We start from the raw sequence: 109746 nt of genomic DNA, 5'->3' as shown, positions 1-109746 counted from the left end.
CCAAGGCCTTCGACCCGGAGGATTTCGCAGCCTTCCTCGCCCTCCTGCCGGAGAGCCACGAGGGGGTGAGGCTGCGCCATGCGGTGGAGGTGCGGCACCCCTCGTTCGCGGTGCCGGAGTTCGTGGCGCTGGCGCGCAAGCACAAGGTGGCGGTGGTCTATGCCGACCACGACGACTACCCAGCCATCGCCGATGTGACGGCGGACTTCACCTATGCCCGGCTCCAGCGCACGCGGGCGGAGGTGGAGACCGGCTATGATTCCGCCGAGCTGGACCGCTGGGCCAGCGCCGCCCATGCCTGGGAGAAGGGGGCGGTGCCGGAGGGCCTGCCCACGCTCGCCCCGGCGGCGAAGGCTGGAAAGGCCAAGCGCGACGTGTTCGTCTACCTGATCAGCGGCGCCAAGGTGCGCAATCCGGCCGGGGCCATGGCGCTGCAGGCGCGGATCGATGGCCATTGACCTTGATCAACGCCGTATTGCTGCACCGCCGTAAGTTGTAACCTGAAGTCCGCCCCGAAGCCCCGCGGGAGTGGCCTGCCGTCGCATCCCCTTGCCGGCACCTTTTCGCAGGACCTTCCGCGGGCGCGTCTGCACGCCGAAAAGGTGTCCTTTCATGAAGCGCACGCTTGTCATCCTCCTGGCCGTCCTTGCCGTCGTCGGCGCGGGGGGCGCGGGCGCCTGGTACATGGCGAGCCGCAGCCGCGCCCTGCCGCCGGGCTTCGCCTATGGCAACGGCCGCATCGAGGCGACGCAGGTGGACGTGGCCACCAAGGCTGCCGGCCGCGTGCTCGACGTCCTCGCGGAGGAAGGCGACTTCGTCCATCAGGGCCAGGTGGTGGCCCATATGGATGTGGCGGAGACCGCCGCCGCCCTGCGCACCGCCGAGGCGCAGGCGAGCCAGGCCCGCCAATCCCGCGACACCGCCACTCACGTTGTCGAGCAGCGCAAGGGCGAGCTGGACCTCGCCGCCAAGGAGCTGGAACGCCAGCAGACCCTCGTCGCCAAGGGCTTCGCCACCGAGCAGAAGGTGGATCAATACACCACCACCAAGCTCACCGCGCAGGCCGCCCTGGCGGCCGCGCAAAGCAGCCTCGCGGCCAGCGAATCCGCCATCCGCGCCGCCGAGGCGGAGGTGGAGCGCCTGACCCGCATGGTGGACGACGGCACGCTCACGGCGCCGAAGTCCGGCCGCGTCATCTACCGTCTCGCCGAGCCCGGCGAGGTGCTGGGCGCGGGCGGCAAGGTGCTCACCTTCATCGACCTCTCCGATGTCTACATGACCATCTTCCTGCCCGCCTCCGATGCCGGCGCCATCACCCTCGGCGCCGAAGCGCGGCTGCTGCTGGAGCCCCTGCCCGACCGCGCCGTGCCGGCTGCCGTCTCGTTCGTGTCGGCGCGGGCGCAGTTCACCCCCAAGCAGGTGGAAACCCAGCGCGAGCGCGACCGCATGATGTTCCGCGTGAAGCTGCGCGTGGCCCGCCCGCTGGTGGAGAAATACCTGGAGCAGGTGAAGACCGGCGTGACCGGCGTCGGCTACGTGCGGATGGACCCCAAGGCGCAGTGGCCCTCCTGGCTCCAGTCCGACCTCGTGGGCGAGGCCGCACGGTGAGCGAGGAGCCAGTGAGGGAGGAGCCGGTGCGCGAGGTGATGGCGGGCGCCGGGGCGGACATCCCCCGCGCCGACGCCATTCCTGCGGAGGCGCCCGGCGCCGCCGTCCATCTGGCCGGCATCCGCCACCTCTATGGCCACACCGTTGCGGTGGAGGGGCTGGACCTCGCCATCGCGGAAGGCGCCTCCGTGGCGCTGGTGGGGCCGGACGGGGTGGGCAAGTCCACGCTGCTCGGCCTCATCTCGGGGGCGAAGCGCATCCAGCACGGCAAGGTGGAGGTACTGGGCGCGGATTTTTCCGACCATCGCGCCCGCGAGGCGACGCAGCCGCGCATCGCCTTCATGCCGCAGGGGCTGGGGCGCAACCTTTATCCCAACCTCACGGTGGCGGAGAACATCGCCTTCTTCGCCCGCCTGTTCGGCGAGGAAGCCGGCACCAGGGGCGGACGCGTCGCCCCGCTGCTCGCCGCCACCGGCCTTGATCCTTTCGCCGACCGGCTCATGCGCAAATTGTCCGGCGGCATGAAACAGAAGCTGGGCCTGTGCTGCGCGCTGGTCCACGACCCCGACCTGCTGCTGCTGGACGAGCCCACCACCGGCGTCGATCCCCTGTCGCGCCGCCAGTTCTGGGATTTCATCGAGACCATCCGCGCCGCCCGCCCGGGCCTGACCCTGCTGGTCGCCACCGCCGACATGGAGGAGGCGGCGCGCTTCGAGCGGGTGGTAATGGTGGATGCCGGCCGCATCCTCGCCGACGGCAGCCCAGCGGAGCTGCTGGCGCGCACCGGCCAGCCGAACCTGGAGCGCGCCTTCATCTCGCTCTTGCCGGAAGGCCAGCGCGGCGACGGCGACGGCACGGAGCACATGGAGGCCATCGCGCCCGACGCGCCCATCGCCATCGAATCGCGCGGCCTCACCCGGCAGTTCGGGGATTTCGTGGCAGTGGACCATGTGAGCTTCAAGATCCGCAAGGGCGAGATCTTCGGCTTCCTCGGCTCCAACGGCTGCGGCAAGTCCACCACCATGAAGATGCTCACCGGCCTGTTGCCGGCCTCCTCCGGCGAGGCGCTGCTGTTCGGCGTGCAGGTGGACCCCACCGACATCGAGACCCGCCGGCGCGTGGGCTACATGAGCCAGGCCTTCTCGCTCTATGGCGAACTCACGGTCCGCCAGAACCTCGACCTGCACGCGCATCTGTTCTCCCTCCCGGAGGAGGAGGCGCACCGGCGCATCGCCGAGCTGGTGCGCGCCTTTGATCTTGCCAGCCACCTCGACGCCCTCGCCGACGGCCTGCCCCTGGGTGTACGCCAGCGCCTGTCGCTGGCGGTGGCGGTGCTGCACGAGCCGGAAGTGCTGATCCTCGACGAGCCCACCTCGGGCGTGGACCCGGTGGCCCGCGACAATTTCTGGGACCATCTCCAGCGCCTGTCGCGGGAGGACGGCGTCACCATCTTCGTCTCCACCCATTTCATGGGCGAGGCGGAGCGCTGCGACCGCATCTCCTTCATGCATGCGGGCAAGGTGATCGCCACCGGCACGCCGGATGCCCTGAAGGCGGAGAAGCAGACGGCGACGCTGGAGGAGGCCTTCGTAGCCTACATGGAGATGGGCGGCCGCGCGGCGCAGACCGACGCCCAACTGCCGCCCCCTGCCCCAAGGGCGGCCGGACGACCCGCCGCCTTCTCCCCGCGTCGCCTCGGCGCCTATGCCTGGCGCGAGGCGCTGGAGCTGAAGCGCGATCCGGTCCGGCTCGGCTTCGCCCTGCTGGGCACGGCGTTCCTCATGATCATCTTCGGCTACGGCATCACCCTCGACGTGGACAAGCTGCGCTTCGCCGTGCTCGACCGCGACCAGACGCCGGAAAGCCGGGCCTATGTGGACGGCTTCGCCCACTCCCCCTATTTCGTCGTGCAGCCACCGCTCGCCGACCCGGACGACCTCGACCGGCGGCTGAAATCCAATGCCATCGCCTTCGCCATCGAGCTGCCGCCGAATTTCGGGGCAGACCTGCGCTCCGGGCGGCCCACCGAGGTGCTGGTGACCATTGACGGCGCCATGCCGTTCCGCGCCGAGACCATCCAGGGCTACGTGGCGGCGGTCCACGCCCTGTTCCTGTCGGACGCCGCGCAACAGGCGGGGCGAACCCTGTCGACGGCGGCGACGCTGGAGATGCGCTATCGCTACAACCAGTCGTTCCGCAGCCTCGACGCCATGGTGCCGGCCACCATCGCGCTCATGCTCATCTTCATCCCGGCCATCCTCACCGCCCTGGGGGTGGTGACGGAGAAGGAGCTGGGTTCCATCACCAATCTCTACGTCACGCCGGTCACCAAGCTGGAATTCCTGCTGGGCAAGCAACTGCCCTATGCGGGTGTGGCCTTCTTCAACTTCGGCGTCATGGTGCTGATGGCCCTGTTTTTGTTCGGGGTGCCGCTGAAGGGCTCGTTCCTCGGGCTGGCGCTGGGGGCGCTCGCCTATGTGCTCGCCACCACTGCCATCGGCCTTGTCTCTTCCACCCTCACCAACACCCAGGTGGCGGCCCTGTTCGGCACCGCCATCGGCACCATGATGCCGGCCACCCAGTTCTCCGGCATGATGCAGCCTGTGGCGACGCTGGAGGGCGGGGCGTGGGTGCTGGGCACCTTCTTCCCCACCACCTATTTCATGCGCATCAGCGTGGGCGCCTTCACCAAGGGGCTGGGCTTCTTCGAGCTTCTGCCCTTCGTCCTCGCCACCGCCGCCTTCTGGCCGGCGCTGCTGGGGCTCGCCTTCCTCATCCTGCGCAAGCAGGAGGCCTGAGATGGCGGCGCCTTCCCCTCCCCTTGCCAAAGCTCCTCCCCGCTGGCGCGCCTTCCTCGGCAATGTGCGCGAGCTGGTGGTGAAGGAACTCATCAGCCTGTGGCGCGACCGGGCGCTGCTGGTGCTGGTGGTCTATTCCCTCACCCTCGCCATCGTGCTGCAGGCCAACGGCATGAAGCACGACCTCAACCGCGCCACGGTGGGCGTGGTGGACGAGGACAGTTCCGCCCTCTCCAACGCCATCCTCGACGCCCTGCTGCCACCACGCTTCCAGCGGCCGGTGCCGCTTGCCCCGCAGCAGGTGGACCCGGGCATGGATGCGGCGCGCTACACCTTCGTCATCAACTTCCCGACCGACTTCCAGGCGGACGTGCTGGCCGGCCGCGCCCCCTCGGTGCAGCTTCTCATCGACGCCACCTCCCTGATGCAGGCGGGCCTCGGGGCCAACGACATCTCCGCCATCTTCCAGGAGGAAGTGAACCGCTTCGTGCTGCGCCATTCGGAGGGGGTGGCGAGCCCGGTGGAGCTTCAGGTCCGCGTCGCCTTCAACCAGGGGCTGGAATCCTCCTGGTTCACCGGCACCATGGGGCTCATCACCAACATCACCATGCTCTCGGTCCTGCTGGCCGGCGCCGCCCTGATCCGCGAGCGCGAGCACGGTACGCTGGAGCACCTTCTGGTGCTGCCGGTGCGCCCGTCCGAGATCATGCTGGCCAAGATCCTCGCCAATGGCGCGGTCATCCTCGCCGGCTCCGCCTTCAGCATCGTGGTGGTGCTGAAATGGGGGCTCGGCATGGGGATCGCCGGCTCCATCCCGCTGTTCCTGGCGGGCGCGGCGCTCTACCTGTTCTTCACCGCGTCGCTCGGCATCTTCCTCGGCACCCTGGCCGGGTCCATGCCGCAGTTCGGGCTGTTGTTCTTCCTCACCGTCCTGCCCATGAACATGCTGTCCGGCGGCTTCACGCCGCTGGAGAGCATGCCGCAATGGCTGCAGGTGGTGATGCAGGCCTCGCCCTCGACCCAGTTCGTGGCCTTCGCCCAGGCCATCCTCTATCGCGGGGCGGGTCTCGAGACGGTGTGGCCGCGCTTTGCGGCCACCTTCGGCATGGGCGTGCTGTTCTTCGCCGTGGCGCTGGCGCGCTTCCGCGTCTTCCTCGCCGCCCAGCAATAGGGGAGACGGGCCGCAGCCCCGCTCAGATATAGTCCACGAAGGAGGACAGGGCTTCCCGCGAGAGATCGCGCATCTGGGCGAGGGTGTAGGTGTCGAGCACGGTGCCGATGGCGTCGCGCACCTGCACCATGAGCATGCGCACCTCGCAGGTGGCCACGTCGCAGTCCTCGCACACTTCGTAGGCGTTGCGGCTGGCGCAGGGGAAGGGTGCGAGCGGCCCGTCGAGGGCACGGATCATCTCGCCCACCACGATATCCTCCGGCGCCTTGGCGAGGCGGTAGCCGCCGAGCTTGCCCTTCTTGGAGGACAGGAAGCCGGCATTGCGCAATTCGCCAAGGATGACGTCGAGGAATTTCTTCGGGATGTTGTTGGCCTCGGCGATGTCGGCCACCTGCGTGGACCCGCCCGGAGGCAGTCGGGCCAGGTGGACCGCGGCCTTGAGACCGTACTTTCCTTTTTTCGTCAGCATGCTGGGCCCTCTTTTGGGCTTATGCGGATGTGCGAAGCCTCAGTCAACCGGCAGGCGTGTGCAAAATGGAGGTGCGAGAGGCCGGAGCGGCGCATCAGCCCTCCTGCGGGCCGTCCTTCAGCTCGTGGCGAGCCATGAGCGGGGCCTGGGCCATGGCGAAGGCGAAGGTGAGCGGGAGGTAGCCGAAGGTCTTGAACGCCACCCAGGTATCGGTGGAGACCGAGCGCCACACGATTTCGTTCAGCACTGCCATGACCAGGAAGAACACCCCCCAGCGGATGGTCAGGACCCGCCAGCCCTCCTCGGTGAGCTTCACCATGCCGTCGAACACATAAGGCAGCAGCGGCTTCCTGAAATAGAGCCCGCCCAGCAGCAACACGCCGAACAGGGCATTCACCATGGTGGGCTTCATCTTGATGAAATGGTCGTCCTGCAGCCACAGGGTCAGGCCGCCGAACACCATCACCACCAGCGCCGACACCAGCGGCATCACCGCGATGCGCCGCGCCAGCGCCCACATGGCAGCCAGCGCCGCCAGCGTCGCCACCATGAACACGCCGGTGGCCACATAGATGCCGCCATAGCCGTTGGCGGCGAAGAACAGCACCAGCGGGCCGATCTCGAGGCCGATCTTGAGCCAGGGGCTCATCCTGGGGCGGGCGGGGGCGGTGGATTGCGTCATGACCGGGCCGGTGGGAGGAACGCATGCGCCGGATAACCGGCGCCTCGCGTCCCCCATGTGGCGCCTGCAAGCGCCACAATCAAGAAGGTTGGCGCCTGCAGGCGCCACAATCGAGCCGTTCGGGGCTTGTGACTGCACGTTCAGGGCACTTTCGGCAGCCCTATCGCAGCGGCCCGAGGCAGGCCGTCAGCTCAGGCCCCTCCCGGGGCACCCGGGCCTGGAGCCGGGCGGCGAGGCGTTCCACCCCGGCGGACGGATTGCCCGCATCCCGCCGCCGGGGGTTGGGCAGCATCACCGCCAGCAGGGCCGCCTGCCGCGCATCCAACCGCGCCGCCGGGATGCCGAAGGCCCGGCGCGCCCCCGCCTCCACCCCGAACTCCCCGTTCGGCCCCCATTCGGCGATGTTGAGATAGATTTCGATCAGCCGTCGCTTGCTCACCACCAGGTCCAGCCACAGGGCGAGCGGGATCTCGAACGCCTTGCGGATCAGCGCCCGACCCGGCCACAGAAACAGGTTCTTGGCGATCTGCATGGGGATGGTGGAGGCGCCGCGGGCGTCGTCCAGCTCGTCCGCCTTGTCGATGGCGGCGCGCATCTCGTCGAGGTCGACGCCCCAATGGCTGCAGAAGCTCGCATCCTCCGAGGCGATGACGGTGCGCACCAGCGCCGGCGACATCTGCTCGATGGGCGTCCAGACCCGCTCCACCCGCTTGCCTTCCACCCACCGCACCAGCATGAGGGTGGAGACCGGATTGACCACGTTGTAGGCGATGGACAGCACCACCGGGATCGCGGCGAGGGCCAGCAGCACGCGCAGCACCAGAGCGACCATCAAAATCCTCCCTCGCCCGCCGGGCGCGGCCAATCGGCTTGACCCGGCCTTCTGGTTGGGGCACCCGGTGGCCCCCGTCAACGGCGCGCCCGGCTTGGGCGTTCCCTCCCGCCCCGTTTGTGGCTCGCTGGCCCCAAGGTGACCCGATCGTGACGCTTCCCCTCAAGGACCAGCTCGCCCTCAAGGACCGGCTCGACGCCTCCGCCGCGGCCACCGAGGCCCGCCTGGCCCTCGCCCTCGCCGACGCCGCCCTGCCCGGTGAGCGGCTGCGGCCCGAGCGGCTGATGGCCGCCATGCGCCACGGCGCGCTCGGCGGCGGCAAAAGGCTGCGGCCCTTTCTGGTGATTGAAAGCGCGGCCCTGTTCGGCATTCCGGCAGCGCAGGCGGTGACCGCCGCCACCGCCATCGAGTGCATCCACTGCTATTCCCTGGTCCATGACGATTTGCCGGCCATGGACGACGACGATCTGCGTCGGGGCCGACCCACCGTCCACCGGGCCTATGACGAGGCCACCGCCATCCTCGCCGGCGACGGCCTGCTCACCCTCGCCTTCGACCTGCTAGCGGGGGAGGATGCCCATCCCGATGCGGCCGTGCGCATCGCCCTGGTGCGGGTGCTGGCGCGCGCGGCGGGCATCGGCGGCATGGTGGGCGGGCAGATGCTGGACCTCGCTGCCGAGGGCCGCTTCTCCGACGGCGCCCTTACCCTTGCGGAAGACGCCATCCGCGACCTCCAGGCTATGAAGACCGGCGCGCTGCTGGCGGTATCCGTGGAGGCCGGCGCGCTGCTCGGCGGCGCCACCGTGGCCGAGCGCGAGGCGCTCCTGGCCTATGGCCTGGCGCTGGGCGCCGCCTTCCAGATCGCCGACGACATCCTCGACGTGGAGGGCACCGCCGAGGAGGTGGGCAAGAAAGTGGGCAAGGACGCCGCCGCCGGCAAGGCGACCCTGGTCTCCCGCCTCGGCCTGCCCGCCGCCCGCACCCTGCTCGACCGTCTGGTGGCCGATGCGAGCGCCGCCCTCGCCCCCTTCGGCGCGCGCGGCGCGGTACTGGCCGAAGCCGCTTTGTTCGTGGCGAACCGGCGCAACTGAGGCTCAGACCATCGGCCTCGATCTTCGCCCAAGGCCAAGTGGGTCCGCTCACGCGCCGCGCGGGCTTGACCCATAGCCCATGAGCCAAGCTCACGGGCCATGTGGATTGTCCCCGTTCCCGCGCCCCCCTCCCGCGCGCGATCATGTGACGGGCGCGCCCATCAGGCCGGTTCAATCCGGGCCGATCCGGCCCTATGGTCGCGTCCGAGACGGATAAGGCCGGACCATCGTGATGAACCGCCGCAAATTGCTCGCCCGAGGGGCCGCGCTGGCCGCGGTGCCCCTTGCCGGTCCCTATGCCGCCCTGGGGCAGGCGTCGGAGAGCGACGTCATCATCATCGGCGCCGGCGCGGCGGGTATCGCCGCGGCCCGCCGCATCGCCGAGGCCGGGCGCAGCTATGCGCTGATCGAGGCCTCCGGCCGGGTGGGCGGACGCGCCTTCACCGACACGACGATCTTCGGCGTCCCGTTCGATGTGGGCGCCCACTGGATTCACACCGCAAGCCTTCATCCCCTGTCCGCCTTCGGGCGCGCGGCGGGCCTCGACATCTATCCCGCGCCCGACAACGGCCGGTTCTTCATGGATGGCGTCGAGGCGAGCGATACCGATCATGACTCCTTCTTCGCCGCGGTGAAGCGGGGCGAGCGCGCCATCGTCGCCACCGGCGAGGCCGGGCGGGATGTCGCCGCCGCCCGCGCGCTGCCCAACCTCGGCGAGTGGGGGGAAAGCGTCCGGTTCGCGCTGGGACCGTTCTCCTGCGCCAAGGAGCTGGACCAGGTCTCAACCGTGGATTTTTCAAGGTCCGAAGAGAAGGACGAGGACGAATTCTGCCGGCAGGGCTTCGGCACACTGGTGGCGAAACTCGCCGCGCCGCTCAGCGTCCGCCTTGGCACTGCCGCCCGGACGGTGGACCTCGGCGGGCGCCTGGTATCCGTCGCCACCGATCGCGGAACGCTCAAGGGCCGCGTGGTCATCATCGCCGTGCCGCCCAGCGTGATCGCCGCCGGCAAGCTGCGCATCCTGCCGCGCCTGCCGGAGCGCTACCACACCGCCGTGGAGACCATCACCCTCGGCACCTACGACCACATCGCCTTCGACCTGCCGGGCAACCCCGCCGGGCTGAAGGTGGACGAACTCATCTATTTCAAGGTGGAGGGGCCACGGGCCTACGGCCTGCTGGCGCGCATCAACGGCGGCAGCCTCAACAGCCTGGAGGTGGCCGGCGCCATCGCCGAGGATCTTGCCAACGGCCCGCCGGAGGCGGCACGCGCCTTCCTCATGGAGGCGCTGACCCATGAGTTCGGCGCCCGCACGGCGGCGCGGGTCGGCAAGGTGCACGCCACCCGCTGGAGCCGCGAGCCATGGGCGCTGGGCGCCTTCACCTGCGCCCTGCCCGGCTACGCCCACATGCGCCAGGCCTTCATGGAGATCGTCTCCGACCGCCTGGTCTTCGCGGGGGAACACGCCCATGAAACCCTGTGGGGCTCCGTCGGCGGCGCCTGGCTCTCCGGCGAGCGGGCGGCCCGGCAGGCGCTGGGCGTGCTGGAGTAGCAGGCGGCGCCCCGGCCGATCACCGGGACGAGCCGGTGGCGCGGCGCCCCCTCTTCTCTCCTCGCCCCCTCCCCCGCGCGCGCGGGCCATGCTAGCGTCCGGCCCGTGACCGATCCGCGCCTTTTCCCCCTCACCCGCCGTGCCTTCCTTGCCGGAGGCGCCGCCCTCGGCGCCCTGCCATTGGGCGTCACCCGCGCGCTTGGCCAGCAGGGCGAGGCGGATGTCATCATCATCGGCGCCGGTGCCGCCGGCATCTCCGCCGCCCGCCGCATCGCCGAGGCGGGGCGCTCCTATGTGCTGATCGAGGCGACGAACCGGGTGGGCGGGCGCACCGTCACCGACACCGCTGTGTTCGGCGTGCCCCTCGACCTCGGCGCGGCGCGGCTGAACATGCCGGCGGCCCGCCCCATGGCGGCCTATGGCCGGGCGGAAGGGCTGGACATCACCCGCGCCCCCGAGGGCGGACGGCTCTATGTGAACGGGCGCGAGGCCCGCGACACGGATTATGAGGCCTTCGTCGCCACGGTGCGCCGCGCCGAACGCGCCATCGGCGCCGCCGGCGATGCCGGCCGCGACATGCCCGCCGCCCGCGCCCTGCCCGACCTCGGCCCGTGGGGGCCGACCGCCCGCTTCGTGGTCGGGCCCATCGATTGCGCCAAGGACCTCGACCAGGTCTCCACCGTGGATTTCGCCCGCGCCGAAGAGCGCGAGGGCGAGGAAATCTGCCGCCAGGGCATCGGCACGCTGGTGGCCCAGCTGGCGCGTCCGCTGACGGTGCGGCTGGAGACGGTGGCCCGCAGCGTGGAGCTGAGCGGCCGCTTCGTCACCGTGCAGACCAACAAGGGTACCCTTCAGGGGCGCTCGGTCATCGTCGCTGTGCCGCCGAGCGTGATCGCCAACGGCCGGCTGCGCATCCTGCCCAACCTCCAGCCGCGCTATCGCATGGCGGTGGAGAAGATCACCCTGGGCGCCTACGACCACATCGCATTCCGCCTGCCACGTAACCCGGCCGGCTTCGCGGCGGACGAGACCGTCTATTTCAAGGCGGACGGCCCGCGCGCCTACATGATGCGCGCCCGCATCGGCGGCACCGACCTCTATACGCTGGACGTAGCCGGCGACACCGCGGCGGGCCTTGCCAACGCCGCGCCCGAGGCGGCGGCAGCCTTCGCGAAGGAGGCACTGACGCGGGAATTCGGCGCCGACACGGCGGTGCGGATGGGCAAGGTGCACGCCACGCGCTGGAGCAAGGAGCCCTATGCGCTCGGCGCCTTCTCCTGCGCCCTGCCCGGCTACGGCAATATGCGCCGCGCCTTCATCGAGACTGTGGGCGGCCGCATGGTGTTCGCCGGCGAGCATGCCCACGAGACCCTGTGGGGCACGGTGGGCGGCGCCTGGCTGTCGGGCGAGCGGGCGGCCCGGCAGGTGCTGGGGCTGATCGGGGTGCGCTCGGGTTAGCCTTTCGGGCTCCCAAGGCCGCTTCGTCCCCCAAGCTCCCCCAAGCCTCAATGGGAGCGGGCGAACATCTCGTTGAAGGAATAGCCCGCCCCGCGCACGGTGCGGATGGGATCGGACTGGCGGCCGCGGTTGATGGCCTTGCGCAGGCGACCCACATGCACGTCCACCGTGCGCTCGTCGATATAGACGTCCTGGCCCCACACCCCGTCGAGCAGTTGCTCCCGAGAGAACACGCGGCCGGGGCTCTGCATCAGGAATTCCAGCAGGCGGAACTCGGTGGGGCCCAGATGCACCTCGCGGCCGGCGCGGTGGACCCGGTGGGTCTCCCGGTCCAGCTCGATGTCGCCGGCGCGCAGCAGGGTGGCCACGTGCTCGGGCTTGGCCCGGCGCAGCAGGGCGCGCACGCGGGCAAGCAGCTCGGGCACCGAGAACGGCTTCACCACATAATCGTCGGCGCCGGTGGCAAGGCCGCGCACGCGCTCGGTCTCCTCACCGCGGGCGGTGAGCATGATGACGGGCAGGCGCTCGGTCTCCGGACGGGTGCGCAGGCGCCGGCACAGCTCGATGCCGGACAGGCCCGGCAGCATCCAGTCGAGGATGACGAGATCAGGCACGCTCTCGCGCAGCCGCGTCTCGGCCTCGTCGCCACGGCCGACGCTCTCCACGCCGTAGCCCTCCGACTCCAAATTGTAGCGGAGCAGGAGGGTCAGGGGCTCCTCGTCCTCGACGATCAGAATATGCGCCGGCACTGTCTATCACCCGTCTTGACTACTGCGGCCGCCCGGCCCGGATGGACCGGGATCAGCCATCACGTCCGCTCAGGACCAGTCCTCAGGCCTGGGCGGAACGTCCCGGAAAAGCCAGGGTGGTCTCGCTGGAGGCATCCGCCTTGGGGCGGCTCTCCGGCAGGTTCTGGCCGGTGACCATATAATAGACGATCTCCGCGACATTGGTCGCGTGGTCGCCGATGCGCTCGATGTTCTTCGCGCAGAACAACAGGTGCGTGCACACGGAGATGTTGCGCGGATCCTCCATCATATAGGTGAGGAGCTCGCGGAACAGGGATGTGTACATGGTGTCGATGGCGCCGTCGCGGCCCCACACTTCCACCGCCTTGGCCTCGTTACGGGCGGCGTAGGCGTCGAGCACTTCCTTCAGCTGCTCCAGCACCAGGTCGGAGATGTGCTCCACGCCCCGCACGAGCTTGGCCGGATGATACTCACCCTCGATGGCGATGACGCGCTTGCCCACGTTCTTGGCCAGATCGCCGATGCGCTCGAGGTCGTTGGCGATGCGGATCGCCGACACGATCTCCCGCAGGTCGTTGGCCACCGGCTGGCGCTTGGCGATGACGAGGATGGCGCGATCCTCGATCTCGCGCTGCATCTGGTCCACGGTGCTGTCGAGCAGCACCACCTTCTGGGCCAGGGCGCCGTCACGCTTGATGAGCGAGGAAACGCCGTCGGCCACCAGCCGCTCGGCGAGGCCGCCCATCTCCACCACCTTGCGGCCGATTTCCTTCAACTCCTGGTCGAAGGACGAAACGGTATGCTCCGGCATCGGAATGATCCTTTTCAAGCATTTTCCAGCGAAGTGGACACCGGTTCGCGTGACGAAAATGCGCTAAAGCAAAAATAGGAAGCGACCTTGTGACGGAAAGACCCGCAAGGCCGCTTGAGCCTTCAGCCGAAGCGGCCGGTGATGTAGTCGCGCGTCTTGATTTCCTTCGGATTGGTGAAGATCACGTCCGAAGGCGCCACCTCGATCAGCTCGCCGAGATAGAAGAAGGCGGTGATGTCGGCGCAACGCGCGGCCTGCTGCATATTGTGCGTGACGATGACGATCGTGAAGTCCTGCTTCAGCTCGTCTATCAGATCCTCGATCTTCGAGGTGGAGATGGGGTCGAGCGCCGAGGTGGGCTCGTCCAGCAGGATCACCTCGGGGCGCACCGCGATGGTGCGGGCGATGCACAGGCGCTGCTGCTGGCCGCCGGACATGCCGAGCGCCGAGGTGTGCAGGCGGTCCTTGGTCTCGTCCCAGATGGCGGCCTTGCGCAGGCACCATTCCACGCGCTCGTCCATCTGCGCCTTGGTGAGCTTCTCGTGCAGCTTCACGCCGAAGGCGATGTTGTCATAGATGGACATGGGGAACGGGGTCGGCTTCTGGAACACCATGCCGATGCGGGTGCGCACGATGGTGGAATCCAGCTCCTTGCCGACGATGTTCACGCCGTCATACAGCACCGCGCCCTCGGCCCGCTGGCCGGGATAGAGGTCGTACATGCGGTTGAACACGCGCAGCAGGGTGGACTTGCCGCAGCCCGAGGGGCCGATCATGGCGGTCACCCGCTTTTCCGGCACATGGAAGTTGATGTTCCGCAGCGCGTGGTTGCTGCCGTAGTAGAATTGCAGGTTCTCCACCTTGATCTTGGCGGGCGCGGCCAGCGCGTCCGGACGGGCGGCGACCGAGGAGGAGATGTTGAAGGTGGGATCGACGGCTGAAGTCATTTTGGCCTCGCTTCGGAGGATGAATTCGGAAGGGTTCGGGTGCGCGGGAGCCTAATGGGCGGGCCTAATGGCTCCGCGCGAGGAACAGGCGGGACGCCACGTTGAGCACGAGCACGCCCACGGTGATGAGCAGCGCCCCGGCCCAGGCGAGGGAGACCCAGTCGTCGAACGGGCTGCCGGCAAACTGGTAGATGGCGATGGGCAGGCTCGCCATGGGCTTCGACAGGTCGGTCGACAAAGCGTTGTTGCCGAGCGAGGTGAACAGCAGCGGCGCCGTCTCGCCGGCCGCGCGGGCGATGGCGAGCAGGATGCCGGTGACGATGCCCGCCCGCGCCGCGCGCCAGGTGATGAACATGACCACCTTCCACTGCGGCGCGCCCAGCGCAAAGGCGGCCTCGCGCAGGCCCACGGGAACGAGGTTCAGCATGTCCTCGGTGGTGCGCACGATCACCGGGATCACCAGGATGGCCAGCGCCAGCGAGCCGGCCCAGCCGGAGAAGCCGCCGAACGGCACCACCAGCAGGGTATAGATGAACAGGCCCACCAGGATGGAAGGGGCCGACAGCAGGATGTCGTTCACGAAGCGGGCGGCGGCGCCGATCTTCGTGCCCTTGCCGTTCTCGGCGAGGAAGGTGCCGCAGAAGATGCCGATGGGCCCGCCGATGACGAGGGCGATGCCGATCTGGATCAGCGAGCCGACGATGGCGTTCAAAAGGCCGCCGCTCTGGCCCGGCGGCTTGGTGACCTGCGTGAACACGTTGAGGCCGAGGGCGGGCAGCCCGCGGGAGAGCAGGGTCCACAGGATCCAGCCCAGCAGGAAGATGGCGAGGACGGCAAAGCCCGTCGAGATCGCCTTGATGGTGGTGTCCTTGGCGCGGCGCGCGGCGAGGGAGGCCATGATTGCCTGCTCCTTGGATCAGTCGAGCCGCGAGCGCACGAGCGCCCGGGACAGAGCCAGCACAATGAATGAGATGACGAACAGGATGAAGCCGAGCTGCAGCAGCGAGGTCAGCTTCAGGGACCCGATCGCCGCTTCCGGGAACTCGTTGGCGATGGTGGAGGCGATGGTGGCTCCGGGCGCGAACAGGGAGGCCGACATGCGCGTCGCGTTGCCGATGACGAAGGTGACCGCCATGGTCTCGCCCAGGGCGCGGCCGAGGCCCAGCATGATGGCGCCCACCATGGCCGTCTTGCCGTAGGGAACCGAGACGTTCTTGTAGACCTCGTAGGTGGTGGCGCCGATGCCGTAGGCGGATTCCTTCAGCATGGGCGGAACCGATTCCAGCGTCTCCACGAACATGGCGGTGATGAAGGGCAGGATCATCACCGCGAGGATGAGGCCGGCGGTGAACATGCCCGAGCCCAGCGGCGGGCCGGCGAACAGGGCGCCGATGACCGGCAGGTTGCCGATGGTGTCGATGATCGGCGGCTGCACATAGGCGGCCATCAGCGGGACGATGACGAAGAAGCCCCACATGCCGTAGATGATGGAGGGCACGGCGGCGAGCAACTGCACCGCGACGCCGATGGGCCGCTTCAGCGGCTGGGGCGCGATCTCGGTGAGGAAGAAGGCGATGCCGAAGGACAAAGGCAGGGCCACCACCACGGCGATGATGGCGCTGAACAGCGTGCCGTAGATCATCACCAGGGCGCCGAAATTCTCGGTCACCGGGTTCCACGCGGGCGACCAGATGAAGTCGAGCCCGAAATGCTTCAGCGCCGGCAGTCCGCCCTGGAACAGCTCGGCGATGATCAGGCCGAGCAGGACGAGGACGAAAATGCCGCTCGCCCACAAGAGGCCGACGAAGATCGGGTCGGAGATCCGGCCGGTCGCCTTCGCCTTGGTGATGGGCTGGACCGATCCAGACCCCATGCTATCCACCGTCGCGTCCATTGGATGCCTGTCCCCCGCGCGCCGCTGCCGGCGGCCTGATCCGAAGCCAGGGCTGCACGCGCTCTCGCGCCGCCCGTCATCTGAGTGCCGCCGCCCGCCCCACGGCGGAAGGAAACGCGCACCCCTGCCATGAAAGAAGCGCCGCCCCGGTGGGGGCGGCGCAGATGATTGCCGGGATCAGAGGACGGGCTTGCCGTCCGGACCCTTGATCTCGCTCTTGAAGGCTTCTTCAACCTGCTTCACCACCGCCTCGGGAAGCGGGATGTAGTGCAGCTGCTCGGCGATCTCGGCGCCTTCCTTGGTGTAGGCCCACTTGAAGAACTCCATGGTCACGCGCGAGGCGTCCACGTTCTTCGGGTCCTTCGGCAGAAGGATGTAGGTGGGGCTGACGATCGGCCACGCCTCGGGGGCGGGGGCGTCGATCATGGAAGCGGCGAAGTCCTTGGCGCCCTTCCAGTCGGCGGAGGCGGCGGCGGCCTGGAAGCCGGCGACCTCGGGGCTGACGAACTTGCCGGCCTTGTTCTGCAGCTGGGTCACCACGAGCTTGTTGGCGGCGGCGTAGATGAACTCCACGTAGCCGATGCCGCCCTTGGTGTTCTTGACCGTGCCGGTCACGCCTTCATTGCCCTTGGCGCCCGCGCCGATGGGCCACTGCACCGAGGTGGCGGAGCCGACCTTGGACTTCCAGTCGGGGCTCACCGCCGACAGGTAGGAGGTGAAGATGGAGGTCGTGCCCGAGGAGTCCGAGCGGTACACCGGCACAACGGCGGAGGACGGCAGGGTCACGCCGGGGTTGAGGTCAGCGATGGCCTTGTCGTTCCACTTGGTGATCTTGCCGAGGTAGATGTCGGCGAGCACCGGGCCGGTGAGCTTGAGCTGGTTGGTGACGATGCCGTCGAGATTGACGGTGGCCACCACCGAGCCGATCACGGTCGGGAACTGGAGCAGGTTGTTGGAGGCGAGCTTCTCGCCGGGCACGGTGGCGTCGGAGGCGCCGAAATCGACGGTGCGGTTGATGATCTGGTTCTGACCACCGCCGGAGCCGATGGACTGGTAGTTCAGCGTGTTGCCGGTCTTCTCTTTGAACTTCGCGCCCCAGGCCTGGTAGACGGGGGCCGGGAAGGACGCGCCAGCGCCGGTGAAGTCGACGGCCTGAGCGCTGCCAGAAAACAGCGTGCCGGCTACGGCGATCGCGCCGAGAGCGGTGGTGAGCTTCACGGTAATTCTCCTTGCCAAATCCGTTGCCGGTCCAGGCCTGACGCCGGGGCAACATTGGGCTCGGGACTCTTAGCCCCGGTCAGCCAAGGTTCTATGACGACCGCATGACATGGAGATGACAGGCTAAACGGCTGTCGGCCCGCCATTTTTTTCCGGACCCGGCAAAGCGTCAAGGCGAACGCTGAAGGTTGCGCCTTCTCCCAGCACGCTATCGATGCCCAGCCGACCGCGATGGCGCGCCACGATGTGCTTGACGATGGCGAGCCCCAGCCCCGTACCGCCCTGGTCGCGGCTCGCCGCCACGTCCACCCGGTAGAAGCGCTCGGTCAGGCGCGGCAGGTGCTCGGGCGGGATGCCGGGGCCGAAATCGCGGATGCTCACCACCGCCGTACCGTTCTCGCGGAACAGGCGCACCTCGATCCTTTTGCCGGGGGCGCCGTATTTCAGCGCGTTCTCCACCAGGTTCTCGAACAGGCGGATCAGCTCGTCCCGGTCGCCCAGCACCTCCAGCGGCGCGGCATCCTTCACCTGCTCCAGCGCCACGCCGCGATCCTTGGCGAGGGGGGAGAGGGTGTCGCACACATGGGCGAGGATGCCGGCGAGGTCCACCTTGGTCTGCGGCCGCACGTGGGCGTTCAGCTCGATGCGCGACAGGGAGAGCAGGTCATCGATGAGGCGCGACATGCGCCGCGCCTGCGCCGCCATGATGGCGAGGAAGCGCTCGCGCGCCGGGGCGTCATTGCGCGCCGGGCCTTGCAGGGTCTCGATGAAGCCGGACAGGGAGGCGAGCGGGGTGCGCAGCTCGTGGCTGGCATTGGCCACGAAGTCGGCCCGCATCTGCTCCACCCGCCGCTGCTGGGTGAGATCGCGGAAGGTGAGCAGCACCGCGTCGGGCGCATCCGTCGGCCGGCGGCCGCCGGAGCGGTTGCCAGACTGGGCCTCCAGCCGCAGCGGCACCACATGAGCCTCCAGCCAGCGATCGAGCGGGATGCGCTCGGCGAACTCCACCCGCCGCGGCAGGCCGTCCTCGGCGGCGGCGCGCACGGCGTCCAGCACCTCGGGCACCCGCACCACGAAGGACAGGGGATCGCCCACGCGGGTCGCCCCGATGGCGAGGGCGAAGCGCTCGTTGGCGGTGATGATTTCGCCCGTGGCCGACAGCAGCAGGGCCGGCTCCGGCAGGGCGGCCACCACCGCCGCCGCCTGCGCATCGCCGCGCACCGGGGGCGCGGGCGGCGGGGGCATGGGCGGCGCCTCCGGAAGGGATGGGACGGCGGGGGCCGCGGGCAGGCTGAACAAGAGGGCCACGAGCAGCGCCACCATGAGCGCGGCGAGCAGCGGATCAAGCGCATCGAGCGCCACGCCGGCGACGGCGGCAAGCGCCAGCGCCGCCATGAGGAAGAGCGCCCGCCGGCGCGGGCCTTGCTGTGTTGGGCCACCGGCCAGAGGCGAACCGGAAGCGGGGGAACCCGGCGTCCCAACGCTCGCCTCGGCACCCTTCGTCTCGGGACCCTTCGTCTCCACCGCGCCGGCCTCCACCGCGCGCGCCTGAGCTTCAGCCGCCACCGGCCCCCGCTGGCCGCTGGCGCCATCGGCCTCGTCGCGCGGCGCAGCGGCATGCTGGAGGTCCGTATCCCGCTCGGGTCCAGCCATCGCCATTCTCTTTGCGCCTCCCCGGGCGTCTATGTTGGGCGCCGTTCCGGCACCGGCCGAGCGAATCGCCCGTTGGCGTCCGCTTGCTCGGATGCTGGCGCCGCTCAACGAAGCCATTACGACAGCTTCCGCGCGATCGTAAGGCGATCCACAGCCGGCAAACGCTCGCCCGCAGCGAAAGGCCGGCGCCATGGGATGGCTCCATTTGAGCACTATCCTCTTTTCAAGGCACGGGCACGAGGCGGCTCGCCGGCTCTCACTAGGGAGGGCTCCGCGATTCACCCTCTGGATTGAAACCGTTCCATTTGCGTCTAAACGGATCGCGCCCCGGCGCCCATCTGCTATGAGGAGGTTCAAGCGGAGGACCCGACCATGCGACAGCCCCAATCGTGCCGGGCAACGCGGCACGGCCCCCTTGTGTCCATCGTGTCCCTCAGCGCCGTTCTGGCCGGGACGCTGCTCGGCCTGGGCGCGGCGGGCGCGGACCCGGTGCCGCTGCCGACGGTGGATTTCGCCCTGAGCGCGGACCTGCGCCGGGGCGGCAGCATGGATCTCGCCCACAGCCAGGGCAAGATGCGGGTGGAGATGACCAAGCCCAACGTGCCCGGCAGCATCGTGGGCATCATCGACCTCAGGGCGCGCCGCATGGTGGTGCGCACCCCCAACCTGCCCAATATGGCGGTAGAGATGGAGCTGCCGCCCGAATATGCCCTCGGCGCCCTCAGCGGCTCCGGCCTGCGGGTGGGGGAGAGCCAGGTGGTGGGCGAGGCCTGCGACCTGTGGAAGCTCGACGCCCCTGCCAGCGCGGTCGGTGGCGTGGCGCTGGGTCCCACTACCGCTTGCATCACGCCGGACGGCATCGCCCTGCGCACCGAGGTGGAGGTGCAGGGCAAGAAGCAGACGGTGTTCGAAGCGCTCAAGCTCACCCGCGCGCCGCAGGATCCCAAGCTGTTCCAGCTGCCGTCGGGGGTGCAGGTGATCAAGGTGCCGAAGGGCAAAATCGGCTCCGCCCTGGGCCTGCCCAACCTTGGCGCGCCGCTGCTCGACCTCGCGCCGAAACCCTGACGCATGATGCCGGGGACGGCCGCGCCAGCTGCGCGGCACCGCCCCGTCAGCCGAAGGTGAGGGCCACCGGCACGTGGTCGGAGGGCTTTTCCCAGCCGCGCGCGTCCTTCAGCACCGTCATGGCCTGCGCGGACGGCGCCAGGCTCTGGCTGGCCCAGACATGGTCGAGCCTGCGGCCGCGGTCGTTGGCGGTGTAGTCCGGCGAGCGGTAGCTCCACCAGGTGAACAGCTTGTCCTTGGGCGGCACGATGGTGCGCATCACGTCCACCCAGGGGCCGGAGGCCTGGAAGCGATTCAGCTTCTCCACCTCGACGGGGGTGTGGCTGACCACGTTGAGAAGCTGCTTGTGGCCCCACACGTCGGTCTCGAGGGGGGCGATGTTGAGGTCGCCCACCACCACCGCGTGGCGCCCGGCATCCGCCGCTGCTGCGGTGAGCGGCGGCCAGGCCGTCACCTCGTCGAGGAAGGCGAGCTTGTGGGCGAACTTGGGGTTCAGCTCCGGGTCCGGGATGTCGCCGCCAGCCGGGACGTAGAAATTGTGCACCGTCAGCGGCTTGCCCAGTGCGTGCTCGGGGGCGAGGGTCACCGCCACGTGCCGGGCATCACCCTTACCGCAGAAATCGCCCTTCTCCACCGAGAGGAACGGCCGGCGCGAGAAGGTCGCGACCCCGTGCCAGCCCTTCTGCCCGTTGAGGGCGATGTGGGGAAAACCCATGTCGCGGATGGCGGCGAGGGGAAACTTGTCGTCCTGGCACTTGGTTTCCTGGAGGCACAGGACGTCGGGCCGAAGCGTCTCCACCGCCGCACGGACGATGTCGAGACGAATGCGGACGGAATTGATGTTCCAGGTGCAGATTGTGAGGGGCAAGGCAATGGCGGACTGAAAAGGAAGGATGCCGCGAGCCTTACACCCCTGTGCCGTCGGCAGGCAAGCCGCGCGTGGCGCACCACGGCTGCGGCCAAGTCGCACGAAAAGGGCGGGCGAACGAAGTCACCTGAACCAAGTCGGGGCGCGCATGTGCCTAGAACCCGCCACCACGGCTCGCGACCAGACTTCGCACACGTCCCGCGCCCAAGGCCAGGGCTGACCTCAGGTTGAATCGCGCGGGAAACCACGCTGCGCCATGCGTCCGGGGAATGCGAACGGGGAAGAGCCGGCCAGCCCGTGGAAGTGCCGATGCGCGCGCCTCGGCCGGGGCCACGCGCCACCGAGCCGAAAGCCGGTTCAGGACGCGACGACAACCGGGCCGGGCGAGGACGCGCTCAGCGGCGGTCGCCCTCTTCCTGGATGAGAGCCTCGGTGGCGGCAATGGCGCCTTCCAGCTCGGAAATCTTGCGCAGCATGCCGTCGGAAGGAAGGGCGGTGCTCTTAGCTGCGGTCAGTACCAGGTCTCGTTGAGCCGCCTTGAGTCGATCGAGCAGGCTCGAAAGGTCGGCCTCTGCCTGTTGCGCCATTTTGGTCTTGAACTCCAGAAATGCCAAAAACAGGCGAAGCGGGAAGCCTCGCCCGTTCGGTTGATCCAATCCCGCCGCCCCGAAGGACGGCGGGAGGATGAATGATCAGTCGGCGAGCTCGATGCCGCGGGCTTCAGGACCCTTGGGGCCCTGACCCACCTGCACCACCACGCGCTGGCCTTCGGCCAGGTCGGTGAGGCCGGAACGCGAGATGACGGTGACGTGCACGAACACGTCCTTGCCGCCGCCTTCCACCGCGATGAAGCCGAAACCCTTGTCGGGGTTGTACCACTTCACGGTGCCGACGCGCTCTTCGGTGGGGCCGGTGGCCGCACGGGGACCGGCGCCGCCGGCGCGGGGGGCGCCGCCGAAGCCGCCGCCGCCAGCACCGGGACCGGCGCCGAAGCTGCGACGCGCAGGCGCGGCCTCGGCCGTAGAGGTATCAACCTCCAGGACCTCGGTCACCTGGCGGCCCTTCTGGCCCTGGCCGACGCGGACCGAGAGCTTGGAACCGGGAGGCACGCTTTCCTGCCCGGCCGCCTCGAGGGCGCGCGCGTGGAGGAACACGTCACCCGAGCCATCGGCGAGCTCGACAAAGCCGAAGCCCTTCTCGGGGTTGAACCACTTGACGGTGGCGTCGATCGGCGGGCCGGACGGGGCGGGTGCGCTGAAGCTGCTGCTGGGCGAAGAAAACGGACGGTCCCCTCCGAAGCCGCGATCACGCGGCGGCGCAAAGTCGTCATCAAAGCCACGGCGGCGCGGCTCTCGGAAGTCTCGGTTACGGCTCATGTGTATTTCCGTTGAGGTCAGTCGCCAATTTTGGCTTAGGGCCATCCACCACTGCCGGATGAAATGCGTTTCTCATGCTTTAACTTGCACGTTCCCGGCGTCTTGAAATCCGCCTTCGCACAACGCTCAATCCAGCCACCCGCGTCTCGCCTCGCAGCCTAATGGACAGGCCGGAAACAGGACCCATGACAATGGGCGCACTCCTCCGGCCAACAAACAGACTAACACATCTGCCTCGCTTTGGTACATGAATGTTGGGCCACAAGGCGCCATCTGTGGAGCGGGGCGGCGTGGACCCTGAACCCGCGGCGGGCCGGCGAGCCCGTTTGCCTGGAAAAGCAGCGTGACCGCACGTGGTTCCGCTCCGTTGGGGGTGTGGAACAACTCCATTTCTATTGTCGCGCCCCTGTGTTTTTCTCCGCTCACCGGGCGCAGCGGGCACGTTTCTGGCGCAACAGCCGGATCCGCCTCTAAACTCCTTACAAGAGAATGCGTTATCCAATCAGATGCCGGTGCAATCCGATCGGCGCGGGCTCTGGCCCCCGGACGATCGCCCCGACAGGACAGCCCATGACCCAATCGGTTCCCCGCCACCATCACCAGACCGCAGCCACCGCCACGGCGCCGCTGGCGCCCATCGCGGTCGAGCCCGTGCCGCAGACGCTGGCGCTGCTGGAGACGCGCCGCTCCCTGCCCCTGCGCGCGCTGGTGGAACCCGGCCCCGACACCGCCGAGCTCGACCGCATGCTCGCCATCGCCGCCCGGGTGCCGGACCATGGCCGGCTGGTGCCGTGGCGCTTCATCGTGCTCGAAGGGGAGGCGCGCGCCGCCGCCGGCGACCGGCTGGATGCGCTCTATGCCGCGCAGAACCCCGGCCTTGCGCCGGAGAAGGCCCATATGTGGCGCGACTATCTGCTGCGCGCCCCGGTGACGGTGGTGGTGGTGAGCCGCACCGATCCGGCGGCCAAGATTCCGGAATTCAATCAGGTGCTGTCCGCGGGCGCTGCCGCAATGAATTTGGTGGTGGCGGCCACCGCAATGGGCTTTTCCGCCTTGTGGCTGCTGAAATGGCCCGGCCGCGATCCGGATGCCGCAGCCCTGCTCGGCGTCGCGGCGACGGAACAGGTGGCCGGCTTCCTCCATATCGGCCGGCCGGCAGCCCGGGCTGAGGACCGGCCCCGCCCCCCGCTCGACCAGATCGTCACGCGGTGGCGGCCGGCGCCCTGAGGCGTCTTGGAGCGTTTTCGAGCGAAGTGGAGACCGGTTCGCGTGAAGAAAACGCCTCAATACGAGACTCTGGAGCGTTTTCGGTGAGCCCGTGCGAACGGAAAACGCTCTAGATGGTGAGGGAAGCCTCCACGCGCACGGCGCGGCGGAAATAGACGACGCTCACATAGGCGGCGGCCAGGCCGAACAGGCCCATCAGGGCATATTCGCCCACATCGCCCAAATTGAGCAGGCCCGCCAGCGCCCAGCCGGCGGCAACGGCCGTGGCGAGGGCCTCGGTGGCGATGAGCGCGGTCGCGCTCAAGACCGTGAAGAGATTGCCGCCGTGCCGCGCCACCTTGGAACCCGCCATGTTGGAGCCGGCCTCCTGCGAACCTGCCATTTTCGTCTCCCGCGGCTTCGGCCTCGGCCTGCCGCTGCTTATACCTCTGGCTCAAAATGCCTCAGGTCCATGCTACCTAGGCTGTTGAACCTGACTCGCCCGCCACGGCGCCTCGCGAACCCCGCGCCGCGCCGGCCGGAAGACCGGGACCTTGGGTCCTGAACGGGTCGGGAAACTGCGACGCGCGCGCCGCCGGGTCAAGTCCGCCCGGTGGTCGCGTGAAGTTGGTCACGCTGAAAAGGAGAGCTTGCATGCTGCCGGCCGAAGCCCACGAGAGCCTCCACGCCATGGGAGGCATGGTCGCCGCCCCGCACCAGCTGGCGGCGGAGGCGGGACGCGAGGTGCTGGCCGAGGGCGGCAACGCCATCGAGGCCATGGTGGCGGCAGCCGCCGCCATCGCCGTGGTCTATCCGCACATGAACCATGTGGGCGGCGACGGCTTCTGGCTCATCCGCGAGCCCTCGGGCCGGGTGCGCTATATCGAGGCCTGCGGCTTCGCCGGCGCCCGCGCCACCATCCCCTTCTATCATGACCTCGGCCTTGGGGCGGTGCCCACCAGGGGACCGCTGGCCGCCGTCACCGTTCCCGGCGCGGTGGACGGCTGGCGCCTCGCCCTTGAGGCCGCCGCCGTCCATGGCGGACGCATGACGCTCAAGAGGCTGCTGGAACCCGCCGTCCGACATGCCCGCGAGGGCGTGGCCGTGTCGCGCTCCCAGGCCGCCCTCACCGCGCAGAAGAAAGCCGAGCTGGAAGACGCGCCGGGCTTTGCCGCCGCCTTCCTGACGCCAGACCGGGCGGTGCCGAAGGCGGGAACGCTCCAGCGACAGCAGCGCCTCGCCGACACCCTCGACCATCTGGCCCGCGCCGGCCTCGCCGATTTCTACCGCGGCGACGTGGGCCGCGAGATTGGGACGGACCTGGAGCGCATCGGCAGCCCTGTCACCCGCGAGGACCTCAAGCGCTATGCGGCGGTGGAGCGCCCGCCGCTGGCGGTGGACATCGGCGCCGGACGGCTGTTCAACGCCCCGCCGCCCACCCAGGGGCTGGCCTCGCTGCTCATCCTCGCTCTGTTCGACCGGCTGAAGGTGAAGCGGGGCGACAGCTTCGAGCACGTGCACGGCCTCATCGAGGCCACCAAGCGCGCCTTCCTGGTGCGCGACAAGGTGGTGTGCGACTACGACCACCTCACCCATGACCTTGCCGCTTTGCTCACCCCCGAGGCCATCGCCAAGCGGGCCGACGGTATCGAGATGGGCCGCGCCCTCCCCTGGCCGCAGGGCAAGGCTGGCGGCGACACGGTGTGGCTCGGCGCGGCGGACAAGTCGGGGCTGATGGTGTCCTATATCCAGTCCATCTTCTTCGAGTTCGGCTCGGGCTGCGTGCTGCCTTCCACCGGCGTGCTGATGCAGAATCGCGGCGCCAGCTTCTCGCTGGAGCCAGGCGCTCTCAATCCGCTGACGCCCGGCCGGCGGCCGTTCCATACCCTGAACCCGGCGCTGGCGGTGCTCGCCGACGGGCGGGTGATGGCCTATGGCACCATGGGCGGAGAAGGCCAGCCGCAGACCCAGTCCGCCGTCTTCAGCCGCCACGTGCTGTTCGGTGTGCCGCTGGGGGAGGCCATCGCCCGGCCGCGCTGGCTGCTGGGCCGCACCTGGGGCGATGTGGAAACCCGGCTGCGGCTGGAGCCGCGCTTCGACGACGAGGTAGTGGAGCGCCTCAAGCTGGTGGGGCACGACCTGGCCCTGGTCCCGGACGCCTACAGCGATACCATGGGCCATGCAGGGGCCGTGGTGCTGCATCCCGGCGGGCGCATCGAGGGCGCGCATGATCCGCGCTCCGATGGCGGCGCGGCGGGGGTCTGAAGCGCCGCAAGGCGGGCGCGGCCATCCGGAAGGCCCGAAATAAAACCGGCTGCCCCCCGGGGAGAGGGCAGCCGGCGGCTTCGGCTCTTGTCTTCGGGCATGTTGCCGAGCTGAGAGACGGGTTCAGGGATCAGGCTGATAGCGCCTGGTCCGAGCCGGCTCTAGCGCTGGTCGCGCCGCTCGTCCCGTTGATTCTCGTTCCGTTGGCCTCCCTGCTGCTGGCCACCCTTCTGGCCAGGCACCTGAGCCTGCTGCTGCTGGCCCTTGTCCTTGCCCTGACCTTCGCGGCCTTTTTCGTTCTGGTTCTGGTTCTGGGGATTGCGCTGATCCTGGTCACGAGTGGACATGATCGCTTCTCCAAGCCAGCCCCATGCGGACAAACGCGCAAAACGCCGCCGGGTTCCACCGGAGCTGCGGAATGTTCGGTGTCCCCGCCGGACAGGCGCAGACGCGGCCTCAGCCCCGGTCCGCACCCCGGCATCAAGCATCGGCCGTGGGAAACGCCCGCCGGGACCAGCACACATGACGGCGACACATGGCTGTCCCGCGCCGTACGCACGCATGGCAGGGTTGTGACAGCCTCCAGAGGACCGCCCAAAAAAGAAAGACCCGGCCGGAGCCGGGTCTTTGACTTGGAAACAGGATCTCGGAAACAGGATCTTGAAGCAAGATCACGCAGCCGGATCAGGCAGCAAAGATCAGGCCGCTTCGTCGGCCTCGATCTCGGCGTCCATGTCGGCCTCTTCCACCACCTTGGCGGTGCCGCGACGCGGACCCTTGAGGAGGTTCTGCTCGATGAGCTTCACCGCCTCGGTCTCGGTGATGTTGTTCACCGCCGAAAGCTCGCGGGCCATCCGATCCAGAGCGGCTTCATAAAGCTGGCGCTCGGAATAGGACTGCTCGGGCTGGGCGTCGGAACGATAAAGGTCCCGCACCACTTCGGAGATGGCGACGAGGTCGCCGGAATTGATCTTGGCTTCGTACTCCTGCGCGCGGCGGCTCCACATGGTGCGCTTCACGCGGGCGCGACCCTGAAGAGTTTCCAGCGACTTATCGACGATATTGGTCTCGGAGAGCTTGCGCATGCCGACGGTGGCGATCTTGGGCACGGGCACCCGCAGCGTCATCTTGTCCTTTTCAAACGAGATCACGAAGAGTTCGAGCTTGAAACCGGCGACTTCCTGTTCCTCGATGGCCATGATGCGGCCCACGCCGTGGGACGGGTAAACAATGTGCTCGCCCGTCTTGAAGCCGAGACGGGTCTGCGTGCTCTTCTTTGCCGACATGCTCTTGACACTCCTGATCCGCCCCAGGGACATGACTCCCGGGCCGAACCTGTTGGCGCGGAGGCCGGCCGGTCCGGTACCGGGACGGCGCGCACCTGGCGCTGCGGACTTGGGTCGCGGCCGGAACGCCCGCCAACCCGCTCAGCCAGTCGATGGCGATGGACAGCCCCCGCGCCTCGCCGTAAGTGTCGGCAGGCACGTAAATTCTCGCCCCTGTATTCCCGAGAATACGCCCATGGTCATGCGCGAACACTGTGCGGGCGCGAAGCGGCTGGTTGGTGGAAGCAATCGACTGTAAAGTCACGTATATCACAATTTTTGTCGGAATCAAAGCGCGCCTGTCGCCAACCTTACTTTGGCGGGTGCGAGCGGCAACTTGGCCGCCATCTTGGCAGACGAGCCGTCGTGCGGCTTTGCCGGCACCGGCCTCTGCCATATAAGCATTTCTTTATATCCTTATTGCCGCGATGAAGGCGCCGTGCTACAGGCCCGCATCCCGACCTGCGCCCTGCGGCGCGGCGCATTCCAGCGGAGCAATCCATGAGCAACGATTACGTGGTGAAGGACATCAACCTTGCGGACTGGGGTCGCAAGGAGCTGGACATCGCCGAAATCGAAATGCCCGGCCTCATGGCCACCCGCGCCGAATACGGCCCGTCCCAGCCGCTGAAGGGCGCCCGCATCGCCGGCTCCCTGCACATGACCATCCAGACCGGCGTGCTCATCGAGACGCTGAAGGCGCTGGGCGCCGACGTGCGCTGGGCCTCCTGCAACATCTACTCCACCCAGGACCATGCCGCCGCCGCCATCGCCGCCGCCGGCGTGCCCGTCTTCGCCGTGAAGGGCGAGACGCTGGAGGAATACTGGGAATACACCCACCGCATCTTCGAGTGGGCCGACGGCGGCGCGCCGAACATGATCCTGGACGACGGCGGCGACGCCACCCTTCTCGTCCATCTCGGCCTGCGCGCGGAGAACGGCGACACCGCCTTCCTCGACGGCGCCACCAACGAGGAGGAGGAAGTCCTCTTCGCCGCCATCAAGCGCCGCCTGAAGCACAAGCCGGGCTGGTACACCCTGCTCGCCAAGTCCATCCGCGGCGTGACGGAAGAGACCACCACGGGCGTGCACCGTCTCTACGAGATGCAGAAGAAGGGCACGCTGCTGTGGCCCGCCATCAACGTCAACGACAGCGTCACCAAGTCCAAGTTCGACAACCTCTACGGCTGCCGTGAGTCGCTGGTGGACGGCATCCGCCGCGGCACCGACGTGATGATGGCCGGCAAGGTGGCCATGGTCGCGGGCTTCGGCGACGTGGGCAAGGGCTCCGCCGCCTCCCTGCGCAACGCCGGCTGCCGGGTCATGGTGTCGGAAGTCGACCCCATCTGCGCCCTCCAGGCCGCCATGGAAGGCTATGAGGTCACCACCATGGAGGATGCCGCCAAGCGCGCCGACATCTTCGTGACCGCCACCGGCAACCTGGACGTGATCACCGTGGATCACATGCGGGCCATGAAGGACCGCGCCATCGTCTGCAACATCGGCCACTTCGACAGCGAGATTCAGGTGGCCGGCCTCAAGAACCTGAAGTGGCACAACGTGAAGCCGCAGGTGGACGAGGTGGAGTTCGCCGACGGCAAGCGCATCATCCTGCTGTCGGAAGGCCGCCTCGTGAACCTCGGCAACGCCACCGGCCACCCGAGCTTCGTCATGTCCGCGTCCTTCACCAACCAGACGCTGGCGCAGATCGAGCTGTTCACCAAGCCCGGCCAGTACGCCAAGGAAGTCTACACCCTGCCCAAGCACCTCGACGAGAAGGTGGCCTCGCTCCACCTCGACAAGATCGGGGTGAAGCTGACGAAGCTCACCGACCAGCAGTCGGCCTATATCGGCGTGCCCCAGCAGGGTCCGTTCAAGAGCGAGCACTACCGCTACTGAGCGGCGGCCGGCCGCGCCTCGCGCGCCAGCCATGATCCAGCGGAACGCCGGCCCTCGGGCCGGCGTTCTTCGTTTCGAGGGTGATTTGGACCTGTTTCTGGCGGTTTGGACCTGCGCCCGTGGCCCGGCTGCCGGGTCTCAGGTCCTGGCCCGCGCGGCGCATGAGCGTCGCCCTCTCGGCCCCGGTCAACGACCGAGGCCGTTGGTATTGGAGGGTTTGCGGCGGCGCATTGTCTTCCCCCGCGAACGGAGCTAGGTGTTGGGTGCACCCGCCCCATGCGGGCAGAGCCGGACGGTTCCGGAGCGGCGTCTTTTCGGTCCCTGGCCTCGGCTTGGGGCCGGGCGTGGCACGGTCCGGATCTCTGCCCATGTGCCACGGACGGGAAACGCGCGGGGGCTTGCCTTGAACGGTTTCGTGCGACGGTCGCGAGGCGTGACACTGCGCGACAGGACACTGTGCGGCAGGTCACTTGGCGGCAGGTCACCCTGCGGCATGAACCTGCGCAGCTTGGGGTTCCAGATGCCGGGGCAGCGCGGCGCTTTTACAAACCAGAGCCCCGACGGCCGGCACCGCACCTTCCCCCTGCCCGACGCGCGGCACTGAGCAGCGATCGCCCTCGATGGCCCTCAGCTTTTCCCGCGACCGCACACGCCCCCTGCCGTTCGCCGCCGAGATCGGCGCCCTCGGCGTGGTGTTCGGCGACATCGGCACCAGCCCGCTCTACGCCCTCAAGCAGGGCGTCCTGGCGGTGGGCGGAACCAATTTCCTCGGCGCCGACGTGCTGGGGCTGCTCTCCCTCATCACCTGGAGCATCATCCTTTCCGTCACCGTGAAATACGTGATGCTGGTGCTGCGGGCGGACAATGACGGCGAAGGCGGCATCCTGGCCCTCGTCACCCTGCTCGACCTCCACCGCAGTGCGCTCGGCATGCGCTGGTACCTGCTGGCGGCTGGCCTGCTGGGCGCCGCCATGCTCATCGGCGACGGCGTTCTGACCCCGGCCATGTCGGTGCTCTCGGCCATCGAGGGACTCCAGGTCATATCGCCGGAGCTGGAACACTGGGTGGTGACGCTCACCGTGGTGGTGCTGCTCGCCGTCTTCCTGTCGCAGCGGCTGGGAACCGAGCGCATCGCCTCCTTCTTCGGGCCGATCATGCTGGTGTGGTTCGGCTCGCTGGGGACACTGGGCGTCTACGGCATCCTGCAGGCGCCCCAGGTGCTGGCCGGGCTCGACCCGCGCTACGGCATCATGCTGATGGTGAACCATCCCGGGCTTGCCGGCGTCATCCTCGGCGCCTGCTTCCTGGCGGTGACGGGCGGCGAGGCGCTCTATGCGGACCTTGGCCATTTCGGCCGCCCGGTCATCGCCCGCGCCTGGCTGTTCGTGGCCATGCCGGCGCTGCTGCTCAATTATTTCGGCCAGGGCGCGATCCTGCTGGTGGACCCGAACGCGGTGCGCAACCCGTTCTACGACCTGTGCCCGGACCCGTTCGACATCCCGCTGCTGTTCCTTGCCACGGCGGCGACGGTGATCGCCTCCCAGTCCATCATCACCGGCGTGTTCTCGCTGGCGAAGCAGGCCATCGAGCTGGGCTACCTGCCGCCCATGCGGATCCGCTACACCTCCGAGCACAACGAGCAGCACATCTATGTGGGCCGGCTGAACTGGCTGCTGATGATCGCCTGCATCGCCGTGGTGCTGGGCTTCGAGGCCTCCGACCGGCTGGCCTCGGCCTACGGCATCGCGGTGGCCTTCGCCATGGTCACCACCTCCATCCTGTTCGTCGCCCAGGTGCACCGGTCGTGGGGCTGGCCGGCGCCGGCGGTATGGGCCATGGCGACCGGCCTGCTCATCATCGATTTCGCCTTCGCCTCGGCCAACATGACCAAGATCCACGACGGCGGCTGGCTGCCCCTGAGCATCGCCGCCGCCATCATCTTCGTGATGGTGAGCTGGCGGCGCGGCCTGGAGGGCGTGGTGGCCCAGCAGGTCCGCTTCACCGAGCCCCTCGACAGCTTCGTCGCCCGCAAGGACCGGGTGAACGACGTGGAAGCCCCCCGCACCGCCATCTTTCTGTCTCGTGCGGGTGCCATGACTCCCGTCGCCCTCTCGCGCATGGCGGATCTCTTGAAGGTCCGGTTCGAGAAGGCGGTGATCGTGTCGGTGTGGATCGCCGCTCGGCCCCGGGTCTCGGTGGAGGACCGGGTGAAGGTGACGACCCTCAACGAGGGCTTCGTGCGGGTGGATCTGCGCTTCGGCTACATGCAGCAGATCGACGTTCCCTCCGTGCTCGGCCCGGCGCTCAGCGCTCGCGGCATCGATCCGGACGCGGCCATCTATGTGATCGGCCACGAGCGGATCATCCCGCCCGACGAGGTGACGAAGATCAAGGACGTGGTGGCGCATGTGTTCGCCTTCCTCGCCCGGAACGCGGAGCGCTCGGTGGACCGGTTCGGCCTGCCGCGGGCCCGCACGGTGGAGATCGGCTATCCGGTGAAGCTTTAAGGGCATTCACCGCGCCGTCACGGCGGGCAGGGATCAGTCTGGAATCGGCAGGCAGCCATGGACCGGCGGCCATCGCGGCGCCGCCCCTGAAGTGCGGCCAACGAACAATACAATCTGAGCGAGCCGGCGGCGTCACGATGCGAAAAGAGTGAAAATGGCCCTTCAAACTCGCGCGAAAGCGTGCAGATGTGGGCGGGCCGGTGACGTTGCGGGCGGGGGATATCGGTGACGCAATGGGTGTTCGGGCGGTAGCTTCGAAAATCTGGGTTTTCCTGCGGGATCGGGTAGGTCTGCACGGGCTGGGCTTCATCCTGAGCCTGGTGGTGATCGCTTTTGCGGCCACCGTGCTCTACCGCATGCTTCACAACCTGAAGTTCGCGGACGTGATGGCGGCCCTCGCCGAGAAGGACCCGCGCAACGTCATCATCGGCTTCCTGCTGGTGGCGGGGGCCTATCTCACCCTCACCTTCTATGACTGGTTCGCCCTGCGCACCATCGGCAAGGACCACGTGCCCTACCGCATCGCGGCGCTGGCGGGGTTCTGTTCCTATTCCATCGGCCACAATGTGGGCTTCACCGTCTTCACCGGCGGCTCGGTGCGCTACCGCATCTATTCCGCCTGGGGGCTCGGGGCCATCGACGTGGCCAAGATCTGCTTCGTGGCTGGGCTCACCTTCTGGCTCGGCAACATCGCGGTGCTGGGCCTCGGCATCACCATCCATCCGGAAGCCGCCACGGCGGTAGACCGGCTGCCCCCCGCCATCAACCGGATGATCGGCATCGGCGCGCTGGCGGTGCTGGCGGGCTACATCACCTGGGTGTCGCTGGCGCCGCGCACCATCGGCCGCTCGTCCTGGTTCGTGACCCTGCCGCGCGGGCGCACCACTTTGGTCCAGGTGGGCATCGGCATCCTCGACCTCACCCTGTGCGCCGCCGCCATGTACATGCTGATGCCGTCGACGCCCTATATCGACCCGGTGTCGCTGGCGGTCATCTTCGTCACCGCCACGCTGCTGGGCTTCGCCAGCCATGCGCCGGGCGGCCTCGGCGTGTTCGACGCGGCGCTGCTGGTCGCCCTGCCGCAGTTCGACAAGAGCGAACTTCTGGCCGCGCTGCTGATTTTCCGCCTGTTCTACTACATCGTGCCCTTCGCCCTTTCGCTCACCCTGCTCGGGGCGCGGGAACTGAGCCTGCGCCTTGCCGGCTCCCCCGTGGTACCGGCAGTGCCGGACGGCAGCGGCGCTGTCGCCCACACGGCCGGCACCGCGAAGGCGGCTGCGAAATCTGCAGCGAAGTCCGCCGCCGAATGACGGCTGCCCCTGCCGGCACGTACCGGCAGGGTTGAAACACGGCGCGCGGCCGACGCCACAAAGCCGCGCAACGATGGGACCGCGCGCCCCATGGAATGCGACGGGCCGGCGGAAGCCGCTGGCGCACGATCTGCCCGCGAAACCCCGCACCGGCCAGACCCACCCTTCTGGCCGTTCGTCACGAGACGACTTGCGGTTTCAGCGGCGTGAATATAAAAAGCGAGCGCTCGCTCTTTTTCGTGCCTCCCAGCCATCGAGGTCACCATGGACTTCACCATCTCCCCCGCCCTCGAAGACCTGCGGCGCCGCATCGGCGCGTTCGTGGATCGCGAGATCATTCCGCTGGAAGCCGACCCCGCCGCCTATGATGCCCACGAGAACATCGCGCCCGCCCCGCTGGCGCGGCTGCGGGAGAAGGCGCGGGCCGAGGGCCTGTGGAACCTCCAGCTGAAGCCGGAGAGCGGCGGCCTCGGCGTCGGCCGGGTGGGCATGGCGGTCTGCTACACCGAGATGAACCGCTCCATCTTCGGCCCCGTGGTGTTCAATTCCGCCGCCCCCGACGACGGCAACATGATGGTGCTGGAACAGGTGGGCACGCCCGAGCAGAAGGCGAAATGGCTCGCCCCCATCGCGTCCGGCGCGGTGCGCTCCGCCTTCGTGATGACCGAGCCCCATCCCGGCGGCGGCTCCGACCCCTCCATGATGCTCACTCGCGCCGAGAAGCAGCCGAACGGCAGCTATCGCATCTACGGCCGCAAATGGTTCATCACCGGCGCGGAGGAGGCCGCCCACCTCATCCTCGTCGCCCGTACCTCGGACGATCCGCGCACCGGCCTCACCGCCTTCGCCTTCCATCGCGACGCGCCGGGCTGGCGCATCGTGCGCCGCATCCCCATCATGGGGCCGGAGGAGCATGGCGGGCATTGCGAGCTGGAGTTCGACGGCCTCGAAATCCCCCCCGAGGATGTGCTGCTGGGCGAGGGCAAGGGCCTGCGTGTGACCCAGATCCGCCTCGGGCCTGCGCGCCTCACCCATTGCATGCGCTGGCTGGGCCTCGCCATGCGCTGTGTGGAGATCGCACGGGCGTATGCGGACGTGCGCTACGGCTTCGGCGTGCGCCTCGCCGACCGCGAGAGCGTGCAGACCCTGCTGGGCCGCATCGCCATGGACATCGAGATCGGCCGCCTGCTCACCATGAAGGCGGCGTGGGAGCTGGATCGCGGCGGACTTGCCCGCAAGGAGGTGTCCATGGCCAAGATCAAGGCCGCCAACACCCTGCACCTCGCCGCCGACAGCGCCATCCAGATCAATGGCGCGCGCGGCTATTCCAAGGATACGGTGCTGGAGTGGATCTACCGCTACGCCCGCCAGGCCCGCCTGGTGGACGGCGCGGACGCGGTGCACGAGATGGTGCTGAACCGCTTCCTGGAGAAGGAAGAAGGTGCCTTCTGGAACTGGCCGGTGGGAGAAGGCGCATGAGCGGGTCCGAAAGCACCGCCTACGGCTTCGACGTCGCTGCCCTCGACGCCCATCTCAAGGCGCACATCAGCGACCTTGAAGGCGCGCCCAGGCTCCAGCCCATTTCGGGGGGCCAATCCAACCCCACCTTCTTCGTCACCTACGCCAACCGCGCGCTGGTGCTGCGCAAGCAGCCGCCGGGAGAGCTTCTACCCTCCGCCCATGCGGTGGATCGCGAATTCCGCATCATGCGGGCGCTGGCCGACACGCCGGTTCCGGTGCCGCCCACGCTGCTGCTGTGCGAGGACCGCTCGGTCATCGGCACCTTGTTCTATGTGATGGACAAGGTGGAGGGGCGCGTGTTCCACGACTGCACCCTGCCCGGCGTCTCCCCTGGGGAGCGCGGCGCCATGTATGCCGCCATGGCGCAGACGCTGGCGGCGCTCCACAACGTGGACTTCGCCGCCGCCGGCCTCGCCGATTTCGGCCGCCCCGGCAATTATTTCGGCCGCCAGATCGCCCGCTGGACCCGCCAGTGGGAGCTGTCGAAGACCCGCGAGGACGTCAGCATCGACCGCCTGGTCGCCTGGCTGCCGGCTCATGTGCCGGCGGACGACACCACGCGCATCGCCCATGGCGACTATCGCATAGGCAATCTCATGTTCCACCCCACCCGCCCCGAGGTGGTGGCGGTGCTGGACTGGGAATTGTCCACCCTCGGCCATCCGCTGGCCGACCTTGCCCATTGCGCCATGGCCTGGGTGTCGCGGCCTGAGGAGTATGGCGGCATCGCGGGGCTGGACCTCGACGCGTTGGGCATCCCCGCCCGCGCGGATTTCGTGGCGCAGTATGAGGCCGCGGCGACCCATGGCCTCACGCTCACCGACTTCCACATGGCGTTCGCTTTGTTCCGCTGGGCGGTGATCTTCGAGGGCATCGCCGCCCGGGCGAAAGCCGGCAACGCCGCGGCGGAAGGCGCGGCGGAAACCGGCGCTCTCTCCGCCGCCTTCGCCCGGCGGGCGGCGGAGTTCACGTAGATACCATCAGCCTCGGTCTTCGACCGACGCCAAGTGGGTTTCGCTCAAACGCCGCGCGGGCTCATACCAGCACCATCGGGGCGATGTCTCAAACGCCCCTCAGCCCGTAAGCCCGCCGAACCACGCGCCGAAATAGCCGGCATACAATTCCGGCGCCTCCAAATTCAGCGAATGGCCGATGCCCGGCACCGCCACAAAGCGGCAGTCGGGCATGAGCGCCGCCATCTCCTTGAGATCCTTCTCGGGGATCACACCGTCATTCATGCCCCAGACCACAAGGTGGGGATGGGTGATGGTGCCCATGCGCGCCTTCAGCTCACCACTCGCCGCCTCCTTGGTGAGGGTGACCGGCGTGCCGGACCAGATGCCGTCGGACACCCCCATGGTCTGGTCCACGATGCGCTCGAACAGGCTGGCGCGCGGACCCGCGTCCGGCTTGAAGCGGGCCGGTCCCTCGGCGAGGCTTTCCGGCTCGAACAGGCTCATGGCGGTGGACGCCAGCACCTGCCGCGTCAGCTCGCGGTCGACCTTCATCTTGTCGAAGAAGGCCGCCTGCTCGGGGCGGAAGGCGAGGCCCTGCGGCCCCACCGGCGAGAGCGAGAACACCCGGCCGAAGCGATCCGGCTGATTCAGGATCATCCGGGTAGAGATGATGCCGCCCGTGGAATGGGTGGCAAGGTGGCAGAAGGCAATGCCCAGTGCATCCAGCGCCGCCAGCATGTCGTCGGCATGCTGGGCGATGGAGTAATTGGAGAAGTCCTGGAGGTGCTCCGGCTTGTCGCTGTCCCCGCAGCCGCGCCAGTCGATGGCGATGGTGCGCACCCCGCGCGGGAAATGAGGCGCGGCCAGTTCGATCCACTCCTTGCTCGCCAGATTGCCATGGAGGAAGAGGACGACCGTGTCGCCCTCCCCCCATTGGCGCCAGGCGAGGTTTACCTCGCCCGCTTGAACCCTGAGGTTGATGTCGCCGGCTTTCAGCGTGGCCATGGCGGCACCTATTTGTTGAGGCCGGTGGGCGCGGCGGCGGTGGCGGCCTGCTGTGGCGCGTCCGAGGGGGCGCCGTGGATCAGCCGGTCCACGCTCGCGGCCGAGGCCGTGGGCACGCGGCCGGTCTCCACGAAGTCCACCACATCCTCGGCGAAGGCCACCGGCTCGTCGGTGTGGATGAAGTGGGCGGTGCCGGGATAGACCTTCACCCGCACATCCCCGCCCGCCGCATCCATGCGCCGCATGAACGGCAGGATGAGCTGGCGCGAAAGGTCGTTCAGCCCGTTGAAGGCATAGCCGGGAATGAACGGCTCCTTGTCGCCGAAGGCAAGGAAGATGGGGATCTTGATGTCCGTGAGCCTTTTATACAGGCTCGCCGGGTCCTTCTCCTGCAGTTCCGCCACCATGGCGTAGATGTCGAAGATGAAGACATCCACCCATTGCTGCAATTCCCGCGGATCGCCCTTGATCATGCCGATGCGCTGGGCGGTATGCAGGCGGGCATATGGGCTGTCGCGCAGGAAATAGCCCGAGCGCTGCGGCGTCACCGCGCCGGTCACCGGATCGCGGCTGCGGAAGTGGAAGAAATCATCGATCTGCTGGGCGGTGAGGTTCTTCTCCCGCTCGCGCAGGCCGGTCTGGTCCCAGGTGGCCTTCCACTTGTCGAAGTCGTGGGCATAAGCGGGATCGAACAGGTCCAGCTTCTTGCCCGGCGCCACTGTCACCTCGCGGGGATATTCCTCAAGCCCGGCGGGGGCTTCGAGAATCAGCTTCGTCACCGCGTCAGGCCAGGTGAGGGCATAGCCGAGCACGATCTGCCCGCCCATGGAATGGCCGAGATAGGCGGCCTTTGGCACCTTGAGCTGGTTCACCACCACCTCGTGCACCACCTCCCGCATCTCTTGCATGGTGCGGGCGGGGCTGTTGTCGAGGTTGCCGGGGCCGGACATGCCGTAGTGCGGCAGATCCACGGCGATCACCCGCAGGCCGCGCTCCAGCGCGATGCGCATGATGTTGCCATAGTGGCCGCCGAACGCGCCCTTGCCGTGGATGATCACCAGCACGTCCGGATTGGGCGCCGTGCCGGCATATTCATCCATGTAGCCGATGTCCCACGCGATCCCGCGGGAGTCCTTGGCCGTGGTCTTCTTCACCGGGAAAGGATAGGTGACGAACGTGTTCCAGAACGACTTGTCCGGCGTGATGTTGGAGGCCACCGAGGGGGTGCGGTAGGTCTTCGCCACCAGGTCGCGGTCGCGGGTGAGGCGCGACACGTCGGACAGGAATCCGGCGACGGTGGGGTCGAACTCCCGGTTCTTCAGGATGGAGAACACGCCGTAGTGGGCGACCGGGCTCCTCTCATGGACGAAGTCGGCGCCGGGCACGAGGTCCACCGTGCGCTTGGCCCGGTCGAAGGTGAGCCACTGGTCGTTGTCGATATGCATCACCAGCGTGCGCGCGGTGATGCGCTTGAGCTGGTCATTGATGTTGTAGGTCTCGCCGGCGCGGTTGCGCCACAACAGGTCCACCGCATCGAACAGCAGGGCGCGCTTGTTCACGCTGGCGCCGGCCTGGGGCGTGGGCGGGTTCCAGTAGAACACGTCCGGCTGCACCTTGGCCCAGTCCTGCTGGGAGCGGAACTGGAAGTCGAAGCCGGTGAGCAGCAGCACCGACCAGCCGAAGGCGACGCCCTGGTTGGGGTGCTTGTCCTTGGGCAGGTTGTAGTAATTGCCGCCGGTGGCCCGCCATTGCGGATCGCTCTCGATGGCGGCGGACATGAGCTGGAAGGTCCAGTTGCCCACCGGGTCGCCGCCATCCGACTGGCTGGTGCCGCCGATGGGCATCAGGCCGTTCATGAAATCGGGGTGCATGACGCCCCAGACATAGGTCTGCGTCGCCCCCATGGAGGCGCCGGTGACCAGCGCCGCGCGGGCGACCTTCAGGTGGTCGCGCAGCATCCGGTAGTTGGCCTGCACCATGTCCTGATAGCTGTACTGGGGAAACTTCTGCCCCAGCCCCTCGGACGGCTTGGAGGTGCCCCACAGGCCCAGCGCGTCGAGGATGACCACATAATACTGGTTGGTGTCGATGGCCCGGCCCGGCCCGATCACCGATCCGCCCGAGAGCGCCGTGCCCTCCACCCACTGGGCGTACATGTCGGTGGCATCGCCCGAATAGAAGGTGTTGATGATCACCGCGTTGGTGATCTCCCCCGCCGAATTGCGGATGGGGGTGCCCAGCGCGATGTAGGCGGTGCGCAGCGGACCCGCGCCGAGCTGCTCGAGGGTGGTGCCGCCCTCCCCGCCATTGGCCCATTTTTCGGGGGCGGCGAGATCGTAGGTGCCGCCGATCTTGAAGTTGCCGATGTCGTAGAAGGTCTTGAGATGGCAGAGCCGCTCCTGCGAGCAGGTGGGCGTGATCTTGAGCGGCTCGAACTTCGGGGCTGATGAGGGCTGGGATTGTGCTGGAGTCTGGGCTTCTGCGGCGACCAGCTGGGCGAGAAGCGCGAGGCCGATGGCGAAGGCGTGTCTCATGATTCCTCCCGGCGCCGCTCATTCATTGGCGTCGCCGGGGGGAAGAACATCACGGTCCGCGGCCGTTGGAAAGCGCGGACTTTACCGGTCCGGCCGAAGCCACCTCACATGACGGCGCCGATCTGCCAGGGCACGAACTCGTTGCGGCCGTAGCCCAGAAGCTCGGACTTGGACTTGGTGCCGGAGGCCACCTCCAGCACGGTGCGGAAGATCTCCCGCCCCTTCTCCTCGATGCTCACGCCGTCGAGCACGTCGCCGCAATTGATGTCCATGTCGTCCTCCATCCGGCGATAGAGGTCGGTGTTGGTGGCGAGCTTTATGGAAGGCGTGGGCTTGCAGCCATAGGCCGAGCCGCGCCCGGTGGTGAAGCACAGCACATTGGCCCCGCCCGCCACCTGGCCCGTGGCCGCCACCGGATCGTAGCCGGGCGTGTCCATATAGACGAAGCCCTTGCGGTCGATCCGCTCGGCATAGCGATACACCCCGCGCAGGGTGGAGGTGCCGCCCTTGGCCACCGCGCCCAGCGACTTTTCGAGGATGGTGGTGAGCCCGCCCGCCTTGTTGCCGGGAGAGGGATTGTTGTTCAGCTCGCCGCCGGCCCGCGCCGCATAGGCCCGCCACCACTCGATGAGATCCACGATCTTGCGGCCCACGTCCTCGCTCTCCGCCCGGCGGGTGAGGAGGTGTTCGGCGCCATAGATTTCAGGGGTTTCCGAGAGAATGGCGGTGCCACCCTGGCGCACCAGCATGTCCACCGCCGCGCCCAGCGCCGGATTGGCGGTGAGGCCGGAATAGCCATCCGACCCGCCGCACTGGAGCGCGAGGGACAATTCGGACGCCGCCACCGTCTCGCGCTTGGCCGCATTGGCGAAGGCCAGCATGTCCTTGATCTTGTCCACGCCCCGCGCCACCGACTTGCGGGTGCCGCCGGACTCCTGGATCACGATGCTCTGGAAATGGTCGCCCTCGGTGATGCCGTAGGCTTCCTTCAGGCGCGGGATCTGGAACACCTCGCAGCCGAGGCCGATGACCAGCACGGCGGCGAAATTGGGATGGCTGGCATAGCCCCACTGGGTGCGGGCGAGAATGTCGAATTCCTCGCCCTTCGAACCCATGCCGCAACCGGTGCCGTGGGTGAAGGGCACCACCCCGTCGATGTTGGGATAGTCCGCAAGGATACCGGAGCGCGCCACCTCGTCGGCGACGAAATCCGCCACCGTGGCCGAGCAGTTCACCGAGCTGAGGATGCCGATATAATTGCGCGTGCCGGCCCGCCCGTCCGCTCGGCGGAAGCCCTCGAAGGTAGCCGGCGTCTCGCCCGGCAAAAGGGTTTCCAGCGGCCGCGCCTCGGAGGCGAAGGCATAGTCCCGCTCGAAATCCTTGAGCATCACATTGTGCTCGTGCACCCAGTCGCCGGGCGCAATGTCCACCCCGGCGAAGGCGATGACCTGGCCGAACTTGCGCACCGGCGCCCCTGCGGGGATCGGCGCCGACGCGATCTTGTGGCCGCGCGGCACGGTGCGCGTGGCGGTGAGGCCTCCGGGGAGCGCCGCACCCTGCGGGACGGTGTCGATGGCGATGAGGACATTGTCCGCCGCGTTGAGACGCAGGGTGCGCGGGTCAGCCATGATACCTCAGACCTCCAGAATCGCCTTGATGACGCCGGCCTCGGGCTTCAGCCACTCCTGGAACAGGCCGGGGGCATCGCTGAGCGCGCCGCGATGGGTGTTGAGCGCGCGCGTCGGCACCCGGCCGGCCTCCATCTGGCGCACCACTTCCGCGAAATCGTCGGGCTGGGCGTTGCGGCTGGCGTAGAGCGTGGTCTCGCGCTTGTGGAACTCGGGATCGGAGAAGGTGATGTCCTGCCGCACCACGCTCACCAGCACATAGCGCCCGCCATGGGCGATGAAGCCGAAGCCGCGCTGCATGGCCCCGGCATTGCCGGTGGCGTCGATGACCACATCGTAGAAATCGCCCTGGGTGATGCGCTTGGCCACCTCTTCGGCGCCGGCATCCGCCATCACCAGATGGTCGGCGCCGAGCATGTCCCTGGTGAAGGCGAGGCGATCCTCGCGCATATCCATCACCGACACCTCAGCGCCCCGCGCCTTGGCGAAGATGATGGCGGACATGCCGATGGGGCCGGAGCCCACCACCAGCACCTTGTCCTCGCCCGTGATCTGGCCGCGCTTGACGCCATGGGCGCCGATGGCGAGGAACTCGATCATGGCCGCATCGTCGAGGGAGGCCGTGCCGGTGGGCACCACGTTGCCCTCGGGCACGCAGAGGAATTCCGCCATGCCGCCGTCCTTGTGGACACCCAGGACGGCAATGTTCTGGCAGGCGTTGGTCACGCCCTTGCGGCAGGCCACGCACTTTCCGCAGGACAGATATGGCACGATGTAGACGTTCTCGCCGGTCTTCAGGCGGCTGCCCTCGGGCGCCGCCTCGACGGTACCCGACAATTCGTGGCCCATAACGCGGGGATATTCGAGGAAGGGGTGCTTGCCCTGGAAGATGTGGAAGTCGGTGCCGCACACGCCCACGCGGCGGATGCGCACGAGTACCTCGCCGGCGGCGGGCACCGGCACGGGACGGCTGATGACCGACAGGCGACCCGGTTCTTCGCAGAGTAATGCCTTCATCGTCCAATTCTTTCCTGAAATATGCGGCCGGGCCTCAAGACCAGCCGCAGGAAGCGGCCCGGATCAACCGGGCCGCCGGAAATCTCACTTCAGCATCTCTTCGGGGAGCGAGGTGCCGTTGTAGCGGGTGTAGATCTCGTTCAGCTTGCCGTTCTTGAGGTTGGCGGCGATCACCTTGTTGACCGCCTCGCGCAGGGCGTCGTCGCCCTTGCGCAGGCCCACCGCATAGGGGTTGGTCTTCAGCACCAGCTTCACTTCCAGCGGATCGTTGGGGCGGCGGGCGTTCACCGCCTGCATCACCTGCGGCGAGGACGCCATGAGGTTCACCTGACCCGACACCAGCGCGGTGATGAGGGTGGCGTCGTCGTCAAAGCGCACCATCTCGGCGCCCTGCGCCTGGGTGGTGGCTTCCTTGTCGTTGGAGGAGCCGCGGGTAGTGCCGAGGCGCTTGCCCACCAGGTCCTTGATGTCCTTGACGGCAAGGCTCTTCGGCCCGGCCACCACGATCTGGATCACGCCGTAGGGATCGGAGAAGTCGATCACCTTCTTGCGCTCGTCGGTGACGCTGAAGGAGGCCATCACCATGTCCGCCTTGCCGGTGAGCAGGAAGGGGATGCGGTTGGGGCTGGTGACCTGCACGATCTCCAGCGGAACGCCCAGCTCGGCGGCGAAGAGCTTCGCGCTCTCCACGTCCGAGCCGATGGGCTGCATGCTGCCGTCGGTCATGCCGAAGGGCGGCGAGCCGAGATCCACGGCGACCAGGATCTTGTTGCGCTTCTTGATCTCTTCCAGCGTGTCGGCGAAGGCCGGCAGGGCAAGGCTGCCCGCGACCGCGAGCCCGGTGGCGCCGACGAGGAAGGCGCGGCGGCTGATGTTCATGCGCTCCATGTTTCCAACCCTTCTTTGTGTTGCAGTGTTCTGGCGGAGAAAGCGGGGATCAGAGCCCGCTGCCGACGAAGGCGCGCAGCTCCGGCGTCTTCGGATCGTCGAGCATGGCGCCGGGGCCGGTTTCCCAGACGGTGCCCTGGTGCATGTAGATGACCTTGGAGGCCACCTTGCGGGCGAAGGCCATCTCGTGGGTCACGAGGATCATGGTCATGCCGCCGCGGGCGAGATCCTCCATCACCTTCAGCACCTCGCCGGTGAGCTGGGGATCGAGGGCGGAGGTGACCTCGTCGAACAGCATCAGCTTGGGCTGCATGGCCAGCGAGCGGGCGATGGCTACGCGCTGCTGCTGGCCGCCGGACAATTGCTCGGGGAAATGGTCCGCCTTGGCCTCGAGGCCGACGCGGGCCAGCACCTCGCGGGCAAGGTCGCGCGCCGCGGCCTTGCCGATGCCCTTCACGCAGGTGGGGGCGAGCATGATGTTCTGCTCGGCCGTCAGGTGCGGGAAGAGATTGTAGCTCTGGAACACGATGCCCACGTCGCGGCGCAGGGTCTTCTTGTCGAGCTTAGGGTCGTGCACGGCATGGCCGCAGACCATGATCTGGCCGCCCTCGATGGTTTCGAGCGCATTGATACAGCGCAGCGCCGTGGACTTGCCGGAACCGGACTGGCCGATGACCGCCGCCACCTCGCCCCGCGCCACCTCGAAGGAGACGCCGTTCAGCACCTTCACCGCGCCGAAGCTCTTTTCCACGTTGGTCAGACTAACGACGGCCGACATTGAGCTTCCTTTCGAGACTGCGGCTCCAGGTCGAGAGCGGGTAGCAGAGGACGAAGTAGATGGCGGCCACCACCATGAAGATGGTGAACGGCTCGAAGATGGAATTGTTGACGAGCTTGCCCGCCTGGGACAGCTCCACGAAGCCCACCACGGAGGCAAGCGAGGTATTCTTCACGATCTGCACCAGGAAGCCGACCGTGGGCGCGGTGGCGATGCGCATGGCCTGGGGCAGGATCACTTTCGTCAGGCGCTGCCAACGGCTCAGCGAAAGGCATTCCGCCGCCTCCCACTGGGTCTTGGGCACGCTCTCGATGCAGCCGCGCCAGATTTCGGCGAGAAAGCCCGATGAATAGATGGTGAGGCCAAGGCCCGCTGCGAAGATGGCCGGTACTTCCTTGAAGCCTACGATGGCGATGCCGAAGTAGAACAGGAACAGCAAGATCAGCAGCGGCGTGCCCTGTACCACCTGGATATAGGCGGTGGCGAGGATACGCACCCAGCGCGTGGAGGAGATGCGGGCGAGCGCGACACCGAAGCCGACGAGCCCGCCGCCCACGAAGGCGATGGCCGACAGGCCCACGGTCCACAGCGCCGCCCAGCACAGGAACTGGAAGTGGATGAGGGTGAAGGTTGGCATTTTCGTTCCCCCTCAGAGCGCCGTGCCGAGCTTGCGCCGGCGGACGAAGACCACGAGGCCGAACAGCCAGAAGGCGATGCGCACCACGAACGACAAGGCGAGGTAGAGCACGCCCACCACGATGTAGGTCTCGAAGCTGCGGAAGGTGTCGGACTGGATGCGGTTCGCCACCGCCGTCAGTTCCTCCGCCGAGATCTGCGAGGTGATGGAGGAGGCCAGCATCAGCAGCACATATTGGCTGGTGAGGGCGGGATAGACCCGCTCGATGGCGGGGCGCACGATCACGTGCCAGTAGGTCTGCGGCCGGCTGAGGCCGAGGCATTCAGCCGCCTCCAGCTGCGACTTGTGGATGGATTCAAGGCCCGCGCGCACGATCTCGCTGGTATAGGCGCCCACGTTCACCACCAGCGCCAGCACCGCCGCCACATTGGCATCCACGTGGAGGCCCAGGGTGGCGATGCCGAAATAGATGATGAAGATCTGCACCAGCAGCGGGGTGTTGCGGATCACCTCCACGTAGCAAGCCACCAGCGCCTTCACCCAGGGTGCGCCATCGGAGCGGCCGATGGCGCACAGGGTGCCGAGCACGAAGCCCAGCACCGTGGCGACGAAGGACAATTGCAGCGTCAGCCACACCCCCATGGCGAACTCGCGCCAGTACGGCAGGAGCGCGGCGAAATCGAACTGGTAGGTCATGCCTCGCTCCGCTCGCTCTGAGGCTGGGACTGCCGCCGCGCGATCACCACGTCGAGGGTCGGCGTCGCGCCCACCGGGCCCGCCTCCGCCCACCACGACAGGAAGGCAGTGATGCGGCGCTCCACCTTGGTTGAGTGGTTCTGGGCGATGTCGGCGATGCGATGGTCGAGGAACGGGTTGAGGAAGCGCTCCAGCGTGGTCGCCACATAGCGCTGCGCCTCCTCACCCATGCCATGGGCGGCAAATCCCGGCAGCACCTCGTGGCGGTACACGTCGTCGAGGCGGCCGCGCACGTGCGCATCGGCCAGGATCTCCCGCACCGTCTCGCCCGGATCGCGCCGCTCCGCGCGCCAGATGTCGGCGAGCACGGTGTGGCCCAGATTGAGGATGTGCAGCTTCAGCCGCTCGAATGGCTCGAGGTCGTCCGCCAGCACCACGCTCGGATGGACGAACGGCACCTCAAGGCCGGGCCGACGCTCGATCACCCAGAGCGCATAAGGCTCGGCCACGGCGCCGATGGGTTCGAGCGCCTGCGAGACGATGCGGTCCACCAGCGTGTCGGCGAAGATCACCTCGCCCTCAAGCCACGCGAGGAAGGCGTCCGGCGCACCCGCCTCGCGGGCGAGGGCGGCGACCGCCGCGGCGAGCACCCGACCGTTGCAGTTGATGAGTTCGCAGGGCAGCACGGTGAGCCCGCGCCCGGTCTGGCGCCAGCGGCGATGGAGCAGTGCCGTGAGCTTGCCGGGAAACGACGCAGGCACGCCGCCGGCCAAAAGCGCCGGGCCGCGATCGGCGGCGGCGATCTCGTAGCCGGCATCGGCGGTGTTGGAGACGATGATGTCCGCCTCGTTCGCGAACAGGTCGGACAGGGCCTGCCAGTCCTGCGCGGCGGAAAGGCCCCGGTCGACGCTGGTGACATCGATGCGGCGCTCGATGCGCTCGCCCTTCTCGATGCCACGGATAATCACCGGATAGCCGCCGGGCCGGCCGAAGGCTTTGACGCGCCCGGCGCGATCCGCCGCGCCGGAAGCCTGCACGATGCAGATGGGGCCGACCGCCTGGCCGGCCTGTCGCGCCTCATGGACGAACAGGTCCACATGGGCCTGGAGAAACCGGCTGGTGCCGAACTGGATGATGCGTCCGCTCACGCGTAAATCCTTTTAGATCCAGCGCGAGGAAGCTCCGGCAGAGCATGCGGCCACGGCAGCCGACCATGGCTCATCTGCCTTCCTCCCTCGTTTTTCTCTTGTCTAGTTACGTATGAAAATCCATTCTGCGCCCGTGAAGTCAAACAGTTTTTTATGTAATAAAATACATATAGCCCCAGCGTGACGACGCTGGGGCGGGGTGGGAGACGGCGAACCATGCGAGGCAACAGCCTCTTCAAGCGCACCTACAACCGCAGCCTCGGCCTCGTCGGCGGGATGCCCCTGGGCGCGCCCATGACCTCGGAGACCCAGCTGGCGCAGACCCTGGGGGTGAGCCGCACCACGGTGCGCGCGGTGCTCGCCCTCATGAGCGAGGCGGGCATCGTCACCGCGTCCGAAGGGCGCCGGCGGCTCGCGCGCCATCCGGTGGCGGGCGACCGTTTCCCCGAGCCGCAGACCGAATCCGCCCGTACCAGCGTGGAGCGCCAGTTCATGCAGTGGGTGCTTCACGGCGACCTGCGGCCCGGCCAGCTCATCCATTGCGCGGAGCTGGCGCGCAAATTCAATACATCGACCACCGCCATCCGCGAATACTTGACCCACTTCAATCATTTCGGGCTGATCGAGCGGCGCCCCAACAGCGCATGGGTCTTCAACGGCATCACCGCAGCATTCGCCACCGAGATCTACGAGATCCGGGAAATCTTCGAGCTGCGCTCGGCCCACCGCTTCGCCAGCCTGCCAGATGATGCACCGGCATGGCAGGAACTGGCCGCCATCGAGCGGGAACACCACACGCTCATGGCCGAGATCGATACCCGCTACCGCGACTTCTCACGCCTCGACGAGCGGCTGCACCGGCTCATCCACGAAGCATCGCTCAACCGCTTCATGCGCGACTTCTACGACGTGATTTCCATGATCTTCCACTATCACTACCAGTGGAACAAGGTGGACGAGAAGGAACGCAACACCGCCGCGATCCACGAGCACCTCGCCTATATCGCCGCCCTGCGCAGCCGCGACGTACGCATCATCGACCTGCGCTGCCGGGCCCATCTGCGCACCGCGCGCGCCACCCTGCTGCGCTCCATCGACGCCCGCCCGCCCGGCGCCGATGCCGACGCCAACGACGGCCTGCGCGCCGGCTGAACGAGACTCAGCAGGAGGCTCAGCACTTGGCTCAGCCTTTGCCGGCCCGCAGCAGCGCGAGGAGGCCGGTCAGCAGCGCCAGCGGCGTCGGCGGGCAGCCGGGAATCCTGAGGTCCACCGGCACGATGGCCTCCACGCCTCCGGCGCAGGCGTAACTGCCGGCGAAGATGCCGCCGTTGATGGCGCAGTCGCCAGCCGCCACCACCCATTTCGGCGCCGGCGTCGCGTCATAGGTGCGCTTCAGCGCCTCGGCCATGTTCTTCGCCACCGGCCCGGTCACCAGCAGCACGTCCGCATGGCGGGGCGAGGCGACCACATGCAGGCCGAAGCGCTCCAGGTCGTAGAAGGCGTTGCCCAGCGCATGGATTTCCAGCTCGCAGCCGTTGCACGAGCCCGCATCCACCTCGCGGATGGAGAGGCTGCGCCCGAGCCGCGCGCGCGCCGCCCCATTCAGCTCGGCGGCGAGCTTTTCCACCGCCGCGTCCTCGGGAGCGGCCTCCGTGAGGGGGGCTTTCAAAAGCCCGTGGAGGAGAAGCTTGCGCATGGCCGACCCTAAAGATCCACGCCCGAATAAGAGCAGTTGAAGGATTTGTTGCAGAGGGGAAAGTCGGCGACGATGTTGCCCTCGATGGCGGTTTCCAGCAGCGGCCACTGGAACCAGGACGGGTCGCGCAGATGCGCGCGCCGCACACGTCCGTCCGCCTCCAGCGCCACGAAGGCCAGCACGTCGCCGCGGAAGCCCTCCACCACCGCCAGGCCCTCTCCGGGACCCGCCGGAATTTCGGTTGCGACCGGCCCATCCGGCAGGGTGTCGAGCAGGCGCACCACGAGGCCGAGGCTCTCTTCCACCTCGCGGATGCGCACCCAGATCCGCGCGTTCACATCGCCCTCGTTCCGCACCACCACCTCGAACGGCAGGCGGTCGTAAGGGGGATAGGCCAGCGCCCGCCGCGCGTCGAAGGGGCGGCCGGAGGCGCGGCCCACGAAGCCGCCGGCGCCGAACTGGCGGACATAGTCCGGCCGGGTGAAGCCGGTGCCCACGGTGCGGTCCTGCAGCGAGGCGGTGTTGTCGTAAAGCTCCACCAGCGCCGGAAAAGCCGTGCGCACCTCGGACACCAGCACGCGGATGGCCGAAACGCCCTCCCGCGCCAGATCGCCCGCCACCCCGCCGGGGATGACGCCATCCATCATCAGGCGATGGCCGAAGGCGCGGGCGCAGACGCGCAGCACCTTCTCGCGCAGCGCGCCGCAATGGGCCAGCATCAGCGCGAAGGCGGCATCGTTGCAGATGGCGCCGATGTCGCCGAGATGGTTGGCAAGGCGCTCCAGCTCCGCCATCACCCCGCGCAGGGCATGAGCCCGCGCCGGCACGGCGACGCCGCGCGCCGCCTCCACCGCGCGGCAGAAGGCCAGCGCATAGGCCACCGTGCTGTCGCCGGACTGCCGCCCCGCAAGCCGCGCCGCCTGCGCCACGTCGGCGCCGGCCATGAGGCCCTCTATGCCCTTGTGCACATAGCCGAGGCGGGCTTCCAGCCGCACCACCGTCTCGCCGTAGCACGAGAAGCGGAAATGGCCGGGCTCGATGATACCAGCATGCACCGGGCCCACCGGGATCTGGTGTAGCCCCTCCCCTTCCGCCGCGAGGAAGGGATAGGCATCGCCCTCGGGCTCCGCCGGCAGGTTCGCCCCCAGCGGATGGCGCGTGCCCCAGCGGCCGTGATCGAGCCAGGGGCGAGGATCGGGCGCGCCCTCGGGCACGAGACCGAAGAGGTCGCGCACGGTGCGTTCCAGCCGCGCCGCCGGCGGGTGATGGTGCGCCACTGAGGGGAAGGCGCCGCCAACGCAGACATAGGTGGCCACGGCCAACCGGCCGGACGCTTCGTCCAGCAGCGCCAAGTGGACGGCACCCGAATCGTGCACCGCGCCCGCATCGCCCCACAGGCCCATGAGCACCAGCTCGCCCGCCGCCAGATGCCCGGCAAGGGCAGTCCACTGTTCCGCGCTCACCTCGGCGCGCGGAAAGGGCCGGCAAGGGCCGGCGCGGCCGTTTTCCAGAAGCTGTGCGAAGGCTTGCATGGTGCGCCCCTAGCCCAACAGCCCGGCCACGTGCCGGAACCACGCCACCAGCGGCGGCGGCAGATAGAGCCCGGCCACCAGCACCAAGGCGAGATGCACCGTCATGGGCAGGTAGCTCGCCTTCACCTTGTCGGTGCCGGGGCTGGGCGCGCCGAAGGCAATGCCGGAGAGCTTCAGCATCAGTGCGCCGAAGGCAAGCAGCAGCCCCGCCACCAGCGGCAGGGCCAGCCACGGCCGGTGCGCGAAGGCGGAGGTCACCAGCAGGAATTCGCTCATGAACACGCCGGCGGGCGGCAGGCCGGCAATGGCCGCCACTGCCACCACGAGCCCCCAGCCCAGAGCCGGGTGGGAGGTGGTGAGCCCGCGGATGTCGGAAAGCTTCTGCGAGCCCTTCACCTGGCACACGTGGCCCACCGCAAAGAAGATGGCCGACTTGGTCAGGCTATGCATGGTCATGTGCAGCAGCCCGGCGAAATTGGCGACCGGCCCGCCGAGCCCGAAGGCGAAGGCGATGAGGCCCATGTGCTCGATGGAGGAATAGGCGAACAGCCGCTTGATGTCCCGCCGCCGGTACAGCATGAAGCCGGCGAGCAGCAGCGAGGCGAGGCCCATGGCCATCATCAGCGGCCCTGGCGCCAGCGTGCCGGGATGGGCCGCGAGCAGCAGCTTGAAGCGCAGCACCGCATAGAGCGCCACGTTGAGCAGCAGCCCGGACAGCACCGCCGAGATGGGGGTTGGGCCTTCCGAATGGGCATCGGGCAGCCAGGCATGGAGCGGCGCAAGGCCCACCTTGGTGCCGTAGCCCAGCAGCAGGAATACGAAGGCGACGTTGAGCAGGGCCGGGTCGAAATCCCGCGCGCGCTTCATCAGCACGCTCCAGATCATGCCGTCCGGCCCCTCGCCCACCACCGGCTGGGCCACCATGTAGACGAGGATGGTGCCGAACAAGGCCAGCGCGATGCCCACCGAGCCCAGCATGAAATACTTCCACGCCGCCTCGATGGCCGCCTCGGTGCGATAAAGGCCCACCATCAGCACGGTGGTGAGGGTCGCCACCTCGATGGCCACCCACATAACGCCGAGATTGTTGGACAGCAGCGCCAGGTTCATGGCCGCCAGCAGCACCTGGTACATGGCGTGGTAGAAGCGCAGGTGCAGCGGAGTGAGGCGCCCCGTCTCCAGCTCGTGGGCGATGTAGCTCGCGGAGAACACGCTGGTGGTGAAGGCCACGAAGGTGTTCAGCACCACGAACACGATGTTGAGGTCGTCCACGATGAGGAACGGCCCGGCGATGCGCGGCGCCACCAGCAGCGCCAGGGCGGTGAGGAACGTCAGGGCGCAGGCGCCCACATTGAGCGTGGCCGAGACGCGATAGGACGGGATCAGCGCCAGCAACACCGCCGCCACCGCCGGGATGGCGAGGATGACCGGCGCGGGATTGAACGCCAGCGCGGCGAGAGAGGCGATCATGCGCGCCCTCCCCGGAAGCGGTCGAGGGCGTCCACGTCCACGGTGTCGAAGCGCTCGCGGATGCGGAACAGGAAGATGCCGATGACGATGAAGGCGATAAGCACGGAGAAGGCCACCGAGATTTCTACCACCAGCGGCATGCCCTTGGCCCCCGTGGCGGCGAGGATGAGGCCGTTCTCCAGCGACATGAAGCCCACCACCTGGCTCACCGCATTGCGCCGCGTCACCATCATCAGCAGGCCCAGCAGCACCACCGAGAGCGCGAAGGCAAGGTCTTCCCGCGCCAGCGCGTCGGCGGCGGGGGTGGCCTTCAGCATCACCACCATGGACAGGGCAACGAGGGCGATGCCGGCCAGCATGGTGGGGCCGATGGAGACCACCGTCTCCACCTGCCGGTGAATGCCGAGCCGCGCCACCATGCGGTGCAGCGCCACCGGGATCACAAGCGCCTTGAACACGAGGGCGATGCCCGCGGTGACGTAGAGATGCGGCGCATCCTGGGCGTAAGCCTGCCACGCTACCGCCAGCGCCAGCGCCACCGCCTGCAGGGCGAAGACGTTCAGCAGCGCATAAAGCCGGTCCTGGTAGAGCATCAGGAAAGAGATGAGCACCAGCGCACCGGCGAACATGTGGGCGACATCGAAGACGAGGTTCGGGGTGATGGCGTGCTCGATCATCACAGGATCCCCGACACGAACAGCAGCAGCGTTCCCAAGAGCCCGAGCATGAGCGCGGCACCGAGGAAGTCGGGCACGCGGAACACCCGCATCTTGGCGATGGAGGTCTCGAACACGGCGAGCACCAGCGCCCCGACCGCGAGCTTGCCCGCATAGCTCACGAGGCCCAGCGCCATCCCGGGGACACCCGCCCCCACCGGTGCGAGGCCCCACGGCACGAACACGCAGGCCACAAGCGAGAGGAACAGCAGCAGCTTCAGCTGCGCGGCCAGCTCGATCAGCGCCAGGTGGCGGCCGGAATATTCCAGCACCATGGCCTCGTGCACCATGGTCAGCTCCAGGTGGGTAGAGGGATTGTCCACCGGGATGCGGCCGTTCTCCGCCACCGCCACCATCAGCAGCGCCACCAGCGCCAGCGCCAGCGACACCCGCAGGCCCACGCCCGCCAGCATCACCGAGGCGATGGTGGACAGCTGGGTGGAATGGGCGACCAAGGCCAGGGAGAATACGATCATGATCATGGCCGGCTCGGCCAGCGAAGAGATCATCACCTCCCGGCTCGATCCGAGGCCGCCGAAGCTGGTGCCCACATCCATGCCGGCCAGCGCCAGGAAGAAGCGCGCCGAGCCGATGAGTGCGGTGATGGCGATGAGGTCCGCCGACCAGGAGAAGATCAGCCCGGTGGCGAAGGTGGGCACCAGCGCCGCCGCCACCCAGGTGGCCGCGAACACCAGATAGGGCACCACGCGGAACAGCCAGGAGGCGTTCTCGGCGAGCACCGCCTCCTTGCGCAGCAGCCGGGCGAGGTCGCGATAGGGCTGGAACACGCTGGCGCCGCGCCGGCGCTGAAGGCGCGCCTTCGCCTTGCGCACCAGCCCGGTGAGGAGCGGGGCGAGGGCGAGCACGAGCAGCATCTGCGTGCCCTGCACCAGGATGTGCGCCATCAGGTCCATAGGGCGAGCACCAGAAGCAGCAGCACCAGGGCGGAGAAGACAAGGCCCAGATACTGGCGGATGGTGAGGTATTGCAGCGTGTTCGCCCGCTCGGCCACGTATCCCACCGCTGCCGTCAGCGGCAGGAACACGAAGGCCCAGGCCGGGTCCCGCGCGCTGGAGGAGAAGCGGGCGGGCGTGAGCGCGCCGGGGGGCGGCATCTCCACCTTCTCGCGGGCCGCGAACAGGCCGCGGGCGAACACCCGGCGGATGGGCTGGGCGAAGGAGGCGGCGGAATATTGCGCCAGCGGGCTAGCGTAGGGGAAACCGCAATCCCAAGGCGGCGCCCGCCGCACCGTCCGCGAGGCGAAGCGATGGATGACGAAAGCGGCCAGAAGCGCCGACAGCGCCGTGAAGGCAAAGACCAGCAGCCCGTTGTAGGAGCTGCGGCTCTCCGCCACCGGGATGATGGAGAGCCACGCCACGGAGCCCTGCGCCGGCATGGTCTCGCCCACGAGGCTGCCCACCGCCGGCTGGAGCGCATCGATGACGAAGCCAGGCAGCAGGCCAGCGCCTACGCACACGGCCGCCAGCGAGATCATGGCGGCGCGGGAGAAGACATCCACCTCATGGGCCTTGGCGGCCTTGGGGCTGCGCGGCCGGCCGAGGAAGGCGATGCCGTAGAGCCGCACGAAGCAGGCGGCGGCGAGCGCCGCGGCAAGCGCCATCAGCGCGCCCACGGCCGGCACCATCAGCTTCAGCCCCCAGGCCGGCAGCTCCGGGCTCAGCAGCACCGCCTGGAACACCAGCCATTCGGAGGCGAAGCCGTTGAGGGGCGGCAGGGCCGAGATGGCGGCGCAGCCGATCAGCATCACCACACTGGTGGTGGGCATGCGGTGGATGAGGCCGCCCAGTTCCTCCATCTGCCGGGTGCCGGTGGCGGTCAGCACCGCGCCTGCACCGAAGAAGAGCAGGCTCTTCATGGCCGCGTGGTTGAGCACATGGAACAGGGCCGCCGTGAGCGCCAGCGCGGCAGCGGCGGGAAAGCCATTGGCCGAGAAGGCGAGCGCCAGCCCGAGGCCGACGAAGACGAGGCCGATATTCTCGATGGTGGAATAGGCGAGCACGCGCTTGATATCGTTCTGCAGCAGCGCCTGCAGCACGCCGATGACCGCCGCGACGCCGCCCGCCGCCAACACCGGGATGCCCCACCACCAGTCCGGCGGGCCTGAGAGATCGAACACGATGCGGATGAAGCCGTAGACCGCCACCTTGGTCATCACCCCGCTCATGAGGGCGGAGACGTGGCTCGGCGCGGCGGGATGGGCCAGCGGCAGCCAGACGTGCAACGGCACGAGGCCCGCCTTGGAGCCGGCGCCCAGCATGGCGAGGGCCAGCACCAGAGCGGCAAAGGCCCCCACGGGGGGCGCCTCGCGCATGGCGTCGAAGGCGTAGCCGCCCCCGGAGCCGGCGGCGAGCAGGCCGAAGGCCAGCATCAGCGCCAAGGTGCCGAAGGACGCCATAAGAATGTAGACGAGGCCGGCGCGCACATTGCCCGCCTCCTTGTCGTGGGCCACCACCAGCGCCCAGGACGCCAGCGACATGAACTCCCACGACAGGAGGAAGCTGTAGGCGTCGTCTGCCAGCACCACCATGTTCATGCCGGCGAGGAACGCCGGAAAAAAGGGCAACACCCGTTCCGGCGCATGATCGTGCCGGCCATAGCCGAGGCCATAGAGGCTCGCCGCCGCGCCGCCGAGATTGATCACCGCAAGGAAGAAGGCCGACAGCGCATCGAGCCGCAGGTGCGCGCCGATCCACGGAATGCCCAGGGGCAGCACGATCCCGGCCGCCGGTGCCGCGATGGCGGTGAGCGCGGAAAGCCCGGCCACCAGCGTCACCGCCAGCGCGCCGCCATAGACCAGGGGCCGACCCAAGGGCCGGCGCGCCATGGCCACGCCGAGCATGGCGAGGGCCAGCAACGCGGCCACCGCGCCAAGGGCGACAAGGAGTTGCCCATTCACGGGAAGCTGCGCGGCGAAGGCGGCTTCGGGCATAGGCCTATTCCTCCCCCGCCGGGCGCCGGGCGGCAAGGGGCGCAGGTGTGGGCGCAAGTGTGGATGCCGGTGCCCGCAGCCTCACGCCGCGCCCGCCGGCCTCGCTGACGGTACCTTCGGCGATGAGCTCGATGCCCGCCGCCTCCAGCCCACCCACGAGCTTCATGAGCGAATCCACATTGCCGCGAATGACGCCGTCGCTCGCTTCCATGCGCTGGATGGTGGGCAAAGAGAGGCCGCTCAAGGCCGCGAGCGCGCGCTGGTCGAGGCCGAGAAGGGCACGGGCGGCACGGAGCTGGGCGGCTGTGATCATGACGACCAATAGGAAGCGTGGAGCGTGATTTCTCCTGTTTACGCCTCCCTTATTCAATCTTCAAGCATGATTTATGATGTTTCAAACATCATAAAGTCGAACACGCGCCTCCGCCAGGGCGGATGCCCCATCGCGCAGAGGGCAGGCACCGCCCGGACGGCGCGAGGCAGGCATGGTCACGGCTCATGGAACCACGACCATGCAGGGGTTGGCATCACGCCTCGCGGATGTCGTTGGCCACGCGGGCGAGAATCTCGACGATGCGCGTCTCGGCGCCGCGATTGGCCTCCAGCTTCTGCTGGGCCACGTCCCGCAGGTTCTCGAGGGCGGCTTCCACCAGCCGGGGCAACTCGGCGCCCTGGCTCGGGCCGTTCTCGCTCCAGCCCATCCACTTGCGCACCCGGCCCATCTTGAGGCCGATCTCCGACAGCCGCCCGATGATGGCGTCGGCGAAGTCGCGGTTCTCGGCGAGATAGGCCCGCCCTTCCTCGGTGATGGCGTAGCGCTTCTTCGCCCCATCGGGCTCGGAGGTCACATAGCCCGCCTCTTCCAGGAAGGTGAGGGTGGGATAAACCACGCCGGGGCTCGGCGAATACCAGCCGGCGGTCTTCTCCTCGATCACCTTGATGATCTCGTAGCCGTGCCGCGGCTGCTCGGCGATGAGCGACAAAGCCAGCAGCTTCAGGTCGCCCTGCGCCAGCATCCGGCCGATGCGGAACATGTCGCCGCCGCCCCGTCCGCCACGCCCGCCACCGCGATGGCCGCCGAATTCGCCGCCACGGCCGGGGCCGCCGGCGTGGCGCATGTCGTCCCAGTCACCCCGGTGGCGATCGCCGCCATGGTGCCCGTCACGTCTGCATCCAAACATTTGTTCGTCTCCTAAGATATGTCGTAAGATACAACGACGATCTTTATATCGTTCGATATATCTAAAACGCAAGGGGCCCTTGGCGGTTCCCGTTCAGGGTTTCTTGAAGGGGACGCGCCCATAGCTGGAAGCGCCGTCTTCCGGAGTGCTCCCATGGCCATGAGCGATGAGCAGAAAGCCGCCCGAGCCGCCCACGGCCTGCTCAGCGCCGTGACGCAGGATATGGGCGCGGCCATCGAGGCCTGGCTCGCGCGCCTCGCCCACGAGCGGCGCCTGTCTCACAAGACCCTGGAAGCCTATGCCCGCGACCTCTCAGTGGTGCTGCTGCGCCTCACCGAGCATCTTGGCGCGCGCCCGAGCCTGAGCGATCTTGCAGCCCTCACCCCCGCCGACGTACGCGCCGTGCTCGCCGCCCGCCGGGCGGACGGGGTGGCCCCGCGCACGCTGGTGCGCCTGCTCGCCGCCGCGCGCTCCTTCGGCCGGCATCTGGAGCGGGAGGGGCTGGGCAAGGTGGGCGCGCTCACCGCCGTGCGCGCGCCCAAGGTGCCGCGCAGCCTGCCGAAGCCGGTTTCAATCGCCGCCGCCCGCGCCCTATCCGATCCCGCCACCCGCGCGGGGGAGGATCGGGACGCCTGGGTGCTCGCGCGCGACGCGGCGGTCATCGCTTTGCTCTACGGGGCGGGGCTGCGCATCTCGGAAGCCCTGAGCCTCACGCCCCGCGACGTGCCGGCGGATGCCGAATCCATCACGGTCACCGGCAAGGGGCGCAAGACGCGCATGGTGCCGCTGATCGCGCCGGTGCGCCGTTCCATCGCCGAATATCGGGCCATCTGCCCCCACGCCCTCGGGCCGGACGGGCCGCTGTTTCGCGGCACGCGGGGCGGTCCGCTCTCGCCGCGCATCGTGCAATTGGCGGTGGAGCGCATGCGCGGCGCCCTCGGCCTGCCGCAGAGCGCCACGCCCCACGCCCTGCGCCACGCCTTCGCCACGCACCTGCTGTCCCGGGGCGGGGAGATCCGCGCCATCCAGGAGCTATTGGGGCACGCCTCGCTCTCCACCACCCAGATCTATACCGAGGTGGACGCCACCGCCCTGATGGCCGCCTGGCGCTCGGCCCATCCGCGCTCCGGCGCGTCAGACACCTGACGGACCGCGCGGCGCCTTGCACATGAAGAGTCCAGCCGCCTGAAAGGAGACCGCATGACATTCCCGTCTGTCCGCCCGGTCATCGAGCACCTGTCCATCACCACCGTGGACCTGCCGCGCGCGGTACGCTTCTACGATGCGGTGCTGGCGCCGCTGGGCCTTGTGCGGGTGGCGGATTATGACGAGCCGGAGGGAGCTTCCGCCTGCTGGGGGCCGCCGGGCACAATCCCCGCCCCGGAAGGCGCCATGGGCGCCGCGCCCTTCTGGGTGCAACTGCGCGACGGGCCGGTTTCCCCACCGCCGGGCACCCACATCGCCTTCTGCGCGGCGGATGAGGCAGCCGTCGCCGCCTTCCATGCGGCCGGTCTCGTCGCCGGAGGGATGGATTACGGTGCGCCGGGCCTGCGGCCCCAGTATGGGCCGGGCTATTACGCCGCCTTCCTGAAGGACCCGGATGGATGGCGCATTGAGGCGGTAACGTTCGTGTAAGGGCAGCGCCTCAGGCACCGGTGGGCGCGGCGACGTGCGGAATGCGTTACCGGAAGGCGCATTTCCAGCCTGCGCAAGGCGACGCCTCAAGAACGGTGACGCTCAAGGGTGCGCGCAATCGTGATCGGGTCCTCGGTGATGGAGGGTTCGCGCGACGGCCGGCACATGGCTTAATGGTTGTGTACCCCCCGACCGAGGCCAGGAGAAGAAGATGAAGCGGATCGCTTTCACCTTATGCGCCCTGACCCTGTTTGCCGGCACCGCGCCCGCTTTCGCCGGCGGCGCGGGATGCGCCGGCATGACCAACGCGTCGTCGCAAACCGGCGCGCCGACCACGACGGCGAGCACGTCCACCTCCCAGAAGGGCGGCTGACGCGCTCGACGGATCTTCAAGGGACCTCCATTGCCCTCCGGCCCCAGGCCGGAGGGCTTTTTTCTGGAGGTGGCCCCGTCTCACATGTGGATGGCGCGCTTCTCCACGGCCATGGCCGCTTCCTTCACCGCTTCCGAGCGGGTGGGATGGGCGTGGCAGGTGCGGGCGAGGTCTTCCGACGAGCCGCCGAACTCCATGAGCACGGCGCATTCGTGGATCATCTCGCCGGCTTCCGGGCCGATGATGTGGGCGCCCAGCACCTTGTCGGTGGCAGCGTCCGCGATGATCTTCACGAAGCCGTCCGTGGTGTTGTTCACCTTGGTGCGGCCGTTGGCGGTGAAGGGGAACTTGCCCACCTTGTAGGCCACGCCCGCCGCCTTCAGATCGTCCTCGGACTTGCCGACGGAGGCCACCTCCGGGAAGGTGTAGACCACGCCGGGGATCACGTCATAGTTCACGTGGCCGGCCTTGCCCGCCAGCAGTTCCGCCAGCGCCACGCCTTCATCCTCGGCCTTGTGGGCGAGCATGGGGCCGACGATCACGTCGCCGATGGCGTAGATGCCCGGCACGTTGGTGGCGAAGTGGTGGTCGGTCACCACGCGGCCGCGCGCATCCTTGGCGACGCCCGCCTCGTCGAGGCCGAGGCCCGCGGTGTAGGGAATGCGGCCGATGGCCACCAGCACCACGTCCGCCTCGATCACCTCGGCGGCGCCGCCGGCCGCCGGCTCCACCGACACCTTCAGGGTCTTGCCCGAGGTGTCGACGCCGGTGACCTTGGTGCCGAGCTTGAAGGCGAAGCCCTGCTTGTCGAGGATGCGCTGGAAGCTCTTGGCCACGTCGCTGTCCATGCCGGGCAGGATGCGGTCGAGGAATTCCACCACCGTCACCTGTGCGCCGAGGCGGCGCCACACCGAGCCCAGCTCCAGGCCGATGACGCCGGCGCCCACCACCAGCAGCTTGCCGGGCACCTTGGGCAGCGACAGCGCGCCGGTGGAGGAGACGATGCGCTGCTCGTCGATGGTCACGCCAGGCAGGGGCGCCACGTCCGAGCCGGTGGCGATGACGATGTTCTTGGTCTCGAGAACCTCGACCTTACCATCGGCGTTCAGCGTCACCTCGACCTTGCCGGCGCCGAGGATCTTACCGGCGCCCATGTAGACGTCGACCTTGTTCTTCTTGAGCAGGAACTCGACGCCCTTCACATTGCCGTCCACGCCCTTGTCCTTGAAGGCGAGCATGGTCTTCAGGTCGAGCTTGGGGGCGGGGACGCCGATGCCCATCTCGCCGAACTTGTGGCCGGCTTCCTCGAACAGCTCGGAGGCGTAGAGCAGCGCCTTGGAGGGGATGCAGCCCACGTTGAGGCAGGTGCCGCCATGGGTGCCGCGCTTCTCCACCACGGCCACCTTGAGGCCGAGCTGGGCCGCGCGAATGGCACACACATAGCCGCCGGGGCCGGTACCGATGATGGTGAGATCGTAGGACATCGCTTCAGTCTCCGGACCTCAAGTAAAGCCGCCGCGCGTGTTCCGGGACCGCATCAATGACGATTCCGACCGTTCGGCTCCATTCGAGGTGATTTAGATCCACTTCCAAGCCCGGGAGGCTCGAACATTCGCTGTTTCAGGCCACCCGCCCGTTCAGGCCGGCGAACTGGTCGGGGCTTTACATCTCGGCAGTGTCACGAGGGATCTGGAGCCTGCACGCAGGCGGGCGGGCTCCAGATCGCAGATCCTCACAGATCCAGCACGAGCCGCGCGGGATCTTCCAGGGTCTCCTTCACGCGCACCAGGAAGGTCACGGCCTCGCGGCCGTCGACGATGCGGTGGTCGTAGGAGAGGGCGAGATACATCATGGGCCGGATCACCACCTGGCCCTTGATGGCCACCGGACGCTCCTCGATGCGGTGCATGCCGAGGATGCCCGACTGCGGCGCGTTCAGGATGGGGGTGGACATCAGCGAGCCGTAGATGCCGCCGTTGGTGATGGTGAAGGTGCCGCCCTGCATGTCCTCGATGCCGAGCTTGCCGTCACGCGCCTTGCGGCCGAAGCCGGCGATGGCCTTCTCGATCTCCGCCACGGAGAGCTGGTCGGCGTCGCGCACCACCGGAACCACGAGGCCCTTCTCGGTGCCCACCGCGATACCGATGTTGTAGTAGTTCTTGTAGACGAGGTCCTGGCCATCGATCTCGGCGTTCACCGCGGGCAGGTCCTTCAGGGCGGCGATGACCGCCTTGGTGAAGAAGCCCATGAAGCCGAGCTTGGTGCCATGCTTCTTCTCGAACGCATCCTTGAACTGGCTGCGCAGGCTCATCACGGCGGTCATGTCCACGTCGTTGAACGTGGTGAGCATGGCGGCGGTGTTCTGCGCATCCTTCAGACGCCGCGCGATGGTCTGGCGCAGCTTGGTCATCTTGACCCGCTCCTCGCGCACCGCATCGGTGGGCACGGAGGGGGCGCGAACCGCCACCGGGGCGGGCGCAGCGGCGGCACCGGCGGCGATGGCGGACAGCATGTCACCCTTGGTGACGCGGCCGTCCTTGCCGGAACCGGCGACGCCCGAGGGATCAACACCGCTCTCGGCGGCGATGCGGCCCACGGCCGGGCCGTTGGCGCCGGATGCGGCAGCAGCGGCAGGCGCCGCAGCGGGGGCCGGCGCAGGGGCGGCAGCGGCGGGCGCGGGAGCTGCGGCGGCGGGGGCCGCGGCAGCAGCGCCGGAACCGGCGCCGATGGAGCCGAGCAGGGCGCCGACGCCCACGGTGTCGCCGTCCTTGGCGACGATCTCGGCCAGCACGCCGGCGGCGGGCGCCGGCACTTCGACCGTGACCTTGTCGGTCTCCAGTTCCACCAGCGGCTCATCGGCCTTGACGGTATCGCCGGGCTTCTTGAACCACTTGCCGATGGTCGCCTCGGTAACGGACTCGCCCAGGGTCGGTACGCGGATCTCGGTGGTCATTGCGTTCGCCCCAATGCGGGGCCTCCCTCAACTATCGGCAGGTGAAGATGCGACAGCCGCCGGGCCAGCCACCCGGCGCTGAATGAGCGACAGGATGGGCATCACCTCATAGGCGAAGCCCAGCCCTGCCACGATGACGGGGTCCTGCGCGGCGAGAGCGTCCGCCGCGTCCTGATCGTGAGCTTCCACCAGCGCCATGCCCCAGATGCCGGAAGGATCCGCCACCGGCCCCACGGCGAGCGCGACGCCGCGATCGGCCTCGCCCTGCCAGAAGGCGCCGTGGGCGGCCATGGCATCCATCTCCGCCACGGTCGCATCCGCCGGGAAGGCGGGACGCGGCGGGGAGAGGCGCAGGAGGAAGTGGGCCATGCCGCCGGCTCAGCCCAAGGCTTCGTCGAGGAAGGCCTTGAGCTGGGCCAGATGCTTGGACATGAGGCCCGTGGCGGTCGCCGCCGAGGCGGGACGACCGGCATAGCGCGGACGCTTGGCCGCGCCGCCCACCTGCTCCAGCACCCATTCCAGATAGGGCTGCACGAACGCCCAGGAGCCCTGGTTCTTGGGCTCTTCCTGGCACCAGGCCACCTCGGCGTTCTTGAAGCGCGAGAGTTCCTGCACCAGCGTCTTGAGCGGGAACGGGTAGAGCTGCTCGACGCGCATCAGGTAGACGTCCGACACGCCGCGCTTCTCGCGCTCCTCGAGCAGGTCGTAATAGACCTTGCCCGTGCACAGCACGACGCGGCGGATCTTGTCGTCCGCCACCAGCTTGATGGCGTTGTCTCCCGGATGGGCCTGGGCGTCATCCCAGAGCACCCGGTGGAAGGAGGTGCCGGCCACCATGTCGCTCAGCGAAGACACCGCCCGCTTGTGGCGCAGCAGCGACTTCGGCGTCATCAGGATCAGCGGCTTGCGGAACTCGCGCTTCATCTGGCGGCGCAGGATGTGGAAGTAGTTGGCGGGGGTGGAGCAGTTCGCCACCTGCATGTTGTCCTCGGCGCAGAGCTGCAGGTAGCGCTCGAGGCGGGCGGAGGAGTGCTCCGGTCCCTGGCCCTCATAGCCGTGCGGCAGCAGGCAGACGAGGCCGGACATGCGCAGCCACTTGCGCTCGCCCGAGGAGATGAACTGGTCGAACAGCACCTGCGCGCCGTTGGCGAAGTCGCCAAACTGCGCTTCCCAGAGCACCAGCGTATTGGGCTCAGAGAGGGTGTAGCCATACTCGAAGCCGAGCACCGCCTCCTCCGAGAGCATCGAGTTGATGACCTCGTACTTGGCCTGGGTCTCGGAGAGATGGTTGAAGGGCTTGAAGCGGGCCTCGGTCTCCTGGTCGGTCAGCACCGAATGGCGCTGGGAGAAGGTGCCGCGCTCCACGTCCTGGCCGGAGAGGCGCACCGGGTTGCCTTCCAGCAGCAGGGACGAGAAGGCCAAAGCCTCGCCCGTCGCCCAGTCGATGCCCTTGCCGTCCTCGATGGACTTGCGCCGGTTGTCGAGGAAACGCTGGATGGTGCGGTGGAGCTGAAAGCCCTCCGGCACCTTGGTGATCTTCTCGCCGATCGCCTTCAGCGTGTCCTCGGCGACGCCGGTGTTGCCGCGCCGCGGGTCGTCGTCCTCATGGGTGGCCTTGAAGCCGGCCCAGCGGCCGTCGAGCCAGTCGGCCTTGTTGGGCTTGTAGGCCTGGCCGGCCTCGTGCTCGGCCTCCAGGCGCTCGCGCCACGCCGCGCGCATGGTGTCCACCTCGCCGGAAGTCACGACGCCCTCGGCCTCGAGCTTCTTGGTGTAGAGCTCAAGCACGCTCGGGTGCTGGCGGATCACCTTGTACATCTTCGGCTGGGTGAACGCCGGCTCGTCGCCCTCGTTGTGGCCGAAACGGCGGTAGCAGAACATATCAATGACGACAGGCTTATGGAAGCGCTGGCGGAACTCGGTGGCCACCTTGGCGCAGAACACCACCGATTCCGGATCGTCGCCGTTGCAGTGGAAGATCGGCGCCTCGATCATCTTCGCCACGTCGGAGGGATAGGGCGAGGAGCGCGAATAGCGCGGATTGGTGGTGAAGCCGATCTGGTTGTTGATGATGACGTGGATCGACCCGCCGGTGCGGTGACCCTTCAGGCCGGAGAGGCCGAGACACTCGGCCACCACGCCCTGGCCGGCGAAGGCGGCATCGCCGTGCAGCAGCAGCGGCAGCACCTGCACCCGCTCGGCGTCCTGCATCTGGTCCTGCTTGGCGCGGGCCTTGCCAAGCACCACCGGATCCACGATCTCGAGGTGCGAGGGGTTGGCGGTCAGCGACAGGTGGACCTTGTTGTTGTCGAACTCGCGGTCAGACGAGGCACCGAGATGGTACTTCACGTCGCCCGAGCCTTCCACGTCGTCGGGGGCCCAGGAGCCGCCCTTGAACTCATGGAACAGGGCGCGGTGGGGCTTGCCCATCACCTGGGTCAGCACGTTCAGGCGGCCGCGATGGGCCATGCCGAACACGATGTCCTTCACGCCCAGGTTGCCGCCGCGCTTGATGATCTGCTCGAGCGCGGGGATCAGGCTCTCGCCGCCGTCGAGGCCGAAGCGCTTGGTGCCGGTGAACTTGACGTCGAGGAACTTCTCGAAGCCCTCGGCTTCCACCAGCTTGTTAAGGATGGCGCGCTTGCCCTCGCGGGTGAAGGTCACCTCCTTGTCGGGACCCTCGATGCGCTCCTGGATCCACGCCTTCTCCTCGGGCGAGGAGATGTGCATGAACTCGACGCCGATGCTGGAGCAATAGGTGCGGCGCAGGATCGCCACCATCTGCCGGACCGAGGCGAACTCGAGGCCCAGCACGTGGTCGATAAAGATCTTGCGGTCGAGATCGGCCTCGTAGAAGCCGTAGGAGGCCGGATCCAGCTCCGGCGCCTCGCGGGGCGGGGTCAGGCCGAGCGGGTCGAGATTGGCATGTAGGTGGCCGCGCATGCGATAGGCGCGGATCATCATCAGCGCCTTGACGCTGTCGCGGGTGGCCTGCTGCACCTCGGTGGCGGAGAATTCCACGCCCACCTTCTGCGCCTTGGCCTTCACCTTGTCCGAGATGGCCTTTTCCACCTCGATCCACTGGCCGTCCATGGCCGAGACCAGCTCGCCATTGGCGTGCACGGGCCAGTGCGGCTTCTTCCAGGAGGCGCCGCGGGCGTTCTGGACCACCGCGTTCGGATCATCCTTCAGCGCCGCAAAGAAGCTCTGCCAGTCGGGGCTGACCGAATTCGGGTCGGCTTCGTAGCGGGCGTAGAGATCCTCGATCCAGGCGGCATTGGCGCCGTCGAGGAAGGAGGTGGAGAGGAAAACGTCGTTCTGTTCCGCGCGCGACATGGGCTTGTTCCCGGATGGTCGATGGCGCCTCCCACTCCTTCAGCGCATTTTGCACTGAAAATGAAGCCCCAAAGACCGCTCGTCTGCCACAAATCCGGCGTCCGGCTCACGCCGGGCGCCCTTTCACCCCTGCGAGGCTCGTGGCGGCCTTCAGCAGCGGTGCTCGACAACCTTTAGATGGGATGCGCCGCGGCCGGCCGTAAGACCGTCGCGGCGCATCCCCTAAAACCGCGCTCGCCAGTCGCCGAACTTCATGGCGATTGCGCGGCGTAACCGGCTTCACGGCAGGCTGCCCTCATCTCTTTACGGACGAGGGCGCCCGATCGCTCAGCCCGAGATACTCAGCCCTTGAGCACCTCGACGAGGGTCTTGCCGAGACGGGCCGGGGACGGCGACACGCGGATGCCCGCCGCCTCCATGGCCGCGATCTTGTCCTCGGCGCCGCCCTTGCCGCCGGAGATGATGGCACCCGCATGGCCCATGCGGCGGCCGGGAGGCGCCGTGCGGCCGGCGATGAAGCCAACCATCGGCTTCTTGCGGCCCTTCTTCGCCTCGTCCGCGATGAACTGCGCCGCCTCTTCCTCCGCCGAGCCGCCGATCTCGCCGATCATGATGATCGACGTGGTCTTCGGATCCGCCAGGAACATCTCCAGCACGTCGATGAACTCGGTGCCCTTCACCGGGTCGCCGCCGATGCCCACCGCAGAGGTCTGGCCCAGGCCTTCCTGCGTGGTCTGGAACACCGCCTCATAGGTCAGCGTGCCCGAGCGCGACACCACGCCCACCGAGCCGGTCTTGAAGATGTTGGCCGGCATGATGCCGATCTTCGACTCGCCCGCGGTCACGATGCCGGGGCAGTTGGGGCCGATGAGGCGGGACTTCGAGCCCGACAGCGCCCGCTTCACCTTCACCATGTCCAGCACCGGGATACCCTCGGTGATGCAGACGATGAGCGGGATCTCGGCGTCGATGGCCTCCAGGATCGCGTCGGCGGCGCCGGGCGGCGGCACGTAGATGACGGAGGCGTCGGCCCCGGTCTTCTCCTTCGCCTCGATCACGGTGTCGAACACCGGCAGGTTCAGGTGGGTGGTGCCACCCTTGCCCGGCGAGGTGCCGCCGACCATCTTGGTGCCGTAGGCAATGGCCTGCTGGGCGTGGAAGGTGCCGTTCTTGCCGGTGAAGCCCTGGGTGATGACACGGGTATTGGCGTCGATAAGCACGGACATCACGCAGCTTCCTTCTTCACGGCCGCGACAATCTTCTGCGCCGCGTCATCGAGGTCATCCGCCGGGATCACGTTCAGACCCGACTCACGGATGATCTTCTTGCCTTCTTCCACGTTGGTGCCTTCGAGGCGCACCACCAGCGGAACCTCCAGGCCCACCGCCTTCACGGCCGCCAGCACGCCGCGCGCGATCACGTCGCACTGCATGATGCCGCCGAAGATGTTGACGAGGATGCCCTTCACGTTCGGATCGGCAGTGATGATCTTGAAGGCAGCCGTCACCTTCTCCTCATTGGCGCCGCCGCCCACGTCCAGGAAGTTCGCCGGGCTTTCGCCGTAGAGCTGGATGATGTCGAGGGTCGCCATGGCAAGGCCCGCGCCATTCACCATGCAGCCGATGGTGCCATCGAGTGCGATATAGGCGAGGTCGTACTTGGAGGCCTCGATTTCCTTGGCGTCCTCTTCCGTCAGGTCGCGCAGCTCGGCGAGCTCCGGATGGCGGAACATGGCGTTGGAATCGAAGGTGACCTTGGCGTCGAGCACGCGCAGCTGGGCATCCTTGGTGATGATCAGCGGGTTGATCTCGAGCATCGCCATGTCGGTATCGACGAAGGCGGTATAGAGCACCTCGGCGAGCTTGCCCGCCTGCTTGGCGAGGTCGCCCGTCAGGCCGAGGGCCTTGGCGATCTTGCGGCCGTGGAAGCCCTGCACGCCGGTGACCGGGTCCACCGAGAAGGTGACGATCTTCTCAGGATGGGAGTGGGCCACTTCCTCGATGTCCATGCCGCCTTCGGTGGAGACCACGAAGGCCACGTGCGAGGTGGCGCGATCCACGAGCAGGGAGATGTAGAACTCCTTCTCGATGTCGGAGCCGTCTTCCAGATACAGGCGGTTCACCTGCTTGCCGGCGGGGCCGGTCTGGATGGTGACGAGGGTGTTGCCGAGCATCTGTCCGACGAAGGTCTTCACCTCGTCGATGGACTTGGCGAGGCGCACGCCGCCCTTGTCGCCAGCCTCGGGCTCCTTGAACTTGCCCTTGCCGCGCCCGCCCGCATGGATCTGGGACTTCACCACCCAGAGCGGACCGCCGAGTTCCTTGGCCGCCGCCTCGGCGTCTTCCACCTTCAACACGGGCACGCCGCGCGAGACCGGCGCGCCGTACTTCTTCAGCAGCGCCTTGGCCTGGTACTCGTGAATATTCATCTCTGCGTCCCTCAGGGTTGCGAAACGCCCCTCCCCCGCCCCGGACGGACCGCGCCCCGCAAAATGCGGGGCCAGATGGTCCGCGCCGCTTCCACCGCAGAAGGAACCCTGAACCGCGACAGCCCTCAGGCCACCGCAGGGGTCCCCGGAAGGGGAGCATTCGTCTCCTTCACCTCGCCGGTCGTTCCGCCGGCACGAAAACGGCGCACCCTGCGGCGCGCCGTCACTGTCGAGATCACTTCCCGAGACCGGGTGCGATCTTCAGGCAGGCCTCCACCAGTCCTTCGACGGCAGCGACCGATCTGTCGAACATGGCGCGCTCGGAACGGTCGAGCTCGACCTCCACGATGCGCTCCACGCCACGCGCGCCGATCACCGCCGGCACGCCCACATAGATGTCCCTGAGCCCGTATTCCCCATCCAGCAGCGCCGCGACGGGGAGGACGCGCTTCTTGTCCCGCAGGTAGCTTTCCGCCATGGCGATGGCCGAAGCCGCCGGCGCATAGAAGGCAGAGCCGCTCTTGAGCAGGTTCACGATCTCCGCCCCGCCGTCACGGGTGCGCTGGACGATGGCGGCGATGCGCTCCTCGCTGGTCCAGCCCATGCGGATGAGGTCCGGCACCGGGATGCCACCCACGGTGGAATAGCGCACCAGCGGCACCATGGTGTCACCGTGCCCGCCCATGACGAAGGCAGTCACGTCCTCCACCGAGACGCCGAACTCCTCGGCGAGGAAATAGCGCAGGCGCGCGGAATCGAGCACGCCGGCCATGCCCACCACCTTCTCCGGCGGCAGGCCGCTGGAGCGCTGGAGCGCCCACACCATGGCATCGAGCGGATTGGTGATGCAGATGACGAAAGCGTCAGGGGCATATTTGCGGATGCCGGCGCCCACCTGCTCCATCACCTTGAGGTTGATGGCGAGGAGGTCGTCGCGGCTCATGCCCGGCTTGCGCGCCACGCCGGCGGTGACGATCACCACGTCGGCGCCCGCGATGGCATCATAGCTCGACGCGCCGGCATAGGCGGCGTCGAAGCCTTCCACGGGGGTCAGTTCCGCAAGGTCGAGGGCCTTGCCCTCGGGGACGCCTTCCGCAACGTCGAACAGGACGATGTCGCCCAACGCCTTCATCCCGGCGAGAAGGGCGAGCGTGCCGCCGATCTGGCCGGCCCCGATGAGGGCGATCTTGTTGCGGGCCATCCCTTGTCCCCGGAAACCGATCTGCTGGCGGGCGCATGAGACGAGCCGCCGCAGGAAACGAGCGGCGCTTGACTACTCCCATCCGCCCCGGGGTTCAAGCCGGCCGCACTGCACAAATAGTGTGAGAAGGCCCATTTCTGCTGCCGAAACAGGCCTTTTCGCCCCCAATTCAGCATCATTTGCACCATGCGGAAAACCATCCCGCATGGTGGACCCATCAGCCTACCGCCGCAGGCCATCGATCGGCGTCGAGGGCCGGCGGGGCCGCACGCGGGGAGATGTCGGGATTCAGGCAAGAACGCAACCTGAAGACGCTTCATCAACATGATGTGCGCGAAAGCAGCAGGCGCGACTCTGCCTCAAGATCGCGGGTGAGGCACATCCAGGGCTCGCAGGCCCCGCCGCAATGGCGGCGAACCCGAAAGGGGGAGGTCTATCTTTGCGGGGAAAAGGGCGCGGGAGGCACTTGCCACCCAGCGAAGCCGATCAAGGGTGCTGGAGCCACTCCGAAGCGCCTCGGGCGGCGAGCGCGCCACGGCAGGCCGCATCAGACGGCTGGTGCCGCACGGAGCCGGATGCGGCCCGCGGCGCGCCGGAGGAGCTTCGAGGAAAGGCGAGTGAGGTCCGGCTGAGCAAGGGGCGGAGCGTTGAAACAGCTCTCAGCCAGCCGGACGCTGCTGAAACCGGCTATGGCATGCCGACACGTCGGGCGCGGCCGGATGCACCGGCGCGTCGTTTAAAAAATCTGCCCTCTCCCCGCATGCGGCCGAGCGACCAGCCGGATGAAAAACATAAACAAACGTCTGAAATTCAACAAACAATGGGCGGGGAGAGGGCAGCCGTCCGGGGGCAGAAGCCTCCGGCGGGAGTGGTCAGGCCGCGGACGAAGGCCACCAAAACGGTGAGCCTCAGGGGGCGCCGCGACGTGAGGGCAAAAGCCTCAGCTTCCCGTTTTCAGGGAGGTCAGGGGCACGAAGGCGGGCTTCGGGCCGGGCTCGGGTGGGCGGCTCGGATCGTGCTCTTTCAGCACCTTGAAGACGCGCTCCGCCATCGGATTAGACTTGATGAAATCTTCATAGGCCTGCGCCAGCATGGACTGGGCGGCTGAAAAGATCTCATCCTCGCTCTTGCCTTCGAATTCGGCAGAGACGAGGTACTGGCCCATACGCCGCAGAATGTGCAGGCGCAGCACCTGCAGCACTTCCGGCTGATAATCCACCTGCAGCAGCTCGAAGAACTCTTCCGCGCTGTGCAGGGACTTCAGCTTGTCGACAACCGACATCGCGACCTCCTTTTCGTCATTCTTGCCGAAGCTGCCAACCTTTACGCCGCCTCGTCCGCGGTGGCGCTGCGGCCGCGCGGGCGTTCGCTCTGCAGGTGCGCGAGGCGCGCCTCCAGGAATTCGATCCGGTCGAGCAGCGAGACGATGGCCTCGCCCACCGGGTCCGGCATCAGGTGATGCTCCAGGTCGATGCGGCCGTCGCCGACGCGTCGGCGGTCGGCCATGGGCTTCACCACCCGGCCGGGAATGCCCACCACCGTCATGGCCGGGGGCACATCCTCGATCACCACCGAATTGGCGCCGATGCGGCAGCCCGCCCCCACCGTGATGGGGCCGAGGATCTTGGCGCCCGCCCCCACCAGCACCCCGTCGCGCAGGGTGGGGTGGCGCTTGCCGGAGGTCCAGGAGGTGCCGCCCAGGGTGACCCCGTGGTAGAGCGTCACGTCATCGCCCACCTCGGCGGTCTCGCCGATCACCACGCACGCGCCGTGATCGATGAAGAAGCGCCGGCCGATGGTGGCGCCGGGGTGGATGTCCACATTGGTCAGGAAGCGGCCCAGCCAGGACAGGAAGCGGGCCGGAAACTTGATGCCCCGCCGCCACAGCCGGCTCGCCAGCCGGTGCCAGATCACGGCATGCACGCCAGGATAGGTGAGCACGATCTCGACCGTGTTGCGGGCCGCCGGATCGCGCGACTTCACGCAGTCCACGTCCTCGCGGATGAGGCGCCACACCGAGAGGGCGGACGCCTTCTCAGCCTCCGCCGCGCCGGCGAGCGGAACGTCGGTCCCCTGCCATTTCGGGCTTCCCATGATCATGGGTCAGGCTCCCATCACTGCGGCGTGGCGGCGCTTGAGCGCCTCTTCGGTGAAGCTGTCCTCGTAGAAGCGCCTGAGCACGTCCGGGGAGACCGAGTTCTTCGAACGGATGGCGAAGTCGCGCACCCGGGCAAGGATGGCGCGGCCGCGCGCCTCATCCACTGCAAGCCCCTGGTCGGACAGGGCCTTGAGGATGGCGGCAAGTCCCGAGTGCTTGCCCAGCACCACCCGGTGCGAGCGGCCCAGCATTTCCGGGCTGAGTGCCTCGTAGGTGCCGCGGTCCTTGAGCAGGCCGGAAACGTGGATACCGGATTCGTGGGTGAAGATGTCCTCGCCCACGATGGCCTTTGTGCGGGGCATGGGGCGGCCAGCCGCCTCCATGACCTTCTGCGCCAGCGGCCGCAGCGCCTGCGGGTCGATGCCGGTCTCCGAGCGCGCGGTCTGGCGCAGGGCGATGGCCACTTCCTCCAGCGCCGCGTTGCCTGCCCGCTCGCCGAGTCCGGCCACCGTCACGCTGGCATGGCGCGCCCCGCCGGTGACGGCGGCAAGCGTGTTGGCCGTGGCGAGGCCAAGGTCGTCATGGGCGTGGAACTCGATCTCGAGGTCCGTCGCATTGGCCACGCGCCGCACAAGCGCGTAGGCGGAGAAGGGGTCGAGCACACCCAGCGTGTCGGCGAGGCGCAGGCGGAAGGCGCCCGCCTCCTTCGCCACCTCGGCCACCTTGCACAGGAAGTCCGGATCGGCGCGGGACGCATCCTCGCAGCCCACGGCCGCCGTGAAGCCGAGCTTGGTCGCCAGCGTCACCACATGGCGCAGGGCCCCCAGCGCCCAGTCGCGGTCGCGGTTGAGCTTGCCCTTGAGCTGGCGGTCGGAGGTGGGGATGGAGAGGTTCACATAGGTGACGCCGGCGGAAACCGCGGCGAAGAGGTCTTCCTCGCTCATGCGGCACCAGGCGGCGACGCGCAGGGGCAGCTTGAGGGAAACGATAGAGCGCAGGGTCTCGATTTCCTCGTCGCCCATGGCCGGGGTGCCGGCCTCGATCTCCGGCACGCCGGCCGCAGCCAGCGCCTCGGCGATCTCGATCTTCTCCCGGCGGGTGAAAGCGACGCCCGGCGCCTGCTCGCCGTCCCGGAGCGTGGTGTCGTTCAGGAAAACCGTTCGGGCCGGCACCGTCCCGGCGGCAGCGCCGCTGGCATCCGCGGAGGCCCGGCTGGAGCGCGCCAAAATGGCCGATGGTGACTTCGCGAGCATGGGTCCCTTCCGATCTATCCCCCGCCGCGCCGGCGGGGGATGAATGAACTCCACCGGGCTGGGCCCGGACCCTCGTCAGTTCCGCAAGCCGCCGCCTGCCATCATCATCAGCGCCGCCGGATCGTCCTCGAACACGAAGCCGCGCACCGTCTCCGACTCCACGAAATCGATGACGATGCCGCGCGCGACCGAGCGGGATGCCCCATCGATGAAAACCTTGAGGCCGCCCTGCTCGAGAATGAGGTCGCCGTCGCGCGCCCGGCTATCGAGATGCATCAGGTAGTTCACACCGTCCCCGGACCCGGCCTTCGCCACCACGCGCAGGCCGTCCGCCTGCGCCGAGCACGACATGGCTGCCTTGATTGCCGACAGAGCGTTGGTCGTGAGCGTGATCATCAGTCCGTCCACCTGCGCCTGAGCGCCCCCTGCCAAAGTTACTGGCAAGGCTCGTGCCACCTGTTCAAGCTATTGAAAACAAGCGGAAAAGACGGACCTGGAAGGATGTCGCGAATGCGACAGCCCGATGGCTTGTGTGGGGTTCGACAGGTTCATGACAGAGAAGGCCCACGCTTTCAGCGCGCAAACCTCCGTATAACTACGTAGTCATTGTCGGGTCGCTGCGGTGTTTTTCTTGTTCAATTGCCCGAACAACCGGATTCATGCGGACAATGGCACCGCGGCCAGCCCGGAAAACCAGTTTCCAGCGTGTGAACCGCAGCAGCCCGAGATCGTGTCAGGCGGGGGCGATCACCACCTTCACGTCGGCAGGCTTCGCCCAATAGGGGGCGGAGGTCACCAGCACATGGGCTCCCGCGACGGCGTAGGCGGCGGCGTTGGCGAGGTTCACGCCGCCGGCCGCCGCCACCTTCGTATCCGGCGCGCGGGCGGCAACGCGGCGCGCCACCTCGGCGATATCACCGGGGGGCATCTTTTCGCACTGGAGCACATCGGGGTGGGCCGGCAGCACCGCGTCCACCTCGTCCAGCGTCTTCACCTCCACCACCACCTTCTTCTCCGGGGCGGCGCGACGCAGGGTGGCGATGCCCGCGGCGGGGTCGGTGAGGAAAGCCTGGTGCTCGGGAAACAGCAGGAGCGTTTCCGACAATCCGAGCCGGTGGGGAAAGGCGCCACCGGCGCGGATGGCGGCGATCATCTGCGCCTTGGCGCCGGGCAGGGTCTTGCGCGTGGTCACCACCGCGATATCCGGCGCGACAGCTCGGGCGACCGCCACGATGTCGGCGGTGAGGGTGGCGATGCCGGAGAGATATTCCACCAGCGTCTGCGCCACCTTCCACGCGCGAAAGATGGGGCCGGCGGTCCCCTGCGCCATCAGGATGGTCTCGCCCGCGGGCGCCCGTGTGCCGGTGGCCGCGAGCACATCGGCCTCGGCCCCGGCGGTCACGAACAGGTCCCGCGCCAGCTCGACGCCGCACAGGGTGGCGTCGGCCCGCATGGCCATGGTGAGACGCGCCTTGCGCCCGGTGAGGGCAAGGGATTCGGTGGTGAGGTCGCCATAGGGCGCGTCCTCGGCGAGGAGGGCATCCACTCTCGCCTGCGTCCACCATCTGTAGGTCATGCGCCGCCCCCGCTTATGCCGGATCCGATACAGCTTTGAGGCTTATATGGACCGAGCGGGACGGTCTACGGGACAAAGACGCGCTTGCCGGCAAGCACCGCTTCGCCAAAGCCCTCACGCCGACGCCGCCTCGCGCCGTGTGGCGGCGCGCAGAAGCTTCAGGCATTCGAGATTGGCCGCAAGATCCAGCGCGCAGAAGCCGTCCTGCGTCTCCAGACGCGGGTCGGCGCCACGGGCGAGCAGCTTTTCAACCGCCTCCACCTTGCCGGCGGATGCGGCATACATCAGCGACGAGGCGCCGGTGTCGTTGAGGCTGTCGATGGTGATGCCCGCATCCACCAGCGCATCGATGACGTGCGGGTGATTACCGACACAGGCGAGCCACAGGGCGGTGTTGCCGTCCCCATTGCGGGCGTCCAGCACCGCACCGGCGGCGATGAGGCCACCCACCACGTCGGCAAGCCCCTCCTGGGATGCCTTCATGAGCGGGGTCATGCCATTTTCCGCCGTCACGTTCACGCCATCGGCAGGAAAGCCGAGGCTTACCAGCCAATTGGAAAGGGCGGCATCGAGCGTTGCCGCCGGCGCGCGGGCGCTTTCGAAGGTCCGCCACGCCTCATAGCCGCCATCGACGCTGAACACCTGGGCGAAGCCGAAATCCGACAGGGTCTGGGCATATTCGCGACTGGCGTTGCCGTGGTAGCAATAGATCACCACCGGCTGCGACTTCGGGGTGGCGCCGATAACGTCCGACAGGGCGGAGTAGGCGAGGTTCCGCGCCCCCTCCACATGGCTGGCGGCGTAGGAATTGGCGTCGCGCACGTCGAGCAGCACGGCCCGGCCTTCGCCGACGATGGATGCGGCCTCCTCGACGCCGATGCAGCGGAAGGGAATGCGCTCTCTCATGGCGTGCTCCTGAAGGTCCCTCAGGCCGAGCGGCCCGGATAGGCCGGCTCGGTGGTGATGCGGGTGTCGATGGCGGGGCGCCCCACCGTGAAATGGTAGAGCGACTGGAACTCCAGGTTTTCCAGCCCCACGAGCCGGTGCAGGTCGTCGTCGAAGAAGCAGCCGATACCGGTGCCCCGGAACCCGGCTGCCTCCGCTTCCAGGTAGAGCACCTGGCCGACGAGCCCGGCTTCCCAATGCAGCTGGCGATAGCGCCACGGATCAGCCGCCACGGTGGCCTCGAACTCGCTGAGCATGGCGAGGGCGAAGCTGCTGTCGCTGGCGATGGCCTGATGGCAGCTGATGGTGCGGGCAATGCCCCGGCAGTCGGTCTCCACCAGCCGGTACAGCGGCAGGTGGTCGGGACAGCCCTCCGGCTTCACCCACTGGAAATCGGAACGCAGCGCCGCCTTCAGCCCGTCCATGATCCCCTCGCGCCGCGGCAGCGCATAGAGGCCGGGCGCAAGGCCCTCGACCCGGTGCACGAACAGCAGCGGGTGGATGCGCGGCGTGAAGCCCCAGGCATCGAAGGGCGCATCATTCCGGGGGAGGAGCGCATCCAGCATGCCGAAGAAGACCTCCTGCGGCATGGCGCTGTTCTTCGCCTCGAAGCGCTGGGCGCTGCGACGGCCGAGGATGACAGCGGAGGCCTTCGCTGGGTTGGTCACCACGCGTGGCGGCAGCGCATTCGCGCCGGCCGGAGCCGGATCGGGCGCGCCCGTACCACCATGGGTGGCGGCGCTCACCGCATCGATCACCGGCCAGCGATAGAGCTTGTGCCGGTCCAGCACATTGGCTTGCCCCACCCAGCCGCGGGCGTCCGGTACCGGCGGCGTGACAGCGACGGAGGGTCCCGGCGTGATCTGGATGAGGATGTCGGGATCCTCCCGCTCGGCCCCGGCGAAATCCGCTTCACGGTCGAAGCCGCCGAGGCGCGCGATCTCGGCGCTGCCCACGCCCTCCACCATGCGGGCGCTCCACCCGAGGCAGGCGGCGGCATAGCGCACGCCGGCGAGGGCATGACCGAGATCGAGCTGGCAGTAGCGGAACGCCCGCTCGCCATATTTCCACGCCTCGCGCCAATGGACGGAAGACAGCGCCAGATGCAGCCGCGCCGGCCCCGCCGGGGACCGCGCAAAGCTGCGCTGCATGGCAAAGCCCGACGCGCTGGCAAAGGCGACCGAGGTCGAAGCCCGCGCGGCGAAGCGCTGCTCCAGCACATGGTCGCGGCTGACATAGTGATGGACCCCGTCGGGCACGCCGGCAACGTTGGACGCCAGCACATAGGCCTCGGTGGGGTGCAGATTGCCGCTGGAGGGATTGCAGCGCACCGCCCAGCGATCCGGCCCGTACTGCTTCCAGCCGGCGAGACCAAAGGAGAGTTCCAGCAGCAGCGCGACGCCGGCGAGATCCAGTGGCGCCGCCGGAACCGCGCCGGGCGTGACCATCTCGCCGTAGGTGACCGCCAACCCCTCCGCCGCCAGCGGCAGGGCGAGCCGCGGACAGCCCTCGAACTCCCGGAAGGGATTGGGCTGGGCGTCCCAATCCAGGGTTTCCGGCCCCGCCGCATAGGCCTTGAGGCTGTGCTTGGTGCGCGTGTGATAGGCGAGCGCCGTATCGGCCGGACGGGCAACGGGCGGGGCAGCATTCATGGTTCAGGACGCCTTGCGTTCGGCCGGGTCCGGACACGGCGCGTGCGGGCTGGAACAGCCTTCCAAGGACCGCGTCAAGGGGCGCGCCCCCGGATCGGACGGCCCCAGCAGGGACAGGACCGGCTCCCGGTCGAAGCCGGCGCAGCGCCCGCTGTCCGTCTCCACCAGCGGGCGGCGGATCAGCAGCGGCTCGGCCAGCATCAACGCGATGGCAGCCTCCGCGCCGACGGCGGAGGGGTCCACCGCGCCGGACTTCACCTTCGGCGCCGCCGGGTTGAACCAGGCGGCGACCGGGGTGTCACCGAAGAAGCCGCGCAGGCGCTCGGCGGTCCAGGGCTCGGCCAGGAGGCTGCGGACCTCCAGAGTGTGACCGGCATTGGACAGGGCGAGCTTCTGCCGGGCATTGGTGCCGCAGCCCGGCTTCTCGTAGAAGGTGACGGTGGCCACGAGCGGCTATTTCATCACGGTGAGCTGGACCAGCGGGGCAGCGCCGCCACGGCCGAGCACGGTGTCCACCTTCTTGCGCACGGCTTCCAGCGTCAGCGGCTTCACCACCGCGCCATGGGCGCCGGCCTTGAGGCCGCCCACCGCAACCGCCTCGTCCGACTTGTCGGTGACGATGAGGATGCGGACGTCCGGGAACTTCGCCTTCAGCTCGCCGATGAGCCCGTCGCCGCGCGCCTTCAGCAGGGAGACGCCGAGCAGGATGACGTGGGGCACCAGCCAGCCGGTGCCCTTCTCATAGGCTTCCTCCGGGGTGGCGAGTTCGTGGGTCTCGATCTCGTCGTGCAGCATGAACTGGAGCGCCGCGCGCGTGATCTCGTCCTCGTCGATCACGAAGACGCGCCGCTGGTCCACCGCCTTGGAAGTCTCAACGCCGATCTGCATCTTAACCCTCGCTCGTCTTCCCCTCGCCGGGGCGTTCACCCGTTCCCCTCGCCCGCATGCGAACAAGCGGGCCGGGCGCGCAAATTCCGCGTCAAGCAAGTTCCGTTCCTGAGCCCGCGGAGAGGCGGGCCGGCTGCAACACGGGGCGCTGTTCACCCTGTGTTTCAACGCCCGCGCACGCACGTCGCGCGCTCACGTGCGTGCGCGCCTCCGACCGCCCGCGAGCCCGCGTCCGCATGCGCGCGAATGCTTTCAGACACGCAGACGTTCGCATGCACACCAGTTGTTTTAATCCCGACACAGCAAAACGGGGCTGTCACGTTCGACACACCATGGCGCGCCCCGTCCTGCCGCCCGGATTTTGATACAAATCAAAGATTTGGGGGTGCCGAGGGCGAGTGGCACGCTGGTTGCTCTTTCCTTGGCGCAACAGCGAGTGAGGGCTGAGTGCACGCCTAGGCCACCTGCCAGCGTAGCGCTCCTTCCCGTAACCCGCGGGGCGTTTCCGACCGATATTGCTGACGAGAGAAACGGCCTCGCGCCACGCGCGCGGTGGTCTTCCGTATAGGTTCGAAGGAGAGACAGATGTCTTCGCTGCGACAGATCGCGTTTTACGGGAAGGGTGGCATCGGCAAGTCCACCACGTCCCAGAATACCCTGGCTGCGCTTGCGCAGATGGGCCACAAGATCCTCATCGTGGGTTGCGACCCCAAGGCCGACTCGACCCGCCTGATCCTGCACGCCAAGGCCCAGGATACCATCCTGTCGCTCGCGGCGAACGCCGGCTCGGTGGAAGACCTCGAGCTCGAGGACGTGATGAAGATCGGCTACCAGGACATCCGCTGCGTGGAGTCCGGTGGTCCTGAGCCGGGCGTGGGCTGCGCCGGCCGCGGCGTGATCACCTCGATCAACTTCCTGGAAGAGAACGGCGCCTACGAGGACATCGACTACGTGTCCTACGACGTGCTCGGCGACGTGGTGTGCGGCGGCTTCGCCATGCCCATCCGCGAGAACAAGGCGCAGGAAATCTACATCGTCATGTCGGGCGAGATGATGGCCATGTATGCGGCCAACAACATCTCGAAGGGCATTCTGAAGTATGCCAACTCCGGCGGGGTGCGCCTGGGCGGGCTGGTGTGCAACGAGCGCCAGACCGACAAGGAGCTGGAGCTTGCCGAGAACCTGGCGAAGAAGCTCGGCACCGAGCTGATCTACTTCGTTCCGCGCGACAACATCGTGCAGCACGCCGAGCTGCGCCGCATGACCGTGATCGAGTATGCGCCCGATTCGGTTCAGGCCCAGCACTACCGGAACCTTGCGGAAAAGGTTCACGCCAACAAGGGCAACGGCATCATCCCGACCCCCATCACGATGGACGAGCTCGAGGACATGCTGATGGAGCACGGCATCATGAAGGCCGTGGACGAGAGCCAGGTCGGCAAGACCGCCGCCGAGCTCACTGCCTGAGGCTGACGACTTCGATGGGCCGGCTGTGCGCCGGCCCATCGCCCCGGACGCCGAGCCACGTGGCAAACCGCACTGGTCCTGCCACGAATATTTCAGAAGGCTCCGCGTGACCTTTTTGATACGCCTTTCATGCTGCCTAGGCGCAAGACTTCTCAGACGTCCCGGTCCCTCGCCTTCGGGCGGGGGACCTTTTGCCGGACGGCACCTGCCAGCCCATCGCCGGACGCGCCCTGCGAGACTTTCATTCTCCCCATCCCCCGCATTTGGCCGCGACCCGACACAAGCGCGACATCGCCCGGACATCCCGCGCGCGGGCTGCGTCAGCCTCCGGACAGAAGTCTCGCAATCACGCCGGCCGACCGTCGCAATTGCGACGCGCCATCGCGAAGCGCTCGCAGAATGACGGCGCAAGATCCCACAGCAAACACCCTCACCACTCGGCTGTCGCCTTCCTGACAAGATTTCGCATCTGTCACGAAGAATGACGGCACACAGGCGTCGCCGTTTCGCGACAATACTGCACAAGTCCTTGCCAATGCGAACGATTCACAGATGACATCGGCTTGGTACGCGGTTTGCTAGTCACTGTCCGAAGCCGTGGTGAAGGGCTCGGAGCGAATTCATGCACATTGTCGTCTGCATCAAACAGGTCCCGGATTCAGCGCAGATCCGCGTCCACCCCGTCACGAACACGATCATGCGGCAGGGCGTGCCGACGATCATCAACCCCTACGACCTGTTCGCGCTCGAAGAGGCCATGCGGCTGCGCGACAAGTTTGGCGGCGAAGTCACCGTGCTCACCATGGGCCCGCCATCGGCGGAAGATTCCCTGCGCAAGGCCCTCACCTACGGCGCCGACCGCGCGGTGCTCCTGACCGACCGCTTCTTCGCCGGCTCCGACACCCTGGCCACCAGCTTCGCCCTCGCCACCGCCATCACCAAGATCGGCGAGACCTACGGCGTGCCGGACCTGGTCTTCACCGGCAAGCAGACCATCGACGGCGACACCGCGCAGGTGGGGCCCGGCATCGCCAAGCGCCTTGGCCTGATCCAGGTCACCTATGTGGCCAAGGTCGCCGACTTCGATCCGGCCGGGCGTACCATCACGCTGGAGCGCCGCGCCGAGGGCGGCACGCAGGTGCTCAAGAGCAAGCTGCCCTGCCTCGTCGCCATGCTGGAAGCCACCAACGAGATCCGCCGCGGCTCCATGGAGAACGCCCTGCGCGCAGCCCGGGCCGATGTCGTGAAGTGGAGCGCCAAGGATGCCGGCGTCCAGGACATGAGCAAGTGCGGCCTGAAGGGCTCGCCCACCATCGTGAAGCGCGTGTTCGCTCCGAGCGCGCGCGCCGAAAAGGCGAAGTTCATCGAGGCCCCCGAGGGCGGCAACCTCGCCGAGGCCCTGATCGCGGAAGTGTTTGCCCGCCAGCCCAATCTCGAAGCCGATCTGACCGCGCTGGCGCGCGGCTTCTGACGGCCGTCGACCCAGGAACAGAGAGCCGACCATCATGAGCGAGCCGAAGACACCCCCAGCCCCCGCCGCCGGTGGACGCGCGTCCACCAAGAAGGAACTGCCGGAACACTTCAAGGCGTACAAGCACGTCTGGGTGTACATCGAGCAGGAGCGCGGCCAGGTCCATCCCGTCTCCTGGGAGCTGATGGGCGAAGGCCGCAAGCTCGCAGACAAACTGGGCGTTGAACTCGGCGCCGTGGTGCTCGGCGCCGAAGGCGAGACGGTGCGCGGAGCGGTGGCGGAAGCCTTCTGCTACGGCGCCGACATCGCCTATGTGGTGGCCGACCCGGTGCTCACCGATTACCGCAACGAGGCCTACACGTCCGCGATGACGGACCTCGTGAACACCTACAAGCCGGAAATTCTGCTGCTCGGCGCCACCACGCTGGGCCGCGACCTCGCCGGCGCGGTGGCGACCACCCTGCTCACCGGCCTCACCGCCGACTCCACCGAGTTGGACGTGGACGCCGACGGTTCGCTGGCGGCGACCCGCCCCACCTTCGGCGGCTCCCTGCTCTGCACCATCTACACGCTCAACTACCGTCCGCAGATGGCCACCGTGCGCCCCCGCGTGATGTCCATGCCCATCCGGGTGGAAAAGCCGGTCGGCCGCGTCATCGAGCACAAGCTCGGCGTGGTGGAAGACGACATCATCACCAAGATCCTGAGCTTCCTGCCCGATCGCGATTCCAACAAGGCGAACCTTGCCTATGCGGACGTGGTGGTGGCTGGCGGCATGGGCCTCGGCTCGCCGGAGAACTTCCAGCTGGTGAAGAACCTCGCCGCCTCCATGGGCGCCGAATTCGGCTGCTCGCGCCCGCTGGTGCAGAAGGGCTGGGTGTCGTCCGATCGGCAGATCGGCCAGACCGGCAAGACCATCCGCCCCCGGCTCTACATCGCCGCCGGCATTTCGGGTGCGATCCAGCACCGCGTGGGCGTGGAGGGCGCCGACCTCATCGTCGCCATCAACACCGACAAGAACGCCCCCATCTTCGATTTCGCCCATGTGGGCATCGTGACCGACGCCGTGCGCTTCCTGCCCATGCTGACGGAAGCCTTCTCCAAGCGCCTGTCCGCACATTCCCGCGACAAGCTCGCCAGCTGAAGGATAGCTCCGATGATCGACGAAAAATTCGATGCCATCGTCGTTGGCGCCGGCATGGCCGGCAATGCGGCGGCCTACACCATGGCCAAGCGCGGCCTCAAGGTGCTCCAGCTGGAGCGCGGCGAGTATTCCGGCTCCAAGAACGTTCAGGGCGCCATTCTCTACGCCGACATGATGGAAAAGATCATCCCGGACTTCCGGGAAGACGCTCCGCTGGAGCGCCATCTCATCGAGCAGCGCTTCTGGATGATGACGGACAATTCGCACACCGGCCTGCAGTACCGGTCTGACGATTTCAACGAGGAAAGCCCCAACCGCTACACCATCATCCGGGCGCAGTTCGACAAGTGGTTCTCCAGCAAGGTGCGCGAGGCCGGAGCCCTCGTCGTCTGCGAGACCACGGTGACCGAGCTGGTCCAGGACGCCTACGGCAAGGTCATCGGCGTGAAGACCGATCGCGGCGGCGGCCAGATCCATGCGGATGTGGTGGTGCTGGCGGAAGGCGTCACCGGCCTGCTCGGCACCCGCGCCGGCCTGCGCAAGATTCCCAAGCCCACCGAGGTCGCCCTCGCGGTCAAGGAAATGCACTTCCTGCCGCAGGAGGTGATCGAGCAGCGCTTCAACCTCAAGGGCAATGAAGGCGTCGTGATCGAGGCCGTTGGCACCATCTCCAAGGGGATGACCGGCATGGGCTTCATCTATTCGAACCGGGAGTGCATCTCGGTGGGGCTCGGCTGCCTGGTGTCGGACTTCCAGTCGAGCGGCGTTTCGCCCTACCAGCTGCTCGAGAAGTTCAAGAGCCACCCTTCCGTCGCTCCGCTGCTGGAAGGCTCCGAGGTGAAGGAATATGCCGCCCACCTCATTCCCGAGGGCGGCTACAAGGCGATCCCCCAGCTCTATGGCGACGGCTGGGTGGTGGTGGGCGACGCGGCCCAGCTCAACAACGCCATCCATCGCGAGGGCTCGAACCTCGCCATGACCTCGGGGCGCATCGCGGCGGAGACCATCTTCCAGGTCAAGTCCCGCAAGGACCCCATGACCGCCCAGAATCTGTCGCTCTACAAGAAGATGCTGGACGACAGCTTCATTATGAAGGATCTTAAGAAGTACAAGGATATGCCAAAGCTGCTGCATATCCAGTCGCAAAACTTCTTCCTCACCTATCCCCAGCTGGTCAACAAGGCCATGGAGAACTATCTGCGTGTCGACGGCACGCCGAAGAAGGAGAAGCAGAAGCTGACGATGAAGTCCTTCGTCTCCGCGCGGTCGTGGGCGGGCCTGTTCGGCGACGCCTTCCGCCTCGCGCGCGCCTGGCGCTGACGTCCTTTTCGGTCAGCCCGTTGTTCGCTCGGACCCACCGTCCGGCATCAGATTGCTCAAACCCAGGCGGCGGAAGATATCCGCCGCCGCCACCCTTCGGGAGTTTCCCATGGCCACTACCGAAACCGCCGTTCGCGTCGAGGACAAGCTCTTCCAGAACCGCTACCTGGTGGATGCCGGCCGCGCCCATATCAAGGTGCGCCCGCACACCACTCCCTCCCCCGCCCTCAAGGCCCTGCTCACCACCTGCCCTGCCAAGTGCTACGAGATGAACGACAAGGGCCAGGTGGAAATCACCGCCGACGGCTGCGTGGAATGCGGCACCTGCCGCATCATCGGCGAGCCCTCCGGCGACATCGAGTGGAACTATCCGCGCGGCGGCTACGGCGTGCTGTTCAAGTTCGGCTGATCTTCCAGGGCACGGCCCGCCCGCCGTTTTCAGGGACCGCGCCTTCTCGATTTTTCATCCGATTGTGCTGCCCTGAGCAGCCGAAAGCTTCGATCCAACATGTTGAAACGCCTCCGGAGCGGCTCCAACGGGCCACTCCGGAGGCGGTATTTGCGTGCTGTTTCCAGTATCGGCACCCGGGGCGTCGGCCCCTCTGGAACAGTTCCGCCTTCCCTCCTAGATTAGGGACGGGAGGACGTTCCATGTCCGCACATATGGCCGAAGAGCCAGATACCGTTATTGAAGCCCTCGACTGGCAGGGGCGTCCGTTGCGGTGCCAGGACTGTCCGCACGAGGACATCCACGCCGAAGGCCGCTGCGACCTGGGCAAGGTCTGCGTGGCCGACCGCCGGCGCAAGCGCATCGACCGCTTCTTTTCCCAGAATGCGGCGCTGGCGGCCCGCTATCTCGACCATCCCTATTTCGAAGTGCGGGCGCTGGCGGCCAAGCATGCCAGCGTTTTCCTGCTCGCGCCGCTGAAGGACGATCCCGAGCCGGACGTGCGCGTGGTGGCCGCTGCGCGTCTGCCGGTGGCACGGGTGAAGGAGATGCGCTTCGACATCGAGCCGCGAGTGCGGATCGCCGTCGCGGAGCGGCTCGAGGGCAGCGATCTCGTCGCCATGCTCGCCGATGGCGACTACCAGGTCCGCATCGCCGCGGCTCGCCGCGCCCCGCCGGACGCGCTGGTCTATCTCATGCACGATTCCGAAACCGACGTCCGCCGGGTGGTGGCGCGACGGCTGCCGCAGGCCCAGCTTGCCCGCATGGCCAGTGACGATGATCCCCTGGTGCGCGTGGTGGTGGCTGAACATCTCGATCCGGACCGCCTCGCGCCCCTCGTTGCCGACCCCGACATGCGGGTCCGCTTCGTCGTTGCCGAGCGGATCGATCCCCGCTTTCTGCCGCCACTGACGGAAGACAGCGTGCCACCCGTGGCCGAGGTCGCCCGCCAGCGCCTTGCCTCGTCCTGACGCGGCACTTTCAACACACGTTCTGGCAAGAAAGGTCGGCGGACGGGTCCGCCGACCTTTTTCTTTAGGCCAGGTCGCGAGCGACAATCATTTGCAATTTAATACACCGGAAGATGCCCCGCGCACCGGCGCCTCCGTAATATTCCGGACTAGACACGCGATCCAACACTGATTCTGGCATCCTAACTGCATGGCAATGCCGTGGATGAATGGCAGAGCGAGCGCCACTGCCCCGTTTGAGAAGACGCTCGAGAACCGAGGATGCCATGATCGAAGTCACAGCGAATGAAGTGAAATTCTCCGCCTATCGGGCGGATCCCGAAGGCACCCCCAAGGGGGCGGTCGTGGTCCTGCAGGACGTGTTCGGGGTGAATGCCGACATCCGCAAGATCGCGGACGGCTTTGCCGCCGCCGGTTATGTCGCGGTCGCGCCATCCCTGTTCGACAAGGTGAAGTCCAACATCGAGCTGGACGCCTCGGCCGACGCCGAGGGCCGCTCGCTCACCGCCGAGCTGGGCACAGAATGGCCTATCGAGGCCATCCAGGCTACCGTGGACACGGTGAAGGACGCCGGCAAGGTCGCCCTCGTGGGCTATTCCTGGGGCGGCTACCTCGCCTATCTCGCCGCCAACAAGGTAAAGGGCCTCGCCTGCGCCATCGGCTACCATGCCGACGGCCTGCTCGAGGGGGTGATGGAGAAGCGCCGCATTCCCACCCTCATCCATTTCGCCGAGCAGGACCCGCTTGTGTCCGAGGAGGACCGGATCCAGTTCCGCGCCCGCCGGCCGGACGTGTCGGCCTTCTCCTATCCGGAAGCCGCGCGCGGCTTCGGCTATGCGGCCGGGCCGGCCTATAATGCGGAAGCGGCCGAGAAGGCGCAGGAGCGCACCCTGTTCTGGATTTCCCAATATGTGGTGGGCCAGGGTCCGGTGCTGTTGAAGAACGCGGGCGCCTATGCCCAGGCCAAGACGGAAAAGAAGAGCAAGAAGAAGGCCGACGACGACATGGGTCCGCCCGCCGACTGAGCCGAACCTGGCGAGAGCATTTTCCGCCCCCGCCGGGTCGCTGAAATTGCTCAAGCTTGCGCGTGGTTGGCCTGAGGTTGCGTTCGTGCATCCCGCCCCTGCGGGATGCACGACACCTCACCCCACATGTTCCAAGCTCGCCACAGCACGCAACGCCATACGAAGACTTGCTCCATCGCCGTTTTTCTGTCGATTGGGGATGGAAATATTTGCCGACTTGGTCCAAGCTTACGGACGTTTCATCGGATACCGCCGACGCGGGAGTCCATCAGGGACGCCACCATGAGCGTGATCGAGCACGATTTCGGCGCGGGTAAGCGGCGCAAGGAGAAGCGCTTCCGGGAGCTGCTCAGCCTTGATGCCCTGCATGAGCAAAATGTCCGGGCCAACCCGCTGCCGTATCTGGAGCGGGCGAGTGAGCGCATCTTCCAGCTGGAACGCACCCTGTTCGAAGCCGCCCTGGCCGGCCGGCTGCCAGCCGACGGCGATACGCCTGAGCCCGCCATCACCATCAGCGCTGCGGAGTATCAGCGCCTTCTCGCATGCCGCGCCGTGGTGGACGCCGCCTTCGCGGAAATCCAGGCGCGGCCTGAGAGCGACGACACCGTTTGAGAAGCTTTGGGCGACTGAGGGCCGGACAAAGGTCCCGCTCTCACCCGAGGTGTTTGCCGCCGTTGACCTCGCCCGATCGCGCGGCGGGCTGAGGAAGCCAAGCCGGACCTCAAATTGAATAATAACAACGTCCTGGCCATTCGACAGCGACGAAGTTTGGCCCGACCGGTTGCGTAAGCCGTCCGGCCCGCACATGGCGACACCACCATGGCGAGCCGACCGATTTGCGCTCCTTCGGAGCGCGCGATCCCGTCATACCAATAGCCCGTGAGCTTGATTCATGGGCTATTGGTCAAGCCCGCGCGGCGATTGAGCGTCACCCACTTGGCATCGGTCAAAGGCCGAGGCCGATGGTATCAGTTATGGACCGAAGCCGGCGGCGTCCACTGATAGAGGTCGCCCCAGCCGCTCTCCGCCTTCACCTCATGGGTGAAGCCCAGCTCGCCGAGGGCGGCGGCAAAGCCCAGTTGCTCCCCGCTCTTCACGCTGGCCAGAAGTGGCACCTTCTTGCCCTGCAGCTCGCCGAGAAGGGCCGGGAGCACCTTGTCCTCGCGTACCGCCGGCGCCACGGCGGCATAGGCCACATGGATGGCCTCGCTGTTGCGGAAGCACCATTCGAAATCGTCGCGGCGGGCGAGCAGGGCGCCGACGATGCCCTTTTCATTGTCCACCAGCACCGGCGACAGGCCGGAGGTGCAGCAGGCCATCAGCTCGGACAGAAGGCTCTCCTGCTCCCGCTCGTCCTCGACCTTGAAGGGGACATCGGACGACACCTGGCGCAGCAGCCCCCAGATGCCCTGCACGTCGCTCAGTGACGCGATGCGTCGTGTCAATTCGGCCATAACATCTCTCCAGCGAAGACAAAAAAGAACTTGCAGATTTTAGATGATCCGTCAGAATTTTCAATATTCGCGATGGCTTTTGCTAGATAATTCGCAATGTCGCGAAGCACACGCGCCAGCTGTTTTGCTGTTGGATGCGCGACACTGTCGCCTCCCCGACACGCAATTCCATGCTTCCGCATCTGGCAAGAACCTTGCTCACACCTGAGGAGCGGGGCCTGAATAGCGCGCTCCGCCTTATCTGCTGGAGCAAGGCATGTCAGAGAGTGAAGGCTTTTTCATCGACTGGGACGGCAACGCCCGTAGCGTCTCCGATCCCGGCGGCGGATATGTGTGCGATACCGACATGGTCGCCAAATACGTGGCGGTGAACACCAAGACCGGAGCACTGGTGCACGAAGGCACCTACTACAAGACCATCGAGGCCATCGCGAAGGCCGGCATCAAGGCATCCTTCGTGCCGGGCTCCCATCCCTGGGGCTCGAAGAAGGACGGATTCTGAGCAGGCGGGCGGGCACCCGCGCCCGCCCCTTGCCGACGGCAACAGCGAAACACACAGCACCCGACCGGCGACGCGACACCTGACCGTCGCCCAAAAAGGAGATTCGGCGATGCTCCCGACGACGATCCTCATCGATGAGGCCCCCCGCTGCATCGTTCGCCCGAACGACACCAAGGACCTCAACCGCTTTTTGCGCAACGCGAAGTCCTATCTTCTGGCCGAAAAGCCGGACGGCAAGATCACCCACCGCAGCGCCTCCGACGAAGAGCTGGCGAAGTGGCGCAGCGCCCTCGCCCTGCACCAGGCCTGGGGCGGATCGGACGAGGATTTTTTCGGCGTTCCGCTTTAGGGCGGCACCCGAACGGCCAGCATTACCGCGTCTACTAAGGTCAGGGCCGCGCCCGAAACTCAGGGCCGCGCCGCGTGGCCGGCAGTGTCATGGGGATTGCCGGCGGTGTTGCGCATCCAGTCGGCGAGTTTGGCCATGGCGCCATAGACCTCGTCCCGCGCCGCTGCGTCCGCCACGGTCTCCTCCAGCGCGCCGCGCATGCACAGCAGCCAGGCGTCGCGCTCGCTGTTGCCGATGGCAAAGCCCATGTGGCGCTGGCGCAGGCGCGGATGGCCCTTCTCCACCGAATAGAGCTTGGGGCCGCCGGTCCATTCGGTCAGGTAGCGCTTCAGCACGTGCTTGGTCTGGGAGAGGTCGTCCGCATGCATGGCGCGGATGCCCTCGGCCTCCGCCAGCGTATCCATGCGCCGGTAGAAGGCCTCGACCAGCCGGTCGATGACCACCGCGCCACCCAGACGCTCGAACATGGGTACCGCCTCGACCGTGTCGGACATGGGTCAACCTCTCGCAAAGAGTTCGCAGCAAACGCGCCGGCCGATAGGGCGAGGATGCCGCCTATTCGTCCATGTTGGGCAGAAGGATCACCTCGGCCGGCGCCCCCGCGCCCTGGGCCTCGACGAAATCGAGCGCCGAGACGAGGGAGAGCCCGCCGTCGCTTTCCATCAGCACCACCGCGTCCGGAGGCAGCTTGCCGAGCGCCTCGAGGAGTTGTGCCACCGTCATGACCATCCCTCGCCCATCGTCCCGGATATCATCGATCCCGCCATGGCCCCGCTCAGGCCAGGCCCAGCGGCGCGCCCGCCTCGTCGAAGGCGAGCACCACTGTTTCCTCGTCCATGGTCACCTCGGCCCGGCGCAGCGCGCCGTTGCCGTGATATTCGTAGCGGTGCGCCAGCTCGACCTCGCCATAGACCATCTTGTCGAAGCCCGTCAAAAGCCCGTCCACACCAAAAAAAGCGCGGATGAAGGTGTTGCGATGGGTCAGCTGCGCCTCCGGAATGGCTTCCACCAGCCGGAAGGGCAACTTCACGCCCGTATAGGTCGTGTAGAAACGGCATTCGCCCACCTCCACGCCCGCCGTCTCCAGATCACCCGTCATCCTGTCTCCATCCCGGACATCTTCTTGAAGCGCGATCCCGGCCCCCTCAGTCGGGCGAGATCATGATCTCCATGGTGTCGTCGAAATCGTCATACGGGAAGGGGCGCTGTTCCTCTTCCACCAGCCGGACGCCGCACAGGCACACGTCGCGCCCCACCACGGCAAGGGCGATGGGCTCCAGATGCTTGCCCTCGCAGGCGCCCTCCACGCAGGTGCCGCTCTCGATGTCGAACAGCGAGCCATGGCGGCCGCAGCGCAGGCGCGTGCGATCCGCGTTGAAGAATTGCCCGCCGCCGATATTCAGCCACGTTCCCTGGTGGGGGCAGGCATTTACATAGCCCGCAAACTCCCGCACTGCGGTGCGGATCACCACGATGCGGAAGGGGCGCGCCTCGCCGTCGTCCATGACCCGGGACAGGTCGAAGGCCTTGGCCGCGCCGGGAGCAATCTCTTCAATCTCGCAGATGGCATAAATATCGATCTCGTCGGCAGACATCCCTGTCCCGCTCCTGCCCTGCCTGAAACACACCGGCCTGAAAATGCCGGCTCCTGTCGCAAATGAAACAGACTGTCGGCACATCCAGCCGCTGCAGCGGCCGGGCTCCGAACTGCCCCGATATTTGCATGAAGCATGCCGACTGCCGCCTGCCCCGCCGGGACGGCGCACGACCATGTGCGCGAGGGATGACGCCTGATGGCCGCGATGAAGTTCTACATGACCCCCGGCTCCTGCTCGACCGGCATCCACATCATCCTGGAGGAACTGGAGGAGGTGTTCGAGGCCCACATCGTGAACCTGCCGGCGGGCGACCATTTCAAGCCCGACTATGTGGCGGTGAACCCCAAGTCCACCATCCCGGCCCTGGTGCGGCCGGACGGCAGCGCCCTCACGGAGGTGGTCTCCATCGCCTATTGGCTGGCGCGCAGCCGAGGCCGCGGGCGGCTGTGGCCCGCCGACGCCGATGCGGAAGCCCGTGCCCTGGAGGCCATGGTCTATGTGGTGGGCACGGTGCACGGCCAGGGCTTCGCGCGCATCTTCTCCACCCCGACCTTCGCCGCCAGCCCCGCCGACCGGCCGAAGGTGGAAACCCTGGGCCGCGATATCGTGAGTCAGGGCTTCTCCATCCTCGACAGCGCGCTCGCGGGCCGGGACTATGTGGCGGGCGGTTTTTCGGCGGCCGATCCCATCCTGTTCTACGTGGAATTCTGGGCGGACAAGACCGGCATGGACCTGCCGCCCAACCTCGCCGCCCACTACCGGCGCATGCTGGAGCGGCCGGTGGTGCAGCGCGTGCTGCGTGAGGAAGGCTACAATCTCGCCCTGCTGGGCGTGACGCAAAGCCTTCCCAACTGACACGACTTGCCAATCGTTACAGCCAACAAGGAGAGTGCCCATGGCCGACATGTTCGTGGTGACCGAAGAAAACCGGGACGACATGTCCCGCAAGGCGGGCATCTTTCTCTATTCGGAAACCAAGCTCTGGCTCGAGGATGCCTGCGTCCACCGCGCCGACGGCCCGGCCATCGTCTCGCCGGACGGCGTTGAGCGCTGGTATGTCCGCGGCACCGAGGTGACGCGGGGCGTCAAGGCCCTGTTCTCAGAGAACAAATGGTCGCTCGCCAAGGGGCTCGACACCGACGAGAAGCGCGCCCGCTTCGCCGCCCAGTTCCTCGGCTGAGGCGGCCGCACAGCACCCCGAAACGGGAATGGCCGGCGCAAGGCCGGCCATTCCGAAAGCAAGACACCGAGATGTGATCAGATCAGGCCGAGCTCCAGCTGGACCTCGTCGCTCATGCGCGACTTGTCCCATGGCGGATCGAACACAAGCTTCATCTTGACGTCCGAAACCCCCTCAACCACGCCCACTGCCTGCTGCACCCAGCCGAGCATCTGCCCGGCCACCGGGCAGCCCGGCGCGGTGAGAGTCATGTCGATCTCCACCACGCCCTCGTCCTTGACCTCAATCCGGTAGATGAGGCCGAGATCATAAATATTCACCGGGATTTCAGGATCAGTCACCGTGCGCAAGCCGGCGATGATGGATTCCATCAACGCCGCTTCATCTTCCGCAAACTCGTCAATGCTCCGCACCTCACCATGGAGGATCATCGTGGTCGGAGCGGCAATGCCGTGATCACTTGGCTGAGTCATTTGCCCATTGCCTCCTGCCCCCTCGTCATACAATCCAGTAGCAAGTGCAATGCCAACGGCAAGCCGACTGCCACGGTGCGATCGGGCCGCCCACGCCCGGCCTCAGTCGAGGCCTTCCGCCAGTGCCGCCACCACCGGCCACCCCACGGCGCCGGTGGGATCGAGGACCTTCAGGGCCTCAAGCTTCTCCGCAGCCTCATCCGGCCGGCTCTGGCGCAAATGGATGAAGGCCAGCGCCTTGAGTGTGTAGAGGGCAAATCGTCCCGGCCCCTCCGGCAGAATGTCGTGCGGCTCCCACTTGTGCCAGTCGAGGTCCCACCCCGCCTGGCTCGCCGCCTCCTTCAGCCCGCCCTCGGCCGCCGCTTCCGCCTCGTCCAGGTTTCCCTGGTAGGTGTGGATCTTGTAGAGGCAGAAATAGACCGGAAGCTCGGCCGGCGCCGTCGCAAGCGCCTGGCGGAACAGCTCGTCCGCGCGCTGGCGATCCCGGCGATAGGCGATGACGCCCTGCTGGAGCAGCGCGTTCACCGTATCCGACACCTCGCCGAAATTGATGACATCCGTATTGGGCAGCAGGTCGATCATGACTTCAGCCCTTCGATGGGGCTGGCGAAAGCCTTCAACGGGTCATTTCACCAGATAGGGATGGGACGGCGCATCGGCGGTCCGGGCGTTGCGAAAGGTCAGCGCGCGGCTCACCGCCTGGGCGATGACCAGGGCCCGGGCATCGAGCCCGGTCCAGTCGGCGCCACGGCCGCGGGGGTCGATCTCCAGCAGCTTGACGCCGGCGGGCACTTCGGTGCCGTCGCGCACCACGCCGCGCACGATGCCGTCAAACGGCGCGCAGATGGATTCGCCGCCGAGATAGCCGATGTGGAAATCCTTGAAGGCGCGAGCGCCGATCTCGATGGCGGTATGCCAGCGGCCCGGCACCTTGGACCGCACGAAACGGTCTGCGGTGACACTGCCGAGGGGGCGGGCGATCCCGTCCGGCGCGTCGGTGGGGCCGTGCTGGATGATCTGGCCTTCCTTGCCGGGGCGCGTCTCGATGGCGAGGTCGCAATTGGTGCCGCCGCTGAAGCCCGGCCCGAGGCCGATGGTGAGCTTGGCGAGGCGCCGCAGGTCCGGGGTCACCTGGTACTTGTTCATGCGGGCGTCGACCAGAAGGTCGATGGTTCCGAGCACGATCAGGTCGAGAAGGCCGAGGCTGGTGACCTGGACGGCGTTACGCGCGAGGCCGGCGCGGATATGGACGCCGGTGTCGGCGCGCTCCGCCTTCACCCCGTCCACGCTCACGTCGTCCTCGAACAAAGCGTCGTGGAACGCCATCTTGCGACGAATGACCGGCGGCATGGGATCGTGGGAGAGGACGACATTATAGCCGCCGCGGTACAGCTCGACCGCAACGGCCGAGGCGATTTCGTTGGTCCCCAGAATCGTTGCGAAAGCGCGGCGCGCGCGCGTTCGGCCCTGCTGTTGCAATTCGCTCATGACCGGTCTCGTTTCCTCGGGGCGACACTTTGAAAGCAAGAGCCGGGCCGCTTGGAACGCCTTCAGGTTGCGGATGGAAATCGCATCCAAGGCCCCATTGGGCGCACCGACGGCCGCCCGCGTCGGCCGGTTCTGAACCAAGCCGCGCCACAGCTGTCGCCTTTGCGACAGGATCTGCCTGCGGCGGGAACGGGGTGGTGGCGGGTCGCACTTGGTTTCGACCTTGCATGGCACCGCGCGAACGAAGGAGACAATGCAATGGCTATGGCCGCAGAGGAAATCGAGCGCCTCGTGAAGGAAGCGCTACCCGACTCGCAGGTGGTGATCGTGGATCTCGCCGGCGACGGAGACCACTATGCCGCCCGGATCACCTCGGAAGCATTCCGGGGCAAGAGCCGGGTGCAGCAGCACCAGATGGTCTATGCCGCGCTCCAGGGCAACATGGGCGGCGCGCTCCACGCCCTGAAGCTGGAAACCCTCGCCCCGAAATAGGGCGCCCCAGCTCGGCCGCGCCGACGCCGCTGTTCTTTTCCAACGCCTTTCTTCACACCGGAGTTCTTGCCATGGCCAGTTCAGCTGAACGTATCCAGGACATCATTTCGTCCGCCGACGTGGTTCTTTTCATGAAGGGCGTGCCCGCGGCGCCGCAGTGCGGCTTCTCCTCCGCCGTCGTGCAGGTGCTGGCCCAGGTCGGCGTGCCCTATCGCGCGGTCGACGTGCTGCAGGACCCCTTCGTGCGCGAGGGGATCAAGGCCTTTTCCAACTGGCCGACCATTCCGCAGCTCTACGTCAAGGGTGAATTCGTCGGCGGCTGCGATATCGTGCGCGAGATGTTCCAAGCGGGCGAGCTGACCGCCCTCCTCGCCGAAAAGGGCGTGGCCGCGCCCGTCGCCTGATGCAGCTTTCCCGGCGCCCACAGGGAGCCGGGATTTGATCACGCCGGCCCGCCTGCAGCCTTGCCGGCGGGCCGTTTTTTGTGTCGTTTACGTTGGTGAAAAGCGCATTCTCTGGTGAAAAGCGCACTTGGCTCGCCGCTACCCGTGATGCAGGCCTGAAGCGCGGATGACTGTAGAAACAAAGATGCTCCGGCGGAGCGGAAGGCTTCGCCGGAGCATTCGTCGCACAATTGGTACCTGCCGCCTCGCCCCGAAATGACTCACGAGGCTGGTGACTACGTAATCGCCCGGATTGCACCGCCCGCCTCGGACGGCTTCAATACAGACACGTTGATCACGCGGCCTTGGTGGTTGCTTCGGTCTTGAGCGCATCCACTGCGGTGCGCGTGAGACGGAAAACGCCGCGACCGCCAGCCAGCGCCTGATAGCTGTCCGCCGCCTGGTAGGACAGGAAGTTGAACCAATCCTGCGGGTCGAGGCCCGTGGGACGTTCGCTGATCTCCACGATCGTGCCGTTGGGAGCGAACCGCGAGTGAATGATAACCGTTTCCGCGTCCATCGTGCTTCTCCACTTTGACCTCGTCGCGAACCGGCAGATCCCCATCCCCTCTTCGCGACGATCCTAAAAAACAGAAACGTCTACCGGCGGCACGGCATGCCGCAGCCAATCCGGCATCTCCCCATCCGTCCTGTCGTGCCAGCGGCAGGGCGGATTTTCTTTGCCCTCTCGCGAGGGCGGCCGGAAAGAAGCGCCCCGCAACCCGGCGGGACGCTTCTTGTCCAATCAGAGGCCGGAGAACTCGCCGAGGAGTTCCACCGTCACGTTCTCGGTGCCGAGAACGGTGATGTACTTGGCCAGGCGCGACTTCGAGCCCACGCCCACGATCGCGTCGAGCAGCTCGTTTTCCTCACGCGAGGTCTTCGAGAGACCCTTGCGGCCCTCCTGCACGAAGACGTGGGACGCGCTGCCGTCCTTGTCCGAGGTCTGCCGCGCGGCAAGGCCCGGCTCGACGGTGATGAGCGCTTCGAGGAGGTTTGTCCCTTCCGAAACCTCAATGGTCTTTCCGGCGGGCATAACCTTCAACGTAACCGTGGACATCATAAGCTCCTGTCGTTTCAACTTTTGTGGTTGGGGTGCGATATTGTTTGCCTTCAGTAGATGGCGGCGCCCGCCCCTACATTGATCGAGGCATCCTTCATCGTTGCAACGATGAACTCGATTTCGTCCTCGGACAGGTGCGTGTGGAACGGCAGGGCGATTGCCCGGTCGGCCACCTTCTCGGTCACGAGGAAGTCGCCCTTGCGATACCCGAGGTCGAAGTAATGGCGCTGCAGGTGCAGCGGCGCGCTGTAGGCGGCGGATTCCACCTTCTCCACCTTCAGATCGTCGACGATGGCGTCGCGGCTCGACTTGGAGAAGCGGGTGCCCAGATGCACCACGTAGAGGAACCAGTTCACCTCCGTCACGTCCGGCCCGATGAAGGGATCCTTGATGCCCTCGAAGGACTGGACATATTTCTGGTAGAGATGCTCCACCGTGTGCCGCTGCTCGAGAATTTCCTCGAGCCGCCCCAGCTGGGCGAGGCCGAGCGCGGCGGTCACGTCGCTCATGGCGCCCTGGTAGGGCGCGCTCATGGAGACCACCACCGAAGAGCGCTCATCCAGCCGGTGGGCGCGGAAGCGCCGCAGCCCCACCGCCACGTCGATGTCATCGGTCACCACCATGCCGCCCTCGCCGCACACCAGCGGGAAGGGCTGTGAGAAATCAAACACGGATGTGTCGCCGAACGACCCAACCAGCGCGCCCTTGTAGCGCGAGCCGATGGCCTCGGTGGAATCCTCGATCAGGGCCAACTTGTGCGTCCGCGCCAGCTCCTGGAAGGCGGTCCAGGGCGCCGGATGGCCGTTGGAATTACCGGCGACGATGGCCTTGGTCTTCTCGGTGATCTTGGCCGCCGCCTTTTCAGGAACCAGCGTTCCGGCCCAATAGTCGATATCGGCGAAGACCGGCCGGGCGCCAGAAAGGCTCACGGCGTGGACCGTCTCGCGGAAGGAGTGGGGCGAGCAGATCACCTCGTCCCCGGGCCCGATCCCATAGGCCTTGAGGGTGTAAAGCAGCCCCAAGGTGCCGCTGGGCACGGCCACAGCATACTTGCGGCCGAGATAGCCGGCGAACGCCGCCTCGAAAGCCTCGGCGGTCGGTCCGCTGGACAGGCGCGGCGCCTGCAGCGCCTCGGCCACGGCCTGAAGCTCGATGACGGTGATGTCGGGATCCGACAACAGGATCGATGCGCCCTCGGCGCCGTCGTCGGCCGACAGGTCAGCGTCGTCGAAGAGATCCATGTCGCTCATCACGCGCTCCGCCGGGCAAGGATGACACCGGTCGCGCTCGCGGGATCGAGCGTGATGTGGGCGCAGTGATCGGCGGTGTCGAGCAGGTGGATGTCGTATGTCGAATAGGTGCGGAATGGCGATTCCGTGACATCGGAGGCGTCGCACTGGGTCCAGGACAGGGCCGGAAACCGGCGACGCAGTTCGGCAAAGACCGGCCCGGACGCGTTCTCCGCCGTGAGGAGCTGCTCGATCTCGGTGAGGTCGCTGTCGCTGAGGGCCATAACCTAACTCTCCCTTGCCGAAGATGAGACACGTCCGCGTCTTCTGTCGCGGTCCGAAGTCCCCCATGCAGGATCATTGCCAAATTAGATCATTGCCAAAATTTGCGTTCGCTATCGTCGTTGAGGAGATCCAGAACCTCCTTCAATCGGTCATGGGTACTGTCGAGTTCCCACAGCCTTGTGCCGTGGTTCTTGCGGAAGAGCTGCCAGGCACTCCCCTCCGCGTCGAACAGCAAAAGGGCGATGTCCACGACGCCGCCCTCCGGATCGATGTTGCGCGAGCAGCACGCGCTTTCGATGCGATAGCCGCCCTGGGTGGCCAGCACCCGGGGCGTGACATAGCGATAGCGCTTGCGCGCCTTGATGGCGCGCTCGATGCGCTTCTTGTCGAGATCGTTCGGATGAGCGGGCAGCCTCATCGTCTCGTCTCTTTCCTCAGTCCAGGCCTTGCCGGCTTTGCGTAAGGATCACTCGAGCGGGGAGATCTCTTCCTCGAGGCACCCCACCACGAGGCGTTCGGTGAACTCGATCAGATAGATGGGCGTGTTGGTGTCGGTGTGGGTGCCCACCTGCACGATCTCGCCGGTGGCGCCGAGGCCCACCAGCAGCGCCTCCTCCGGGAAATCCGGATAGGAGCCGTCATTGTAGAGGTCGATCAGAGTCTTGACCTTCTGGCCCCACTGATACTTGGGGTTGCGCGGCTCAAGGATCATGCTTTGGGTGCTCCGGGCAGGGGAATGTCCATTTCGTCGCGCGGGATCGCGCTTTCGAGTTCCTTGCGCTTCATACCCACGCGATTACCGCTTTCGGTGAACTCGACGCCGTAGATATAGAATTGCTGCAGGAAGGTACCGATGGAAACCACGTAGCCGATCTCGCCCTTCTTCGCGAGGATCTCGCCGATTTCCTTCCCGGCATAGGTTCCGTCGTTGCGAATGACCCGCTTGGCCTTCACCTTTTCGCCGAAGTTGAAATACGGCGGCTCTGAGACTTCGACCACATCACTGTCACGGACAATGTTGCTCATAGCGGCATCTCCCTCAAAAGCTCCCCGCCCGCCTTCGCGCGGGACCGGGCGACCTCGCGCACGAAGTCGTCGTCGTCATCGATCAGCTGTGACACCTGGGTGGGAGCGATGCGGCTCGCCACCTCGTAGCGCACCCGCCAGTCCGGATCGGCGACGAGCGCGGAGAGAAGATCGGGGGCAAGGCGCTGGGCCACTTCCAGGCGCACCTGCGGGCTCCGGTCGTTGACCATGCACAGCAGCCATTCCGATGGCAGGCGCTGGGCCACCACGCGGCGGACCTCGGCTTCCGGATCGTCCACCATGCGCGACAGCAGCGGCGGAGCGATGCGGCGCGCAACGACGAGCCGCACGTAATAATCCTCGTCCGTCATCATGGGGGAGAGGTCGGCATCCTCCAGCAGCGAGACGATGCGGATACGCACCTCCCGGTGGGGATCGTTGCGCAGCGGCAGGATCTTAGTCTTCGGCAGGCGCCGCGCCGCATTCCAGCGCACGGTCTCCTCCGGATCGTTGAGAAGCGGGGGCAGGACGAACACGTCCGCGTGCTTGGCCGCGATGGCCCGCACCTCGAAATGGTCGTGCCGCACATAGGAATTGGCGAGCGAGGGATTCCAGTTGAAGAAGCGGTCGATGCGCCGGGCATAGCGATCGTTCACGCAGGCCCGCCGCAGATGGCATTTTCCCGCCGCCAGGAGGTCCTGGTGGGCGCACGCGGAGCAATCGACGTCTTCCCCGAGCCAGGTCTTGGCCTCGTCGATGTCGTCTTCAATCTTCATCGTCCTGCCCCGCTCTGTTCAGCACGTCGAGCAAGAGCTTCGCACCGATCTTGTCGGTGGGATCGAGCTCGAGCAGCTTCATCGCCGCGGCCCGCCCCTCCTCCAGGTCGCCGAGGCGCATGTTGAGGTAGGCGTAACCCTTCAGCGTAAACAGGAAGAAGCGCGGCATCAGGCGGTCGTAGCGCGAGAATTCGGCATCCTGCGCGCGCACCTCCCGCCAGTCGGCCGGCAGATTGGTCTCCCGCTGCGCCTTGGCCAGGCACACCCGCGCCACCTCCAGGCATTCCCGAAGCCGGCCCTTGTAGAAATAGAAGCGGTAGAGACCGATCAGCACCGCGGCATGCCCTGGCGCCAACGCCTCGGCCTGCCGCAGATGGCCTTCCGCAACTTCGTCCTGCTGGTAGGAGAGGCCGGCTTCCCACAGATGATGCTGTGCGTCTTCCGGCAGCCCTCCCCCCATCACGGCGCTCGCGAGGAGCGCCTCGGGGGTGAGGAAATCCGGTTCGCCCGAAACCTGCGAGCCTTCCATTCCGCTCCCCTCGTTTCCCGTCCCGCCCGCAGCTGCCAAACGCAAGGCACCTGCGCGCGACAAAAGCCGGAGCGGCAGCGCCGCCCCGGATCACCTCAGATCAGTGCGCGTGCGAACTGCAGGTGGTCGCCTTGGGGTCCTGGAACACCAGGCCCGTCTTGGCGGCCGTATCGGTGAAGTCGATGGTGACGCCATCGAGCAGCAGGCGGCTTTCCGCCGGCAGGAACAGCTTCAGGCCGTCCTGCTCCACCACCGCGTCGCCGGGCGAGGGCTCCTGGAGCACCGCGATCTCGGCATTGAGCCCGGAGCATCCACCGGGGGTCACATGCATCCGGAAACCGGCGCTGGGACCGCCGTCGGCCATGATCATCATGCGGATGAAGCGCTGGGCCGAACGGGTCATCGTGAAGTTCATCGCGTCTCTCCTTACGCGGTGGGCTGATAGCGCGGATACGCGTTGTCGATGACGCAGGTATCGTCCACCGGGCAGACCGCAGCGCACTGGGGCACGTCGAAGTGGCCGATGCATTCGGTGCACTTCTTCGGGTCGATCACGAACGTCCCGTTCTTCTCGAAGATGGCCACGTTGGGACATTCCGGCTCACAGGCCGAGCAGCTCGTGCACTGCGACGCCACGATTTTCAACGTCATGGGATGCTCCTTGGATGCCGAGCGCGCGATCTGATCGGCAGGACGGTCGGTTTGCTTGAACTTGAGCTGGATCCGCCCAGGCCATTTCAGCCTGGGCGGATCCAGGTCTTGGGAGGGGCTCAGGCCGCGTTGATGAGCGCGCCCTGGCGGATCTCGGCGTCGCCGCGCTCCGCGTGCTCGATCTCGCCGGTCTTCACCTTGTTGAGGTATTCCTTGAACCAGGTGATGGCCGACTTCTCGATGAACTCATGGGCGAACCCGTCCACCGGCTCGATGCCGGCCTTGACGAGGTCAGCCTTCGGGCAGCCGCCGATCTTGGCCACGAACACCGCATGGCAGTCGTTGATGGCGCGGATGATGGTCTCGAGGCTGTCCTCCTCGCCGTAGCCGCCCTGGCAATACAGGTCGACGCGGCGATGGCCGACGAACTTGGCGCCGCCGGTGGAGAGTTCCCACACCTGGAACTCCTTGGCGTGGCCGAAGTGCTCGTTGATGAGGCCCGAGCCCTTGGTGGCCACGGCCACGAGCAGCTTGATGTCGCTCTGCTCGCCGGCGAGAGCTTCCATCTCTTCCTGCTTCGCGGCGACCTTCGCCACGCGCTCTTCCTCGACCAGGGCCTGGTAGGCCTTGCGGCTGTCGAGGTCGTAATTGACCTCCATGGCCATGATCTTGTCGGTGGTGAACTCAGCGGAACGGTCCTCGCCGAGGAGACCCACGGCGTCGGCGCGGCACTGGCGGCAATGCCGCATCATGTTCATCTCGCCTTCGCACGAATCCTGGAGCGCCTTGAGCTCCTGGGCCGTCGGGCCGCGCTGGCCGTTGAGGCCGAACACGGTGCCGTGCTCGGGCGCCGAGATGAGCGGCATGATGTTGTGCAGGAACGCGCCGCGGGACTTCACCGCCCGGTTCACTTCGACAAGGTGCTTGTCGTTGATGCCGGGGATCATCACCGAGTTGACCTTGCAGAGGATGCCACGCTCGGTGAGCATCTCCAGGCCCAGCATCTGCCGGTCGGTGAGGAGCTTGGCGGCCTCATAGCCGGTGTAGCGCTTGTGCTTCCAGAACACCCACGGATAGATCTTCGCGCCCACTTCCGGATCCACCATGTTGATGGTGATCGTCACGTGGTCCACGTTGAAGCCGGCGATGGTGTCCACGTGGTCGGGCAGGGCCAGGCCGTTGGTGGACAGGCAGAGCTTGATGTCCGGGGCAGTCCGGTTGATCAGCTCAAAGGTCTGGAAGGTCTTCTCGGGATTGGCGAGCGGGTCGCCGGGGCCGGCGATGCCCAGCACGGTCATCTGCGGGATGGTGGAGGCGACCGCGAGCACCTTCTTCGCCGCCTGCTGGGGCGTCAGCTTCTCGGACACCACGCCGGGGCGGGATTCGTTCGCGCAATCATACTTGCGATTGCAGTAGTTGCACTGGATGTTGCACGCCGGGGCAACGGCAACATGCATACGCGCATAGTGGTGGTGGGCTTCTTCAGAATAGCAGGGATGGTTCTTCACCTTCTCCCAGATCTCGGTGGGCAGGTCGCCCTGGCCGGCGGACGAACCGCAGCTGGCCTTGCCCGAGCCGCCGGACGTGCCGCAACCCTGGTGTTCCGCCTTGGCCTGAAGGGCCTCGGCCAACTTGTCGGCCACTGCGGCTTCGCTCGTCTCGTGCTGTGTCGACGCGTGCATGAATCTGCTCCTCGCTTCCAGCAGGATCCCAAAAAAATCCTTGGACAGGGATGAGCAACTGGCGTGCCAGCAGCGCTACGGATAAATACGTAAATAATTTCAAATGCTTATAAATTGACGCCCAGCTGTCGGCTTAACAACACGCGCCCCGCAGGGAACGACATGTTGGAAAAGTTACATCGTCGTGCGTTCGGTTTCGGCCGCGTTATTGATCTCGATCAATGCAGAACCGAAACTCCAGGCAGGGCGCCAAAAACAAAGAGAGCACGTCCGGACAGGACATGCTCTCTGAAGATCGGGAAGACGAGGACGATCAGGCAGCGACCGACATGATGATGTCCAGCGCCTTGGGCAGCGGCATGGCGATGGGCGTGATGGCGTGGGTCAAAAGGAAGCGTAGCTCGTTCTTGGTGAGCACCGCTTCGTCCACGATGGCGAAGTGCGGCAGACGCGAGCGCTTTGTCACCTGGCGCGCGTAGGTTCGCAGCATCTGGTCGTGGAAGCGACAGCCGAGGAACAGGAAGCTGCGCTCGGTGCGGCGGTTCTTCACCACGTCCGGGATCGGCGTCTGGATGTCGATCTCGGTGAGGACCTCCACATAGTCGGCGTCGGAGATCAGCCAGTTCTTGGCCGGCGCGACGCTGCCATGGGGCTTATAGAGCACGGTCGTCCAGGTCTCGGCCGCGGCCCGGTCGGTCTCGTTGCCGGCAGCGTCATAGAAGCGATACCAGCGGTCCTCGCCGATGCCGGCGCGGGTGATGCCCTGCGCTTCGCCCCAACCCTCGCGGCCTTCCAGCGCGGAGCGCATGGCGCCGTCATACCAGGTGTCCACGATCAGCGGCAGGCTCAGGCCGGCGAGGAAGGTGTGGATCGGCAGCGGCGCCACCGGTGGGGCGAACGCATCAGCCATAAGCGCCGACACGGTGGAGCGGTGCTTCATGCTCTCGATGTGCTGGGCGGAGGCCCAGACGTTGCCCTTGGCGCGCTTGGGCAGCGCCACCTTGGTGCCGAAGAAGGCCGCGAGGCCCTCCGGCGTCACCGGGATGGCGGGCGACGACAGCTCCAGGAGACCGGGCCCCAGATAGGGCACGGCCTTCCCGGCGACCAGCTCCGCCGCCACGTCCTTCAGGACGGCTTCGGCGTCGGCGAGCTTCATCGTCTCGATATTGGCGACGGAAATATTCATATCAGATCACTCCTCCTCGCCGCGCTTCTTCGCGTTCACCGTGATGGGAAGGGTCGTGCCCTCGGCCATCTCCGGCAGATCAAGCACCCAGCCATTGGCGATCTTGATCCAGCCGCCCCACAGGGTCTCGTGTTCGCTCTCGACGATCGGCTCCTCAAGGTCCTTTTTGGGAACGTAGATGGACAAGCCAATCTCCGGAGAACGGCGAATCATAATCTTCATACAACTGGCTCCTCGATCGGCCTTGACTCGCCGCTCTTACCCGCGCCGACATCCATGCGATGCCGGTCGTGGATGTTTCTGATGCACCCGGCGGCCGCCGCAGCGGCCGTCATCGGGCACGTATTTCCTGTTGCGAAGGCAACGCCGGCGGGCGTGTAATCGCCACCGTCACAGCCGGCACGAAGGCTAGACATGGCTGGCCACCGGCGCGCCGTCCGCGCCCTCCCGCGCCAGCCAGGCCGGCGACATGGCGCGCAGGCGGGTGACGATCTCCGGCAGCGCCTCCAGCACCCGGTCCACGTCCTCCCCCGTGTTCTCGCGGGAAAGCGACAGGCGCAGGGCGCCATGCAGCGCGGTGGCCGGCAGGTTCATGGCCCTCAGCACATGGGACGGCTCGGTGGAGCCGGAGGTGCAGGCCGAGCCGGTGGAGGCGGCGACGCCGGCCTTGTTGAGATTGTGCAGCACCGCTTCGCCGTCGAGATACTCGAACGCGATGTTGGCGGTGTTGGGAAGGCGGTTGTCGCCGTCCCCGTTGAGCAGCGTGGCGCTCACCTGCTGGAGGATGCCCTGCTCCAGCCGATCACGCAGCGCCTTCACGCGCGTGCGCTCCTCCTCCATGTGCTGGAGGGCGAGGTCCGCCGCCGCGCCGAGGCCGATGATGCCCGGCACATTCTCGGTGCCGCCACGCCGTCCGCGCTCCTGATGGCCGCCGCGAATGAGGGGGCGGAACTTCACGCCCTTCTTCACATAGAGCGCGCCGATGCCCTTGGGCCCATGAAGCTTGTGGCCGGACAGGGACAGCATGTCGATGGCGGTGGCTTTCAGGTCGATGGCCACCTTGCCCACCGCCTGCACCGCATCGGTGTGGAACAGGGCGCCGACCGCCTTCGCCTGCGCGGCCAGATCCGCCACCGGGAACAGCGTCCCGGTCTCGTTGTTGGCCCACATCACCGAGACGATGGCGGTCTTCGGCGACAATGCCTTGGCATAAGCATCGAGATCGAGCCGCCCGTGGCGGTCCACGCCGATGAGATGCACCCTGATGCCGCGCGTCTTTTCTAGATGCGCGACCAGGGTCAGGATCGCCGGATGCTCCACCGTGGTGGTGACGATCTCGTCCCGGCCTTCCTGCGTCTCCAGCGCAGAGAGGATGGCCGCGTTGTCGGCTTCCGTTCCGCCGGAGGTGTAGATGATCTCGTGGTCGAAGGCGGCGCCGAGCAGCGCCTGAAGCTGCTTGCGCGCCCTCTTCAGCGCCTCGCCCACATGCTCGCCGAAGGCGTGGGTGGAGGAGGCGTTGCCGAAATGCTCACTGAAGAACGGCAGCATGGCCTCGACCACAGCGGGGTCGGTCCGTGTCGTCGCGTTGTTGTCGAGATAGACAGGCCGCACGGCATCACCCCTTCGATCGTCTGAGCCTCCGGCGCGCCCCTCAGCGCGTCGGCGAGGGGACGGCGGGGGCCGGAGCCACCGGTGCGGCGGACGGAGCGGGCGCGATGCCCTTCAGGCTCACCAGCGGCTTGTTCTGCGCGCCGGCCACCGGGATGAGCCGGATCAGCTCGCCCAGGCGCTCCACGATCTTGGTCTGGATGCCCTCGATGGTCTCGCTCGCCAGCTTGCAGAACACGCAGGCGCCGGTCATCTTCACCATGACCTTGTTGCCGTCGATCTCGACGAGCTCGCAGTCGCCGCCATCCCGCTTGAGATTGGGACGGATCTCCTCGATCACCTCACGGATGATCGCCTCACGCTTGGCTTGCTGGGTGAGCGGCGCACACTCTTCGGTCTCGGCCAACATCGCTGCGTCCTCTATGTGAATTGAGTTCAACCCGTGCGGTCAATCCAGGCTTCAGCCGAAGGATTTGCCGCAGGAGCAGCTCGAGGTGGCGTTCGGATTTTCGAAGGTGAAGCCGGAGCCCTCCAGGGCCACGACGAAATCGATGACGGTGCCGGCGAGCAGCTCGTGGCTCTGGTTGTCCACAAACACCTTCACGCCCTCGCGCTCGACCACCGTGTCGTCGGGCTCGGCATCGCTGACGAGGCCCATTTTGTACTGGTAGCCGGCGCAGCCACCCGTCTCGACCATGATGCGCAGCCCGCTGACCGGCTGATCGGCGCCCAGGATCGCGTCCCGGACCGCATGCAAGGCGCTGTCGGTCAAATTGATCATCGCTCGACCTTCGCTTGAGAGGTTGCTTCGGCCCTCCATCCAGCAAGCGCCGTGCCAGACAGCAACGGACTGATTTGCCTGAATTTTCCGGAATTCAGCTGTTGCCTTTGCGACGCGTGTCCGATTCCGGACAACGCCGCCGGCGACTTCTGGCGCCCTCTGTCGCGCCAGGCCGGCACCGCCGCCGGCGGCGCCTCGATGTCGGTTCGGACCTTGATTTGGCGCCATTGCAGGCGCCGGCGGGCCGGCTCCCGGTCGCCTCAGGGATGGCCGATTGTCGCGCCTCGCCCCTGCGGCGACCGCCGTGCCGCGGCGCGGCAAAGGGCTTGCATGGAGGACGCGCCTGCCCCCTTGCGCGGGCGGCACGCCGAACGGGGTTCGGCGGAGAGCGGCGCCTTCGAGCCCACGAAGGCGCGCCCCTGCTCGCGCCCGTCTGAGACCGTCTGAGAGTTGTGTGCTGAACCGGAGACTTTTTTGATGACTGCGATCGAGAACACCCCCCTGGGCCGGCTGGATAAAGAGGGGCGCCTCCTGAATGCCGTGCTCAAGCAGCCGACCAAGCCTGGCCGCTTCGACTTCCGCGGCGACATCGCCCTGAAGTGGCAGCAGCAGATGGCCGACGAGAAGCGTCCGCCGGAATACACCATGGAGCAGGTCATCACCTTCGCGGAGGATGGCAAGTCCACCATTCCCGTGCTGGCCGGCTACCTGCAGAACTTCGCCTTCCTCTCCGACGTAGCGGATGTGCTCGGCGACGCGCTTGCCCCCGACGGCAAGTACTTCATCTTCTGCAACAACATCGACCTTCTCGCGAAGTATCGCGTCACGTACGGCGAAAAGACATTCTACGTCCTGCCCTGCGATGAATCCACCGTGTGGAAGGAGATGACCGACCTGCTCAGCATCGACAAGAATGATGTCAAGAAGCTGGACACCGCCGGTAAGACCGACAAGGTGCTCGATGCCGCCCTGGGCTGGCACGAGGACTACGAGACCATCACCTACGAAAAGGGCGTCTCCCTCATGGAGCCGGTGAAGAACCGCAACGCAAACCGCCCGGTCTGATCCAAACCAGACCCTGAACCGGGCCCTCGCCGGCATCACGGCGAGGGCCCGGGGCGTTAGAACGTCGGGTCTTGGAAGATCGGTGACGGCGGCTCAAGCCAACCGGAGGGTCAGCGCCACTGTGCCAGGACCAGACGAGGTCGATGCAGGGGGTGTCGACCGGATCCCGATCACAGGCCGCTCATCAACACTGCCGGCACGCGAAGCCTGACTTCCCCGCTGAAGGTGCCCGGCCTCATCCTCCATGTGGAGAGGCGCCGAACCGCCCCTCCACATGCATGCAGTGCGGGTCCAAATAACCCGCCCCCGCAGGCCACATTCAGACGCCGCCGCCCTCGTCGGAGCACGAGGTGATTTCCTCATCCTCGTCCTCTTCCTCCTCGGCCAGCGTCACGCCGGTCACGCAGATGTCGTTGTCGATGACGCTCAGGGCCACCGAGGTGAGGCTGCGGCCCTTGCACGGCCCGTCGATGCACACGCCGGTGCCCAGCTCAAACAGGGCGCCGTGCTTGCCGCACATCAGCCGGATGCCGTTGGGATCGAGGAACTGGTTACGCTCCCAGTCCAGCTTCACCCCGTCATGGGGGCACAGGTTGACATAGCCGAACACCTGCCGGCCCCAGCGCACGACAATGAGGTTGAACGGCTTCTCGACGCCGTCCTCGACCTTCATCAGCTCGAAGCCGCGGGCGCGCTGGCTCGGAATGTCGCTCATGGAGCAGACGACGTAGGCGGTGCCGACCTCGGGCACGTTTTCTTCCGCGATGCTCGGTTCCATCTTGTCCTCGTTCACGATGCACTCGTCAGGATCGGGCCCTTGCGGGGACCCGCGCCAAGGGGAAGGGCCGCACCCGCCTCGGCCAGCCCCGCCTCGGCCTTGGCGAGCAGGCGGCGGTTGGCGGCAAGGCAGAAGTCGCGCCAGGCGGCTGCCACGTCGCGCAGGATGGTCTGCACATAGTCCTTCGACAGGTGGTGCTCGCCCGGGAAGTTGGACAGGGCACAGGACGTGCGGTTGAAGGCGATGATGTCGTCGAGCAGGGTCTGGATGAAGTCACGGAACGGCAGCTGCACGTCGCTCATCAGGGCCGAGCGCCCCTTCTCCACCGGCACGCCAACCATGTCGAAGGGCAGCGTGTCGAGCATATCCGCGGCGCGCTCGTAGATGTCCTCGATGGCGCCCAGCATGGCCCGCTGGGTCAGCTGCTCGCGGTCCTGGGCCGCCAGCGCCCGGTTGAGCCGCACCCGATAGGCCTCGAAGGCCGCATCGTTCAGCGTCGCTACCCAGGTCGCGAAGCGCGCAAGGCTCGCCGCATTCACCGAGAGGCCTTCCGGCAGGGCCACCTCGTCCTCCTCGGAGCGCGCCCGGGCGAGCGAGCGGTCGATGCGCCGCGCTGCTTCCAGCGCGCCCTCCAGATAGCCCGCGCCCTGGGTCGCGGTCTCGGAGCCGCCGAGATAGAGCCGCCCGTCCCACAGGGGACGGCGCAGCAGGGGATTGGAGAAGGCCACATGCTCGCCCTGCGGCTCGGCGCGGTCACGGGCCGAGCAGGTGAAGGGCTCCAGCGCCCAATCCTGGTAGTGCTGCTCGGCGCCCTCGGCGGCGCTGCCGAACACCTGCACCAGCTGGCTGTCCATCAGCATGGGCAGGCCGACGACGAAAGCCTCCCGCAGGTCCGGCGGGAAGCTGAGGAAGCCGCCCAGGGCCGCCTTGGCGCCGGTGGCGTCGCAGGCGTCGAAGATCTCGCCCACCACCGCCTGCTCGTGGGTGACGAAGGCGTTGCCAGACTGGCCGGCCTCCCGCCAGAAGGGGGAGGAATAGGCCATCACCACCTTGGCCTGCGCCGCCATCCAGGTGGGGGCCGCGCCCATGGCGTCGCGGGTGGCAGCGTCGATGTCGGGCGAGAAGCGGACGGTCTCCGCCACCAGGCGCGGCGGCAGCGCGATCACCACATGCCGGGCCTCCACGGTGAGGAAGGCGTCGTCCACGCGGAAGGTGAGCACCACGTGGTCGCCCTTGTCCTCCACCTTCTGGAGCACATGGCCGAGCCGGATGTCCTCTTCGCCCAGGCCATCGGCGAGGGCGGCCACCAGCCGCGCCATTCCGCCGGCGACGCGCCGCGCGCCGCCATGCACCTGCTGCTCGAACCCCTGGGGACCCTTGTCCGCCTCGGTGAGGTGGAGCACCGCCCCCTCGTCATGCTGGGCGAAGCTGGTGAGGCCGAGCTCCGATACGAAGGCGGTAATGAGCGGCTGGGTATCGGGCCAGAACCAGGTGGGGCCGAGGTCCAGCGCCTCCCCGGTGGTGGCCGGGACAGCGGAGAGGATGCGGCCGCCGAGACGGGCGCGCGCCTCGAACAGGGTCAGGCTGCGGCCGGCCTTCTTGAGGCTCCGCGCCAGGGCGAGGCCGCACAGCCCGCCGCCGATGATCGCCGTGTCCAGCATGGATTCAGATCCCCTGCGTGTCGCGTTTTTGGAGCCCTTGCAAGATTCGCGCACAGCCGGAATGGGCCGGTTTATGGCGCTCCTGGCGGGGTCCGCGTCGCATTTCCCGCGATGTGCGACGCATTTCCGACAAGCCGGCGACGACCTCCGACATGGCCGGCCGGCCTCTCCATGCCGGGTGGGAAGCGCTTGCGGACAAGGCTTTGCGGCATCCGGCCGGTACGCGAGGAGGGAGACCCGGGGGCACGGCCGCGACTGGCACGAAAATTGATCAACCAGGGGGACCGTTCGTCACACCTGATTGTCTAGTGGAGATTGCCATGATCGTCGCGTCGGAATTCGCAAGCCGCTCCCTCGAGGAGATCAAGGAGCTGCTGGCGGGGGGCACCCTCACCGTCTATTCCGTTGCCCGTCCCGTGACTGCCGACCATGCGGTGGACCGCAGCGGCAAGCTCGTCGCCTTCACCTTCGCCACGCCGGCGTTCGGCACCCCGTCCGAGGACGGCTCCGAGGTGGCGAGCTTTGTCGCCGAAACGGTGAACGCCTCCGACGTGGGCACCCCGGGCTTTGCCCGCGCGGTGACCGCCGACGGCAAGGTGGTGGCCGACTTCTCCGCCGGCCCCGGCGACCGTGAAATCAAGTTCTCGGAAGTGTCCTTCTCCGCCAACGCCCCGGTGAAGGTGGTGAAGTTCAAGTTCAACCCCGAAGGCGGCTGGCCTGAGCGCGTCGACTACTACGACGCCCACCCGCGCCCCGGCTACAGCCTGCCCAAGGTTCGCTGAGCCTTTCGTTTCCGGCGGCCACAGCGCGCCGACCGCTCCAGAATCGCCTGCCGGGCGCCCTGCCCGGCAGGCATTGAAAGCACCCGATGTCCGAACCTCGACAGGGAGAGACCTGCGTCATGTCCACCGTTCTTCCCGGACCGTTGGTGAGCACCGAATGGCTGGCCGAGCATATCGAAGCGCCGGACGTGAAGATCCTGGACTGCACCTGGCTGCATGAAAGCAGCAACATGGACGGGCGCACCCAGTATCGCGGGCGTCACCTTCCGGGCTCGGTGCATTTCGACATTGACCATGTGGCCGACAAGAGCAATCCGCTCCCCCACATGCTTCCGCCCGCCGCGGAATTCGCCAAGAAGGTAGGCCTGCTGGGCATCGCCGATGGCGACAAGATCGTGGTCTATGATCGCCTGTGCGGCGGCGCGGCCGCGGCCCGGGTGTGGTGGATGTTCCGCATCTTCGGCTACGACGACGTTGCCGTGCTGGATGGCGGCTACGGCAAGTGGGTGAAGGAGAAGAAGCCCTCCGACATGTCGCCCGTGCGGCCGGAGCCGAAGACCTTCACCGCCACCCTCAATCCCGCCCTCGTGCGCAACCTCGGCGAGATGGTGTCGAACCTGTCCGGCAAGACCGACCAGGTCGTGGACGCGCGCGGCCCGGCCAAGTTCGCCGGCACGCAGGACGATGTCTTCCCGGTGAAGAAGAAAGGCCACATTCCCGGCTCGATCAACCTGCCCTGGGGCGACCTCATCGTCGAGGACAGCGGCGAGTTGATCCAGCCCGACGCGCTGGCGGCCCGCTTCGCGTCGGCCGGCATCGACATCGCCAAGCCGGTGGTGGCGACCTGCGCCTCGGGCACCATCTCGGCGGTGGTGCTGCTGGCGTTGTTCATCCTCGGTAACAAGACGGCGGCGCTCTACGACGGCTCGTGGGCCGAATGGGGCCTTGCCGAAGATACGCCCGCGGCCGCCGCGGCCTGACGGGAGCAACCCATGGCCGACCTTCTGCCCCTCATCAGCGACGGCGAGGAGTTCACGCTCCTCGCCGCGGACGACAACACGCATTTCGTGCTCCGCTTCAAGCCGGACGGCCTCACTGCGGATCTTTCCGGAGAGGACGCGGAGCGCTTTCGCGGCGATTATGAAACCGTGAAGTCTCAATTTCCGGACTGGAGTTCGGATCAATTACTGGCGCAGCTCTGGGACCAGGGCGGTTACAGTTGGCTCGCAGCCCAGGACGGGTGACGCACATGGCTACCACGCTCATCAAGACCACTTCGGACGGGCGCAAGCTCGAAGTTTCGGGCCTCGCCATTCTCCTCGACGGTCAGCTTGAATCCTTCGACCTCACCGAGATCAAGCTTCATCCCAACTGCCGCAAGATCTGGTCGGTCCACCCGGAGGCAACCCACCTCGCCGGCCGCGTGACCCTGACCAGGGACGAGGCCGATCTGGTGGAGAAGGCCTTCAAGGAGGCCGAGGCCGAGATCCTCGCCAGCCCCGCCGCCATCAACGAGCGCTTCCGCATCGCCATGATGTGGCGCGCCCGCAGCGAAGGCATCGAGTGACGGCATCTGCCGCCGTCCGATTTCCTGAGCCCCGAGACCAGCCCGGCCCGATCCTCGGCGCCGGGCTTTTTCATGAGGCGAGAGCAGCCCGACGTGCAAGGCCAGATAGGGATCTCGCGGACACGCCGGCGCACCCGGGCAGGCGAGCGCCGACCTGACCGACGCGCTTCGATTGCAGAGGAACAAGATCAGCAGCCCGATGCGATGTCAGGCTTGATCAAACCCGCGCGGCAGACGCCCTATTCGGCGGCCTCGGGCAGCGCATCGGCAGCCACCTGGCCGAGCGGTACGTTGGCATTGGCGGCGGCATTGCGGTTGCGGGCGAGGCGCGATTCCCCGTCCTCGGCACCGAAGCAGACGTGGAATTCGTCGCAATCGGAGCACACCGGCGCCGCGCACAGGGTGAAGCCCTCCGATCCGCAGACCATGCGGTAGAGGAACTTCTTCCACTTCATGTCCTGCCGGTTCTTCAGCGCCAGCGGCGCGAAGCGGCGCGTCATGAGCTCGCGCAGTTCCTGGCGGTCCCTGAGCCCCAGGTCCTGCCACAGGTGGTGGGGCGACTGACAGCGCCGCGCGATCATGGCGATGAAATGGGCCTGCAGTCGCCCCGCATCGGACGAATAGATGCCGAGGATGTCGCGGATCGACTGCTCTTCCGCCTCGACCGAGATGGAGCGCCCCTCCATCCGCCGACCGAGCGCCTCCACCGCATCGGGAAACAGGATGCGGGCGAGGTCGAGGAAGGCGGCCTTATCGAGGCCCAGGGCCTCGAGGCAATTGCGCCCGTCCTCTTCCGCCTCGGCAAAAGCGACGGCGGCGATGGAGGCCGCCACATGCACGTCGAAAGGGTCGCCGGCCGAAGCGGTCGATGAAGCAATCAACCAGTCATAGACCTCTTCGGCGGCCATGGACCCACTCCTAAGACCAACGACACCGGTCTGAGATCGGTGTCGTATGGATTTGGCTCAAGCGCCGCGCGGGTCTCGGTGGAAGGCCTCTGAGCAAAGCTCATCACCCCTCCACTTCGAACCCGATCCGCGATCAGCCGTGGCGTTCAGGCCGCAGCCTGCTCATGACCATGAACTTGGCAATTGGCCGGGCAGACCCGCGCGCACGCACCGCAACCGATGCAGGCGCCCGTGTCGTTCATGACCATTACCTTCTTCTCGACCTCATCGTCCTCATCATCATCAAGGGAGACGACTTCGCCGTCCTCGTTGATGCCTTTCAACGTCATCACGTCCCGGCCGCAGACCTTGAAGCAGCGCCCGCAACCGATGCACTTGCCGGCATCGATATCGAGCAAATAGTCTGGCTGCCAGGCTCGACCATCTCGGGTTTCGTTGGACATTTCGAAAAAGCCTTCAGGTTAGGCGGCCTCAAGTGCTTTCAGGTCCGCGCGCTTCTTTTCCAGCTCGGCGAAGGCGCTGTGCGCCCTCTTGGCGACATCCATGATCGTCTCCCAGCTGATGGGGAGTTCCTCAGACAGATCGTGGAGGTCCATTTTTGCCTGCGTCGCCTTGGCGGACAGCTTCTTGATTTCGGCCTTGAGTTCTTCCACGTCGCTCATGGGTGCACCTGATCTTCAGTAGTTGGCCACTTCCGGGAACTTCCGGATCATCTCGACGCCCGAGGCGACGAACTTCGTCCCCTCCTCGGCGAGCTTGCCGAGATTGTCGAAACCGTAGCGGTGAACGTCGCGCAACTGCTTGTTCACCACGATCAGCCGGCCGCCGATGAGCACCATGCGACCGAAGCCCTCGTGGCTCATCTTCAGCATGGGCGTGATCATCACCTTGGTCTCGCGCTC

General features: G+C 67.1%; 117 protein-coding genes and 1 pseudogene (2 of these 118 cut by a window edge). 38 read left to right on the top strand and 80 right to left on the bottom strand.

All coding sequences use genetic code 11. From position 1 onward, the window contains the following. The 4 genes from FZ033_RS11950 to FZ033_RS11935 all read left to right on the top strand — a co-directional run. Positions 1-458: the 3' portion of a DUF72 domain-containing protein gene (locus tag FZ033_RS11950; protein WP_149576357.1), read on the top strand. It extends 340 nt beyond the left edge of the window; the window shows 458 of its 798 coding nt (coding positions 341-798); its start codon lies off the left edge, out of view; the stop codon is at positions 456-458. A 154-nt stretch (positions 459-612) separates the two neighbouring features. Continuing rightward, entirely contained in the window at positions 613-1608 is a 996-nt protein-coding gene (locus FZ033_RS11945) for an HlyD family secretion protein (protein ID WP_149576356.1), read from the top strand. A gap of 38 nt (positions 1609-1646) precedes the next feature. Further along, positions 1647-4406: a ribosome-associated ATPase/putative transporter RbbA gene (gene rbbA / locus FZ033_RS11940; RefSeq protein ID WP_269152269.1), complete on the top strand. Its 2760-nt coding sequence runs from the start codon at positions 1647-1649 to the stop codon at positions 4404-4406. A gap of 1 nt (position 4407) precedes the next feature. Continuing rightward, complete coding sequence (locus FZ033_RS11935; protein WP_149576355.1) at positions 4408-5577, top strand: ABC transporter permease; 1170 nt, start codon at positions 4408-4410, stop codon at positions 5575-5577. Between the two features lie 22 nt (positions 5578-5599). On the opposite strand, the gene FZ033_RS11930 is transcribed toward FZ033_RS11935, so the two are convergent. The 3 genes from FZ033_RS11930 to FZ033_RS11920 form a co-directional block, all read right to left on the bottom strand. Next, on the bottom strand, positions 5600-6046 hold the full coding sequence (locus FZ033_RS11930; protein WP_149576354.1) for an RrF2 family transcriptional regulator: 447 nt from the start codon (positions 6044-6046) through the stop codon (positions 5600-5602). Positions 6047-6140: 94 nt separating this feature from the next. Then, positions 6141-6728: a septation protein A gene (locus FZ033_RS11925; RefSeq protein WP_149576353.1), complete on the bottom strand. Its 588-nt coding sequence runs from the start codon at positions 6726-6728 to the stop codon at positions 6141-6143. Between the two features lie 160 nt (positions 6729-6888). Next, entirely contained in the window at positions 6889-7560 is a 672-nt protein-coding gene (locus FZ033_RS11920; RefSeq protein WP_149576352.1) for a biosynthetic peptidoglycan transglycosylase, read from the bottom strand. 149 nt (positions 7561-7709) lie between these two features. On the opposite strand from FZ033_RS11920, the gene FZ033_RS11915 reads away from it, so the two are divergent. The 3 genes from FZ033_RS11915 (at position 7710) to FZ033_RS11905 (ending at position 11661) form a co-directional block, all read left to right on the top strand. Continuing rightward, complete coding sequence (locus FZ033_RS11915) at positions 7710-8651, top strand: polyprenyl synthetase family protein (RefSeq protein WP_188079442.1); 942 nt, start codon at positions 7710-7712, stop codon at positions 8649-8651. A gap of 232 nt (positions 8652-8883) precedes the next feature. Beyond that, a complete protein-coding gene (locus FZ033_RS11910; protein WP_149576351.1) occupies positions 8884-10203 on the top strand; it encodes a flavin monoamine oxidase family protein in 1320 nt (439 codons plus the stop codon). Positions 10204-10308: 105 nt separating this feature from the next. Beyond that, positions 10309-11661, top strand: a complete 1353-nt coding sequence (locus FZ033_RS11905) for a flavin monoamine oxidase family protein (protein ID WP_149576350.1) — start codon at positions 10309-10311, stop codon at positions 11659-11661. Positions 11662-11708: 47 nt separating this feature from the next. Here FZ033_RS11905 and phoB read toward each other — a convergent pair whose 3' ends face one another. The 7 genes from phoB to FZ033_RS11870 form a co-directional block, all read right to left on the bottom strand. Continuing rightward, a complete protein-coding gene (gene phoB, locus FZ033_RS11900; RefSeq protein WP_011995880.1) occupies positions 11709-12410 on the bottom strand; it encodes a phosphate regulon transcriptional regulator PhoB in 702 nt (233 codons plus the stop codon). Between the two features lie 82 nt (positions 12411-12492). Beyond that, positions 12493-13221 (bottom strand): phosphate signaling complex protein PhoU, encoded by a 729-nt coding sequence (gene phoU, locus FZ033_RS11895; protein ID WP_011995879.1) that lies wholly within the window; start codon positions 13219-13221, stop codon positions 12493-12495. Between the two features lie 122 nt (positions 13222-13343). Then, positions 13344-14168, bottom strand: a complete 825-nt coding sequence (gene pstB, locus FZ033_RS11890) for a phosphate ABC transporter ATP-binding protein PstB (RefSeq protein ID WP_149576349.1) — start codon at positions 14166-14168, stop codon at positions 13344-13346. Positions 14169-14232: 64 nt separating this feature from the next. Further along, the gene (pstA, locus tag FZ033_RS11885) at positions 14233-15066 is read right to left on the bottom strand and encodes a phosphate ABC transporter permease PstA (protein ID WP_149576348.1); all 834 of its coding nucleotides are present in this window, start codon (positions 15064-15066) and stop codon (positions 14233-14235) included. A gap of 18 nt (positions 15067-15084) precedes the next feature. Continuing rightward, on the bottom strand, positions 15085-16041 hold the full coding sequence (gene pstC, locus FZ033_RS11880; RefSeq protein WP_232847447.1) for a phosphate ABC transporter permease subunit PstC: 957 nt from the start codon (positions 16039-16041) through the stop codon (positions 15085-15087). 198 nt (positions 16042-16239) lie between these two features. Further along, complete coding sequence (pstS, locus tag FZ033_RS11875) at positions 16240-17280, bottom strand: phosphate ABC transporter substrate-binding protein PstS (RefSeq protein WP_149576346.1); 1041 nt, start codon at positions 17278-17280, stop codon at positions 16240-16242. Positions 17281-17403: 123 nt separating this feature from the next. Beyond that, entirely contained in the window at positions 17404-18939 is a 1536-nt protein-coding gene (locus FZ033_RS11870) for an ATP-binding protein (protein WP_149576345.1), read from the bottom strand. Positions 18940-19305: 366 nt separating this feature from the next. On the opposite strand from FZ033_RS11870, the gene FZ033_RS11865 reads away from it, so the two are divergent. After that, complete coding sequence (locus FZ033_RS11865) at positions 19306-19998, top strand: hypothetical protein (RefSeq protein WP_149576344.1); 693 nt, start codon at positions 19306-19308, stop codon at positions 19996-19998. A gap of 46 nt (positions 19999-20044) precedes the next feature. Here the strand turns inward: FZ033_RS11865 and FZ033_RS11860 are convergent, their stop codons facing one another. The 3 genes from FZ033_RS11860 to FZ033_RS24535 form a co-directional block, all read right to left on the bottom strand. Further along, entirely contained in the window at positions 20045-20866 is an 822-nt protein-coding gene (locus FZ033_RS11860; protein WP_149576343.1) for an exodeoxyribonuclease III, read from the bottom strand. 395 nt (positions 20867-21261) lie between these two features. Continuing rightward, entirely contained in the window at positions 21262-21522 is a 261-nt protein-coding gene (locus tag FZ033_RS11855) for a hypothetical protein (RefSeq protein WP_232847446.1), read from the bottom strand. A 36-nt stretch (positions 21523-21558) separates the two neighbouring features. Further along, positions 21559-22242, bottom strand: a complete 684-nt coding sequence (locus tag FZ033_RS24535; protein ID WP_149576342.1) for a cold-shock protein — start codon at positions 22240-22242, stop codon at positions 21559-21561. Positions 22243-22812: 570 nt separating this feature from the next. On the opposite strand from FZ033_RS24535, the gene FZ033_RS11845 reads away from it, so the two are divergent. Continuing rightward, complete coding sequence (locus FZ033_RS11845) at positions 22813-23469, top strand: nitroreductase family protein (RefSeq protein WP_232847445.1); 657 nt, start codon at positions 22813-22815, stop codon at positions 23467-23469. A 109-nt stretch (positions 23470-23578) separates the two neighbouring features. Here the strand turns inward: FZ033_RS11845 and FZ033_RS11840 are convergent, their stop codons facing one another. Next, positions 23579-23851 carry a hypothetical protein gene (locus FZ033_RS11840; protein ID WP_232847444.1) on the bottom strand — a complete coding sequence of 91 codons (273 nt, stop codon included), beginning with the start codon at positions 23849-23851 and terminating at the stop codon, positions 23579-23581. Between the two features lie 251 nt (positions 23852-24102). Between FZ033_RS11840 and FZ033_RS11835 the strand changes: the two genes are divergently transcribed. After that, entirely contained in the window at positions 24103-25713 is a 1611-nt protein-coding gene (locus FZ033_RS11835) for a gamma-glutamyltransferase family protein (protein WP_149576341.1), read from the top strand. A 161-nt stretch (positions 25714-25874) separates the two neighbouring features. On the opposite strand, the gene FZ033_RS11830 is transcribed toward FZ033_RS11835, so the two are convergent. Then, positions 25875-26060: a hypothetical protein gene (locus tag FZ033_RS11830; RefSeq protein WP_149576340.1), complete on the bottom strand. Its 186-nt coding sequence runs from the start codon at positions 26058-26060 to the stop codon at positions 25875-25877. 351 nt (positions 26061-26411) lie between these two features. Further along, positions 26412-26999 (bottom strand): CarD family transcriptional regulator, encoded by a 588-nt coding sequence (locus FZ033_RS11825; RefSeq protein WP_149576339.1) that lies wholly within the window; start codon positions 26997-26999, stop codon positions 26412-26414. 540 nt (positions 27000-27539) lie between these two features. On the opposite strand from FZ033_RS11825, the gene ahcY reads away from it, so the two are divergent. The 5 genes from ahcY to FZ033_RS11800 all read left to right on the top strand — a co-directional run bounded on the left by ahcY (position 27540) and on the right by FZ033_RS11800 (position 35249). After that, positions 27540-28937: an adenosylhomocysteinase gene (gene ahcY / locus FZ033_RS11820; protein WP_149576338.1), complete on the top strand. Its 1398-nt coding sequence runs from the start codon at positions 27540-27542 to the stop codon at positions 28935-28937. Between the two features lie 620 nt (positions 28938-29557). Next, a complete protein-coding gene (locus tag FZ033_RS11815; protein WP_188079441.1) occupies positions 29558-31444 on the top strand; it encodes a potassium transporter Kup in 1887 nt (628 codons plus the stop codon). Between the two features lie 233 nt (positions 31445-31677). Further along, a complete protein-coding gene (locus tag FZ033_RS11810; RefSeq protein WP_149576337.1) occupies positions 31678-32754 on the top strand; it encodes a putative bifunctional lysylphosphatidylglycerol flippase/synthetase in 1077 nt (358 codons plus the stop codon). Positions 32755-33018: 264 nt separating this feature from the next. After that, positions 33019-34233 carry an acyl-CoA dehydrogenase family protein gene (locus FZ033_RS11805; protein WP_149576336.1) on the top strand — a complete coding sequence of 405 codons (1215 nt, stop codon included), beginning with the start codon at positions 33019-33021 and terminating at the stop codon, positions 34231-34233. After that, the gene (locus tag FZ033_RS11800; RefSeq protein WP_149576335.1) at positions 34230-35249 is read left to right on the top strand and encodes a phosphotransferase family protein; all 1020 of its coding nucleotides are present in this window, start codon (positions 34230-34232) and stop codon (positions 35247-35249) included. The genes FZ033_RS11805 and FZ033_RS11800 overlap by 4 nt, the downstream gene beginning before the upstream one ends. Positions 35250-35348: 99 nt before the next feature. On the opposite strand, the gene FZ033_RS11795 is transcribed toward FZ033_RS11800, so the two are convergent. From FZ033_RS11795 to FZ033_RS11755, 9 genes are all read right to left on the bottom strand, one after another. Beyond that, positions 35349-36236 carry an alpha/beta fold hydrolase gene (locus FZ033_RS11795; protein ID WP_149576334.1) on the bottom strand — a complete coding sequence of 296 codons (888 nt, stop codon included), beginning with the start codon at positions 36234-36236 and terminating at the stop codon, positions 35349-35351. Positions 36237-36244: 8 nt separating this feature from the next. Continuing rightward, the gene (locus tag FZ033_RS11790; RefSeq protein ID WP_149576333.1) at positions 36245-38770 is read right to left on the bottom strand and encodes an alpha/beta hydrolase; all 2526 of its coding nucleotides are present in this window, start codon (positions 38768-38770) and stop codon (positions 36245-36247) included. Between the two features lie 104 nt (positions 38771-38874). Beyond that, a complete protein-coding gene (locus FZ033_RS11785; protein ID WP_149576332.1) occupies positions 38875-40398 on the bottom strand; it encodes a UxaA family hydrolase in 1524 nt (507 codons plus the stop codon). A gap of 6 nt (positions 40399-40404) precedes the next feature. Next, complete coding sequence (locus FZ033_RS11780; RefSeq protein WP_149576331.1) at positions 40405-41415, bottom strand: zinc-binding alcohol dehydrogenase family protein; 1011 nt, start codon at positions 41413-41415, stop codon at positions 40405-40407. Between the two features lie 84 nt (positions 41416-41499). Beyond that, a complete protein-coding gene (locus FZ033_RS11775; protein ID WP_149576330.1) occupies positions 41500-42303 on the bottom strand; it encodes a transporter substrate-binding domain-containing protein in 804 nt (267 codons plus the stop codon). Between the two features lie 49 nt (positions 42304-42352). Next, positions 42353-43081: an amino acid ABC transporter ATP-binding protein gene (locus tag FZ033_RS11770; protein WP_138400139.1), complete on the bottom strand. Its 729-nt coding sequence runs from the start codon at positions 43079-43081 to the stop codon at positions 42353-42355. Further along, entirely contained in the window at positions 43065-43718 is a 654-nt protein-coding gene (locus FZ033_RS11765) for an amino acid ABC transporter permease (RefSeq protein WP_149576329.1), read from the bottom strand. The genes FZ033_RS11770 and FZ033_RS11765 overlap by 17 nt, the downstream gene beginning before the upstream one ends. Before the next feature lie 12 nt (positions 43719-43730). Next, the gene (locus FZ033_RS11760; RefSeq protein ID WP_011995852.1) at positions 43731-44414 is read right to left on the bottom strand and encodes an amino acid ABC transporter permease; all 684 of its coding nucleotides are present in this window, start codon (positions 44412-44414) and stop codon (positions 43731-43733) included. Then, positions 44411-45562 carry a mannitol dehydrogenase family protein gene (locus tag FZ033_RS11755; RefSeq protein WP_149576328.1) on the bottom strand — a complete coding sequence of 384 codons (1152 nt, stop codon included), beginning with the start codon at positions 45560-45562 and terminating at the stop codon, positions 44411-44413. The genes FZ033_RS11760 and FZ033_RS11755 overlap by 4 nt, the downstream gene beginning before the upstream one ends. 216 nt (positions 45563-45778) lie before the next feature. Here FZ033_RS11755 and FZ033_RS11750 point away from each other — a divergent pair, with 216 nt between their 5' ends. After that, on the top strand, positions 45779-46714 hold the full coding sequence (locus FZ033_RS11750; protein ID WP_149576327.1) for a GntR family transcriptional regulator: 936 nt from the start codon (positions 45779-45781) through the stop codon (positions 46712-46714). 31 nt (positions 46715-46745) lie between these two features. On the opposite strand, the gene FZ033_RS11745 is transcribed toward FZ033_RS11750, so the two are convergent. From FZ033_RS11745 to FZ033_RS11710, 8 genes are all read right to left on the bottom strand, one after another. Continuing rightward, positions 46746-47258, bottom strand: a complete 513-nt coding sequence (locus FZ033_RS11745) for an NADH-quinone oxidoreductase subunit B family protein (protein WP_149576326.1) — start codon at positions 47256-47258, stop codon at positions 46746-46748. 8 nt (positions 47259-47266) lie between these two features. Continuing rightward, on the bottom strand, positions 47267-48790 hold the full coding sequence (locus tag FZ033_RS11740) for a hydrogenase large subunit (RefSeq protein ID WP_149576325.1): 1524 nt from the start codon (positions 48788-48790) through the stop codon (positions 47267-47269). A gap of 9 nt (positions 48791-48799) precedes the next feature. Continuing rightward, on the bottom strand, positions 48800-50260 hold the full coding sequence (locus FZ033_RS11735; protein WP_149576324.1) for a hydrogenase 4 subunit F: 1461 nt from the start codon (positions 50258-50260) through the stop codon (positions 48800-48802). After that, positions 50257-50937 carry a hydrogenase-4 component E gene (locus FZ033_RS11730; RefSeq protein WP_149576323.1) on the bottom strand — a complete coding sequence of 227 codons (681 nt, stop codon included), beginning with the start codon at positions 50935-50937 and terminating at the stop codon, positions 50257-50259. Before FZ033_RS11730 ends, FZ033_RS11735 begins: the two co-directional genes overlap by 4 nt. Beyond that, a complete protein-coding gene (locus tag FZ033_RS11725) occupies positions 50937-51890 on the bottom strand; it encodes a respiratory chain complex I subunit 1 family protein (protein WP_149576322.1) in 954 nt (317 codons plus the stop codon). The genes FZ033_RS11730 and FZ033_RS11725 overlap by 1 nt, the downstream gene beginning before the upstream one ends. Beyond that, positions 51881-53926: a hydrogenase 4 subunit B gene (gene hyfB, locus FZ033_RS11720; protein WP_149576321.1), complete on the bottom strand. Its 2046-nt coding sequence runs from the start codon at positions 53924-53926 to the stop codon at positions 51881-51883. The genes FZ033_RS11725 and hyfB overlap by 10 nt, the downstream gene beginning before the upstream one ends. A gap of 4 nt (positions 53927-53930) precedes the next feature. Next, the gene (locus tag FZ033_RS11715) at positions 53931-54239 is read right to left on the bottom strand and encodes a helix-turn-helix domain-containing protein (RefSeq protein ID WP_149576320.1); all 309 of its coding nucleotides are present in this window, start codon (positions 54237-54239) and stop codon (positions 53931-53933) included. 214 nt (positions 54240-54453) lie between these two features. After that, entirely contained in the window at positions 54454-55044 is a 591-nt protein-coding gene (locus FZ033_RS11710; protein WP_149576470.1) for a PadR family transcriptional regulator, read from the bottom strand. Positions 55045-55266: 222 nt separating this feature from the next. Here FZ033_RS11710 and FZ033_RS11705 point away from each other — a divergent pair, with 222 nt between their 5' ends. The 3 genes from FZ033_RS11705 to FZ033_RS24030 all read left to right on the top strand — a co-directional run bounded on the left by FZ033_RS11705 (position 55267) and on the right by FZ033_RS24030 (position 57115). Continuing rightward, complete coding sequence (locus tag FZ033_RS11705) at positions 55267-56253, top strand: tyrosine recombinase XerC (protein ID WP_408068482.1); 987 nt, start codon at positions 55267-55269, stop codon at positions 56251-56253. A gap of 54 nt (positions 56254-56307) precedes the next feature. Next, complete coding sequence (locus FZ033_RS11700; RefSeq protein WP_149576318.1) at positions 56308-56742, top strand: VOC family protein; 435 nt, start codon at positions 56308-56310, stop codon at positions 56740-56742. 211 nt (positions 56743-56953) lie between these two features. Further along, entirely contained in the window at positions 56954-57115 is a 162-nt protein-coding gene (locus FZ033_RS24030; protein ID WP_188079440.1) for a hypothetical protein, read from the top strand. A gap of 80 nt (positions 57116-57195) precedes the next feature. Here FZ033_RS24030 and lpdA read toward each other — a convergent pair whose 3' ends face one another. The 16 genes from lpdA to FZ033_RS11620 form a co-directional block, all read right to left on the bottom strand. Then, positions 57196-58599 carry a dihydrolipoyl dehydrogenase gene (lpdA, locus tag FZ033_RS11695; RefSeq protein ID WP_149576317.1) on the bottom strand — a complete coding sequence of 468 codons (1404 nt, stop codon included), beginning with the start codon at positions 58597-58599 and terminating at the stop codon, positions 57196-57198. 248 nt (positions 58600-58847) lie between these two features. After that, positions 58848-60068, bottom strand: coding sequence for a 2-oxoglutarate dehydrogenase complex dihydrolipoyllysine-residue succinyltransferase (odhB, locus tag FZ033_RS11690; protein WP_149576316.1), 1221 nt, complete (start codon positions 60066-60068; stop codon positions 58848-58850). A 27-nt stretch (positions 60069-60095) separates the two neighbouring features. Next, positions 60096-60437 carry a YciI family protein gene (locus tag FZ033_RS11685; RefSeq protein WP_149576315.1) on the bottom strand — a complete coding sequence of 114 codons (342 nt, stop codon included), beginning with the start codon at positions 60435-60437 and terminating at the stop codon, positions 60096-60098. Between the two features lie 9 nt (positions 60438-60446). Next, complete coding sequence (locus tag FZ033_RS11680; RefSeq protein WP_149576314.1) at positions 60447-63401, bottom strand: 2-oxoglutarate dehydrogenase E1 component; 2955 nt, start codon at positions 63399-63401, stop codon at positions 60447-60449. A gap of 341 nt (positions 63402-63742) precedes the next feature. Further along, positions 63743-64627 carry a succinate--CoA ligase subunit alpha gene (gene sucD, locus FZ033_RS11675; RefSeq protein ID WP_149576313.1) on the bottom strand — a complete coding sequence of 295 codons (885 nt, stop codon included), beginning with the start codon at positions 64625-64627 and terminating at the stop codon, positions 63743-63745. After that, positions 64627-65829 (bottom strand): ADP-forming succinate--CoA ligase subunit beta, encoded by a 1203-nt coding sequence (sucC, locus tag FZ033_RS11670; RefSeq protein ID WP_149576312.1) that lies wholly within the window; start codon positions 65827-65829, stop codon positions 64627-64629. The genes sucD and sucC overlap by 1 nt, the downstream gene beginning before the upstream one ends. A gap of 235 nt (positions 65830-66064) precedes the next feature. Continuing rightward, positions 66065-67030: a malate dehydrogenase gene (gene mdh / locus FZ033_RS11665; RefSeq protein WP_149576311.1), complete on the bottom strand. Its 966-nt coding sequence runs from the start codon at positions 67028-67030 to the stop codon at positions 66065-66067. A gap of 940 nt (positions 67031-67970) precedes the next feature. Beyond that, positions 67971-68312, bottom strand: a complete 342-nt coding sequence (gene nifW, locus FZ033_RS11660; RefSeq protein WP_149576310.1) for a nitrogenase stabilizing/protective protein NifW — start codon at positions 68310-68312, stop codon at positions 67971-67973. A 41-nt stretch (positions 68313-68353) separates the two neighbouring features. Continuing rightward, positions 68354-69130 (bottom strand): serine O-acetyltransferase, encoded by a 777-nt coding sequence (gene cysE, locus FZ033_RS11655; protein ID WP_011995829.1) that lies wholly within the window; start codon positions 69128-69130, stop codon positions 68354-68356. Positions 69131-69133: 3 nt separating this feature from the next. Continuing rightward, positions 69134-70381: a homocitrate synthase gene (nifV, locus tag FZ033_RS11650; RefSeq protein ID WP_149576309.1), complete on the bottom strand. Its 1248-nt coding sequence runs from the start codon at positions 70379-70381 to the stop codon at positions 69134-69136. Between the two features lie 75 nt (positions 70382-70456). Beyond that, entirely contained in the window at positions 70457-70777 is a 321-nt protein-coding gene (locus FZ033_RS11645) for a HesB/IscA family protein (protein ID WP_149576308.1), read from the bottom strand. Between the two features lie 337 nt (positions 70778-71114). Then, positions 71115-71957 carry a ModD protein gene (gene modD / locus FZ033_RS11640; protein ID WP_149576307.1) on the bottom strand — a complete coding sequence of 281 codons (843 nt, stop codon included), beginning with the start codon at positions 71955-71957 and terminating at the stop codon, positions 71115-71117. Positions 71958-72071: 114 nt separating this feature from the next. Next, positions 72072-72863, bottom strand: a complete 792-nt coding sequence (locus FZ033_RS11635; RefSeq protein WP_149576306.1) for an ankyrin repeat domain-containing protein — start codon at positions 72861-72863, stop codon at positions 72072-72074. A 20-nt stretch (positions 72864-72883) separates the two neighbouring features. Continuing rightward, entirely contained in the window at positions 72884-74554 is a 1671-nt protein-coding gene (locus tag FZ033_RS11630) for a nitroreductase family protein (RefSeq protein ID WP_149576305.1), read from the bottom strand. Positions 74555-74557: 3 nt separating this feature from the next. Beyond that, positions 74558-75001 carry an ArsC/Spx/MgsR family protein gene (locus FZ033_RS11625; RefSeq protein ID WP_149576304.1) on the bottom strand — a complete coding sequence of 148 codons (444 nt, stop codon included), beginning with the start codon at positions 74999-75001 and terminating at the stop codon, positions 74558-74560. A 6-nt stretch (positions 75002-75007) separates the two neighbouring features. Further along, entirely contained in the window at positions 75008-75442 is a 435-nt protein-coding gene (locus tag FZ033_RS11620; RefSeq protein WP_149576303.1) for a response regulator transcription factor, read from the bottom strand. Positions 75443-76027: 585 nt separating this feature from the next. Between FZ033_RS11620 and nifH the strand changes: the two genes are divergently transcribed. From nifH to FZ033_RS11580, 8 genes are all read left to right on the top strand, one after another. Next, the gene (gene nifH / locus FZ033_RS11615) at positions 76028-76909 is read left to right on the top strand and encodes a nitrogenase iron protein (RefSeq protein ID WP_138400501.1); all 882 of its coding nucleotides are present in this window, start codon (positions 76028-76030) and stop codon (positions 76907-76909) included. Positions 76910-77531: 622 nt separating this feature from the next. Beyond that, a complete protein-coding gene (locus FZ033_RS11610; RefSeq protein WP_149576302.1) occupies positions 77532-78380 on the top strand; it encodes an electron transfer flavoprotein subunit beta/FixA family protein in 849 nt (282 codons plus the stop codon). Between the two features lie 34 nt (positions 78381-78414). Next, positions 78415-79524: an electron transfer flavoprotein subunit alpha/FixB family protein gene (locus tag FZ033_RS11605; RefSeq protein ID WP_149576301.1), complete on the top strand. Its 1110-nt coding sequence runs from the start codon at positions 78415-78417 to the stop codon at positions 79522-79524. A 12-nt stretch (positions 79525-79536) separates the two neighbouring features. Further along, entirely contained in the window at positions 79537-80844 is a 1308-nt protein-coding gene (locus FZ033_RS11600) for an FAD-dependent oxidoreductase (RefSeq protein ID WP_149576300.1), read from the top strand. A gap of 109 nt (positions 80845-80953) precedes the next feature. Further along, the gene (locus FZ033_RS11595) at positions 80954-81253 is read left to right on the top strand and encodes a ferredoxin family protein (protein ID WP_011995817.1); all 300 of its coding nucleotides are present in this window, start codon (positions 80954-80956) and stop codon (positions 81251-81253) included. Positions 81254-81495: 242 nt separating this feature from the next. Then, positions 81496-82263: a 4Fe4S-binding leucine-rich repeat protein gene (locus FZ033_RS11590; protein WP_149576299.1), complete on the top strand. Its 768-nt coding sequence runs from the start codon at positions 81496-81498 to the stop codon at positions 82261-82263. A 266-nt stretch (positions 82264-82529) separates the two neighbouring features. Further along, positions 82530-83288, top strand: a complete 759-nt coding sequence (locus tag FZ033_RS11585; RefSeq protein WP_149576298.1) for a dienelactone hydrolase family protein — start codon at positions 82530-82532, stop codon at positions 83286-83288. A 282-nt stretch (positions 83289-83570) separates the two neighbouring features. Beyond that, complete coding sequence (locus FZ033_RS11580) at positions 83571-83900, top strand: hypothetical protein (protein ID WP_149576297.1); 330 nt, start codon at positions 83571-83573, stop codon at positions 83898-83900. 356 nt (positions 83901-84256) lie between these two features. Here FZ033_RS11580 and FZ033_RS11575 read toward each other — a convergent pair whose 3' ends face one another. Next, positions 84257-84742: a hypothetical protein gene (locus tag FZ033_RS11575; RefSeq protein ID WP_149576296.1), complete on the bottom strand. Its 486-nt coding sequence runs from the start codon at positions 84740-84742 to the stop codon at positions 84257-84259. Between the two features lie 256 nt (positions 84743-84998). On the opposite strand from FZ033_RS11575, the gene FZ033_RS11570 reads away from it, so the two are divergent. Together FZ033_RS11570 and FZ033_RS11565 are read left to right on the top strand one after the other, a co-directional pair. After that, on the top strand, positions 84999-85244 hold the full coding sequence (locus FZ033_RS11570; RefSeq protein WP_149576295.1) for a hypothetical protein: 246 nt from the start codon (positions 84999-85001) through the stop codon (positions 85242-85244). A 109-nt stretch (positions 85245-85353) separates the two neighbouring features. Further along, on the top strand, positions 85354-85593 hold the full coding sequence (locus FZ033_RS11565; protein ID WP_149576294.1) for a hypothetical protein: 240 nt from the start codon (positions 85354-85356) through the stop codon (positions 85591-85593). A 59-nt stretch (positions 85594-85652) separates the two neighbouring features. Here FZ033_RS11565 and FZ033_RS11560 read toward each other — a convergent pair whose 3' ends face one another. From FZ033_RS11560 to FZ033_RS11550, 4 genes are all read right to left on the bottom strand, one after another. Further along, the gene (locus tag FZ033_RS11560) at positions 85653-86087 is read right to left on the bottom strand and encodes a group II truncated hemoglobin (RefSeq protein WP_149576293.1); all 435 of its coding nucleotides are present in this window, start codon (positions 86085-86087) and stop codon (positions 85653-85655) included. A gap of 61 nt (positions 86088-86148) precedes the next feature. Then, the gene (locus tag FZ033_RS24025) at positions 86149-86316 is read right to left on the bottom strand and encodes a hypothetical protein (protein WP_188079439.1); all 168 of its coding nucleotides are present in this window, start codon (positions 86314-86316) and stop codon (positions 86149-86151) included. A gap of 52 nt (positions 86317-86368) precedes the next feature. Continuing rightward, positions 86369-86692, bottom strand: a complete 324-nt coding sequence (locus FZ033_RS11555; RefSeq protein WP_149576292.1) for a DUF6156 family protein — start codon at positions 86690-86692, stop codon at positions 86369-86371. 46 nt (positions 86693-86738) lie between these two features. Further along, entirely contained in the window at positions 86739-87188 is a 450-nt protein-coding gene (locus FZ033_RS11550; protein WP_149576291.1) for a Rieske (2Fe-2S) protein, read from the bottom strand. Between the two features lie 207 nt (positions 87189-87395). On the opposite strand from FZ033_RS11550, the gene FZ033_RS11545 reads away from it, so the two are divergent. After that, positions 87396-88046: a glutathione S-transferase family protein gene (locus FZ033_RS11545; RefSeq protein ID WP_188079458.1), complete on the top strand. Its 651-nt coding sequence runs from the start codon at positions 87396-87398 to the stop codon at positions 88044-88046. Positions 88047-88086: 40 nt separating this feature from the next. Then, on the top strand, positions 88087-88371 hold the full coding sequence (locus FZ033_RS11540; protein ID WP_149576289.1) for an aldehyde dehydrogenase: 285 nt from the start codon (positions 88087-88089) through the stop codon (positions 88369-88371). Positions 88372-88448: 77 nt separating this feature from the next. On the opposite strand, the gene FZ033_RS11535 is transcribed toward FZ033_RS11540, so the two are convergent. The 3 genes from FZ033_RS11535 to FZ033_RS11525 form a co-directional block, all read right to left on the bottom strand. Beyond that, positions 88449-88802 (bottom strand): DUF59 domain-containing protein, encoded by a 354-nt coding sequence (locus FZ033_RS11535; RefSeq protein WP_232847455.1) that lies wholly within the window; start codon positions 88800-88802, stop codon positions 88449-88451. A gap of 144 nt (positions 88803-88946) precedes the next feature. Continuing rightward, positions 88947-89426, bottom strand: coding sequence for a tetratricopeptide repeat protein (locus tag FZ033_RS11530; RefSeq protein WP_149576287.1), 480 nt, complete (start codon positions 89424-89426; stop codon positions 88947-88949). 42 nt (positions 89427-89468) lie between these two features. Beyond that, a complete protein-coding gene (locus FZ033_RS11525) occupies positions 89469-90332 on the bottom strand; it encodes a xanthine dehydrogenase (protein ID WP_188079438.1) in 864 nt (287 codons plus the stop codon). A gap of 258 nt (positions 90333-90590) precedes the next feature. Here FZ033_RS11525 and FZ033_RS11520 point away from each other — a divergent pair, with 258 nt between their 5' ends. Further along, positions 90591-90824, top strand: a complete 234-nt coding sequence (locus FZ033_RS11520; protein WP_149576285.1) for a BolA/IbaG family iron-sulfur metabolism protein — start codon at positions 90591-90593, stop codon at positions 90822-90824. Positions 90825-90895: 71 nt separating this feature from the next. After that, the gene (gene grxD / locus FZ033_RS11515; RefSeq protein WP_149576284.1) at positions 90896-91228 is read left to right on the top strand and encodes a Grx4 family monothiol glutaredoxin; all 333 of its coding nucleotides are present in this window, start codon (positions 90896-90898) and stop codon (positions 91226-91228) included. A gap of 334 nt (positions 91229-91562) precedes the next feature. Here the strand turns inward: grxD and FZ033_RS11510 are convergent, their stop codons facing one another. From FZ033_RS11510 to FZ033_RS11430, 17 genes and pseudogenes are all read right to left on the bottom strand, one after another. Then, positions 91563-91787, bottom strand: a complete 225-nt coding sequence (locus FZ033_RS11510; RefSeq protein WP_149576283.1) for a hypothetical protein — start codon at positions 91785-91787, stop codon at positions 91563-91565. Between the two features lie 225 nt (positions 91788-92012). Next, the gene (locus tag FZ033_RS11505) at positions 92013-92327 is read right to left on the bottom strand and encodes a ferredoxin (protein ID WP_149576282.1); all 315 of its coding nucleotides are present in this window, start codon (positions 92325-92327) and stop codon (positions 92013-92015) included. A 53-nt stretch (positions 92328-92380) separates the two neighbouring features. Continuing rightward, complete coding sequence (locus tag FZ033_RS11500) at positions 92381-93571, bottom strand: DegT/DnrJ/EryC1/StrS family aminotransferase (RefSeq protein ID WP_232847454.1); 1191 nt, start codon at positions 93569-93571, stop codon at positions 92381-92383. 8 nt (positions 93572-93579) lie between these two features. Next, the gene (locus tag FZ033_RS11495) at positions 93580-93843 is read right to left on the bottom strand and encodes a hypothetical protein (RefSeq protein ID WP_149576280.1); all 264 of its coding nucleotides are present in this window, start codon (positions 93841-93843) and stop codon (positions 93580-93582) included. An 89-nt stretch (positions 93844-93932) separates the two neighbouring features. Beyond that, the gene (locus FZ033_RS11490) at positions 93933-94262 is read right to left on the bottom strand and encodes a DUF3024 domain-containing protein (RefSeq protein ID WP_149576279.1); all 330 of its coding nucleotides are present in this window, start codon (positions 94260-94262) and stop codon (positions 93933-93935) included. A 48-nt stretch (positions 94263-94310) separates the two neighbouring features. Further along, on the bottom strand, positions 94311-94553 hold the full coding sequence (locus tag FZ033_RS11485; protein WP_149576469.1) for a nitrogen fixation protein NifZ: 243 nt from the start codon (positions 94551-94553) through the stop codon (positions 94311-94313). After that, positions 94553-94870, bottom strand: coding sequence for a nitrogen fixation protein NifZ (locus tag FZ033_RS11480; RefSeq protein WP_149576278.1), 318 nt, complete (start codon positions 94868-94870; stop codon positions 94553-94555). Before FZ033_RS11480 ends, FZ033_RS11485 begins: the two co-directional genes overlap by 1 nt. Further along, positions 94867-95640, bottom strand: a complete 774-nt coding sequence (locus tag FZ033_RS11475; RefSeq protein WP_149576468.1) for a 4Fe4S-binding leucine-rich repeat protein — start codon at positions 95638-95640, stop codon at positions 94867-94869. Before FZ033_RS11475 ends, FZ033_RS11480 begins: the two co-directional genes overlap by 4 nt. Next, on the bottom strand, positions 95636-96175 hold the full coding sequence (locus FZ033_RS11470; RefSeq protein ID WP_149576277.1) for a hypothetical protein: 540 nt from the start codon (positions 96173-96175) through the stop codon (positions 95636-95638). Before FZ033_RS11470 ends, FZ033_RS11475 begins: the two co-directional genes overlap by 5 nt. A 100-nt stretch (positions 96176-96275) precedes the next feature. Then, a complete protein-coding gene (locus tag FZ033_RS11465; RefSeq protein WP_149576276.1) occupies positions 96276-96590 on the bottom strand; it encodes a HesB/IscA family protein in 315 nt (104 codons plus the stop codon). Between the two features lie 11 nt (positions 96591-96601). Beyond that, positions 96602-96826 carry a 4Fe-4S binding protein gene (locus FZ033_RS11460; RefSeq protein ID WP_149576275.1) on the bottom strand — a complete coding sequence of 75 codons (225 nt, stop codon included), beginning with the start codon at positions 96824-96826 and terminating at the stop codon, positions 96602-96604. 119 nt (positions 96827-96945) lie between these two features. Next, the gene (gene nifB / locus FZ033_RS11455; RefSeq protein WP_149576274.1) at positions 96946-98508 is read right to left on the bottom strand and encodes a nitrogenase cofactor biosynthesis protein NifB; all 1563 of its coding nucleotides are present in this window, start codon (positions 98506-98508) and stop codon (positions 96946-96948) included. Positions 98509-98821: 313 nt separating this feature from the next. After that, positions 98822-99694 (bottom strand): SIR2 family NAD-dependent protein deacylase, encoded by an 873-nt coding sequence (locus FZ033_RS11450; RefSeq protein ID WP_149576273.1) that lies wholly within the window; start codon positions 99692-99694, stop codon positions 98822-98824. A 6-nt stretch (positions 99695-99700) separates the two neighbouring features. Further along, positions 99701-99916 (bottom strand): putative nitrogen fixation protein NifT, encoded by a 216-nt coding sequence (nifT, locus tag FZ033_RS11445; RefSeq protein WP_149576272.1) that lies wholly within the window; start codon positions 99914-99916, stop codon positions 99701-99703. 186 nt (positions 99917-100102) lie between these two features. Then, positions 100103-101305 carry a cysteine desulfurase NifS gene (gene nifS / locus FZ033_RS11440; RefSeq protein WP_149576271.1) on the bottom strand — a complete coding sequence of 401 codons (1203 nt, stop codon included), beginning with the start codon at positions 101303-101305 and terminating at the stop codon, positions 100103-100105. Between the two features lie 139 nt (positions 101306-101444). Then, positions 101445-101711, bottom strand: a pseudogene (locus FZ033_RS11435) (NifU family protein); the annotation flags it as partial. A 51-nt stretch (positions 101712-101762) separates the two neighbouring features. Next, positions 101763-102083 (bottom strand): HesB/IscA family protein, encoded by a 321-nt coding sequence (locus FZ033_RS11430; protein WP_011995784.1) that lies wholly within the window; start codon positions 102081-102083, stop codon positions 101763-101765. A 477-nt stretch (positions 102084-102560) separates the two neighbouring features. On the opposite strand from FZ033_RS11430, the gene FZ033_RS11425 reads away from it, so the two are divergent. Continuing rightward, on the top strand, positions 102561-103148 hold the full coding sequence (locus tag FZ033_RS11425) for a hypothetical protein (RefSeq protein ID WP_149576269.1): 588 nt from the start codon (positions 102561-102563) through the stop codon (positions 103146-103148). A gap of 319 nt (positions 103149-103467) precedes the next feature. Here the strand turns inward: FZ033_RS11425 and FZ033_RS11420 are convergent, their stop codons facing one another. Beyond that, a complete protein-coding gene (locus tag FZ033_RS11420) occupies positions 103468-103926 on the bottom strand; it encodes a Rieske (2Fe-2S) protein (protein ID WP_149576268.1) in 459 nt (152 codons plus the stop codon). A gap of 11 nt (positions 103927-103937) precedes the next feature. Continuing rightward, positions 103938-105587, bottom strand: coding sequence for a flavin monoamine oxidase family protein (locus FZ033_RS11415; protein ID WP_149576267.1), 1650 nt, complete (start codon positions 105585-105587; stop codon positions 103938-103940). Positions 105588-105907: 320 nt separating this feature from the next. On the opposite strand from FZ033_RS11415, the gene FZ033_RS11410 reads away from it, so the two are divergent. From FZ033_RS11410 to FZ033_RS11395, 4 genes are all read left to right on the top strand, one after another. Beyond that, complete coding sequence (locus FZ033_RS11410) at positions 105908-106369, top strand: hypothetical protein (protein ID WP_011995779.1); 462 nt, start codon at positions 105908-105910, stop codon at positions 106367-106369. A gap of 119 nt (positions 106370-106488) precedes the next feature. Continuing rightward, on the top strand, positions 106489-107349 hold the full coding sequence (locus tag FZ033_RS11405) for a sulfurtransferase (protein ID WP_149576266.1): 861 nt from the start codon (positions 106489-106491) through the stop codon (positions 107347-107349). A 12-nt stretch (positions 107350-107361) separates the two neighbouring features. Further along, positions 107362-107613, top strand: coding sequence for a hypothetical protein (locus FZ033_RS11400; protein ID WP_149576265.1), 252 nt, complete (start codon positions 107362-107364; stop codon positions 107611-107613). A 5-nt stretch (positions 107614-107618) separates the two neighbouring features. Continuing rightward, positions 107619-107936 (top strand): hypothetical protein, encoded by a 318-nt coding sequence (locus tag FZ033_RS11395; RefSeq protein ID WP_149576264.1) that lies wholly within the window; start codon positions 107619-107621, stop codon positions 107934-107936. A 239-nt stretch (positions 107937-108175) separates the two neighbouring features. Here FZ033_RS11395 and FZ033_RS11390 read toward each other — a convergent pair whose 3' ends face one another. From FZ033_RS11390 to FZ033_RS11375, 4 genes are all read right to left on the bottom strand, one after another. Beyond that, positions 108176-108844, bottom strand: a complete 669-nt coding sequence (locus FZ033_RS11390) for a nitrogen fixation protein NifQ (RefSeq protein ID WP_149576263.1) — start codon at positions 108842-108844, stop codon at positions 108176-108178. A 146-nt stretch (positions 108845-108990) separates the two neighbouring features. Further along, the gene (fdxB, locus tag FZ033_RS11385) at positions 108991-109287 is read right to left on the bottom strand and encodes a ferredoxin III, nif-specific (RefSeq protein ID WP_138400538.1); all 297 of its coding nucleotides are present in this window, start codon (positions 109285-109287) and stop codon (positions 108991-108993) included. A gap of 18 nt (positions 109288-109305) precedes the next feature. After that, positions 109306-109506 (bottom strand): CCE_0567 family metalloprotein, encoded by a 201-nt coding sequence (locus tag FZ033_RS11380; RefSeq protein ID WP_011995773.1) that lies wholly within the window; start codon positions 109504-109506, stop codon positions 109306-109308. A gap of 15 nt (positions 109507-109521) precedes the next feature. Then, positions 109522-109746, bottom strand: the 3' portion of a protein-coding gene (locus FZ033_RS11375; RefSeq protein WP_138400539.1) for a NifX-associated nitrogen fixation protein. The gene runs 246 nt beyond the window's last position; only the last 225 of its 471 coding nucleotides appear in the window; its start codon lies off the right edge, out of view; its stop codon occupies positions 109522-109524.

This window comes from Xanthobacter oligotrophicus (assembly GCF_008364685.1).
GTDB classification, from domain to species: domain Bacteria; phylum Pseudomonadota; class Alphaproteobacteria; order Rhizobiales; family Xanthobacteraceae; genus Xanthobacter; species Xanthobacter oligotrophicus.
Note: the sequence above shows the minus strand (reverse complement) of the source record. Positions and strands in the feature narration are given on the sequence as shown.

Excerpts from the sequence above, each read along its gene's own strand:
- FZ033_RS11945 (WP_149576356.1), top strand. The coding sequence starts at position 613 with ATGAAGCGCACGCTTGTCATCCTCCTGGCCGTCCTTGCCGTCGTCGGC.
- rbbA (WP_269152269.1), top strand. The coding sequence starts at position 1,647 with ATGGCGGGCGCCGGGGCGGACATCCCCCGCGCCGACGCCATTCCTGCG.
- FZ033_RS11935 (WP_149576355.1), top strand. The coding sequence starts at position 4,408 with ATGGCGGCGCCTTCCCCTCCCCTTGCCAAAGCTCCTCCCCGCTGGCGC.
- FZ033_RS11930 (WP_149576354.1), bottom strand. The coding sequence starts at position 6,046 with ATGCTGACGAAAAAAGGAAAGTACGGTCTCAAGGCCGCGGTCCACCTG.
- FZ033_RS11925 (WP_149576353.1), bottom strand. The coding sequence starts at position 6,728 with ATGACGCAATCCACCGCCCCCGCCCGCCCCAGGATGAGCCCCTGGCTC.
- FZ033_RS11920 (WP_149576352.1), bottom strand. The coding sequence starts at position 7,560 with ATGGTCGCTCTGGTGCTGCGCGTGCTGCTGGCCCTCGCCGCGATCCCG.
- FZ033_RS11910 (WP_149576351.1), top strand. The coding sequence starts at position 8,884 with ATGAACCGCCGCAAATTGCTCGCCCGAGGGGCCGCGCTGGCCGCGGTG.
- phoU (WP_011995879.1), bottom strand. The coding sequence starts at position 13,221 with ATGCCGGAGCATACCGTTTCGTCCTTCGACCAGGAGTTGAAGGAAATC.
- pstB (WP_149576349.1), bottom strand. The coding sequence starts at position 14,168 with ATGACTTCAGCCGTCGATCCCACCTTCAACATCTCCTCCTCGGTCGCC.
- pstA (WP_149576348.1), bottom strand. The coding sequence starts at position 15,066 with ATGGCCTCCCTCGCCGCGCGCCGCGCCAAGGACACCACCATCAAGGCG.
- pstC (WP_232847447.1), bottom strand. The coding sequence starts at position 16,041 with ATGGGGTCTGGATCGGTCCAGCCCATCACCAAGGCGAAGGCGACCGGC.
- FZ033_RS11870 (WP_149576345.1), bottom strand. The coding sequence starts at position 18,939 with ATGGCGATGGCTGGACCCGAGCGGGATACGGACCTCCAGCATGCCGCT.
- FZ033_RS11865 (WP_149576344.1), top strand. The coding sequence starts at position 19,306 with ATGCGACAGCCCCAATCGTGCCGGGCAACGCGGCACGGCCCCCTTGTG.
- FZ033_RS24535 (WP_149576342.1), bottom strand. The coding sequence starts at position 22,242 with ATGAGCCGTAACCGAGACTTCCGAGAGCCGCGCCGCCGTGGCTTTGAT.
- FZ033_RS11845 (WP_232847445.1), top strand. The coding sequence starts at position 22,813 with ATGACCCAATCGGTTCCCCGCCACCATCACCAGACCGCAGCCACCGCC.
- FZ033_RS11840 (WP_232847444.1), bottom strand. The coding sequence starts at position 23,851 with ATGGCAGGTTCGCAGGAGGCCGGCTCCAACATGGCGGGTTCCAAGGTG.
- FZ033_RS11835 (WP_149576341.1), top strand. The coding sequence starts at position 24,103 with ATGCTGCCGGCCGAAGCCCACGAGAGCCTCCACGCCATGGGAGGCATG.
- FZ033_RS11830 (WP_149576340.1), bottom strand. The coding sequence starts at position 26,060 with ATGTCCACTCGTGACCAGGATCAGCGCAATCCCCAGAACCAGAACCAG.
- FZ033_RS11825 (WP_149576339.1), bottom strand. The coding sequence starts at position 26,999 with ATGTCGGCAAAGAAGAGCACGCAGACCCGTCTCGGCTTCAAGACGGGC.
- ahcY (WP_149576338.1), top strand. The coding sequence starts at position 27,540 with ATGAGCAACGATTACGTGGTGAAGGACATCAACCTTGCGGACTGGGGT.
- FZ033_RS11815 (WP_188079441.1), top strand. The coding sequence starts at position 29,558 with ATGGCCCTCAGCTTTTCCCGCGACCGCACACGCCCCCTGCCGTTCGCC.
- FZ033_RS11810 (WP_149576337.1), top strand. The coding sequence starts at position 31,678 with ATGGGTGTTCGGGCGGTAGCTTCGAAAATCTGGGTTTTCCTGCGGGAT.
- FZ033_RS11805 (WP_149576336.1), top strand. The coding sequence starts at position 33,019 with ATGGACTTCACCATCTCCCCCGCCCTCGAAGACCTGCGGCGCCGCATC.
- FZ033_RS11800 (WP_149576335.1), top strand. The coding sequence starts at position 34,230 with ATGAGCGGGTCCGAAAGCACCGCCTACGGCTTCGACGTCGCTGCCCTC.
- FZ033_RS11795 (WP_149576334.1), bottom strand. The coding sequence starts at position 36,236 with ATGGCCACGCTGAAAGCCGGCGACATCAACCTCAGGGTTCAAGCGGGC.
- FZ033_RS11790 (WP_149576333.1), bottom strand. The coding sequence starts at position 38,770 with ATGAGACACGCCTTCGCCATCGGCCTCGCGCTTCTCGCCCAGCTGGTC.
- FZ033_RS11785 (WP_149576332.1), bottom strand. The coding sequence starts at position 40,398 with ATGGCTGACCCGCGCACCCTGCGTCTCAACGCGGCGGACAATGTCCTC.
- FZ033_RS11780 (WP_149576331.1), bottom strand. The coding sequence starts at position 41,415 with ATGAAGGCATTACTCTGCGAAGAACCGGGTCGCCTGTCGGTCATCAGC.
- FZ033_RS11775 (WP_149576330.1), bottom strand. The coding sequence starts at position 42,303 with ATGGAGCGCATGAACATCAGCCGCCGCGCCTTCCTCGTCGGCGCCACC.
- FZ033_RS11770 (WP_138400139.1), bottom strand. The coding sequence starts at position 43,081 with ATGTCGGCCGTCGTTAGTCTGACCAACGTGGAAAAGAGCTTCGGCGCG.
- FZ033_RS11765 (WP_149576329.1), bottom strand. The coding sequence starts at position 43,718 with ATGCCAACCTTCACCCTCATCCACTTCCAGTTCCTGTGCTGGGCGGCG.
- FZ033_RS11760 (WP_011995852.1), bottom strand. The coding sequence starts at position 44,414 with ATGACCTACCAGTTCGATTTCGCCGCGCTCCTGCCGTACTGGCGCGAG.
- FZ033_RS11750 (WP_149576327.1), top strand. The coding sequence starts at position 45,779 with ATGCGAGGCAACAGCCTCTTCAAGCGCACCTACAACCGCAGCCTCGGC.
- FZ033_RS11745 (WP_149576326.1), bottom strand. The coding sequence starts at position 47,258 with ATGCGCAAGCTTCTCCTCCACGGGCTTTTGAAAGCCCCCCTCACGGAG.
- FZ033_RS11740 (WP_149576325.1), bottom strand. The coding sequence starts at position 48,790 with ATGCAAGCCTTCGCACAGCTTCTGGAAAACGGCCGCGCCGGCCCTTGC.
- FZ033_RS11735 (WP_149576324.1), bottom strand. The coding sequence starts at position 50,260 with ATGATCGCCTCTCTCGCCGCGCTGGCGTTCAATCCCGCGCCGGTCATC.
- FZ033_RS11730 (WP_149576323.1), bottom strand. The coding sequence starts at position 50,937 with ATGATCGAGCACGCCATCACCCCGAACCTCGTCTTCGATGTCGCCCAC.
- FZ033_RS11725 (WP_149576322.1), bottom strand. The coding sequence starts at position 51,890 with ATGGACCTGATGGCGCACATCCTGGTGCAGGGCACGCAGATGCTGCTC.
- hyfB (WP_149576321.1), bottom strand. The coding sequence starts at position 53,926 with ATGCCCGAAGCCGCCTTCGCCGCGCAGCTTCCCGTGAATGGGCAACTC.
- FZ033_RS11715 (WP_149576320.1), bottom strand. The coding sequence starts at position 54,239 with ATGATCACAGCCGCCCAGCTCCGTGCCGCCCGTGCCCTTCTCGGCCTC.
- FZ033_RS11710 (WP_149576470.1), bottom strand. The coding sequence starts at position 55,044 with ATGCGCCACGCCGGCGGCCCCGGCCGTGGCGGCGAATTCGGCGGCCAT.
- FZ033_RS11705 (WP_408068482.1), top strand. The coding sequence starts at position 55,267 with ATGAGCGATGAGCAGAAAGCCGCCCGAGCCGCCCACGGCCTGCTCAGC.
- FZ033_RS11700 (WP_149576318.1), top strand. The coding sequence starts at position 56,308 with ATGACATTCCCGTCTGTCCGCCCGGTCATCGAGCACCTGTCCATCACC.
- FZ033_RS24030 (WP_188079440.1), top strand. The coding sequence starts at position 56,954 with ATGAAGCGGATCGCTTTCACCTTATGCGCCCTGACCCTGTTTGCCGGC.
- lpdA (WP_149576317.1), bottom strand. The coding sequence starts at position 58,599 with ATGTCCTACGATCTCACCATCATCGGTACCGGCCCCGGCGGCTATGTG.
- odhB (WP_149576316.1), bottom strand. The coding sequence starts at position 60,068 with ATGACCACCGAGATCCGCGTACCGACCCTGGGCGAGTCCGTTACCGAG.
- FZ033_RS11685 (WP_149576315.1), bottom strand. The coding sequence starts at position 60,437 with ATGGCCCACTTCCTCCTGCGCCTCTCCCCGCCGCGTCCCGCCTTCCCG.
- FZ033_RS11680 (WP_149576314.1), bottom strand. The coding sequence starts at position 63,401 with ATGTCGCGCGCGGAACAGAACGACGTTTTCCTCTCCACCTCCTTCCTC.
- sucD (WP_149576313.1), bottom strand. The coding sequence starts at position 64,627 with ATGTCCGTGCTTATCGACGCCAATACCCGTGTCATCACCCAGGGCTTC.
- sucC (WP_149576312.1), bottom strand. The coding sequence starts at position 65,829 with ATGAATATTCACGAGTACCAGGCCAAGGCGCTGCTGAAGAAGTACGGC.
- mdh (WP_149576311.1), bottom strand. The coding sequence starts at position 67,030 with ATGGCCCGCAACAAGATCGCCCTCATCGGGGCCGGCCAGATCGGCGGC.
- nifW (WP_149576310.1), bottom strand. The coding sequence starts at position 68,312 with ATGTCGGTTGTCGACAAGCTGAAGTCCCTGCACAGCGCGGAAGAGTTC.
- cysE (WP_011995829.1), bottom strand. The coding sequence starts at position 69,130 with ATGATCATGGGAAGCCCGAAATGGCAGGGGACCGACGTTCCGCTCGCC.
- nifV (WP_149576309.1), bottom strand. The coding sequence starts at position 70,381 with ATGCTCGCGAAGTCACCATCGGCCATTTTGGCGCGCTCCAGCCGGGCC.
- FZ033_RS11645 (WP_149576308.1), bottom strand. The coding sequence starts at position 70,777 with ATGATCACGCTCACGACCAACGCTCTGTCGGCAATCAAGGCAGCCATG.
- modD (WP_149576307.1), bottom strand. The coding sequence starts at position 71,957 with ATGACCTACAGATGGTGGACGCAGGCGAGAGTGGATGCCCTCCTCGCC.
- FZ033_RS11635 (WP_149576306.1), bottom strand. The coding sequence starts at position 72,863 with ATGAGAGAGCGCATTCCCTTCCGCTGCATCGGCGTCGAGGAGGCCGCA.
- FZ033_RS11630 (WP_149576305.1), bottom strand. The coding sequence starts at position 74,554 with ATGAATGCTGCCCCGCCCGTTGCCCGTCCGGCCGATACGGCGCTCGCC.
- FZ033_RS11620 (WP_149576303.1), bottom strand. The coding sequence starts at position 75,442 with ATGCAGATCGGCGTTGAGACTTCCAAGGCGGTGGACCAGCGGCGCGTC.
- nifH (WP_138400501.1), top strand. The coding sequence starts at position 76,028 with ATGTCTTCGCTGCGACAGATCGCGTTTTACGGGAAGGGTGGCATCGGC.
- FZ033_RS11610 (WP_149576302.1), top strand. The coding sequence starts at position 77,532 with ATGCACATTGTCGTCTGCATCAAACAGGTCCCGGATTCAGCGCAGATC.
- FZ033_RS11605 (WP_149576301.1), top strand. The coding sequence starts at position 78,415 with ATGAGCGAGCCGAAGACACCCCCAGCCCCCGCCGCCGGTGGACGCGCG.
- FZ033_RS11600 (WP_149576300.1), top strand. The coding sequence starts at position 79,537 with ATGATCGACGAAAAATTCGATGCCATCGTCGTTGGCGCCGGCATGGCC.
- FZ033_RS11595 (WP_011995817.1), top strand. The coding sequence starts at position 80,954 with ATGGCCACTACCGAAACCGCCGTTCGCGTCGAGGACAAGCTCTTCCAG.
- FZ033_RS11590 (WP_149576299.1), top strand. The coding sequence starts at position 81,496 with ATGTCCGCACATATGGCCGAAGAGCCAGATACCGTTATTGAAGCCCTC.
- FZ033_RS11585 (WP_149576298.1), top strand. The coding sequence starts at position 82,530 with ATGATCGAAGTCACAGCGAATGAAGTGAAATTCTCCGCCTATCGGGCG.
- FZ033_RS11580 (WP_149576297.1), top strand. The coding sequence starts at position 83,571 with ATGAGCGTGATCGAGCACGATTTCGGCGCGGGTAAGCGGCGCAAGGAG.
- FZ033_RS11575 (WP_149576296.1), bottom strand. The coding sequence starts at position 84,742 with ATGGCCGAATTGACACGACGCATCGCGTCACTGAGCGACGTGCAGGGC.
- FZ033_RS11570 (WP_149576295.1), top strand. The coding sequence starts at position 84,999 with ATGTCAGAGAGTGAAGGCTTTTTCATCGACTGGGACGGCAACGCCCGT.
- FZ033_RS11565 (WP_149576294.1), top strand. The coding sequence starts at position 85,354 with ATGCTCCCGACGACGATCCTCATCGATGAGGCCCCCCGCTGCATCGTT.
- FZ033_RS11560 (WP_149576293.1), bottom strand. The coding sequence starts at position 86,087 with ATGTCCGACACGGTCGAGGCGGTACCCATGTTCGAGCGTCTGGGTGGC.
- FZ033_RS24025 (WP_188079439.1), bottom strand. The coding sequence starts at position 86,316 with ATGACGGTGGCACAACTCCTCGAGGCGCTCGGCAAGCTGCCTCCGGAC.
- FZ033_RS11555 (WP_149576292.1), bottom strand. The coding sequence starts at position 86,692 with ATGACGGGTGATCTGGAGACGGCGGGCGTGGAGGTGGGCGAATGCCGT.
- FZ033_RS11550 (WP_149576291.1), bottom strand. The coding sequence starts at position 87,188 with ATGTCTGCCGACGAGATCGATATTTATGCCATCTGCGAGATTGAAGAG.
- FZ033_RS11545 (WP_188079458.1), top strand. The coding sequence starts at position 87,396 with ATGAAGTTCTACATGACCCCCGGCTCCTGCTCGACCGGCATCCACATC.
- FZ033_RS11540 (WP_149576289.1), top strand. The coding sequence starts at position 88,087 with ATGGCCGACATGTTCGTGGTGACCGAAGAAAACCGGGACGACATGTCC.
- FZ033_RS11535 (WP_232847455.1), bottom strand. The coding sequence starts at position 88,802 with ATGATCCTCCATGGTGAGGTGCGGAGCATTGACGAGTTTGCGGAAGAT.
- FZ033_RS11530 (WP_149576287.1), bottom strand. The coding sequence starts at position 89,426 with ATGATCGACCTGCTGCCCAATACGGATGTCATCAATTTCGGCGAGGTG.
- FZ033_RS11525 (WP_188079438.1), bottom strand. The coding sequence starts at position 90,332 with ATGAGCGAATTGCAACAGCAGGGCCGAACGCGCGCGCGCCGCGCTTTC.
- FZ033_RS11520 (WP_149576285.1), top strand. The coding sequence starts at position 90,591 with ATGGCTATGGCCGCAGAGGAAATCGAGCGCCTCGTGAAGGAAGCGCTA.
- grxD (WP_149576284.1), top strand. The coding sequence starts at position 90,896 with ATGGCCAGTTCAGCTGAACGTATCCAGGACATCATTTCGTCCGCCGAC.
- FZ033_RS11510 (WP_149576283.1), bottom strand. The coding sequence starts at position 91,787 with ATGGACGCGGAAACGGTTATCATTCACTCGCGGTTCGCTCCCAACGGC.
- FZ033_RS11505 (WP_149576282.1), bottom strand. The coding sequence starts at position 92,327 with ATGTCCACGGTTACGTTGAAGGTTATGCCCGCCGGAAAGACCATTGAG.
- FZ033_RS11500 (WP_232847454.1), bottom strand. The coding sequence starts at position 93,571 with ATGGATCTCTTCGACGACGCTGACCTGTCGGCCGACGACGGCGCCGAG.
- FZ033_RS11495 (WP_149576280.1), bottom strand. The coding sequence starts at position 93,843 with ATGGCCCTCAGCGACAGCGACCTCACCGAGATCGAGCAGCTCCTCACG.
- FZ033_RS11490 (WP_149576279.1), bottom strand. The coding sequence starts at position 94,262 with ATGAGGCTGCCCGCTCATCCGAACGATCTCGACAAGAAGCGCATCGAG.
- FZ033_RS11480 (WP_149576278.1), bottom strand. The coding sequence starts at position 94,870 with ATGAGCAACATTGTCCGTGACAGTGATGTGGTCGAAGTCTCAGAGCCG.
- FZ033_RS11470 (WP_149576277.1), bottom strand. The coding sequence starts at position 96,175 with ATGGAAGGCTCGCAGGTTTCGGGCGAACCGGATTTCCTCACCCCCGAG.
- FZ033_RS11465 (WP_149576276.1), bottom strand. The coding sequence starts at position 96,590 with ATGAACTTCACGATGACCCGTTCGGCCCAGCGCTTCATCCGCATGATG.
- FZ033_RS11460 (WP_149576275.1), bottom strand. The coding sequence starts at position 96,826 with ATGACGTTGAAAATCGTGGCGTCGCAGTGCACGAGCTGCTCGGCCTGT.
- nifB (WP_149576274.1), bottom strand. The coding sequence starts at position 98,508 with ATGCACGCGTCGACACAGCACGAGACGAGCGAAGCCGCAGTGGCCGAC.
- FZ033_RS11450 (WP_149576273.1), bottom strand. The coding sequence starts at position 99,694 with ATGAATATTTCCGTCGCCAATATCGAGACGATGAAGCTCGCCGACGCC.
- nifT (WP_149576272.1), bottom strand. The coding sequence starts at position 99,916 with ATGAAGATTATGATTCGCCGTTCTCCGGAGATTGGCTTGTCCATCTAC.
- FZ033_RS11430 (WP_011995784.1), bottom strand. The coding sequence starts at position 102,083 with ATGATCAATTTGACCGACAGCGCCTTGCATGCGGTCCGGGACGCGATC.
- FZ033_RS11425 (WP_149576269.1), top strand. The coding sequence starts at position 102,561 with ATGACTGCGATCGAGAACACCCCCCTGGGCCGGCTGGATAAAGAGGGG.
- FZ033_RS11420 (WP_149576268.1), bottom strand. The coding sequence starts at position 103,926 with ATGGAACCGAGCATCGCGGAAGAAAACGTGCCCGAGGTCGGCACCGCC.
- FZ033_RS11415 (WP_149576267.1), bottom strand. The coding sequence starts at position 105,587 with ATGCTGGACACGGCGATCATCGGCGGCGGGCTGTGCGGCCTCGCCCTG.
- FZ033_RS11410 (WP_011995779.1), top strand. The coding sequence starts at position 105,908 with ATGATCGTCGCGTCGGAATTCGCAAGCCGCTCCCTCGAGGAGATCAAG.
- FZ033_RS11405 (WP_149576266.1), top strand. The coding sequence starts at position 106,489 with ATGTCCACCGTTCTTCCCGGACCGTTGGTGAGCACCGAATGGCTGGCC.
- FZ033_RS11400 (WP_149576265.1), top strand. The coding sequence starts at position 107,362 with ATGGCCGACCTTCTGCCCCTCATCAGCGACGGCGAGGAGTTCACGCTC.
- FZ033_RS11395 (WP_149576264.1), top strand. The coding sequence starts at position 107,619 with ATGGCTACCACGCTCATCAAGACCACTTCGGACGGGCGCAAGCTCGAA.
- FZ033_RS11390 (WP_149576263.1), bottom strand. The coding sequence starts at position 108,844 with ATGGCCGCCGAAGAGGTCTATGACTGGTTGATTGCTTCATCGACCGCT.
- fdxB (WP_138400538.1), bottom strand. The coding sequence starts at position 109,287 with ATGTCCAACGAAACCCGAGATGGTCGAGCCTGGCAGCCAGACTATTTG.
- FZ033_RS11380 (WP_011995773.1), bottom strand. The coding sequence starts at position 109,506 with ATGAGCGACGTGGAAGAACTCAAGGCCGAAATCAAGAAGCTGTCCGCC.